Here is a 114,040-nt window from a genome sequence, read left to right on the forward strand (position 1 = left end):
GCCACGAGCGTAGGTCCTTGTGTCGTGCGAACTTTGGTCGGTTCAACACGGCAACCTACGCTCGTTTCCTTTTACACCGCAGCTCGGACGCGACCTCCAGCATCGTATGGTCGCCCAGGCGCCCTCGTTGGCATGCTGGCCGTTGCCCTGGACTTCAGGTGCGAGATGTGAGGCGATCACTGGAAGCAGGAGCAGGGCGATACCCGCGAAGAGGAGTGTCGCGCCGGACGAGACCGACTGTCCCCGCCGATAAGGGCGAGCTGTCAGCAGGGTCAAGGCCACGGCAGATACGACGGCAGGCAGCGCCACCTTGCCCGCCCAGTGCAGCAGCATCGTCGTCCCGTACCACCGCTCATCCGAAAGAGGCTCTGCAAAGTAGAGCGCAGGAGCCGGCGCGCCGCGAAGATCTTGCATCGTACCCAACAGGCTGCCACCTATGAATGTGCTGATGAACACAGACCAGCGCCACCCGGTGCGGAAGCCCCTGACCGAAACGATGAGTACGGCGGCGGCGGCGAGCACGCCGAGTACCACGCCCTTGCTGGCCCCGTTGGCAAACGGTATCCACTTGTTCCACGGGTAGTTTCCGACCGTGATAGCCGTCCACGCGCCGACGGCACCCCAGACGACGACTCCGACGGCGATCCCGATGCACAACACATCCCAGACGCGCTGATCTTGATTACTCGCGATGTCCTTCGGAAGGTCCTCACGGCGCATCGGGTCATCATGATGGGGTGCGAGGCCGACGTGCAATATGCGTGCAATGATCATGAAACCCAAAGCAGTGAGGCTTGGTCCAACTGCAGGTGAAAGGCCGTCTCTCGGCTGCAACGGTCACGCGCTGTAAATCCGTCAGCAGTTGGTACGGCACCACGTTCCCCCACCCGCAGCTGGTCGCCGTACATAGCTGGGGGCGATCGACGGATCGGGACCTTCGGTGCTCAGCCTCGGCCCAGCGGATGTGGGTACTACCCGCTGTCTTGGCCTGTGTAGTAGAAGGAACAGGCTCTCCCTAACTCTCGCCGGAGGTGCCAAACTCCTTACATGCATGAAAAGACACCAGAGTCTCAGCGATCGGAGCTCGGATTTTTCCGATCGATCCCGCGCAGGTGGGTTGACGACAAACTGATGGTCCACACTCCCGCCTGGCTGAACTGGGTCATGCTGCTTATCGGCCTTGCAATGTTCACTGCGGAGGTCTGGTTGGTCTGGTCAGCCATCCAGGAGCCGACGCGAACTTACTGGTTCCAGAGCGTAATATGGTGGCTTCAGACCGTTGTGTTAGTTGCCTTCTTCGCATTCGTAAGTTTTGCTGAGGCTCGAGGGCTGATCGTTAGGGCCAGACGGCGGCCCATAGACTCAAGCGCCGACCCGAGTTAGCCGGGTTGCAGGTTGGGGTTGCAGTTCAGGGTGATCCAGAGCCGTTCAAGGTAGACCGGGTATGCCCGTTGACCTGTATTGAACTGCCTGGAATCATGATCGGCCGAGCTTTAATCCGCAGGTCTCGGGAGTGATCGCGGCTGGCTCTCTCGCGCGGGATATACGCGGGATGATCTCCCCCGGTAGGCGAAAGGTGAGAGCCGTACACCGAGGTCAGGGGCCTGATGCGGTCAGGAACGTCGACCCGCTGTAAAACCGTCGGCTCAACCTACGTAGGTTCGAACCTTGCATCTGCCACGCCAGCCGAAGGAGGCCCTTCACCGGCGGAAACGCGGAGAGTGACCTCTTTGGTAGATCACCCGTGAGTGCCCGTGATTTCCCCTGTGTTCCCACTGGCCGCCGAACGTGGCATCGGGACACGTCAGCCGACGACGCCGCTCATGAGCGGCCCTTTCACAATGTCCGGGGTCAGTACCACGCCGGTCAACCGGGCCGCGAGGAGAAGCGCTCCAGACACCGACGACGTCACCTCAGCGTCGGTTCCGGGTGCACCATCGGGATCAAGGCCCGCCTCCCTCATCAGGTCGTTGAGCCGATAAGGATCACTTCCGTGCCGCCGTTCTGGAATCTTGGGGTTGAAGTACGTGACCAGCTCCCCGTCCACCGCGTAAACGAAGTCGTCGGCTGCGTAGTCGTGCCTCAGCACCGCCACGACCACGGTCCCCGCCGAAAGCGCCTGTGCCTTGTCGGCTTCCGTGCACGTCCACCCGCTCTCCTCGATGAGCACGGTCCAGTCGTCCACTCGCCCCGCGAGCACGGTCTCAGGAAAGAGGCCATCGTCTATCAACTCGTCATAGGTGAGCGGCCGGATGCTCTCCCGGTCAGCACCCAGCCGGAGAAGTGACTCCACCTCGCTGACTCCACGCACGAAGGTCAGGCACCACAGATCACCCAACTCGTCGTCCTCGGCCAGCCAGGCAACATCCGCGTAGGTAAACGCCATCCGCAACACCTCATCCGTTGAGCGTCGTGCCATCAGCGTGCCATTAAGGATGGTCGGCAGCGGTCAGCCCCGGTCACTCGCGGACCGTCTGCAGCGCAGGCCGAGGCCGTTGCGCCTGAAGATCTGACCGTTTGCAAGCAGGAAGCCAGGAGTTCGAGTCTCCTAGGCTCCACTCCAGGTCAAAGTTCGCTCCCGTGATCGGGAAGCGGCATTTTCGATCTTGTACAGCCACGGCGACACCTCACTTCGAGTCGGGCGTCGGCTCCTATGAGGGCAAGTTGACGAACGCCTCGGCCTTGACCGGGCTCGTGTCCTCGGTACTTCGCCTCCCGGCAGAGCCCCACCAGCGCGCATGACCTCTGCGACTTCCACCGCGGTTCGTCGGGATATCGGGGATTCCTTGCGGATCAGCTCTACAGCGTTGGGCGTCTGTCTTGATGGCCGTCTATAGCTCCAAAACCCGGGGGCGGGCGTCAGCACGACCGTAGGCAAGGATGTGGCGCAGTCCTTGCCGAAGTCGTTCGAGGGACTGCTCGTCTACATCGAGAACCGCCTCGATCTCGGGCTCGGTCAGACCGAGCGCCTCCAAAGCATCGAGGTCGAAGACAACACGCAGCACGTTGTCTCGCAGAGTGAGTTCCTGGACGGCTCCGTAGGCAGTGCCCTGGTCGGCGGTAACAACACAGTGGGTGTCGAAGCCCAAGGCAATGTCTTGATCGTCAGGCTCATAGGTGCAGCATTGGAAGGTGAGCACCATGCCGTCGCCGTCTTCGGTTTCGCTCACACCCGCGGACATGCATTCGTCCTCGGGGTGTTCGTAAGCTCCGGCGACCTGGGCGGTGAATCTGATCGTCATGGTGGGAGGGTAGCCGCACCGCAGGGCGACGCCCGGCCCGAGATCACCGTCTCTGTCCCGCCCTACTGGCCGCATGAGTCAGAACCAGCCTTCCGATGTTCCGAACGTCCCGTCCGACTCACATGGTCAAACGGGACCCGGTCAACGTGAATCCGGCCATCTCGAACGCGCGAATATTCAGGAGCCGAGGTGCTGCCCCAAACGCTTCGCTGGACATGTTCATGGTCACCGCTATTTGCGAGTGACGAAGGATCTACATGGCCACGCGCGGGTGGACGTCGAGAGCTACGAGCAAGGAGGCACAAGTCTTGCGGGTCGCCTGGGCGTGGGCTTTGCGCACTCCGGGCTAGTCCCTCACCCGGGCATCGGTTCAGGCTGTTGGCGAAGGCGGCTCGTCATAAACGGTGACCCAGTCCGTTGAGAGCGGCCAGTCGCGCTCGGGGCGGTGGGGGTGGATGCCGACGACGGCCAGTGGCGGCAGGTCGTCGAGTTCCGACAGCTCCCGCCATTGGTCCTGGGTCACCTCCAGGTACCGCAATCCCTTCAGCTCAGTCACCGTGGCGATGTCGGCGACGGATGCCGCCGCGATGTCCAGCGCCCACAGGTTCGGCATCGTACGGAGCGGAGCCAGCTCGACGGGCCGCGCGCAGGTGACCGACAGCGAACGCAACTCCCGGTTTCGGGCTGGCGCCGCCAGGTCGGGCGAATCCACATCGAGCTCCAGATACTCCACCGAACGGCCACCAAGTGGGGTCAGGTCGGGCGAACCCTTGCTCGACAGCGCCAGCGAACACACGTCGGGCACCGCGGCGAGGAACGCACAATCCTCTACGTCAACCACCCGGACCTCCTGGACATGTGGACCTGCCTGCATGGCCCGCGCGAGGGAGGGCCGGTCGTCGCTGTAGTTGGAGTGCTCGCCGGGCAGATCCGGCAGGTCCGCGTCGATCCACAGGCTCGTGTCGTGACTGCGGTAGTCGCCGCGTTCCAGCGCTTCCACCAACCGGCGCAGGAACGTGGTCACCGAGTCAGTGACGTACGTCGGCCCGTTCGTGTAATCGACTCCGACCTTGATGACCTGTCCGGGACGGCCGTTCGGCCCTGGATCCATGTCGACGGCGAGCCAGTTGCCGCCGGTGTCGAACGCGAACCGGATCCAGGCCGTACGCAGCGGCGACCTCCGGACGGTATTCGGAGGCTGGGTATCGAACACTGTCTGGCGCCAGGGTTCGTACTGCCATTCCCGCGCGATATCGAGCCACTCGTCATCCTGGTCGCCGATCTCGGAAAGAAGGAGCCACTCGTGCCGGTCGAACAGCGGGTTGACGAGGTCACCGTCACCGTCGGCGAGGCCGTACAGCGCGCGGAGGTCTGGAGGCAGCACAAGGCCGAGCTTCTCCTCCACCGCGGCGAGGTCCTCCTCGCTCGCGGGCTCGGGGAGTTCCTCCTCGTATCCGAGGATCTGCGCCATAAGCCGCCGGTAGTGATAGAAGAGCCGCACGGCCTCGTCCGGGTCACCAGCGGGAACCGCAGACTCAGGCCCCTCCTGCTCGTCACCCCGATCGGGCGGAACGAAGTCCTCATCGATCACATAAAGGAACGGCGGCTTTTGCCGGGAGGATGTCGCCATGCCACCGCAACCTAGCACCCGCCCCCGACGAGACCCGCGTACTGATCATCTCTGCGCCTTTCCGGTACGTCCCTGCGCGCGGGAGGCCGTACGCCGACACCAGGAACCGGAGCTCAGATTCATGATGATCGCTGTCAGGTCTCGGGACCTGTGTGACACGTTCTGTTGGTGCCTGTTGAATCGGGAATCTGTGGTCGCACTTCGAGGTCGAGGAGACTCGGCACAGCACCGGCTCCGCAGCGGGTCGTCTGAGATTGCCGACTGCGTGAAGGAGCCCTGACTCCGAGTCCCGATGCATGATGATCTGTGTGGGGACGACCAGGAACACGATGGCGGCGAGTGCGTTAGGTGCGTTGCTGGACCGGTCGCTTGTGCAGATGGCGGAGGCTTCGGCGGATGCCCGGACCTACGATCGCCAAACCATTCACACGGTCTCCGACGTCTGGGACAACAACACCTTTCCCTTGTTCCGCGCGCTGGCCGCTCGTACGTCGTGGGGCCGTGACCGGCGGGCGCGTGCCGCCTTGGAGTGGATGGCCGCTCTCGGCGTGGAACGGCGAACGTGGATGGTGGAGCAGTCGGCGATCGCCGGGTACAACTTGGAGTCGTCGCTGTCGGCGTCGGTGGAGACCGACGATCACCAGCGTGATTACCGGGGCGTCGTCAGAGCGTCCATGATGGCGCTGACGACGGAGGTCGCCCCGGGGATCGGCGTCGACTACGACCTGGCCACCGCCGAGGTTCGCTCGCTGGTGCTGGAACGGATCGGCACCCGGTTGACGGGAACCCTGGCCGTGGCCGTCCGACGCCGGTATGCCTCTGAACGGCCCGCCGACGACCTGGCCGAGTTACGGATCTGGCTTGACGAGGTCACCGATACAAACTTTGATTCCCGCGACTCATCCGGGATCACCCTGGATTGCGGGACGGGTCAGATAACGATCGGCATGGGGGAACGCGGAATCCTGCGTGCGGCTCGTGCCACCGTACATCCGGACGATCTGGCCTGGCACCTGTCCGCGGCCGGCCGGGCTCTCGATGCGCGAACCCCGGCCAGCCCGCGACCATCTCGTCGGACACCGTTGGACGACGGCCCGCTGAACGACGGCCCGTTGGCCGCTGCGACGATCCTGCACCAGGCGATGCTGGAGATCCGTATGGTGCGCTACGCCCACCATGCCGGTCAGATCCCGGTTCGCCCTCTATGCCTGGCGTTCGCCGGCGCGGGGCAATCCATCCTCGACGCAAGCACGCGTCGCCGGGCGAGCCGGCGTGAGGAGGCATTCCGTCAGCTGGTCGAAGACTGGGTCCGGAAAGGAGGACCTGACCTGGCTCCCTGGTTTGCGGACCGCCTGCGCGATCTCGCCGGCAAGGTTCGTGGCACGAATCGAGAGTGGGTCAACTCGTTGATGCCGCCGATAGAACGGGGCTCCGAGCCGGGGAGAGGGACGGTCACCGATCTGCCTGCGGAGGCCGAGTTGCGGCTGGCCAAATACGTGGCCGCGCATACTAGGTATGAACGTCCACGCGCCGGCTCGGCCCTGGTCCAGTTGGCCGTGCCGCCTCGTCCCCAAGCTGAGCGGGATGAAGTCTGGGACTTGTGCGGGTTGGAGCTCGAGAGCCCTCATCTTTTCCAGGTGAATAGCACCGCCTTCCACGGCGCCACTCATCCACAGCTGACAGGAGCCCCTGAGGCGGTCCGTTCCCTCAGCCTGAGCGGCGGCGGCCTCACCATGTCCGCCGAGCGAACCGGCCAGGGACAGCGGGGGTAGGCGACTTACCTGTGGAGTACGGTGCTGGGTCATGGTGGGATCTCGGACTACTTCGTGCGCACGGTTACTTCCGCTCGTCGGGCGTGAAAAAGCAGGCGCAGGATGAAGGTGTCCAGTGTGAACAGGTCGGTGCCGTCCCAGTCAAACTGCCCGACCTGTCCCGGCGGAGCATCAGGATTGGCGTTCACGCAGTCATGGCCCTCCTGGTCCTCGTGCCACTCGACGAGGCGGACATCCTCGAACCGGAAGACCACGACAGGCGTCTTCGACAGTTCGGGTGGAGCCCACTGCGGTTCGTAGAGGAACTCCAGCTTATATAGATCAAGGCGCCGCCGTACTCCCGGCCCTCCGCCCGCCCTTCATCCGGGCGTGCGGCCCTGGGAGCTGGTCCCGGACGGCGGCGGGGCACCGGGCCGGCCACCGCACGCCAGTCGCACCGTGCCCGTCGAACGCTCCGACCGGGGTTGCCGCGCCGCCGCACAGATGCAGTCCTTACGATCGCCGCTGCAGGGCTGGCCTCCGCATGTGCTGGGGGGCGATCGACTGTCCAGGACTTCGTTTCTCAGCCCCGGTCCACCGAACAACGTGGCTGATCACCGAGCGTCTCCATCGCCAGCCCTACGATAAGTCGTACTCGTCGATCCATAGATCGGCTCCAGCTCTGTGAAGAAAACTGATGGCTTTTTCGTTGAGAACGAGCCCTCGCGGGCTGGAGTGCTCTCCCGGTTCGAACGACCTAAGCATGACCAACGTGGCCGCTGCGCCACCAGCGGTCAGCTCTCCGATTCGATCCCAGGCGCCGGCCAACTGATTCATCAAGGCTTCCACCTGCTCATTGAGTGAGGTGGTCTCCGCAAGGCCGGAGTCAAGCATCCATTTGTGTTGTGGTGGTATCAGGCGCCCGCTCTTCCTGCCGCGTCGTGACTCCTTCGCCTCAGATCGAGTCGGCTCGACGCCCCCGTACTGGGTGATCTGCCCGGGATCCAGTTCATCGGACTCGATCATAAAGTAGACCTGCTGCTCGACGATCACGTGAACACAGTAGCGGTTAAAGGGTTGGCGGGCGCTTGCACGACTGGGCAAGGGCAGTCGCTTCTACTGCTCCAGACCTTGATCGTCGTCCCATTGAGGAGAGTCAGCAGCTATCAATCACGGTCGCCCGCGGACTGTCCTCAGCGCAGGTCGAGGCCTTTGTGCCTGAAGATCCGGCCGTTTTGCAAGCAGGAAGTCAGGAGTTCGAATCTCCTAGGCTCCATCCAGGCCTTTTCGGTCTTGTACAGCTGCGAAGTACAGCGACATGCTCAGCCGGGTAGCACAGCAACGAGTCAACCCACGATCATGCTGTACGTGGCGATACTCCGGTTGCTGGCGATCGGCCTTCTCAGCGGTGTCGTGACAGTGCCGATCTTGTGGCTTCAACGTGGCGACGGCTTCGAGCACGTTCGGCTCGCAGCCCTGTCGGCGCTCGTACTCGGCCAGTTCCTAACTGTCCTTGCCGGGTTGGTGGTGGGTTCCGTACTTATTGCCACGGGATCGTGGACGCGTACCCCTGGCTATGTCTTGGGCGCAATCACGACCGTGTTCGGAGTGATCGTCGCGACGCAGGCCTGGTCCACGATGAACTGGGTCGATGGAGGACCGGCCGGAATTGGTGATCCGGACGACGTTTCCTTGACGATGTTGCTTGCCTCTTTCTCCGGTGGGGTCACAACTCTCGTCGGTGTCTCCATCGTCTTGTTTCGACGGGCTGGCTACGATTCGCAAGCCTCCCCGGTACGTCAAAGAGGTCCACGTAAGTACGGCAGGAAGAGACGTCAGCCTTTGTCCCGCGCCGAAGGCCATTCCCCGTGATCGAGGGAATGGCCTCATTGATCTTCTTTGACGCTGGACGGTGTTACGAGTCCAGCTGATCACCAAGCTTCTTGAGCGCTCGGCGCGACCCGGATATCGACTGGGCGGCGATTCGGCCAGGCCGAGGTGACAGCAGGTTGGAGGAGATGAGCAGATCCAGCACTCCAAGCGTGCCGACCGGGCACCGTCATCGGTGCTCGGCCGGCACAGTGCCGGTTATCCGGCCTTTCCTCGAACTGTGACGTTGTGCTGAGCCCACGTATACGCGAAGACAGCGTTGCCTCCCCCGTACACCTTGTAGGTGTACTCGCCGCTCTCCGTGGGTGTGTCGGTAAAGCCGAACGCTCCGTCGCCGTCCACGGTCAGTGTCCCCACCACGGTGGTCACGGTGCCCTTGCTATTGGAAACAGTACGCAGCACCCCGAAAAGAACATCCTGCGGAGGAGCCTGGTCGCCGGCGTCCAGCGTGCCGCTGATCTGGAGCTGCTTATCGGTGTGTCCCGTCACCGGTCCGGACAGGGTCAGTGACAACGGGTGCTGAGCTACCGTGACAGTCGTCGAGGCCTTGCTCCACCGGAAGTCCGAACTGCCTTCCCAGAGCACGTCATACGTGATCACTCCGGAGACCGGCGGGGTGTCTGTCATGGTGAACGTACCGTCTGCTGCGGTTGTCACACCGGCCACTGTTGCGCTGGTGCCGTCGGGCAGTTTGCGGGTCACCACGAGCGGCTGCGCACCCGAAGCGGATCCATCGGACAGTGTGAGCTTGCCGGTCACGGTGAGCGGTTTGAGTGCGGTCCCAGCGGATGGGGGCGTCAGGGCCAGCGTGGATGCCGGAAGGGTGGTGCCTTCGGCCCGCCATAGGCGGAGCCGTCCGGCAGACGTGAACTCCCTCGCTACGCCGAAGACATCATGGCCCGAGAAGGCGAGGGTCCCTGGGAGCAGTTCGCCGCCGGCACCATCGGCCTTGTAGGTCTGTGTTGTTGTCGTCGTGTCATAGAGCGCAAGGGGTATTCCGGAGGTTCGGCTGGCTGCCACATGGGCGCCGTCTGGGCTGATCGTGACGGCTACCGAGGTCCCCGGATCCCCTGGCGCCGGCACTTCACCGTAGGCGTGGACCCTGGTCAGGCTGGTGGTGTCCCAGCCGTCGAATCGCTTTGGAAAGTTGGCCGCCGAGATGACCATCGAGCCGTCGGGCGTGATGGCGAGATCGTTCAGGTTGTCCACACCGCTGTCGAAGCCGTCGATGACGCCACGCAGGGCGGCAGGGGTCACGCTCACGTCGTAGACCATGAGATTGCAGGCGTTGTGGCCCGTCTCGCCGATCACCAGTGTGCTCCCAGCCGCCGCGACCAGCGGGGTGTCGTACATGTTGCTCACAATCCGGACCGGCTCGGGTGTCGTCGCTGACAGGTCGAGGCCCAGGACACCACCGTTTCGCTGGTTGGCGCAGCCGTATCCGACCCACAGCCGGTTGCCGAGCAGCGACAGGTTCGAGGGGCACGAATACTCGGCCAGGTCGACCCGTCGGATGACGGTGAGGGTAGCGGTGTCAATCTCTGCCACCTGCTTCGCGCCACTCAACGCCGCGTACAGGCGGCTGCCGTCTGGCGTCATGGCAAGGCCGGAGGCACCGGAAAGGCTGGTGATCGCGCCCGTGAGGGTGCCGCGGGGATCCGCGACGACGATCTGGTTGTCGCCGGAGACGAAGACCCTGCCACCGCCTGCAGCCACATCCCCGACCTTCGCCATCCCGTCAAGGTAGGTGATGGAGTCAGTGGCCGACGCGGTGGGCGCCAGGGCAGTAGCAAAGCCAGCCGTCATGGCCAGCACGCTGCCGAGGGCGGCTAACCGGCGCGTGAACCGGGTGACCTGTGGACGGCTGGCACGAACCTGCTCTGGGGGTGATGGACGCACTCGCACTCCGCTCAAGAGGGCCGATAAGGGAGAAATAAGGCGCCCTGATCAAGCCAGAACGATGTGGATCCAGTCAAGATTTACAGTCAGTGATCACTAAGTGTATCGAACCCTTGTTCGCAATCCCTTCCGGGTGCCTCCCATGTGGGCAAACGACTCTGCGGACTGAAAGCCTTCTCAAGTCCGACCGATGTCACCGTCAGTCATCGTTGCAGGTAGTGCGGCGCTAGATCGACATCAAACCGTGACAAAGGGAAGCGCGGGGGTGTGGGCCAGTGCGACCGCTGCCTCTGACCTTCGAGCACTGGCGACATGACCACCATGCATGCGGTGCGGCCACCTAGGCCCCCGCCTGTGGGCGTGGGTCCGTACCCGGGCGGCGCCGGGTACGGACCCGCGCGTTCAGTTGATGGTGAACTGGGTGCCCGGCTGGCGGACGATGTCGCCGTCGGCCGAGTTGGTGATCGTTACATTCGTCAGCGTCGCGCTGCCTCTGGCTCCGCTCATCGCCAGGATGCCGGCGCCGTTGTTGGACTTGTCGATGCGGACGTTGGTGATCTGGACGCCCGGTACGTTGCCGCCGCCCGTCTTGAACTGGATCCCGTCGTAGGTCGAGTCATGGATCTCGGTGTCGCGGATGACGACGCCGGGGATGTCCCGCCCCTGCGCGAAGATCGTGATGGCGCCGAACTCCTGCTGCTCGCCCCAGAACGCGCCGCCGGTGCGGTGGAGGGCGTTGTTGGCGATGAGGGTCTGGCCGGAGAACGGCAGCGGGTCGTGGTCGGTCGCCAGCATGACTCCGGGGTAGTTCATGGTGTCGTAGATCAGGTTGTTCTCGATGCTGTTGCCGTAGCCGCCGTAGATCGCGATGCCGTTGGCCCGCCAGGGCAGTTGGATGGTGTTGTTGATGAAATGGTTGTCGTGGCCGATGTCCACCGAGGTGTCCTTGACGTACTGGTTGGCCCAGACCGCCAGGGCGTCGTCGCCGGTGTTGCGGAAAGAGGAGTTGTACACCCGCGAGTTGCGCGTGCCGTTGGTGAAGTTGATCCCGTCGGCGTAGGTGTCGCGGATGCGCATGCCGGTGAACTCCAGCCCGTCACCCGGGTTCCACAGTTCGGGGATGTTGCTGTAGTCGCGGCCGACCCAGACGCCGACGTTGGCGTGTTCGATCCAGACGTTGCTGATCTTGGTGTTCTTGCCGAAGCGGCCGTTGAGCCCGACGCCGCCCTCGGCGCCGCCCGCGCCGCCGCGGATCCGGCCCGAACCGAAGATCGCGATGTCGGAGATCTGCACGTTGTCGTCGATGTCGAAGCCGAAGTTGCCCTCGTGCGGGTGGTTGATGCCGCCTTGCACCAAGTGCGGCTCGGTCAGCGTGTACAGCTGCGAGTGCCACATGCCCGCGCCGCGGATGGTGACGTTACGGATGCCCACCTGGTTGTAGCTGCCCCGGTTGAGCGGGTCGTCGGTGAGGATCTTCTGCTCCTGGCGCCACTGGCCCGCCGGGATCCAGACGCAGCCGATCACGCCGTTCTGGTCGTCGGTCACCGCGCGCTGGATGGCGGCGGTGTCGTCGATGCCGTCGTTGGGCACCGCGCCGTACTGAATGATCGACACGCAGCCGGAGGGCTGGGCGGCGGGCGGCGCCACCTGCTCCAGGTCGATCAGGTCGATGATGTAGAAGGAGGCGGTGTCGCCCGCGTCGCGCTGCAGCCTGAACTTGGTGCCGGGCGGGTAGCTCTGCGCCAGCAGAGCGTGTGACTCGTCGAACAGGCGGCGCGCGTCGGCCTGCGGCGTCTGCGTCAGCCCCTCGGGGTCGTCGGTCGTGCCGTACAGCCAGCTGTGCTTGCTGGTCAGGTTGAGCTTCTGGGCGAAGGCGCCGTTGATGTAGAGGCTGATCGTGGCGTCGATGCCGCCGCCGCCCGGGGCGTCGGGGATCGAGTTGCGTACCACGATCGAGTTGGCCTGGTTGGCCGAAGTGAACTCGACGTACTGGCCGGTGCTGTTGAGCCGCACCGACTTGCGTCCCGAGGACTCGGTGGCGAAGTTGGTGTGCCCGAAGGTCCGCTTGGCGTCGGTCTCCAGCAGGGTGCCGTTGTGGCCGGCCGCCTCCGCCTCGTAGGAGGTGTACGGCACCGCCGCGCCGCGCCCGACGACGATCGACTGGGTGCGGGTGTTGTTGTCCTCATTGGTCTCGCCCACGACGTTCGTGGCATCCGCGGTGGCCAGGATGGTGGCGCCGCCGCTGGTGGCGGTCCAGGTGCCGGCGATGGCGACGTTGGCGGTGGCGCCCGCGGCGATCGTGGCGGTGTTGCCGTTCAGCGTGGTGCCACCCACGCTCACTCGGGTCACGGAAGCCGCCGCCGCGCTGGTGCCGCGGTTGTTGACCGCGACGGTGAAGCTGACCTGGGCGCCGACCGCGGGGTTGGCCGGACTGGTGGTGATGCCGGTGACCTGCAGGTCGGGTCCGGGCGCCTGGCTGACCGTCAGGGTGGCGCTCGCGGCGTTGTTGCTCTCGCTCTGCTCGATGAGCGTGTTGTCGGGGTCGGCGGTCGCGGTCACCTGGTGGGTGCCCTGGCCGCGGGTGCCGATGCTGTGCGTGACCGTGGCGGAGGCACCGGCGGCCAGCGCGGGTACGGCGACCGTGCCGGCGGGCGTGCCGCCGACTGAGAAGGTCAGGTTGTCGGCCGGGGCCGCGGCGCTGCCCGCGTTCCTGACCGTCGCCGACAAGGTGATCGCCTGGGTCTCGCTGGGTGTGGCCGGGGACCACGCCACCTCGGTGACCGTCAGGTCGGGATTGGGCGCCATCGTGCCGAACACCTGGAACTCCGCAGCCTGCCCGCCGGGCGCCCCGGTGTTGGAGGCGAACTTGAGCTGCACGTCGGCGACGGTTCCCGAGACCGGGATCGTCACGCTGTTGCCGCTGCCGGGATCGAAGGTGTAGTTGGTGGCCGAGGTCAGGTTGCTGTAGCCGGTGGCGCTCTGCTCGCGGCCCAGGACCTGGATGTTCTGGGTACGGGGACCCCAGATCGGGTCGGGGTTGAGCTTGACGACGACCGACGTGACGTTGGCGTTGGCACCCAGCTTGACGGTCAGCGTGTTCGGGTAGGCGCCGGAGTTGGCCTCCCAATAGGTGGCGAGGTTGTTGTCGTTGGCGTTCGCGGCGACGTAGGTGTGCGCGTGGCCTGACTCGACCATCTCCTTGCCGATTGCCAGGTTCGTGCCGGGATCGCCGGTGCCTTGCCTGGTCACCGAGTTGCTGTTGGGCGACTCGTTGCCCGCCGCGTCCCTGGCACGCACGAAGTAGGTGACGGTGGCGTTGGTCGGCTGAGCGTCGGTGTAGGTCAGCACGTTGCCGGCGACGCCGGCCTTGAACTGGTTGTTGGCGTAGATGTCGTAGCCGGTCACGCCGACGTTGTCGGTGGAAGCCGACCAGGTCAGCCGGATCTGCCCGGCGGCCGGCTGGGTGTACGCCAGGTTGCCGGGTGCGGTCGGGTCCTGGGTGTCGCCGCCGGTGGCGGTGCCGTAGATCTCGAACTCGGAGATCTGGCCGGCCGGCCAGCCGGTGTTGGCGGTGATGAGGGCCCGCCAGTAGCGGTGGGTCGCGGCGGGGAAGTCGATCGTCACCACGTTCCCCGAGGCCGGGTTGAAGGTGTAGCCCGCCGCAGCCTTGACGGTGCTGAAGGTCGTGCCGTCACCGCCCTGGACGGTGATCGTCTGGGTGCGGGTCTGCCACGCCGCCGGGGCGGGCACCTTCAGCACGATCTGGTCGACGCTGGTCGGGGTGCCGAGGTCGACCTGGGCCCACTGCGGGAAGCTGTTGTTGGCGCTCTCCCAGTAGGTGGCCTGGTTGCCGTCGTTCATGTTCGACACCGGGTATTCGGGCTGGGAGGTGCTGGCCTGGGTCGCCTTGCCGGGGGACAGGTTGGGCCCGCCCGCGGCCCTGGCCGGTACGGCCCACGTGAGCAGGAGCAGGACGGCGGCGAGGGCGATTGCGGCCGGTCGTAACGGCTTTCTCATGCGCGTTCTTCTCTCGTCGAGTGCGTTGGGGGGTGGTCGGCTGTTGCACAGGTTGAGAATTGCGAGAAATTGCCATTGAACTAGCGCTGGCCTGTTTGGTTCTTGCGTAACGTTGGCCGAATGTTACATAGGGGCTACGGGTGCGTCAACGGCTTGAAAAGCTCGCTTGTCAGGGCTGCCGCCGGACGGGTGAGGAGGCGGCAGCCCGGTGCGGCCCCTGAACTGCCGCCGCGTTCCCTGGAGGGACGTCGGGGTCCGGAGCTGAGGGCGTCGCGCCCCAGGTGACAGCTGCAGCGGGGCCGGCCGCCGGCTGAGCAGCAGACCAATCGCCGTTGGCCACTGCCGCCGTACGCAGGCGCATGGCCACGATCTCGATCACCTGGCTCGAAAATCGGTGAGTTCGTGGGCAGGCGGCGGCGAACCTCGGCCACTCGATCTCGGGGGAGGTTTACACGGTCAGGTCTGGTCAGGCAGGCGGCTGGTTGGATGGTGGCGGTATCGACCCGCACAAGCGCACCCACACCGCGGTCGCCGTCGATGAAGTGGGCCGTAAGAAGGGTGAACGCACCGTTCAGGCTCGTGACCTCGGGCACGTTCAGCTGCTGGCCTGGGCGCGCAAACTCGCGCCCGAGCAGCGCGTGTGGGCGGTGGAAGACGTCCGGCACGTCTCCTGCGGTCTGGTCCGTGACTTGCTGGCCGCCGACGAGACCGTGATCCCCGTGCCGCCGAACCGCACCGCAGGAGACTGTCCTCAGCGCAGGTCAGGGCCGTTGCGCCTGAAGATCCGGCCGATTTGCACAGGAAGTCAGGAGTCCTTGAGGGCCTCAACGCAGGTCGGTGTGAAGGCCAAGGTCGAGGGCCTGGCGCAGAGGGTCTCTACGGTCCTGTCGATCCATGCCGTGGTCAGCTCGATCGGGTTGCGGTGAGTACGGCGATGTCTCGGTCGAAGCAGACGATGATATGGCCCTGCTGGGTGACGGCGACGGCGTTGACTGGGTCGAGGAATTCGATGTCAGGGCTGATTCTGTCAAAGGTGGTGAGGCTCCAGGCCGCTACCGTTCTGTGGCCGGCGGCGACTGCGATGGGGTGGCCGTCGATCGTGGTGGCGGCGAGTGCGACCACGGTTCCCATGGCAAGCCGGCCGATCTGCTGAGCGGTGGCGACGTCCCATACCTTCATCGGTGGGTCGCGCCAGTCGTCGTTCGTGGTGATGGCGATGGGTCGTCCGTCCACGACGGTGGCGGCCACGAGGCGTACCGGTTTGCCGTCGCTACCGGTGGTCTGGAGTCCGGTGTCGCGGTTCGCGGTGAGGTCACGGACCCGGAAGCCGCCGCCCCACCGTCCGAGGAGGGCGACGGGCCGGCCGTCGAGCATGGTGATGGTGAGGTCCTGTACCCATCGATGGTCGCTCTTGCGGGGGTTTCCGGTCTCTTCGCCGGTCCGGAGATCCCATACCCGGATGGTCTTGTCGTCGCCGGCGGTGATGGCCCGGGGTAGGTCGTCCGTGTTGTCGGCCGCGACCGCGGTTATCGGGCGGCTGTGGGTGGTCAACGGTGCTCCGGCCGCTTTCCCCAGTGCGAGGTCCCAGAGGTGGACCTTGCTGTCCTTGCCTCCGGTGATCGCCACCGCGCGACCGTCCACGTGGGTCGCGGCCACGGCAGTGACGGCGCCGGTGTGGCCCGTGAGTGGCCCGCACACCTGATCGCCGGTGTCCAGATCCCATACTCGTACGGTCTCGTCATCGCTGCCGGTGACCGCCACCGGTCGGCCGGCAACCGAGGTGGTGGCCACCGCCGTGATCGCGGCGTCGTGGCGAACTGGCTTGCCGGCCGGTTGGCCGACGACCAGATCGGACACCCGGACCGACCCGCCGTCGCAACTCGACACCACCACCTGCCGGCCGTCCACCACCGCCGTCGCCACCGCATGCGGCGTGCGGGGATGCTGAGGGAACAGCTCACCGACCAGCTCGGCCGTTTTCAGGTCCCACACCTGGACGGTCGGCTCATTGGAGTCGCAGGTGATCGCCACCAGTCGGCCGTGTACGACCGTGGTCGTCACGGCCTCCAAGTCCGCAGATCGGGGGAGGTCACCGACCGGCAGTCCGGTGGCCAGGTCCGACACGCGGGTAGTCGTCCGGTAGCCACCGGAGACGACCACCAGCTGGCCGGCAGTCAGCTCCGCGACCGCAACCGCGCTGACGTGTCCCCTGTGGCCGGTGAACGGGCTGCCCACCGGATCGCCGGTGTCCAGGTCCCATACTCGGACCGTTCGGTCGCCGCCCGTGACAGCCACCCAGCGGCCGTTCAGCACCGCGGTCGCCACCGCGTACACCGGGCCGGTGTGGCCGCGGATGGGTGCCATCACCTCCTGCCGCGTCTCCAGGTCCCACACCCGTACCGTCGTGTCGTAGCAACCGGTGACCACCACCTGGCGGCCATGGCGTTCCGCGATCGCGAGGGCCTGCACGCTGTCGGCCTGAAGGTGGAACGGCTCGCCCACCGGCCTGCCGGACGCGAGTTCCCACACCCGTACGGTGTCGTCGTCACCACCGCTGACCACAACGGGACGACCGTCCAGAACGGACATCGCCAGCGCCCGCACCGCGTTCGTGTGACCGGTCCATGGGGCGCCGACCCGCTCGCCGGTCGACAGATCCCAAACCCGGACCGTTCGGTCGCCACCCCCGGTGACCGCCACGGCGCGGCCGTCGAAGACCGTGGTCGTCACCGCCGCCACCCAATTGGTGTGGCCGTCGGTGGCGCCCAACGGCGGGCATGACTTCACGCCCTTCGGCAGCAGACTGGTCCAAGTTGGCTGCACACGCCAGGCAGCAGGACGAATGGCCGGTACCTCATGGCGGGGCAGAGACGACATGCCGCGCATATTAGTTGCCGGCACCGGGACGCGTCTCCGAGAAACCCGGGGCGGTCGTCTTCCCGGCGGCGCGACCGTCTCCTCCACGTACCGCCACGCCCGAAACCGGGTCATGGCGATGTGGGCCCTGAGGCCAGATAGGCCGCCATCAGCCGTACGACCTCCTCCGGACAGTCGGTGGTCAGCGCGTGGCCGCAGCCGTCGAGTTCGCGCACCTGCACGGCGGGCATCCGGCGAGCGTACTCCTGGGCCTGCCACACCGGGTTGACGGTGTCCTGGCGGCCCCAGATCACCAAGGTGGGCGTGGTGGTGGACGGCATGGCGGCCAGGGTTTCGCGCCAGTCCAGGCCACGTTCGAGCAGGACCTGGCTCTCCAGGTTGTCGGGGAAGGTGCCGGGTGCCCAGAACGCGTCGACGTCCTGCTCGAGGATCCTGCTCCGGTTGACGTGGATCCGGTCGAGCGCGGCGCGGGAGCTGGACCTGTCGGCGTAGTACCAGTTGTTCCACAGTTCCCCGACGACCGGGTACTTCATGAGTTCATAGACCCAGGTGTCGCGGGTGCTCGCGCCGGAGGGGGCCAGCAGGAGCAGGCTGCTGACGCGTTCGGGGTGGCGCTGGGCATAGGCCAGCGCCCAGCCTCCGCTCCACGACAGCCCGCCGAGCGCGGGACGCTCGATGCCCGCCGCGTTCAGGAACACGCCGATCGCCGTGGTCATCCCCCTCAGGTCCCAGGTGAAGTCGCGGTCCTTCAGCCGGGTGAACCCCTGACCGGGGAGGTCCACTACGAAGACCGTGTGGTCGCGGGCGAGCTCCGGCACCTGACGGCGCCAACCGTACGTCCATGAAGCCCCAGGCGACAGCAGCACGACGGGCGGGCCGGAGCCCTCCTTGACGTAGTGGAAGCGAGCGAGTGGGGTGTCGAGGAAGCGCGCGTTCGCCGGCGGCCGGTAGCCGGCCACCGCTGGGCGACAGCCGTACGCGCCGTAAAGTGCGGCGCCGACGGCCAGGGTGAGGACGAGGCTCAGGACCGCGAGCGTACGAGGTCTCATGGATGCTCTCCGTTCTGTGGGATTCCACCAGGAGGAGGCGACCGGGCCTCGGGAGGTTCCTCACGACTGCCATGCTTTGCGGAAGCTCCGGCGGGCGCGGTGCAGGCGCGATTTGACCGTCCCCTCCGGTACGTGCAGGAGCTGTGCGGCCTCTTCCTCCGGCAAGCCCTCCAGGTCACGCAGGACCAGCACCGCCCGATGTTCGGGTGACAGCCGCTCGAGCACGTCACGGATGTCCACCGCGCTCTCGACGTCCTGCCTCGACGGGAGTTCGGCGAGCTCCACCGCGTGGTGCCGCCGTTTCGCGATCCTGACTGCCTCCCGTACGGCTATCGCCCGCGCCCAGCCGTGGAGCGCCTGCGGATCGCGCAGGCTCCCCAGGTTCCGGAAGATCGAGATCAGCGCCTCCTGGACGGCGTCGGGCCCGTTGTCGAGCGCGATGGGCCCGCAGATCCGGCCGAGGTAGGGTGTCAACTCGCTCAGCAGGTCGTTCATGGCCATCGTGTCGCCGCCTTGCGCGGCGCGCACCAGGTCGGCGCTCATCGACGCACGACCCTCGCCTCGAGCCTGGCCAGCGCCTTCTCCCCCGCGGCCCGCACGCCCAGGGGCACCAGCGCCGCCCGGCCGGGAACGCGGACTCCTCCCGTCTGGGCGACCAGGGTTCCTCCCGGTACGGCTGCCGCCGCGACCCCGACGATCAGGAACCTGCTCTGCATCCAGCACCAGCCGGGCCGCAGCTCGATGTCGAACCTCGCACGCATGCCGTACCTGCTTCGCGCCTTGGCAACCAGGCGCTCGCTCCCGTGCCCGGACACGATGGTCAAGCGGCGCATGTCCGGCTCGAAGGTGCCGAACTCCTCTTCCAGGGCGCTCACCACGGACCAGACGTCCTCGAACGGGGCGGCGATGACGCGTTCGGCTATGTACGCCCCGGGGATGGCGGAGGCGAGCACCCGCAGCCTCCGTACCGGGTCCAGATCAGCAACAGGCCAAGTCATATCCATCCAGAGGCGTCGACCGTGGTGAAGGTTCCATGGAACCACCGGCGATTTCCGCGCCTCCTGCCGGATATGAGAATCTCCCTCCCAGCGGCCTTCGTCGCCGCCGTCCTGATGCTCGACGCGTTCCTTCACCTTTCCTGGTTGGTACGGCCGGCGACGGACCCGCGAGCGCTCTCCCTGGCGTTGCTCAACTTCGATACGCCCTTCACCGCGCGCGTCCTCGTGCCCCTGATCGCCATACTCACCGTCGCAGCCCTCTCGGTGATCGCCGTCTCCCGCGGGCGGGGCGGTCGGCTCGCCAAGGCGGTCACTCTCGCTCTGGGCGCCGGGCTGCTCGCGCGTGCGGAACTCGGCCTCGCCTGGGCCTTCGGGCTGGGCACGGATACCAGCGCCCCGTTCTACTGGCTCAACCTGCTGCTCTACACCCCGTTGTGCGTGGCGCTGGCGTTCGCGACCGGTGCCGTGCTGATGCGGGCTTAGGCTCCACCAGCGAAACACCTTTGGGGCAGAAGGTACTGAAGTACAGCACAATCGATGTATGGGACACCCTCGGCAACCCGGCCCGCGGGAATACCCCGGTGTGGCAGCTGCTCTGGTCGTGATCCTGGCGGTGCTTCTGCCGGGCGGCCTCACGTTCAGCGTGTACAAGTACCTCGGCCCGAACACCGCCACTGCTTCGCCGGCAAGAGACCCCACGCCCGAGCCCAAGGAGCCGGGCCCCAGCGAGAAGGAGCGCCCGGACTCACCGATCGACGCCGGCGAATACGGCGACTGGGACTTCCGGGTGGGCAGCGTCACGTTCAAGGCCGAGAAGGTGGGCGGCTGGACGTACGACTCCTGTGCGCCGGTGGACAGGCACGGCGTGCTGGCCAGGAACAAGTGCGAGCGCGTCGTTCAACTGGCCTATACGGCCTACCGAGGGCATCTCACGGCGATCCAGGTCATCATGTCCTTCCCGACCGCGAAGGCGGCCAAGGCCACGGCCACGCGGCTGGCGAGCTCCTCCGGGGCGGTGAAATGGCGCCGGGACAAGATGCTCGACAAGTACGTCTACGGCAAGCGACGGGTGGCCTCGACCGAGAGGTACGTCCTCCTCACGATCGTCACCGCCGACAGGACAGCCCAGGCGAAGGCCACGCGGTTCCACCACTACCTGCACACGGATCGCTCGAACGGCTTCCTCTTCCGCGACTCGGCCGCTTCGGACTGAGCGGTCACCGCCGCTCGCGTCTGACTCGTCCGTAAGCTGAGGGTGTGTCCCCCGCTCTGGTCCTGCTCGACGGCGTCCGCTGGCGGGGTCTGCGCGTAATCGGCGATCGTGCGCAGACCCTGCTCTCCGTGCTCACCATGCACGGGCGTGCTGGGGTCAGTGACGAGCGCCTGGTCGAGGAGCTGTGGCCCGATGGGGCGCCGGCCAATCCGACGAAGGCGCTGCAGGTGGTCGTCTCGCGGACCAGGGCGGCGACCAGCGCTGATGTCGTGGTGCGGATCCCGCGTGGTTACCGGCTCGGGCTGGCCGCCGATCAGGTGGACGCGCTGCTGGTCGGCGCGCTGGTGAAGGAGGCGCGGGCCGCGCTGGGCGAGGACGACGTGGCGCTCGCGCGTCGCCGCGCCGAAGAGGCCATGGGTCTCGTGGCCGGCGGCTCGGATGGTGCCACGGGCGCGCTCGCCGAGCTGAGGGGCATGGCAGCGCAGTGGGCGGCCGAGGCGCGTCGGGTGGCGGCGATCGCGCGGGGCCGGAGCGGCGCTCACGAGGCCGCGCTGCCGCTGCTGGAGGAGGCCGCGGCCGACGGGCCGCACGACGAGGAGCTGCTGGCCTGCCTGCTGCGGAGCGAGGCCGCCGTACGAGGTGCCGCCGCCGCCCTGGAGCGCTACGAGCGCTATCGCGCGGGCCTGGTGGCGCGGCTCGGCACCGAACCAGGGCCCGAACTCGCCCGCGTGTACGCCGAACTCCTCGTCGCGGACCGGCCGGTGCGTGCGGGCATCCTGTTCGACGGCTCCTCGTTGCTCGGCCGCGACGGCGACATCCATGCGGTGCACGCCCTGTTGCGGACCAACCGGGTGGTCTCCATCATCGGCCCCGGCGGGCTGGGCAAGACGCGGCTGGCTCATGTCGTCGGCAGAGACGTCGCGCAGCCCGTCGCTCACTTCGTCGAGCTCGTCGGCGTGTCCTCGCCCGAGGGCGTGGTGGGCGAGGTCGGCTCGGCGCTCGGGGTTCGGGATTCGGTCAGAGGGCGTCGGGTCCTGACCGCTGAGCAGCGCTCAGACGTCCGCGCCCGGATCGCCCAGCATCTCGATCAGGCTCCGGCGCTGCTGATCCTGGACAACTGCGAGCACGTGATCGAGGCCGTCGCCGACCTGGTGGCGTTCCTGACCGTGACGACCCGCGACCTGCGGGTGCTCACGACCTCGCGCGCCCCCTTGTCGATCCCCGCCGAACGCGTCTACCCGCTCGGCGAGCTGCCCACGGCCGACGCGGTGGAGTTGTTCCGCCAGCGCGCCACGGCCGCTCGCCCGGGTGTGCGGATCGACGAGGGAGTGGTCGAAGAGATCGTCGCCCGCCTTGACGGGCTGCCGCTCGCGATCGAGCTGGCAGCGGCCAAGGTACGGGCGATGTCGGTGGAGGAGATCGCCCGACGCCTGGCGGACCGGTTCGCCCTGCTGCGCGGCGGGAACCGGACGGCCCCCGATCGGCACCAGACGCTGCTCGCGGTCATCGAGTGGTCGTGGAATCTGCTGGACGAGCCAGAACGGCTGGCGTTGCGGTGGATGTCGCTGTTCAGCGACGGTTTCACGCTGACCGCGGCCGAGCACGTACTGGGCTCGGACGCCCTGTACGTGGTGAACGCGCTGACCGAGCAGTCGATGCTGAGCGTCCGCGAGACGACGTACGGCCTGCGATACCGGATGCTGGAGACCGTCAGGGAGTTCGGGCGGATGCGGCTGAAGGAGGCCGGCGAAGAGGCGTCCGCCCGGGCGGCGCAGCGGGCCTGGGCGACGGCGTACGCCCTCGAACACGGCCGCAAGCTGTTCGGCCCGGCGCAGTTCGCGGCGGCCGACGCGTTGCACGCGGAAGAGAGCAACCTCGCCGATCTGCTCCGGCAGGCCCTCGGCGAGCCCGATCCCGTCATGACGGTCCAGTTGCTGGCCGGCGTCGGCGCGCTGTGGTCGATCCGCGGCGACCACTCCCGGATTCTCGTTCACCGGGACGCGATCGCCCAGGTGGTCAGCGACTGGATGCCGCCGCCGCAACTCTTCGAGGTGGCCAGGGCCGCCATGCTGATCACGCTCATGAACAGCCTGAACTTCACCGGCCGCGGCAGCGGTCCGATGCGCGACCTTCTCCGTGCGCTGCCCGCCGGCAGCGAGACGGATCCCCGGATGGCGGCGATCGCCACGGTGCTGCTCGCGTGCGACGCGGACGACGGCGCCGACCTGCGCCGCCGGCTGGAGGAGCTGTCCCGGAGCACCGACCGCGACGTGGTTTGGGCGGCGACGCAGATGAGCGCCCAGGTCCTGGAGAACACGGGAGACGTCACCGGGGCGATCGAGGCCGCCGAGCGGACCCTGACGATGCACCGCGAGGACGAGGGGCCGTGGTTCGCCGCGATCATGCACGCCATGCTGGCCCACCTGGTCATGCAGCTCGGCGACCGACGGCGGGCGGTCGGACACGCGCGTACCGCCATCCCGGTGCTGAGTCGGCTCGGCGCCGCCGACGACGAGGTCCAGCTCCGCTCGGTGCTGCTGGTCTCCGCTCTCGCCGACGGCGACCTCGACACCGCGGAGGCCGAACTCGCCGAGATCATCCGGATCAACGACAACGAGACCGTGCTCGGCGGGGTGGCCATGGCCTCGTTGTGCGCGGCCGAGCTAGCCCTGGCCCGCGGCAGGACGGCCGCCGCGCTCGCGGAATACCGCCTGGCCGTTCAGCGGGCGCACGACCTGCGTCTGCCCGGGGTGCTGCGCGAGGAGGTCTCGCCGTGGACGATCAGCGCGGAGTCGGTCACTCTGACCGCGTACGCGTACCACGCCCCGCCGGAAGACGCCCGGTACGGCGAGGAACTGTTCTCCACCGTCCAGGGCTACGACCTGCTGGCCGCGGACAACCCGATCCTCGACTATCCGCTGTGTGGCTTGATGCTCTTCGCGCTCGGGGCGTGGGGGTTGCTGCGCGGAGCCATGGCCCCCCGCGACGCGGTCGGGCTGCTGGTGCTGGCCGAACGGTTCGCGTACAACACCAGCATGCCCAGCATGGCCTTCGAGCGGATCGAACCGTACGCGGAGCGGGCAGCGCCCGGGATGATCGCCGCCCTGCGGGCCGAGTACGGCGATCGGCGCGGCTCCGACCTGCTCGACGAGGCGCGGAGTCTCGTCGAGCGGGTCTCCGGCCACGACGGGCGCCGGTCACATGTGCCGCTTGTAGCTGCGTACCGACAGCGGGGCGAAGATCCCGATGACGATCAGGCAGGCCAGCATCGTCCAGGCCACCTCTCCACTGACGAGGCCGCTGTTGGCGAGGTCGCGGGTGGCCGTGACCAGGTGTGAGACCGGGTTGAACCGGACGAACGCGGCCAGCCAGCCGGGCAGGGTCTCGACGGGGACGAACGCGTTCGACAGGAACGTCAGCGGGAACAAGATCATCATGGAGATGCCCTGCACTGCCTGGGCGCTGCGGGCTATGGTGCCGACCCAGGTGAAAACCCACGCCAGCGACCAGCCCGTGAAGATCGCCAGCAGGATCGCGGCGAGCACGCCGCCCGCTCCACCACCCGGGCGGTAGCCCATCACCAGACCCATGCCGAAGGTCAGAGCGGCCGCGATCGTGTAGCGCACCAGGTCGGCCACCATAGGGCCGGCGAGCGGCGCGATCCGGGCGATCGGCAGCGACTTGAACCGGTCGAAGACGCCCTTCTCCATGTCCTCGCGCAGCTGCGTGCCCGTGGCCATGCACGTCGTCAGCACGGTCTGGGCGAGGATGCCGGGGATCATCAGGGGGAGGTAGCTCTCCACGTCACCGGCGATGGCGCCGCCGAAGATGAAGGCGAACATCGCGGTGAACAGGATGGGCTGCAGCGTCACGTCGAAGAACTGCTCCGGGTTGCGGCGCATCTTCTTGAGCGCCCGCCACGCCATCGTCAGGGTCTGCCCGATCGTCTCCCCCATGGAGACCCGACGCCGGGCGGCCGCCACGCGGTCGGCGGCCCGTACCGCCTCGCGGGCGGGTGCGATCACGGTGCTCATCGGTTCTCCTTCGTGCCGGCCCCCGCGCCGGTCCCATTCGTCTCGTGGCCGGTGAGGGCGAGGAACACCTCGTCCAAGCTGGGCTTGGCCACGCTCACCGAGGCGATCGACACCCCGGCGGTGCGCAGCGCGATCAGTACGTCCGCGGCCAGGTCGGCCTGGTCGAGGGCGATGTTGAGGCGGCCCTGCTCCGGGCTGAGTACCGGGTCCTCGCCGAGGACGCGCCGTACGATCTCCACAGCGGCGGGCACCTCGCCCGGCTCGGCGAGCAGCAACTGGAGTGTGGAGTTGCCGACCTCGGTCTTCAGCTCGTCGGGCGTGCCCTCGGCGACTTTGCGGCCATGGTCGATGACGGCGACCCGATCGGCGAGCTGATCGGCCTCGTCCAGATATTGCGTGGTCAGCAGCACCGTGCAGCCATCGGCGACCAGACCGCGGATGGTGTCCCACATCTGGCCGCGGGTGCGCGGGTCGAGACCGGTGGTCGGCTCGTCGAGGAAGATCAGCGGTGGCCTGGTGATCAGGCTGGCCGCCAGGTCGAGGCGCCGGCGCATGCCCCCGGAGAAGTGCGCGATCGCCTTGTCGGCGGCCTCTTCCAGGCCGAACTGGCCCAGCAGTTCGGTGGCGATGCGCCGGGCGCGCGGCGCGGCGACGCCCTGCAGGCGGCCGAAGAGCCAGAGGTTCTCGCGGGCCGTCAGGTTCTCGTCGACCGACGCGTATTGTCCGGTGACGCCGACCAGCTGGCGGATCACGTGCGGGTTGCCGGCCACGTCGACCCCGAAGATCTCGGCGCGGCCCGCGTCGATCCTCAGCAGGGTGGCCAGCATCCGTATCGTGGTGGTCTTGCCGGCGCCGTTGGGGCCGAGGACGCCGAAGATCTCACCGGGGCGTACGTCCAGGTCGATCCCGTCGACGGCGCGGTGCTCGCCGAACGTCTTGACCAGCCCTCGCGCCCGTACGGCCAGATCGGCGCCCCCGTCGAGGGCGGGTGCGCCCTCGGTGCGTCCGAGTTCTGTGATGCTCATGGCTTCACTTTCGGCGGCGCCGGTTTCACGGCACCCTCGACCGGGTTTCACCGGTTGCCGCGAGCGAGCCGGATTCCGGTGCTCGGCATGATCCCGATCCGGCGGTGGTGGTGGGGTGAAGGGCGCACTAAGGTCAGTTCGTGCTGCCTCTCTCACCTGCGGATCCGGCTCAGATCAACGGCTTCCGGCTGAGCGGTGTACTCGGTCGAGGCGGGCAGGGGTCGGTGTACTTAGGGCAGGACGCCGCCGGGGGGAAGGTGGCGGTGAAGGTGCTGCACACGCAGGTGGAGGATGCGGAAACGCACCGGCGATTCCTGCGGGAGACGGAGGCGGCGCGGCGGGTGGCGCCGTTCTGCACGGCTCGGGTGCTGGAGGTCGGGGTCGCCGACGGCCGGCCGTACATCGTGAGCGAGTTCATCACCGGGCCCTCGCTGGAACGGCTGGTGAGAGGCGAGGGGGCGCGGTTCGGCAGCGGGCTGGAACGGTTGGCGGTGACCACGTTGACCGCGCTGGCCGCCATCCACCGCGCCGGGATCGTGCACCGGGACTTCAAGCCGAGCAATGTGATCATGGGGCCCGAGGGGCCGGTTGTGATCGACTTCGGGATCGCCAGGGCGCTCGATCAGACCGCCACCAGCAGCGTGATGGGGACGCCCGCGTTCATGGCGCCCGAGCAGTTCGCGGGCGAGGTGGTCGGGCCGGCGGCGGACCTGTTCAGCTGGGCCGGCACGATGGTGTTCGCGGCTACCGGGCAGCAGGCGTTCAAAGGGGACACGATGCCCGCCCTGATGCACTCCATCCTGACCACCGAGCCGGATCTGTCCGAGGTGCCGGAGGGGTTGCGGCCGCTGCTCGCGCACTGCCTGGCCAAGAACCCGGAGGTACGGCCCGGCGCCGAAGAACTGCTGGGCCTGCTGACGGGACAGGAGCCGGGGGCGGCGACCGGACCGCGGAGCGGGCCCGTGCCGGCTGGGACGTTGTTCCTCCCCGGCCCAGGGAGCCGGCCTCGCTCCCATGCTCCGCAGTTGGTCGCCCCGGCGGTGGCGCTGGTCTTGATGGCCCTGCTCTCGCTGACCTTGTTCGCCCAGGGTCTGGACCTCCTCGCAGGGGTGGCCTTCGAGCACCACAGGCACGTCCTGTCCCTGCCGGGCTGGATCATGATCAGCATGGGCTGCCTGATCCTGACGGTTCCCGCCTTCTGCGTGGCGGTGTGGCGCCACAGTGTGCCCTCGGCGATCAGCATGGCGCTCGTGATCCCGCTGGCCCTGGTCTTCCTGTTCTGGGGGATCGTCCTGCGCACCGAGGACGACCTGCCCGAGGTGCTGCTCGCGATCGGCCCCGCCGTCCTGCTGGGCGTGGTGACCGCGGTTTCCGCACTCCTGCTGTGGCGGCTGAACGCCCTCGTCGCGGTGCTCGGCGGGATCGGCGGCCTGCTGATGTCGGTGGAGGCCGTCGGTCACTTCGTGGACCTGATGCCGGGGCCGATGGGGCATACCTTCAGGGTCCTGCTGATGGCGGTCATCCTGCTCACCAGGTTCACGCTCGGCGCCTGGGCCGCGCTGCTGGGCGTCGTGCTCATGCTGCGGGCCGTACAGAGCAGAGCCGGTGTGTCGCGTCCGCTCAGCGGCACATCGCGTCGATGAGATCTGAGAAATGCGGGAACTCCGCTCGTGCGGCAGTCACGATCTGGGTGGGGGAACGGCGGCGGCCGGATGCGTGTCGTTCGGCGATGGCACGGAAGGCCTCGTTCGGCTGTGCGGAGGAGCCGGGGTCCCTGAAGGCCTCGGCGGGGCCCAGACCGGCGGCGAACAGCCAGAGGAGGTCGCCGAGATCGCGGGCGATCACACCGCGCTCGCCCTCGGACCCGAGGTGGACGACGGGCTGGTCGATGATCGCCGCATCGGGCCGTACCAGCCAGAAGCCGGTGTAGTCACCCGTCCCGGTCGCGCCGAAGAAGCGGAACTCGCTGCCGTCGACCTCTTGGTTGCCGGTCCACAGGCGGAGCCACCATGCCGTCCGGTCGGGCTCCTCGAACCGGTCGTATGGCTCGAAGTCGCAGCCGCGGGCCTCGTCGGTTTCCTCGTCCCACTCCCACTCGAAGCCGACCTCGGCCACCTCGGCCAGGGCAGTGGGTAATGCGAGATCTGCAGACATGTTCGCCACCCCGAAAGATTAGACGAAACGGCTGTCTTTCCCGAGCTGTGGCGCCGTTGGCGTTACCGGCGCCGTTCGAGCGTGAGCAGCGTCTCGGAGAACACGGGCGCCGGCGCGCCGGGATCGGCGGCGACAGCCTGCTCCAGGCGGCGGAAGCCGACCTCCAGCTCGTCGGGGCTGAGCTGAGCGAAGAACGAAAGGGTGCGCAGGCGCAGCCGTTCGAGCATGTCAGCGCGGGTGCCGGCGGACGGCTCTGTGACCGTGCCGAAGCCGGCGACGCGCCAGCCGCCCGACGTGAACATCTCGATGACCTCGTGCAGCGGCTGGAACAGCGAGGCGTCCGCCTCGAAGCCGCGGGGGAAGTGCTCCAGCCACCACGGCCTGGGGTGGTGGTCGCTGAAATTCGCGCGCAGTAGCAGCCGCCCGCCGGGCTTGAGCACCCTGGCCAGCTCCCGGACCGCCTGCGGCTTGTCCTGGACGTGGTGCCAGGACAAGAACATGAGAGCGTAGTCGGCACTGCCGGACGGCACCGGCAGGTCCTCGGCGGAGCCTGCCAGATAGCGCACGCCGGGATCCATGGACTGCGCCTGCGCGATCTCGCGCATGCGGACCGACGGCTCGACGCCGGTGACCGGCCCGAACGCTCGCGCCAGCGCGGGGGTGAACCTGCCCGTCCCTGAGCCGACGTCCAGCCCCGCCAGCGGACGCCGCTCGGGCAGCACCGCGCCGAAGGCACTGATCCATACCTGCGACTGCTGCTCGGTCAGCGCACGGCCACGTGCGTAGTCCTTGTACTGCTCCGTGTCGTAGTCGATCCGCCTCATCGCAGCTCCCGCGTCAGCCGGGCCACGGCAAACCGTCTGCCCGATATATCGACCTGATACATCGGCACGATATGCAGTGTCCTGTCATGCCGCAAGCCCCGCATGGCGGGCGGGTGCTCCTGCACCAGCGCGGAACGATCTTTTCTGGCGCATGAAGCACGTTGTATCGGCCAAGCAAATGTGATTGTCAAGTCGGACTCGTATGTGTGCGCCAAAGCAGTCAAAGATCGGCCATCATGCAGGGTGTACAGGCGATCCACACCCCGAGGAGGACGCCGTGTTCCGGCGAGGCACCCAGCCGCTGCGGTACTACGTCTACGTGTCCGACAACAAGCTGGACATGCTGTACGAACAGATCGATCCCGCTCTGCGCAAGCGGATCAGCGCCGAGGTCAAGGTTGATCTGAAAGTCGCCAGCGTGACGCTACAACAAGCGGAGCAGGCGACTGCGGCCCGCATGACCAAACTTCGGATGGTCGAGCGTTATATCGACACTCACTGCAAGGTGGGAGGCGTGTCGGCTCCGGGCCGGGAGTTCTTCCGTGGACGTATGGAAATGCGGTGGGGTTGGCTTGAGCGAGATGCGGCAACCGATCGGCCCAGCCCTGTGGTGCTGTTCTGCGGACTGACTGACGATGACTTCGTCGTCCTTGGAGGGTCGCGCGGACATGTTCTGGGCCAGCACCCCGAGGACAGTTCCGTTGCCCTACTCGGGTACAGCCTGTTTCCCGGCCTGGTCGAGATGCTGGGGCCCTACGTCTCTCAGCTCCAACCGAAAATCGACGACGACGTTCGGAACGGGTCTCCCCAATGGCGACAGGAGAGAGGGGACCGATACATCTGGCAGGCCTTGAAGGCCGCTGAACAGGCGACGCTGAACGGGCATCTTCAACACCTCGACTTCCTCGCTGTTCCCCTCGGAGAAGCGCGCGCCGTCGGGGTGGACGGCACACCGATGCACGCCGTGATAGGCACTCCGGTCTACGTCGCGCACGCCCGCTGAACTGGACACGTCCAGCATTCCCCACGCCGGGCGGGTGACCGACTTGCACCCTCGAAGCCCCGCCTTCTCAGGTAGACCATTCCGCGTATAGGGATTCCAGGAGTCTGGGGGACGGATAGTGCGATGGCAGCCGGACGAAGTAATCGACGGGCGATATCAGGTCGTTCGACAGCTCGGCGAAGGCGGAATGGGGGTGGTCTACCAGGTTCGCCATTTGGAGTGGCAGGTCGATCTGGCAGTGAAGCGACCAAATGAACGCATGTTCCGCACGCAGGATGACAAGCGGGAGTTTGTGGCCGAGGCCGAGACCTGGGTGAATCTCGGACTTCATCCGCACCTGTGTGGCTGCCACTACATCCGCGACATCGACGGGGTTCCGGCCATCTTCGTCGAGTATCTGTCCGAGGGGAACGTGTGCGATCGGATAACGGACGGCACTCTGTACGGCGGGGAGCAGGCGCTGGCCCGGATGGTGGATCTGTCGATACAGATCGCCTGGGGGCTTGAGTACGCGCATGGCCGGGGGCTGGTGCATCGGGATGTCAAGCCCAGTAATGTCTTGCTCGGCACGCGCTGGACGGCCAAGGTCACGGACTTCGGGCTGGCGCAAGTCAAGGGGGGTGGGGCTGCCGCCGACCGTCCGGACTCCGGCGTGCTCGTCCCCAACTCCGGTCTGATGATGTCGCCGCCCTATGCGTCACCGGAGCAGATCAGGGGTGAGCCGCTCGGCCATCACACGGACGTGTTCAGCTTCGCCGTATCGGTTCTGGAGATGTTCACGGGCCGGCTCGACTGGGGCTCCGGGCTGGTCGCGGCCGACAGGCTGCGCCGTTGCTTTTCCGAAGGATCGATCGAAGCAGGCCCCCCTCGCATGCCCGCGGACGTCTTCGGCCTGCTCGACCGGTGCCTGCGGACCGACCCTGATGAGCGCCCCGCGACCATGGCGGAGATCGCCACGGAGCTCAAAGAGATCTATGGCCGGATTGCCGGCCGCCCCTATGTACGTCAGGAACCGGTCACAGCCGACCTTCGCGCCGGTGAACTCAACAACCGCGCCCTTTCTTTCCTGGACCTCGGCCGGACGGTCCAGGCCGACACGGCGCTGGACGAGGCGCTGTCCGCCGATCCTCAGCACCCGATAGTGACCTACAACGCGGGGCTGTTGCGGTGGAGACGCGGCGAGCTGACCGATGAAGAGGTGATCGCCCAGCTCGAGTCCGCAGGCGGTGGTTCCCCATTGGCCAAGCGTCTGCTGGCCCACGTTCATCTGGAACGCGGCGACACCACCACGGCAACCGAGCTCGCCGAAGGATTTCACGGGAGCGAGCCCGACCTGGCAGCCGCAATGCGCCTTGTCAGAACCGGCCACATCATCGACGCCTCCTGCGGGCATGTCGGGCCCGCCTTCTCCAACGCCTGGCCTTCCGGCGGCCATGCGCTGGCATTGTCGGCCGACGCGACCTGCTTTCTGATCGGCCAGGACAACGGAGACATCTGCGTCAAAGATCCGAACGGCAGGGAGAGGACTCTCGGCGGCCACCGTGCGAAGGTCACCGTCACCGACGTGACCCCGGACGGACGGTTCGGGGCCAGTTCCTCGCTGGATGGGACCGTTCGGATCTGGGATCTTCGAAGAGGCGGCTGCCTGCGCGCTTTCAGGGTTGATCCCGTGCACGAGGATGGCTACAGCTTCCTCGTGCGGATCAGCGCCGACGGACGGTCGGTAATCTGGGAGGACGGCGATCACCGGGCGCAGGTCTGGGACATCCCCAGCGGAAGGCGGCTGAGCACTCTCGGTGCGCCGTCCCAGTACCGCATGAGCGTCGCGCTGAACGCCGCCGGGTCGCTGGCTCTGACCAGCAGCATCGGAGGCATCGTCGAGCTCTGGAACGTCGGCGACGGCAGCCGTCTGCGACAACTGGTCGGGCCCATTGGTTCGGGGATTCTTCTGCAGTTCAGCCCGGACGAACGCCACGCCGTGGTCGGCGGTGGACTGCAAGCTCTTGGGCGCGAGATCTGGCGGTGGGACCTGCGGACAGGTCGCCATCAAGTGCTCAGAGGGCACTCCGCGACCGTCCACTCCTTCGCGATGAGTGGCGACGGGCGTTTCCTGGTCTCCGGCGCGGACGACGGGACCCTCCTGGTCTGGGACGTCACAAACCAGAGATGCCTGCGTACTTTTCGCGAGCACCAGGGTGCCGTGGTCAAGGTCTTCGTTGACGTCCTCGGCCGGGCGGCGCTCTCCTGGGGTTCCGACTCCACGATGCGCGGGTGGTCGCTGCCCAGTGACTACAGAGCCTCATGGCAGCTCAGCACTGTCCGCGACCAGGTGGAGCTGCGCAGATCGAAATCGGGCTTTGTCGCGCTGGTCGCCGAAGCAGAGCAGGCTATGGAAGAGGAGCGCTATCGGACGGCCCACGATCTGCTCGTCCGGGCAAGGGACGTCCCCGGTTATGAGCGTGAGGCCCGCCTCGTCGCCGCCTGGCGGAGACTGGGTCGGCACGCGATTCGCATCGGGCTGCGTGCGGCCGGCCCTGCCATCCCGATGCCCGTCCCACCGCCCCGCCGCAAGCCGCTGTCCAGCCGCCACCCCTACACGGTCTCGCCCGACGGACGGATCGCCCTCTGCGGCGACGGTACCGATCTCCAGTACGTCGAGCTCGATACCGGAACCGCCATCGAACTCTCGCCGGAGTCCCGCTACAGACATATGAACCGAGCGGTCCTGAGCCCGAACGGCCGCCAAGTGTTGATCTCAACCATCGACAGTAGACACGATCCAGACAACGAAAACCTTGCCCGGGAGAGCGTCTTCATGCTTTGGCAGCCCCAGGCGCAAAACCAACTCCGCATCCTGGAGCGCCGTTCGCCGACCGCGATGGCGTTCGGCCCCGACGGGCGGCACGCGCTCACCGGGTATCAGGACGGCAGCCTCGCCTGGTGGGATCTGGGCAAACCTAGTCGTGTTTGGATGATCGATGCCCACCCAGCCGAGATCAGCGACGTCTGGATCGGCCAGGATGGGCGGACCGCGGTGTCCTGCGGATGGGATCCGTCGGTCCGGATCTGGGACCTGCGCAGCGGGGCGCTCACCCACCGGCTTGAGCATCCAGAGCGTGTCCTCAGCGTCTGTTTGAGTGCCGACGGACGAACACTCCTCACCTGCAGCATCGGCGATCAGTCTGCGGTCCGGGTCTGGGACATGGGCACCGGCTCATGTCGACGTGCTTTCGGAGAACCATCCGCGCGGGCGACGATGGCCAGAATGGACGCAGAAGGTCATTACGCCGTCACAACCTGCGTTGACAGCGCCGTTCGCCTGTGGGACATCCACACTGGCACATGCCTGCGCACACTTGAAGCTCACACCCAAATCCACGGAGCGACGCTCTCCCCCGACGGCGCCTTCATCATCTCCTGGGACAGCGCAACCATGTCCTCCCGATCCATTCTGCGCTGGGAGCTGGAATGGGATCTCGCAGTACATGACCCCGCCGGCTGATGCGGGTTCGGCAGCGCCGCCGGCCGGGGGTTCACGACTACCGGGTCGGGCGGCTGGGCGGGGGTAGCGTGCAGGCCGGGCGGGGCCGGTCCAGCACCGAGCCGGGCGTCAGACAGGTGGGTACGGCCGCGACCCACCGGTCATAAGCCCGTAGGGGGTCCGGGCGCCGAGGCCCGGGACGCATTTTGCCCTGACCGGTACCGCAGATTCCGTCTGGCTGCAACCCGTTGACCCTGATGTGAACGCCATGTATACATACGCAATACTTGATGGATCCCCAACCCCAACGACTCAGTGCCAGGCCCTGACGAGGCGGAGATGTCATGGCAGTGATCAGCAGGCGAGGATTTCTCGCCGGAAGCGTAGCCACGCTGGGGGCCTCTGCCCTGACGGCCTGCGGCAGCCCAGCGACCTTGCCCGTGTCGATGCAGGAAATCCGCGAGGGCGGCGGCGGGCCGACTCGCGGCGGAGTCCTGTATTTCGGCCTCTCCACCGACCCGGCCAACCTCGACCCGCACCTCACCAGCGGCAGCGCCTCCGACTACCTGCGCCAGCTCGCCTACAACGGGCTGGTCCAGTACAACGGAGCCGGCGAGATCGTCGGTGACCTCGCGACGGAGTTCGGCTGGGCCGACGAGCTGACCTACAAGGTCAAGCTGCACTCGGGGGTCAGCTTCCACGACGGGTCCGCGATGACGGCCGACGACGTGGTCTTCTCCTTCCGCCGCATGATGGACAAGGCGACCGCGGCGGCTTCGGGGCCGCTGCTCGACCAGGTGGCCTCGGTCGAGGCGCCCGACGCCACCACCGTGGTGTTCAGGTTCAAGCAGCCCGACGTGGCCTTCCCCTTCGCGCTTGCCGCGCCCACCACCAACATCGTCTCCAGGAAGTGGATCGAGTCAGGAGCGAACACCAAGACGCAGGTCATGGGCACCGGCCCGTTCCGGTTCGTGGAGCGCATCCCGGGAGTGAGCACCACCTTCGTCCGGTTCGAGAACTACTTCGAGTCCGGCCTGCCGTACCTGAACGGGATCGTCTTCCAGCCGATGGGCGACGACTACGCCCGCGTGACGGCGCTGCGCACGGCCACCGTGGACATGATCGACTACGTCCCCGCCACCCACGTCGGCGTCATCTCCGAGAACCCGCGGTTGCGGTTCGTCTCGGACAAGACCTTCGGGTTCGGCTTCGTCGGGTTCGTGACCAGCCGGCGCCCCTTCGACGACGTACGCGTCCGCAAGGCCATCGCGATGTCGATCAACAGGCAGTCCGTCCTGGACACGGCGCTGCTGGGGCACGGCAAGCCCATGGACGGCGCCCTGATGTCGGAGACGTTCGCCCCGTACGCGCCCCAGCTCGCCGGCTCCATGCCCTACGACCCGGAACAGGCCAGATTCCTGCTCAAACAGGCCGGTCAGGAGGGCCTGACGCTGCCGGTGGTGACGACCAGCTCGTACTCGGTCATCGCCAGGCCCGCGCAGGCGATGCTGCCCGGTCTGCGCGCCGCGGGACTGAACGTGAACCTCACCCAGCAGGAGTGGCTGACCTTCCGCTCCAGCGTGGCGACCAAGGTCTTCCCCGTCCATTCCTGGGGGACGTCGCCGAAGTTCGGCGATCCCGCCTCGCTCGGCGATTTCATCGGCAGCACCGGCACGTTCGCCAAGAACCTCGACTTCGCCGACGACAAGATCGACGAGCTGCTGACCCGGGCACGCAGGACCTCCGACCAGAGCCTGCGCAACGAGATCTACCTCGACGTCGAGAAACGGGCCCTGGAGCTGGTCCCGATGACCTACACCATCCGCCGTGAGCAGGGCGAGGCCCACTACAACCACGTCAAGGGCTACGAGCACCCCCCGAAGGGCGCCTGGACCGCAACGGCCCTGCGCCGGACCTGGATGGAGAAGACGGCGTGAGGCGTTTCCTGGCCAAGCGGTTCGCCCAGGCGATCCTGCAGTTGCTCCTCGTCGGAACCATCGTGTTCTTCCTGGTACGGCTCATCCCCGGCGACCCGGCCAGGGCGGTGCTCGGCGACTCGGCCACCGACGAGCAGATCGCCGCCACCCGGGCCGCGATGCACCTCGAAGAGCCGTTCTTCAGCCAGTTCGTCGGGTTCTGGACCCGGCTGTTCCAGGGTGACCTCGGCACCTCGTTGATCAGCGGCCGCCCGGTGATGCAGGACCTGCCGTCCCGGATCGGCAACTCGCTGGAGCTCGTCCTCGTCGCGCTGGCGATCTCGCTGGTGGTCGGCATCGTGCTGGGCCGGATCGCCGCCACGCGCGCCGACAAGCCGGCGGACCACGCGCTGGTCGCCGGGTCGATCTTCGGGATCTCCCTGCCCGTGTTCGTGATCGGCACCCTACTGCTGCTGGTGTTCGCGTTCGTCATCCCGATCCTGCCGCCGCGCCGGTTCGCCTCGCCGTTCGAGGATCCGCTCTCCCACCTGCAGATCCTCATCCTGCCGGTGGCCACGTTGACGGCGGCCTCGTGCGCGGTGGTAACGAGGATGACCCGGGCGTCGATGCTGGAAACGCTCAACGCCGACTACGTCCGCACGGCACGGGCGAAGGGCCTGGTCGAGAAGCACGTCATCAACAGGCACGCGCTGCGTACGGCGCTGCTGGCCGTCGTCTCCGCGACGACGGTCGAGCTGACGACGCTGATCGGGGCCACGGTCCTGGTCGAGACCATCTTCGGCTGGCCGGGGATGAGCTCCCTGCTCATGAACGCCGTGGGACAGCGCGACTATCCCGTCATCCAGGCCGTCGTCCTCGCCGCGGCCACCATCGTCATCCTGGTCAACCTGGTCGGAGACCTGGTCGTCAGGGCACTCGACCCCCGGGCGGAGGATCACTGATCATGGCCACCGTGCTGTCAGGCGCGCCTGCGATCGAGAGCACAGGCAGGAGGACCTTCCTCCGGCGCATGCTGTCCAATCGCAGGACCTCCATCGCGGGCGCGTTCCTCCTGCTGGTCGCGCTCGTCACGTTGTTCGCCAGGCTCATCGCGCCGTACGACTACCGCGACATCGTCGGCAAGCCGCTGACCTCGGCCTCGGTGCTCGGCATCGACGACTTCGGGCGCGACGTCCTGTCGCGGCTACTGGTCGGGCTCCAGGTGTCACTCGGGGTGGCGCTGTCGGCGGTGCTGGTGGCCGCGGTCATCGGGGTCGCGCTCGGGCTCGTGGCCGGGTACGTCGGCCGCTGGGCCTCGACGATCATCATGCGCGGCATCGACGTCCTGTTGAGCTTCCCCCCGATCGTGCTGGCCATCGCGGTGGTGGCGATCATGGGGCCGGCCCTGGTGAACGTCGTCATGGTGATCGGCGTCCTGTACATCCCGAGGTTCACCAGGATCGTCTACACCCAGGTGCTGGCCATCAGGAACCTGGAGTACGTCGAAGCCTCGAAGATCATGGGCGCGCGACCCGCGGGAATCCTCGTCAGAACGATCCTGCCGAACGTGGCGGCGCCCATCATCGTCCAGCTGAGCCTGTCGGTGAGCTTCGCCATCCAGATGGAGGCCGGGCTGAGCTTCCTCGGCCTCGGCGCGCAGCCGCCGCTGCCCTCGCTCGGGACGATGGTCGGCTCGGGCCGCGACTTCCTGGAGGTCCAGCCGACGCTGCTGCTCTACCCGTCCGCGCTCATCATCCTCGTCGTCCTCGCGCTCAACGTGTTCGGGGACGGCATCCGCGACCTGCTCGACCCGCGCCGCCGTGGCACCGACTGAAAGGAACGCATCCATGACCCTCCCTTCCACCCACAGGCTCGGCGAGCTGTCCTGGACCCAGGTCAAGGAGCTGGCGGAACGGGACCCGATCATCCTGTTGCCGATCGGCGCGGTCGAGCAGCACGGCCCGCACCTGCCGATCCACGAGGACTCCATCGTGGCGGAATGGGTGGCCGACAAGCTGGCGAAGGAGAACGGGTGCTATGTCGCCCCTGCCCTCCACTACGGGCATTCCGGGGTGTTCCGCGGTTTCAACGGCAACCTCTCGCTGAGCCCGGCGACGCTGCGCGCCGTCACGTACGAGATCATCGAGGCGCTGGTGCAGTCCGGCTTTCGGCGCGTGATCATCGTCAACAACAACGGCGGCAACGTCGGGCCCGTCATCGACGCCGGCCTCCAGGCACGTCATGACCTGGGCGTCCTCGTCGGCCACCTGTACCCGTGGCAGCTCGGCTACGCGCTCATGCGGGACGTCTACGACGACCCGGCCACGGCGTACGGCCACGGCGCCGAGCCCGAGCACTCCGCGATGCTCGCGATGTTCCCCGACCAGGTCCAGAGCGAGCTGGCCGTCGCGGGCGGCCTGGAGTCGAGCAGCGGCTGGACTCCGACGAGCTACACGGAGGCGGCGATTCCGGGGCACGACGTGCGCGGGACCGTCCTGTGGGACTTCTCCGAGGTGAGCGCGACCGGCTGCACCGGCGACGTGAGTCTCGGCAACGCGAAGACGGGCGAGATCTGGATCGAGCGGGTGATCGGTTTCTGCTCCGCCTACATCCAGGAATACGACCGGAACACCAGGGGAGACTCATGACAACTGGCACGAGTCCCGCGGAGCCGATCCTCTCGGTCGAGGGCCTCTCGGTGGACTTCCAGATCGCGGGCAAGTGGGTCCCCGCCGTCAAAGACGTCAGCTTCACGGTCGCCAAGGGCGAGGTGGTGGCGCTCGTCGGGGAGTCCGGCTCGGGCAAGTCCGTCAGCTCGATGTCGGTGCTCGGGCTGCTGGCGAAGAACGCGCGCCGCCGCGGCAGCATCCGGTACGGCGACACCGAGCTGCTCGACCTCGGCGAGGAGGCCCTGCGCGCCATCCGGGGCAAGCGGATCGCGATGATCTTCCAGGAGCCGATGACCGCCCTGAACCCGGTCTACACCATCGGCGAGCAGATCATCGAGGCGATCCGGTGCCACGAGCGCGTGCCGGCCGCCGAGGCCCGTGCGCGCACGCTGGAGCTGCTGAGGAAGGTCGGCATCCCCGAGCCGGAGTCGCGGATCGACAGCTACCCGCACCAGCTCTCCGGCGGCCAGCGGCAGCGGGCGATGATCGCGATGGCGATCGCCTGGTCGCCCGAGGTCATCATCGCCGACGAGCCGACCACGGCCCTCGACGTCACGGTGCAGGCGGAGATCCTGGAGCTGCTGCGCCGCCTGCAGAAGGACCTCGGCTCGGCGGTCGTGGTCATCACCCATGACATGGGCGTGGTCGCCGACCTGGCCGACCGGGTGGTGGTGATGAAGCAGGGCGAGGTCGTGGAGGAGGCCCCGGTCGCCCGGCTGTTCGCCGAGCCCGAGCACGAGTACACCACCAAACTGCTGTCCGCGGTGCCGCGGCGCGGCCAGGCCGAGCCGGCGCCGTCCGGCGGCGACACGCCGGAGGGCGCCACACTGCGGGTCGCCGGCCTCCAGGTCGAGTACCCGGGGCGGCTGGGCCGCAAAGGGTTCAAAGCCGTGCACGACATCAGCTTCGAGATCGGGAAGGGGAAGGTCCTCGGCCTGGTGGGCGAGTCGGGCTCGGGCAAGTCCACGATCGGCAGGGCCATCGTCGGGCTGGTACGCGCCACGGCCGGCACGATCGAGATCTGCGGACGTGACGTGACCGGGCTCGGCGCCAAGGAGCTGCGCGGGTTCCGCAGGAAGTACTCGATGGTCTTCCAGGACCCGGGCTCCTCGCTCGACCCGCGCCGGTCGATCGGCGACTCGATCGCGGCCCCGATGATCATCAACCGGTACGCGGGCCGCGCCGCCGTCCGCGAGCGGGTGCTGGAGCTGCTCGACCAGGTGGAGCTGCCGACGAGCTGGGCCGACCGGTTCCCGCACGAGCTGTCGGGCGGTCAGCGGCAGCGCGTCGGGATCGCCCGCGCGCTGGCGCTGGAGCCCGAGCTGCTCATCGCCGACGAGCCCACCTCGGCGCTGGACGTCTCCGTGCAGGCCACGGTGCTGCGGTTGTTCCGGGAGCTGCAGGACAGGCTCGGTTTCTCCTGCCTGTTCATCAGCCACGACCTGGGCGTGGTCGAGCTGCTCTCGCACGACGTCGCCGTCCTGCAGCACGGCCGGATGGTCGAGCACGGCCCGGCCCGCGAGGTGCTGAACGATCCCCGGACGGACTACACCAGGAGGCTCGTCGCGGCGGCGCCGGTGCCCGACCCCGCCGAGCAGGCCGCGCGCCGCGAGCTGTGGCGGGCGATCGCCAGGTGATCACCTCAGGTGGGAGACCACCCGCTGGTCGGGCCGCAGATGGTTGCGCAGGGTGCGCTCGGCGGTGTCGAAGTCGTGCATAGTCAGGGCCGCGAGCAGGGCACGGTGCTCAGGGTTGATGACCGCCAGCCGGTCGGGGCGCGCCGCCACGGCGCTGACCCCGATCCGCTGGTGCCGTGGCTGGAGGCTGCGGAACAGGTCGGTCAGGACCGTGTTGCCCGTCGCCCTGACGAACGAGAAGTGGAAGAAGAAGTCCATCTTGGCGTGCTCGGCGATCGCGTCGCGCTCGCCCGCTCGGCAGCGCGCCATCATGTCCGGGTCTTCCATCAGGTCCAGGTGCGCGGACAGCTCCTGCGGTATGTCGGTCTTCTTGTCGCACAGGATCCCGAAGCCGTGGATCTCGAGCACCAGCCGCATCTCGTACGTCTCGAACAGCTCGGCGGCCGTCACGCTGCGGACCTGCGCACCGCGCCTGGGCAGGAGGTCGATGTACTTCTCGGCCGCCAGGCGGTGGAACGCCTCGCGGACGGGAGTGCGCGACACGCCGGCCTCGTCGCAGACCAGTTTCTCCTCCAGGAAGGACCCCTCGGGAAACCGGCCGCCGAGGATCGCCTCGCGCGTCCATCGATAGGCACGCTCGCCCGCGGTAGTCGCCGGCGCGATGTCCGGTTCCCAGTTCATGCAACCCCCACGCTCGTGTGTATACACAGCGTATACCAAAGCTGAGAAGGAGTATCCCTTGCAGGACAAGCGAGACCGGAGATACGCCGCCTGGCTGTCCGGCCCGAGTTTCGCCGCGGCCGAGATCGTGGCCGACCTGGGCTACGGCGCGGTGGTCCTCGACATCGAACACGGCTCTTTCGACCTGGCCGACCTCGAACGTTTCATCCCGTTCCTCCGTGGTCTCGGGCTGGAGGTGCTGGCCAAGGTGCTCGGGCCCGAGCGGGGGCCGATCCAGCAGGCCCTCGACTTCGGCGCCACCGCCGTCGTCGTGCCCCACATCGAGGGCGCCGCGCACGCGGCCGCCGTGTGCGCCTTCGGGAAGTTCCCCCCGCTGGGGGACAGAAGCTTCGCGGGCGGACGAACGGCGCGGTACGGCGGGTTCGACGACGAGTGGATCGTACGCCAAGATCGCGGGACCCGCGTCTATCCGATGATCGAGGACGCGGGCGCCATCGAGCAGATCGACGACATCCTCGCGCTCGACACGGTCGACGGCGTCTTCATCGGCCCGAGCGACCTGTCCGTCCGCCGCGGCCGGGGCGCCTACTCCCGCTCGGAGGAGGACTTCGCCGACCTCAGGATCGTGGCGGACGCGGCCCGTGCCGCGGGCAAACCCTGGGTGTTGCCCGCGTGGTCGCCGCAGGAGAAGGCGTTCGCCCTGGAGAACGGCGCCGACCAGCTCGTCCTGACCATGGAGCACGGCGCCATCATGGCCGGTTTCAAGGCCGCGCTCGACCAGACCCACGAACTCACCCTTTAGGAGATACTGCATGCTCGTCACCGTCGGACAGTTCAGCGCCACCACCGACAAGTCCGCCAACCTCGACGCCGCCACCGGGCTGATCGAGCAGGCGGCGGCCCAGGGCGCGCGGCTCGTCGTCCTGCCGGAGAACGCCATGTACTCCAACCCGGACGTGACGGCCGACATCGTCCCCACGTCCGAACAGCTCGACGGGCCCTTCGCGACCGCGATCGGCGCGCTGGCCAAGAAGCACGGCATCGCCGTCGTCGCCGGCATGACCGAGGCGCCCGCGGGGGAGCACGGCAAGCCCAGCAACACCGTGTTCGCCGTGGACGCGGGCGGCGACCTGCTCGGCGTCTACCGCAAGGTGCACCTCTACGACGCCTTCGGCTACCGCGAGTCCGATCGGGTGCAGGCGCACGCGCCCGAACCGCTCGTCTTCACGCTGGACGGCCTCACGTTCGGCGTCCTGACGTGTTACGACCTGCGTTTCCCCGAGATGGCCCGGTTCCTGGTCGACGCCGGGGCCGAGGCGTTCGTCGTACCCGCCGCGTGGGTCGCCGGGCCCGCCAAGGAGGACCACTGGATCACCTTGGTCCGCGCCCGCGCGATCGAGAACACCGCGTACGTGCTGGCCAGCGGGCAGACCGGCCCCGTCTGCACGGGCCAGAGCGCGGTCGTGGACCCGATGGGCACCATCGTGGCGTCGGCGGGCGAGGCCCCGGGAGTGGCGTCGGCCGTCATCGGCGCGGAGCGGCTGCGCGCCGTCCGCGCCACGAACCCGAGCCTGACCAACCGCCGCTTCAAGGTGCTTCCCGGGTGAGCTTCGGCGATCTCGCCCTTAGGGTGCGCCGGACGACGACAGTTCGGCGTTCACCGTAGTAGTTCCGTTCAGGACTGAACGGCATGAGAGTGCTGACCGTGTCCCGCTCGCAGCGCACCGCCCGGTTGGCCGTCCTCGTCCTCCGGTCAGTGGCGTAGCAGGGTCAGGCCGGTCCCGGCGTCGGTGACGGTGAGCCGGGCCTGGCCGCCGATCGGGATGGTGGCCAGGGGGTTGGTGTGGCCGACGTCGATGTTGGCCAGGACGGGGACGCCGTTCAGCACCGGCTGGGTGGCGACGATCTGTTCCAGCAGCGGGCGGGACATGCGGCTGGCGTGCTGGAACCGTCCGATCGCCAGCCCTCGGATCTTCGGGGCGTCGGGAAGCTGCAGCAGCGAGGTCAGGTCGCGGGCGAAGGTCGCCGGGTGCGACTCCAGGTCGTCCTCGACGATCAGGATCGCGCCGTCGAGGGACGGCATGTGCGGGGTGCCCTGCAGCAGGTTAAGCGTGCACAGGTTGCCGCCGACGATGCGCCCCTCGGCGGTGCCGGGCCGGAGCGGCCACCATCCGTCGTTGGGGAGCGGCTCGCGCTTGTCCTGGTCGAGGAACCAGAGATCGTCGCTCCACCGCGCCGCCGGGGCCAGGGCGACCGGAGCGGTGTCGAACATGACCGAGGTGAACCAGCGCAGGGTCTCCTCGAAGTGATCCCGCATCCCGAACGTCGACCAGTGCGGGCCGGAGTAGGTGACCAGCCCGGTCCGGGCGAGGATGGCGTTCTGCAGGGCGGTGATGTCGGAGTATCCGCAGAGGATCTTCGGGTTGGCGCGGATCAGCTCCCAGTCGAGGAACGGCAGGAGCTCGTTGCAGTTGTAGCCGCCGATGACCGTCAGGATCGCCGCCACCGACGGGTCCGCGAAGGCGTCGTGCAGATCGGCGACCCGCGAGGCGACGCTGGAGGAGTGGAACGCGTCCCGCTCGTCGACGTGGCGGCCGTACGAGAGCGTCAGGCCGAGCTCGGCGAACCGGGACCCGATGATGCCGGTGTGGTCGTGCTCCATCACCATCGCGCGGGACCTGGCCGGCGCGACCACTCGTACGACGTCGCCTCTGTTCAGTTTGGGAGGGAAGACCGCGTTCATCACGATCGAAGCGTATCGGCGTCGGGAGCAATGGAGCAGGCCATCGCCGGAGCGGCAGAACCCCGGTCTTCCACCCTTGGCTGCTCCATTGTCCCCCGACGCCGATATCGTCCACCATGTCACCTGGCGTCGAGCTGACGTGACGTCACTGACCCGACGAGGTGTCCTCGGACTCAGACCACTCAGGGGTCTTGTTGTCGTGCTGGAAGTTGTCGTGGTGGCGGCGGCGCTCCTCACGCTCCCTGGGGAACCTGTTCAGGTTGCGGTTGTGGTTGTCCACGATGACCCTGGCGTTCTGACGCTGCCAGATGGGCCGCGGGATGAAGACCGGCCGCTCGTGGTTGACGACCCTCGGCGCGGCCTGGCGCACGACGCGCGTCACCCTGCGCGGTGTGGGCGCGGGCGGGCCGCCGGCATCGACGGCGTGGAAGCCCGCGCTCGCCGTGGCCGTCCCCTGGCCCATAGGAAGGATCATGGCACCGGCGATCGCGCCGGTAATCGCTACTGCCGCGAGCAGGCCACGGTGTGGCGCTCGCGTTCGCCGACTGTTGGTATTCACGTGCTCTCGTTTCCGTTCATGGATAGATCGGTGCGGAACCTGGCATCCGCCACTTCGCGGACACTCAGATGGAACCGGACATACCCATGCAGATATCCTCAGTTACCTCCTTAATCCCAAATAGCGCGTCAAAGCCCAAGCGTGTTATGCAATCCCGTTTTTGGTGTTTGAGCGCATCCGTCACACGAGCCCCGGGCTCACCGGGGTTTCCGGAGAGCCGGATGAAAGTTTCGGGATCACCGGCCTTCCTCAAGCCGCCGAGCCCCAGTTCAGCGCGGGTCCGCGGGCGCGGCGGAACCTGGGCTCGTTGACGGAGGCTCCCGGCCGGGATTGGCTCGACGCAGCGAATCCGTGAACGTAGCCACGTCAGGGGCCGACCGGAATGTTAGCGCTAACGTCGCAACCCCCTGACTGTCTGGCACGACCGTTCGCGTCCTCATCGCCGCGGAGAACGCCACATCTCGGAGAATGGGAAGACACCCGTGCGACATGTCAGCTCTTTTCGCCGACGGTTGAGACTGTCGGCCGCGGCCGTCGCCGCGCTGTTGACGGCCGGTGTCGGTTTGGCCGGGACGCACGCCGCGTCCGCGGTCGCGACCGGATGCCAGGTCACCTACACGGTGACCAACCAGTGGCCCGGCGGCTTCGGCGCTAATGTTAGCGTTAACAACCTGGGTGACCCGATCAACGGCTGGAAGCTGACCTGGTCATTCGCCTCCGGGCAGACCATCACCCAGCTGTGGAACGGCTCCTACACCCAGTCCGGCTCCCAGGTGACGGTCTCCAACGTCAGCTACAACGCCGCCATCCCCAGCGGCGGCAGCGTCGGCTTCGGGTTCAACGGGGCGTACAACGGCTCCAACCCGGTGCCGTCGAGCTTCGCTCTGAACGGAGTCACCTGCACCGGCGGGGTCTCCACCCCCACTCCCACCATCTCGCAGCCGCCGCCGTCGTCGACCCAGCCGTGCGACATCTACGCCACGGGCGGCACGCCGTGCGTGGCCGCGCACAGCACGACCCGTGCCCTGTACGCCGCCTACAACGGCTCGCTCTACCAGGTACGCCGATCCTCGGACAACACCACCCGGGACATCGGCGTCCTGAGCGCGGGCGGATATGCCAACGCCGCCACGCAGGACTCGTTCTGCGCCGGCACGACCTGCCTCATCACGATCATCTACGACCAGTCCGGCCGGGGTAACCACCTCACCCAAGCGCCTCCCGGCGGTTTCCCCGGGCCCGCTCCCGGCGGATACGACAACCTCGCGAACGCGACCGCGGCACCGATCACGATCAACGGCCACAAGGCGTACGGCGTCTACGTGGCCCCCGGCACCGGCTACCGCGACAACAGCACCAACGGCGTCGCGCGCGGGGACCAGCCGGAGGGGATGTACGCGATCTTCGACGGCACGCACTACAACGGCGGCTGCTGCTTCGACTACGGCAACGCCGAGACCAACAGCCGCGACAACGGCAACGGCACCATGGAGGCCATCTACTTCGGCAACATCAAGGTCTGGGGCTACGGCACCGGCAACGGCCCGTGGGTCATGGCCGACCTCGAGAACGGCCTGTTCTCCGGAGTGAACCCCGGCTACAACGCCAACGACCCGACCGTGAACTACCGGTACCTGACCGCCATCGTCAAGGGCGAGCCGAACCACTGGTCGATCCGGGCCGGCAACGCGCAGTCGGGCGGCCTGTCGACGTTCTACAACGGGCCGCGCCCCAACGTCGCGGGCTACAACCCGATGAAGAAGGAAGGGGCCATCATCCTCGGGACCGGCGGCGACAACAGCAACAGCTCCGCCGGCACCTTCTACGAGGGCGTGATGACCTCCGGCTACCCGTCGGACGCCACCGAGAACTCGGTGCAGGCCAACATCGTCGCCGCCGGCTACAAGTGAACCGACCGCCGCCCCCGGCACGTACCCGGGGGCGGCGAAGCAGGAGCTTTCGGGTAAACCAGCGGGACAAAGCCGGGTCTTTCGGCCCAACTGCCGTATGGCTACTATCAGGCACCTAATCGCCTAGTCGGGTGATTGTCCGATCGGTGAGGAGAGTGTCCTGCACGTGGCTGGATGGGGCAGGCTCGGGCGACGGCGGACGAAAACCCTGGGCGACGGAAGCGCGTCAGCCGGGCCGCGACGGCTGGCCGGTGTTCGCCGGCTGCCGTTGCGTACCGTGCTGCTCATCATCGTGTTCGTACCGAGTCTGACCTTCACGCCGCTGCTGGCCTCGGGCATGTTCCAGCTGTCCTCCCAGTGGCGGGCCGAGAAGGCCCAGATGGATCTCGCCACCAAGACCGTCGGCGCACCCGCGGCCGACCTGTTCTTCAGCCTCGACAGGGAACGGCGGCTCACCGCGGAGACGCAGGCCGACCCCGGCGGCAGCGCCCCCGGCAAGCTCGCCAAGCAGCGCGCGGTGACCGACCAGGCCGTGAACGCCTTCGGTCCGCTGACGGCCCTGGACACCGGCAAGGGGCCGGAGGGGCTCACCGAGGCCATCGCCCGTACCGCCCGCAGCCTCAGCCTCCTCGACGAGCAGCGCCGGGCGGTGGACGCCGGCTGGGCCAGCGCGCAGAAGGCGTTCGACTACTACAGCGGAGTCCTGGAGTCGGACCTGCGCGTGCTGACCGCCCTCAGCCACACCGACGAGGGCCTGGTCAACAGCAAGTCGCAGACCCTGGTCGACCTCTTCTGGGTCGTCGACATGATCGGCCGCGAGGACGCCGTCCTGGCCCGCGGCTGGAAGAGCGGGCGCCTGACGAGGGCCGAGTACGACCTCGTCACGAACGCCGTCGGCACCAGGAAGCACCTCCTGCAGTCCCAGGTGATCCCCAACCTCACCGGTGACGAGACCCGCTACGAATCGCTGATGACCGGCAAGGCGTGGGCGGCCATGAACGCGCTGGAAGAGCGGCTGGCCCCCTCGGGGAACAACCAGGTGACAGTGCACGGGGACAGCGCCGAGTGGCGCTCCTCGGTGGACGCGGTCTCCGCGCAGGTGGTCGAGCTCCTGCGCCTCCGGCTCGACAACGTCAGCAAGATCGGCTACGACCACGCCGACATGCTCTTCGTGATCTTCATCAGCATCACCAGCGTGGGCCTGCTCGCCCTGGGCCTGGTGATCTTCACGAGCTGGCGGCTCACCTCCATCCTTCGCCGCCGCATCCTCCACCTGCGCCATGACGCGCAGGAGCTCCAGGAGCGGCTGCCCAAGGTGGTCGCCCGGCTGGAACGCGGCGAGGACGTGGACGTGGACGCGGAAGTCCACATGCTCGAACCCACCCCCGACGAGCTCGGCGAGCTGGGCCAGGCCCTGAACCTGGCCAGCCGCAGCGCCGTCTTCACCGCCGTACGGCAGGCCGAGCAGCACCGCGGCTTCCAGCGCATGCTCCAGCGCATCGCCCGCCGTACCCAGATCCTCATCGGCCTCCAGCTGAAGAAGCTCGACGAGCTGGAACGCCGGCACGAGGACCCCGAGGTGCTGGAGGGCCTGTTCGACCTCGACCACCTCACCGCCCGGCTGCGCCGCTACGAGGAGAACCTGGTGATCCTCGGCGGCGGGCAGCCGCAACGCCGCTGGCGCAAGCCGGTGCACCTGCTCAACGTGCTGCGCGCCGCCCAGGGCGAGGTCCAGGACTACCGGCGGATCTCGATCGACGTCGAGGGCGGGTCCTGGGTGACCGAGCGCGCGGTGGGACCGCTGGTCCACGTCCTGGCGGAGCTCATGGAGAACGCCACCACCTTCTCCAAGCCGCAGACCCCCGTCGAGGTGCGGGCCGCGCCGGTCAGCCGGGGCGTCGCCGTGGAGATCGAGGACCGCGGCCTGGGCATGGAACCCGAGGAGTACGCCGCCGCCAACGCCCTGATGAAGTCGCCGCCGCAGCTCGACGTGATGACCCACGCCGACGACGTGCGGCTCGGTCTGTACGTGGTCGCCCGCCTCGCCGCGAGCCTGGGCCTGCAGGTGGAGCTGCGATCGTCGGCCTTCGGCGGCACCCGGGTCATCGTGCTGATCCCGGAGGCGCTGGTCGTCGACCGCCCCCGTACGGTGCCCGAGGAGGCGCCCCCGGCCCCGGCTCCGGAAGCGACCGCCCCGCAGCCTCGCCCGAGGAAGGAGCCGGTGACTCCCCCCGAGGACGGGCAGTTGCCGACCCGCTCCAAGGGACGCGCGATGGCCTACGTGACGGCGCCCTCCGGGATCCCGGACCGGGACGACGCGCCCTCGTCGTCGGACCGTCCGCCGCTGCCCCAGCGGGTACGCCAGGCCAGCCTGGTCACCGAGCTCAAGGTTGCGGCGGACAGGGATGAGCAGGCCGAACAGGAGACGTGGGCCCTACGCGATCAGCCCGGCCGATCCAGTGCGACAATCGGCGCGTTCCAGAGGCAGTCTCGGAGGCGCCGTACCGGTGACGACGCCTTCCAGCCTGGGACGGACGGATCCCCCGAGCCTGGCTCCCCTACGACGGAAGATCGATGATGACGCAGCGAACCACCGCCACCAACCGCGACCTGGACTGGCTCCTGGACGGCCTGGTCGATCAGGTCGCGGGCACCCGGCACGCCATCGTGCTGTCCGACGACGGGCTGGTGATCAGCCGGTCCCGGACCATCGAGCGCTCCGACGCCGAGCGCCTGGCCGCGATCGCCACCGGCCAGCAGAGCCTGGCGCGCGGTGTCGGGCAGCTCTTCAGCGGCGGGCCGGTCCAGCAGGTCATCATCGAGATGGCCGAGCTGTGGCTGTTCATCACGGCCGCGGGCCGCGGCACCCACCTGGCCGTGGTCGCCTCCCAGGAGGTCGACGCCGAGCTGATGAGCGTCGCGATGCACACCCTGGTCCAGCAGGTCGGCCAGAAGCTGGGGACCGGCGCACGCACCCCGCAGGCCGACGACGCGGGGAGACGCGGATGAAACACTGGACCGAGGGGTTCGACGACGATGACGACGAACCCCTTGTCCGCCCCTATACGATCACCGGCGGACGGACCGCCCCCGAGCGGGACGACCTCACGCTGATCACGCTGGTGACCTCGATTTCCCACGTCTCCCTGCAACTCGGACGCGGCCAGCGGCGACTGCAGCCGGAGCACCGCACCATCTTCGATCTGTGCGAGCGGCCCATGGCGGTGGCCGAGGTCGCCTCGGCGCTGAACCTCCCGGTTTCCGTGACCAAGATCCTCATTGGCGATCTGATCGAGAACGGTCAGATGCGGGCCCGGCCACCGCTGGCCTTCGCCCAGGCGGGCGGTCTTCCCGATGTGACAATTCTTGAGGCGGTGAGGGATGGCTTACGCAAGCTCTGACCACGGGGACGCCGCTCCCCTGGCAGTGAAGATCCTTATCGCCGGTGGTTTCGGCGTCGGGAAGACGACCCTGGTCGGCGCGGTGAGCGAGGTCGCCCCACTGCGCACGGAGGAATACCTGACCCATGCCAGCGTCGGCGTCGACGACCTGGAGGGCGTGAGCGGCAAGTCCACCACCACCGTCGCGCTGGACTTCGGCCGCATCACCATCAACCGCGAGCTGGTGCTCTACCTGTTCGGCACCCCCGGGCAGGAACGTTTCTGGTTCATGTGGAACGACCTCGTCAACGGGGCGATGGGCGCGGTCGTCCTGGTCGACACCCGCCGGCTGGACGTCAGCTTCGCCTCGATCGACTTCTTCGAGAGCCGCGGCATCCCCTTCGTCGTCGGCGTCAACTGCTTCCACGGGGTCAAGGACCGGACGCAGGAGGAGATCCGCAAGGCGCTCGACCTCGATCCTCAGGTGCCGCTGGTGCTCTGTGACGCCCGCGATCGGAGCGCGGCCCGCGACGTGCTGCTCGCGCTCATCGACCACCTGATGGCCACCCGGGCCCGCACCGCGCCGCACCCCGTGGCCTGACCTTTCACGCCGTCGCCGGCTCCGGAAAGACGTCTGGCCACCCCCTTCGTCCGGGGAGTGGCCGTTCACGTCGTGCTCCTAACTGCAGTGTTCGAAGCCGCTGGTGTACGAGCTGCTGCCGACCGAGCCGCCCCACTTGACGCACTGCGAGGCCGCGTCGCGCCGTACCGGACCCGCGTAATAGTCGTAACTACCCGAGTCGGTCGTCCGGTTCTCCCCTTGCGGCTCCAGGAAGGCCGACATCGCCGACGCCGTGCCGAGGTTGGACGTCTTCAGCGTCGCGACGCAGTTGTAGCCGTTGCCGGAGTTGTAGAGCAGATACGTACGGCCGCCGGTGAGCGCGGCCGAGTCGATGACCGAGTAGCCGCTGCCGCAGACTTCCTCAGGGGTGTAGGGATTGCCGCCGCAGGAGTTGGTGCTCGTGATGGCCTTCTTCTGGCCCAGGGACACGGTCACGCCGTCCACGGTCGGGCTGGTGTCCATCGCACCGGTGGAGGTCCGCTGTTCGTAGTGCAGGTGCGGCGCGTTCGAGCCGCCCGTCGAACCGACGGTCCCGATCACCGTGCCCTGGCTGACGCTCAACGAGCTGCCGGCCGACCTCACCATGCTCGCCAGGTGGGCGTAGCGGGTTCTGGTGCCGTCACTGTGGCGGACCTCCACCCACTTGCCGTAGCTCGTGCTTCCCGCGTCGCTGAAGTACGCGGTGCCGGCGGCGGTGGCACGCACCGTCTCGCCGTTGATGTCGTCGCCCCCGTAGTCCTGCCAGTCGATGGAGCCCGACGGGTTGTGGTCAGGGAGCCAGTTGTTGGCGTAGAAGGTCTTGCCGCAGTTGAACGGGCTCTTGTGCGTGATGGCCAGGACGCCGGCGTCCTGTGCCGAGGCGGACTGGGGAATCAGCGCTGTCGCGAGAGCGACTAACAGGGCAGTGATCGCGGGCCTGAGGGTTGTAGGCATGGTCACCTCTCTGAACAGGGTGCGTATGGGGGGATACGGTCAGGCGCCCAGTTCCTTCGATGTCGACGAGCCTCATGGAGACGTGGGGTTCGACATCTCACCGCCCGTGGGGGGAGGGCGGTCGATCATGAACATATCCCTGAAAGTTCTCTTCATCAATCTCTACAAACATGAAATTTTGCGGCTTTTAACGCAACCATTCAGCCACTGCTAGCCGTACCGGCCGCTTGAGACCGGGCGCAGCGCGGTGGTGAGGTCGTCCGCGAGTCCGGCTATCTCGTCGGCGGCCAGGGGCGAGACGGTGAGGCGGATCGCGGGCGGGGTGGCGAGGCGGTTGCGGGCGCCGGGGGCGACGGCCCAGCCGCGGGCGAGCAGGCGGGTGATCGCGGTGGTCTCGTCCGGGACGGGGACCCACACGTTGAGCCCGGTGCGCCCGTGCGCGGGGATGCCGCGCTCCGCCAGCGCCGTCACCAGGCCGTCCCTGCGCCGCGCGTACGAGGCCGCCACCGCCGCCGGGTCCACCGCGTCAGTACGCCAGAGGTACGCGACGGCGCGCTGCAGCAGGTGGCTGACCCAGCCCGCGGCCAGGCGCTGACGGCCGCGCAGCCGGCCGAGCGTGACCGGGTCGCCGGTGACGAGGGCGACGCGCAGGTCGGGCCCGAACGCCTTGGCCGTCGAACGCGTGAGGACCCAGCGCTGCGTGACCCCCGTCAACGAGTGCAGCGGGAGGTCCACGAAGCCCGACCCGTGGTCGTCCTCGATGAGCAGCACCCCCGGGTACGCCCCCAGCACCTCCCGCAGGGCGCCGGCCCGTTCGGCGGAGACGGCGGCGCCGGTCGGGTTCTGGGCGCGGGCGGTGATCACAACGGCTCGGACCCCTGACCGCAGGGCCCGGCCGAGCTCGTCGGGCAGCGGGCCCTCGTCGTCCACCCGCATCGGCACGGGACGCAGCCCCATGACGCCGGCCAGGTCGAGCAGGGCCGTCCAGCCCGGATCCTCCACGGCCACCGCGTCGCCGGGACGCAGCTCGGCGGCCAGCACGCGCTCGACCGCGTCGAGGGTGCCCGAGGTGATCGCCAGCGGCCCGGCCGATACGCCGTCCGCGCGCATGCGCTCCCCGGCCAGCGCGATCAGCTCCTCGTCGTCACCCGTCCCGTACATCGCCGGCCGCTCCTCGTGCGCGCGGGCCGCGGCGGCGAGGGCGTCTCCCAGGGGCGGCAGCAGGGCCGGGTCGGGGTTGCCCTTGGACAGGTCGCGCACGCCAGGAGGCACCTCGATGCGAATCTCCTCCCGGAACGTGCTGGCCGGTCGCGGCCTGACCCGGGTGCCGCGCCGCCCGGCGGTCTCGACGACGCCGCGCTCGCGCAGCAGCCGGTACGCCGACGCCGCCGTGTTGGGGCTGACCCCGGCCCGGGAGGCCAGCTCGCGCACCGGAGGGAGCATCGCGCCTGGTGACAGCCGCCCCTCCGACACGGCGGCCTCGACCCCGGCCGCGATCTCACTGGCAGTCCCGCCCGCTATCAGGTATTTTTCTGGCACAAAACCTATTATGTACTAATACAAAGAGGTACAGGTGCTCATTCATCCTTGGGACGCGGCCCACGACGGCGACGAATGGCGGACCTGGCTGCGTACGCGCGACTTCGGGCAGCTCGCCGCGAACGGCGTGGACGGCGGCCCGCCGGTCGTGGTGCCGACGCATTTCCTGTTCGACGGCGGCGAGATCGTGCTCCACCTGGCCAGGCCGAACCCGATCTGGCCCGCCCTGGAGGCCAACCCGGCCGTGGTGGTGACCGTGCACGACGACTACGCCTACATCCCGTCGGGCTGGCGCTCCGACACCCCGGAGAACGGCGTGCCGACCAGCTACTACGCCGCGGCGCAGCTCACCTGCCGGGCCCGGATCGTGGACGACAAGGAGGGCAAGGCCGAGATCCTGCGCCGCCAGCTGGCCCACCACGAGCCCGACGGCGGGCACGGCGAGGTGGCCGCGGACGCGGGGCCGTACCGCAAGATGTTCTCGGCGATCCGGGGGCTGCGGCTGGAGGTGGTGGACGTGCGGGCCAAGTTCAAGTACGACGACCACCGGCCGGTCGACTTCCGCGAGCGGATCGCGGACGGGCTCGCCGAGCGGGACCTGCCGGGGGACGCCGGCGCGCGGGCGCAGCAGCTCAGACGGATGTCCCGCGGCCGGTGAACTCCCGGGCGGCTTGCCATTGCCAGTTGTTTCAGTCTAGTCTGAAATTACTGGCTACAAGGTTGAACGTTAGGATGACCGCATGAGTGCGCAGGACGGCCCCGACCGCGAGCAGGTGCTCGAATGGGTCGAGCGGGTGGCCGGGTTCGTCTCCGCGGAATGGGGGCTCGCCCCGATCACCGGCCGCGTCCTGGGCTGGCTCATGGCGTGTGACCCGCCGGCGCAGACCGCGAGCGAGATCGCCGACGCCATCGGCGCGAGCCGCGCGTCGCTCACGACGAACATGCACCTCCTGACGTCCATCAAGCTCATCCGCAGGTTCCGCAGGCCAGGGGAGCGGAACGTCTACTACCAGATCGAGGACGACGCCTGGTCCAAGGTCATCCGGCAGAAGCTCGCCGCGTTCGTCGCGTTCGACGAGCTGGCCGCCGAGGGCCTGCGGCTCGGCTGGACCGACGAGGCGCAGACCAGGCGCATCGAGTCGGCCAGGACCGCCATCGCCGATCTCGCCAAGGTGCTCGACCAGGCCTCCGGCTGAATCCCTGAGCGGACGCGGCGGGCTCTCTGCGGCCACGCCGCCGTCCCGCCATGCCCTCTCACAAGGATCCCCATGGACGACTTGATCTCAGTCGCCGCACTCACGAAGTCATACGGCGCGACCCGCGCGCTCGACGGGCTCGACCTGTCCGTACGCGCCGGTGAGGTGCACGGCTTCCTCGGCCCGAACGGCGCGGGAAAATCCACGACCATCCGCATCCTCCTCGGCCTCGTCAGGGCCACCTCCGGCACGGTCCGGCTGCTCGGCGGCGACCCGTGGCGGCAGGCCACCGAACTGCACCGGCGCCTGGCGTACGTGCCGGGCGACGTGACCCTGTGGCCCACGCTCACCGGAGGCGAGGTGATCGACCTGCTCGGCCGCGCGCGGGGCGGGCTCGACCAGCGGCGCCGCGCCGAGCTGATGGACAGGTTCGAGCTCGACCCGCGCAAGAGGACCCGCACCTACTCCAAGGGGAACCGCCAGAAGGTGGCGCTGGTCTCCGCCTTCTCCTCCCGGGCGGAGCTGCTGATCCTCGACGAGCCGACCTCGGGCCTCGACCCGCTGATGGAGGAGGCCTTCCGTGCCGTCGTGATCGAGGAGCGGCGGGCGGGCCGCACGGTCCTGCTGTCCAGCCACCTCCTGTCCGAGGTCGAGGCCCTGTGCGACCGGGTCACCATCATCCGCGCGGGCCGCGCGGTGGAGTCGGGCACCCTTTCCGAGCTGCGCCATCTCACCCGCACCTCGATCACCGCCGATCTCGTGGGCTCCCCCGGCTCGCTCGGCGACCTGCCCGGCGTGCACGACGTGCTGGTCGAGAACGGCCGGCTCACGTGCCAGGCCGACTCCGGCGCGCTCGACGGGCTGCTCGCCCGGCTGTCCGCGATCGGCGTACGCGGCCTGACCTGCAGCCCGCCGAGCCTGGAGGACCTGTTCCTGCGCCACTACCAGGAGGCCGCGCGATGATCGTGCTGCTCGGGCTGGCCGCCCGCCGCGAACGCCTCCGCTCGGCCGTCTGGATCCTCATGGTCGTCATGCTCGGCGCGGGCCTGGTCTCCTACATCGACGGCTACTTCACCACCCAGGAGGCGCTGCGCACGTACGCCCGGGTGATCTCCGCCAACCCGATCTTCCTCGGCCTCGGCGGCCCCGTCGCCGAACCCTCGATCGGCGCGATGGCGGCCTGGCGCAGCGGCGGCCTGCTCTTCCTGCTCACCGCCTGGATGGCCCTGACCATCGTGATCAGGCACACCAGGGCGGAGGAGGAGTCCGGGCGGCAGGAGCTGATGTTGTCCGGCGTGATCGGCAGGGCCGCGCCCATCACCGCAGCCGTCGTCACCGCGGCCGTCGCCGCGCTGGCCGCCGGGGCGCTGACCTCGGGCGTCCTCGTCGCGATCGGCATGGAGGCGGCCGGGTCCCTCGCGTACGGGGCCGCGATCACGGCCGCTGGCTGGGTCTTCGCCGCGGTCGGCGCGGTGACCGCCCAGCTCGCGCAGACCGCCCGCACCGCCACCACGCTCGGATTGCTCGCGCTCGGCGTCTCCTACGTGCTGCGCTACCTCGGCGACGCCTCGGGCTCGACCTGGCTGACGTGGCTCTCGCCGCTCGGCTGGAGCCACCTGGTGCGGGCCTACGCGGCCGACCGGTGGTGGCCGCTGATCGTTTCGCTGGTCGCGACCGGGGTCCTGCTGGCGCTCGCGTACGGGCTGTCCGCCCGCCGCGACCTGGACGCCGGCCTGCTCCCCGTACGCCCCGGGCCGGCCACGGGCCCGCGCCTGAAGGGGTCGCTCAGCCTGGCCTGGCGCCTCCAGCGCGGCCTGCTGGCCAAGTGGGCCGTGGGCGTGGCGGCCGCCGCCGCGCTCTTCGCCGGCTTCAGCGGCGTCGCGCCCCGCCTCGCGGACCAGCCCGGCTGGGTCCTCGACGCCTTCTTGGCGCGGTACGGAGGCCCGTCGCGCGATCCGGTGGACGCCTACCTGTGGATCATCGTGCTCCTGCTGGCGTACACGATCGCGCTCTACCCGGTGCTCGCCACGCTGCGGCTGCACCACGAGGAGTCCTCCGGCCACGCCGAGGCCCTGCTGTCCACGGCGGTGAGCCGGCTGCGCTGGGCGGCGGCGCACCTGGCCGTGGCCGCGCTCGGCACGCTGTCCTTGCTGCTCCTCGGCGGATTCGTCACGGGGCTGATCTACTCGCTGGTCATGGACGACCCGGCGGTGGGCCGGATGGTGCTCGCGGCGCTCGAACACGTACCGGCCGCCTGGCTCGTGGGGGCGTTCGCCGCCTTCGCCGTGGGGGTGTTGCCGCGGGTGTCGGTGGCGCTGTCGTGGGCGGTCTGGGGCTTGGTGACCGTGGTGGGCGACCTGATGGGACCGCTGATCGGGCTGTGGGGCTGGAGCCGCGTCGAGCCCTTCCACTACACGCCCAACACGGTGTCGGGCGAGCCGTTCACCGCGACGCCGCCGGCGGTGATCCTCTCGCTGACCGCGCTGCTCGTCGCCACCGCCCTGATCCGCCTCCGCGGTCGCGACCTGGGCTGACGCTTGATGTCCGATTTCCACTAGTGGGGACGGCCGGGGAGCCGGAAGAGTGAGCCGCATGCTCACAGACGAAGACGCGTATTCCGTGCTCAGAAGCCGCGACGGCCGCTTCGACGGCCGGTTCTTCGTCGCCGTCGTGACCACCGGCGTCTTCTGCCGCCCGAGCTGCCCGGCCGCCCTCCCCAAGCGCGAGAACGCCCGCTTCTACCCGTCCTGCGCGGCCGCCGTGGAGGCGGGCTTCCGCGCCTGCAAGCGCTGCCGCCCGGACACCGTCCCCGGCTCCCCCGAGTGGAACGTCCGGGCGGACGTGGTCGGCCGCGCGATGCAACTCATCGCCGACGGCCTCGTGGACCGCGAAGGAGTGGCCGGTCTGGCCTCCCGGCTCGGTTACAGCGAACGCCAGCTGCACCGTCAGCTCACCGCCGACCTGGGCGCGGGCCCGCAGGCCCTGGCCCGGGCCCAGCGGGCGGCCACGGCCAGAACGCTCCTGGAGAGCACGGACCTGCCCGCGAGCGAGATAGCGTTCGCGGCCGGCTTCCCCTCGATCCGCCAGTTCAACGACACGGTTCGCAAGGTCTACGGCACGACGCCCACCGCCCTGCGGGGCACGCCCGCCGCCGGCCGTCCGCCCGGCACGGTCCGGCTGCGCCTCGCCTATCGCCCGCCCCTGGACCTGCCGGACCTGTTCTCCTGGCTGGCCGCCCGTGCGATCCCGGGCCTGGAGGACGCCGGCGCCCACCACTACCGCCGTTCCCTGACCCTCCCGCACGGCCTGGGCGTCGTCACGCTGCGCGCCGCGAGCACGTACGTCTCCTGCGAGCTCTACCTGGAGGACCTGAAGGACCTGGCGGCGGCGGCCCGCCGCTGCCGCCGTCTCCTGGACCTGGACGCCGACCCCCGCGACATCGCCGACCACCTGGCCCGCGACCCGCTCCTGGCCGACGTGGTGGCGAGGACTCCCGGCAGGCGCGTGCCCGGCCACGTGGACGCGGCCGAGATGGCGATCCGCGCGATCCTGAACGAGGAGACCCCCGCCGGCAGAGCCCGGCTCGCCCACCTGGTCCGCGCCTACGGCACTCCGCTCCCCGATCCGCCGACCGGCCAGGTCACCCACGCCTTCCCGCGCATGGAGGCGCTGGCGGGCTCCGGCGCGCCGCCCCCGGTCACCGCCCTGGCCCGCGCGTTGATCGCCGGCACCCTCCGGCTCGGCCCCGAAGCCGATCGCGACCAGATCGAACGCGAGCTCCTGGCCCTGCCGGGCATGGAGGCGGAGGCCGTGGCGCGGATCCGCATGCGAGCCCTCGGCGACCCCGACGTCTTCCTCCCCGCCGACCCGGCCGTGCGGGAGGGCCTGCGCGGCCTCGGGCTGACGGCCGGGGACGCGGACCGTTGGCGCCCCTGGCGCTCGTACGCGATGCGGCATTTGAGCACGCCTTGTCCTCCCTCCTAAGGAACCGTTCGTGTCGACCTACTTGTCCCTCCTCAGGAACCGGCGTGACTTCCGCAACCTCTGGCTGGGCGCGTCCGTCTCCGTGATGGGCGACAGCATGACGTTCGTGGCCCTGTCCTGGCTCGTCCTCGCCCAGCCCGGCGGAACGGCGAAACTGGGCGTCCTGGCCGTCTGCTACACCGCCCCCGTCCTGGTCGGCGGCCTGGTCGCGGGGCCGCTGCTCGACCGGTTCGACAAGCGGGCCGCGCTGATCGCCGACAGCGTGCTGCGTGGCGCCGCCGTCGGGTCCGTCCCCCTCATGGCGGCGGTCTCGACCGTGCCCACCTGGCTCCCGTTCCTCGTCGCCGCCCTCTACGGCCTGTTGAAGATGGTCCCCATGGCGGCGGTCCCGGCCGCCATCCCCGACCTGGTCGGCCCGCGGGAGCGCGACGCCGCCAACGCGCTCGAATCCGTGAGCTACTCCTTGTCCGGCATCATCGGTTTCACCCTGGCCGCCCCGCTCCTGAGCACCGTGGGCCCGGCGAACCTCCTGGCTCTCGACGCCGCCACCTACGCCTGCTTCGCCGTGGCCGTGACCCTGATCCGCCGCCCCCTGCGCCCGCACGGGAGGCCAGAACCCCGGGCCGGACGCGAGCCGGTCTTCCGCGACAGGGTCCTCATCGGCACCACGCTGGCCTTCATGGCCTTCAACATCGCCGAGGGCGCGATGACCATGGTGGTCGCCCCGTGGCTGGCCAAGGAGCAGCTTCCTGGCGACGGCGCCGCCCTCTCGCTCCTCATGGCCGCGCTGTCGGCCGGTGAGCTCCTGGGCGGGTTCGCGGCCGGGGCCTGGCGGCCGAGAATCGACAGGCTGGTCGCGATCGCCGTGGTGGAGCTGGTGGCGGCGGCGGGGTTCCTGGCGGTGCTGGGGGCCCCTGACTGGATCCCGGTGGCCGCGGGCTTCCTGGTCATCGGCCTGTTCAGCGCGCCCATGACCGTCTGGGCGCAGTCGCTGCGCATGGAGCGCATCCCGCCGTCCCAGCGGGGCCGGGTCTTCGGCGTCTTCCGCACGATGATGCAGGCCACCCCGCCCGTCGGCGCCGCCGCGGTCACCCCGTTGCTGGTGGCGGGCAATCTGGCCGGGGCCGTGATCCTGATGACCGCTCTGGCGGCCCTCCCCGCCTTCGCCCTGCTGCTCGTACGCGAGGACCGCGGGTTGTGGATAACCCGATCCTCCTGTGGATAACCACCCCCGTGCGGGCCCTCACCAGGGGTGCCGGAGACCGGCGCCCCGAGAGGGTCGCAGCACACGTGAACGCTGGAAAACCAGGGCTTTGTGCTCCATACCACAGCGCGGGACACCCTCGATCCGGCTGTCCACCGGCCTGCGCACACACCCTGTGGATGAACGCCCCTCAGCCGGCCCGCGACGGTCACCAGTTCCAGTACGAGCGCGCCTCCGCCGTCCAAGCCTTCGGGAAGTACTGCTGGATCTTGAACGCCATGCCGAGACCGCGGGCGATGTACTGGTCCCGGTCCAGTTTCCGGGTGATCGGCTTGCCCGGCTCGTCCTTGTTGTCCCACCAGGACTCCCACTGCTTGATGCAGGTCTTCCCGCTCAGGTACTGGTTCGAGCAGGGCGCGGGCGGCGACCAGATCTGGGTGTGACCGAAGTCGATGACCTTCCCCGACGACTTCTCGGTGATGGTCCCCCACGCCTTGAGGCAGTACCCCTGCGGGGGAATGTCCCACTTCACGTAGTGCTGCGGGCCCGACGTGGCGAACGTGCGCAGGTTGCCGCACTTGGCGTCGCCGATCTGCTCCTTGGTCATCCTGACCGTGTAGTACGTGCCGTTGCCCCGCCAGCCGTCCAGCATCAGCCAGTCGCCGTCGCGCACGAACTTCTCCGCGTAGTCCGGCGGCCACTTCTTCGGATCGCCCCAGCTGACCTCCGAGTTCGTGGACGACAGCGGCTTCCAGGTCCACTGCCCGGCCGCCTGCCCGTCGGCCCAGTACTGTCCGGCGCTGCGCTCGGCGAACTGAGAGTACTGGCCGTAGTTCTCCCCCGCCCGCGCCGGGCCGGCCATCCCCGCGAGCACCGTGATCATCGCCGCGCCGGCGGCGAGCATTCCCCTCTTCTGAATCTCCACCGGCGGCACGCTACAGAGCACCCGGGCGCGCGCCGGCTCACATCGAAAATCTTCGAAGCGCCCTACCCCGGCGAGGCCGGGCGGAGGAGGAACGCGGCGCTCTCGTGTTCGGGAACCTCGACCGCGAGCCCGGTGCCGGCCAGGGCCTCCGCGATCAGGTCCCGATCGCCGACCCACTGCAGGACCAGCTCATCCACCAGATCGCCGTACGCGTCGAAGCTCGCCGTGTGCGACTGCGTCGTCCAGAAGACGGCCCTGGGCGGCTGCCCGGCCTCGGCGGCCGCCTCGTGGACCTGCTGCCAGGCGCCGGAGGCGGTCGGCCAGAGGTCGGGCTCAGCGAGGTAGCCGTGCGCGGCCAGCCGGTCGAAGGCCGTCGCGATCCTGCACAGGTCGGACGATCGGTCGGCGGCCAGGCAGGTCACGACCCCTTCCTCCGGCTTGTTCCGGCCGTGGACCGTGGCGATGAGCGAGTCCATCAGGGCCTCGCTGTGCCTGGCCAGCTCGTCCTCGTCCATCTCCAGCAGCGCGTCGTAGTCGTCCTCCTGACCCGCCTGACCGGGAACGGAGATCACCAGGCCCTCACGGGCGAACGCCGCCTGGATGTTGGAGGGCAGCCCGCCCCGCCAGGCGAGCGGCACGTCGTCGGCCAGCACGCCCTCCGGGGTGAAGTGGTCGGCGCACGGGCTCAGCAGGCCGCTGGTCTCGGTGTCGGACGCGAAGCGCTCGGCGTCGACGATCTGCCAGCCCTCGTGCTCCAACCGGCTCAGCGCCCGGTCGAAGCCCTCGCGCTGCGTGCCGCGCGGCGCGACGGCCTCCTCCGACTCGATCAGCTTGGCCAGCGTGTCGGCGACCTCGGCGCGGCGCTGTTCGAGGAACGCGCGGGTCTCGGCGATGAGGTTCCGGCGCATCAGGGTGTCCATCACCATCGACCACCAGGCTTCGGCTTCGCCGAAGGCGTCCGGGTCCAGCTCCTTGAGCGAGAGCCACAGCTTCTCCGTGTAGCTCTGGCCGTCATCCGCGGATTCGCCGTTCAACGCCTGCTGGCGCAGCCTGAGCCGGTAGAGGAACTCGACGAACTTCGCGAGGGAGCTGTTGACCTTCTCCGCTTGCGGGGTCTCGTCCATCGACAGCAGGCCGACGACGCCGCCGCGGATGTCGAGGAAGTAGCGCATGCCCGAGTCTCCCGACGTGCCGCCGAGCGTGAGGACTTCGACGTCCCCGCCCGGCGTCCGGAACACGACGAGCGAGCCCACCCGCGGCTCGTCGGCGATGAAGGTGGTGAACGCCTGGTCGGCGCGCACCGGCAGCCCGACCTCGGAGAGGATCTGGATGTCCTCCTCCGACAGCCCCTTCTCTCGGCACTGCTCGACGTCCATCAGCAACAGGCCCTCGTCGCCGAAAGCCTCGACCATCTCTTCGTGCGTGACCACGATTCAACACCCCGACGTCAGACCCTGGGATCAAGTTCCCCCAAGGGTAGGGGATCTTTACGGATCAGACGGTACGTTCCCAGCGGACCTCCCCCTCGTGCCACCGGTCTGTGGCGCGCAGGCCGGCCGCGGCGGCGACGGCGGCCGAGGCCGCGTGGTCGGGGTGGATGTGCGCGACGATCGTGTCGATCCCCTCTCGCACGAGCCGGTCGACCAGGGCCCGGGCGGACGCGGTCGCCAGGCCGCGGCCCTGCCACGGCGTGCCGATCACCCAGGCGATCTCGGCGGTCCGGCCGTCGATCGTGGCCTGCACGTACCCGACCAGCCGCTCTTCCTCCCTTGACCAGACCACCCAGTTGCGCCACCCGGGCGGCCCGGCGACCAGCCGCTCGTAGCGGGCGCGCAGCTCCGGCGCGGTGAGCGGGGCGCCGCCGGTGAACGCGTGCAGCCGCGGGTCCGCCAGCACGACGGCCATCTCGTCGGCGTGCTCCGGGCGCAAGGGGATGAGGACGAGCGCGGGCGCCTCGATGGGGTCGCTCACCGGCTTGTACTGGGAGAACGGCTCCCGCACGTCGTGGGGCGCGTGGGCGACGGCGTCACGGTCGGGCTCCGCGGCGGTGACGCGGGGGAGGTGGACGACGATGTCGTACGCGTCCAGCGGGCTCTGCTCGGCGTGGTAGGCGCCGTAACGCTGCTGGGTGACGGTCTGGACCGCGGCGGTGTCGGCCGGCGACAGCCGTCGCAGGTCGGTCGCGAAGGGGCCGGCGCAGGTCGCGGCGCAGGTCGCGGCGCAGGTCGCGGCCATGAGCGCGTCGAGGCTGCCGGGCTGGGGCGGCTCCTCCAGGTCCGTGAAGAACGTGCCGGTGTGGAAGCCGGGCCCCGTGTTGAGGGTCTGGCCGCCGCCCGAGGTCGTGCCGATGACCAGACAGCCCGCGCCCAGCCGCTCGGCGAGGTGCATGCCCATCGGGGTCATCGCGGGCACGCCGGGCATGGCATGGGGCCGGCGCTGGACGTGGCCGTTGTGGGCGGCGACGACGATGCGGCCCTCGCGGCGCAGTATCCACTCGACCGTGTCCGCGATCGCGGCGTCGCGGCAGGTCATCACCCCCTGGTGGTCGCCACGGGCCATTTGGCGGAGCATCGCGTCCAGGGTGACCGTGAGGTCCGTGAACCGCAGCGCCCGCTCGTACGCGTCGGCGGTCGTCCGCCGCCGGTAGTCCAGGCGGCGGCCCGTCATGCGTGCCGCGAGATCGGCGAGGCCGGCCGTCAGCGTGTCCCTGCGTTCGGGCGGGAGGCTCCCGTACGCGGCGACGGCCGCGGGCGCGGAGAACGCGGACGTGGCCGCGAAGGCGGCGGCCGTCTCGCGCAGGCCCGGGTCGACCTGGAACTCCGGATCCGCCTGCGCGAGATAGGCGATCACGGCGTCCAGCCCGGGCAGCAGCGACACCATCGAGCCGGGCAGGTCGATGCCGTAGAAGCCGACGGGGTGCGCGGCGGTGCGATTGTGCTGCCGCATCCACTCCAGGTGGGCGCGCATCGGCGTCCACAATCCCATCAGCGAGGTCATGCCGTTCGCCAGCACGTCGCCGAGCGGCTCGCCGCCGCCCCGGACCCAGCCGTCGGCCAGCCATCCTTCGACGAATCCCGACTCCATCGCGTACGCGCTGAACCCGTGCCGTTCGACCAGGTAGCGCAGCAGGCGGTGGCGCAGCCGGTAGAACTCGCCGTTGTAGTGGGCGCTCTCGCCGATCATCACCACGCGCGCGTCGCCGACCGCCTGGTCCAGCCACGCGAGGTCGTCCAGCGGAGCGGCCGGATCCAGCGTGGACAGCGGGATCACCGCCTCGTCACTCAGCCGGACCTGCTCCTTCGAAGGTGTCATTCCCGCTCCCCAGATTGCTTTCCCAACTTTGGTAACGGTACCAGATATGGGAATATAGCAGCGTGGACACCGTTGACCTGCTCCTTCATCCAGTCCGGCTGCGCATCGTGCACGCCATGTCCGGCGGGCGCACCCAGACCACCTCCGAGCTGTGCGCCCGGCTCCCCGACGTGCCCAAGACCACCGTGTACCGGCACGTGGGCCTGCTGGCCGAGGCGGGGGTGCTGGAGGTCGCCGACGAGCAGCGCGTGCACGGCGCCGTCGAGCGCCACTACCGGCTGCGCCGGGAGCGCACGGTGATCGACGCGGACGCGGCCGCTTCGATGTCCCTGGACGATCACCGTCAGGGGTTCGCCGCGGCCATGGCCGCGCTGCTCGCCGAGTTCAACACCTACCTCGACCGGGACGGAGCCGACCCGAGCGCCGACATCGTGGGCTACCGGCAGGGCACGTACTGGCTCACCCGGGAGGAGCTCACCGAGCTGATCGACGCGCTGCGCGAGGTCCTCATGTCGAAGGCGCGCAACGCGCCCGCGCCGGGCCGCAGCCCGCACCTGATCAGCACGGTCTTCTTCCCTTCCGAGCAATCCGACCATTAGGCCGGCCGCCGGGGCAGGGCCTGGACGAGGGCGGCGGCCACCACGTCCAGCGCGATCAGGAGGAGCAGGCCCATGGCGAAGGCGTGCGGGTAGCCGCCCAGAGCGCCGTAGAAGACCACGCCGACCAGGGCCACGCCGATCGCGCCGCCCGCCTGCTGCGCGGTGCTCAGCACGCCGGACGCGGCGGCCGCGTGCCCGGGGTCCACGCCGTTCAGGACGAGCTGGGGCAGGGGCGCCATGACCAGGCCCATTCCGGCGCCGGCGACCACGAGCCCGGGGATGACCCAGGCGACGGGACCGTGCTCGCCCAGGGCGGTGGCGGTCTGGGCGAGGATGCCGTACCCGACGGCCATGATCAGCGCCCCGAGCGCGACGACCTGGCGGCCGAGCCGGGCCGCGAGCCGGACGGCCTGCGTCGAGGAGGCGAAGTAGCCCAGGCCCAGCGGAAGGAAGATGAGCCCCGATCCCAGGGCGTCCAGCTCGCGGCCCTGCTGGAGGTAGAGCGCCAGGATCAGGAAGAACGAGCCCATCGTCATCGAGTGCAGCAGGCTGACCACGGTGCCCACGGAGAAGGAGCGGTGCCGGAACAACCCCAGGTCCACCAGCGGTGCGGCGGCCCGCCGCTGGTGCAGCGCGAACGAAGCCAGCAGGACGCCCGCCGCCGCCAGGCACAGCCAGGTCCACGCGGGCCAGCCCTGCTCGCGGCCCTGCACGAGCGGGTAGACGATGGCGACCAGGCCGAGCGAGACGAGCACCGTACCGGCCAGGTCCAGCCTCGGGCCGCCTGGGAGGCGGGATTCGGGCACCATGCGCGGGACCAGGGCCATCGCGACCGCGCCGACCGGCACGTTGATCAGGAAGATGGTGCGCCAGCCCAGCCCGGCCAGGTCCGCGTTGATCAGCACGCCGCCGATGAGCTGCCCGAAGACGCCGCCGAAGCCCATCGTGACGCCGTAGGCGCTGAACGCCTTCGCCCTGCGCTCACCGGTGAAGGCGGTGTTGATGATGGCCAGGACCTGCGGCATCAGCAGCGCCGCGCCGAGGCCCTGGCCGATCCTGGCGGCGATCAGGATCCCCGCGGTGGGCGCCTGCCCGCACAGCGCCGACGCCACCGTGAAGACGCCCAGGCCGACGGCGAACATCCGGCGCCGCCCGTACAGGTCCCCCAGCCGCCCGGCGGTGATCAGCCCGGCGGCCAGCGCCAGGCCGAACCCGGCCACGACGAACTGGATCTGCGAAGGCGTGGCGTGCAGGTCCAGCTGAATGGCGGGGATCGCCACGTTGACGATGAAGAAGTCGAGGGTGGTGATGAAGAGGCCGGACAGGAGGACCGGCAGAGTCCCCCGTCCGGGGTCCGCCGCCCTCGGGGCGGCGGGCTCGGATGCCTTGGTGGCGGTCATTGTCGCTCTCCTGGTGTGGTGACCGTTGCGAGAGAGACAATGCCGCCGACACCCGTATCGTGGCGATTACGTCAGAGGTCATGGAAACGACGAAATGGCCGCTGGTCTGCGGGGCTCATGAGACCTTGCGGAACTGCTCGATCATCGCCGCGTAGCCGTCGCCGCCGCGCCCGTCGGCCACGGCCCGGTCGGTCAGGGCCTTGACGAACCTCGGAAGCTCGGCGCTGACGCCGAGGGACTCGCTCTCATGGATGAGGTGGTCCATCGCGGCCAGGTGGGTGTCGATGGTGGAGTCGAGGGCCGGGTACGCGCCGTCGTCGATCTGCTCGGCGTAGGCCGCCAGCCAGCCGTTCACGATGTCGACGCCCTTGCCTGCGAGCGGAGCGAACGCCCTGGCGTCCACCCCCGCCGCGCCGAGCAGGGCGGCGCCCTGCAGGAATCCGTTCAGGACGTTCCACATCAGGCTCAGCACGGCCATCTCGTGCAGCGCCGACAGGGTGTGGTCGTCGCCGAGGTATGTCGCTCCTGAACCGAGGCTCCTCAGGACCGGTTCGTACTGCTCGAAGGCCGACCGCGGCCCGCTGTAGGTGATGACGGCGTCCGCCCCGATCTCCGCGGGGACGGCCATGATCGCGCCGTCGAGGTACGCGGCGCCGTGCCGCGCCGCCCACTCGGCGCTCTCGCGGGCGCCCGACGACGTGCCCGACCCCAGGTTCACCAGGAGCCGGCCGTCGAATGCCTCGCCCAGCGGGTCGAGGAGGCGATGCGCGGCGTCGTAGTCCGTGACGCAGACGACCACGAGCGAGCCGGCCGCGACGGCGTCGCCGACCGAGCCGGCGAGCTTCGCGCCCTGGGCCACGAGCTGGTCGGCCTTCGCCGCCGTACGGTTCCACACGGTCGTGGGGTGTCCGTCGCGCAGGAACGCCCCGGCCAGCGCCTGGCCCATCAGTCCGAGGCCGATGACGGTCACGGGAGTGTTGTCGGTGGTCATGGCAGAATCCTCAACGTTCATACCGGTATGAAGGTCAAGGGGGGAGCGTCATGCTGATCGGGGAGTTGAGCCGGCAGACCGGGGTCAACACGCATCAGCTGCGTTACTACGAGGTCCAGGGCCTGCTGGAGCCCGACCGCGGCGCCAACGGCTACCGCGAGTACGGCGACGACGCCGTCCTGACCGTGGCCCAGATCCGCAGGCTGCTCGAAGCCGGGCTGTCGACCCAGGAGATCGCGTACCTGCTGCCCTGCGCCACCGGCACGGCCCCCGACCTGGAGCCCTGCCCCGAGCTCCTGGACACCCTGCGAGCGCGCCTGCACGGCCTGGACGAGCACATCGACACGCTGGCCCGCTCCCGCCAGGCCCTCCACGACTACATCGAGACCACCGAACAACGCGTGTCGGAGTATTACCGGGGATGCGAGGTCGTCGCGGGAAGCTAGCGGAGGCACGCGGGGCCGCGTGAAGAGGCGACGGTGGTGCCAGCATGGCGAATATGGCGATCTTCGTCCAAGAAGCCGGCCCCGCCGACGCACCGGCGGTGGTGCTGCTGCACGGTGTGGGCACCAGCGGATGGATGTGGACCAAGCAGGTCCCCGCGCTGGCCGACGACCTGCGAGTGCGTGCCCGGTCCTGGCGGTGGCCGGGGAGAACGAGCACGACCTCACCAGACGGTCGCTGGCCGCCATCGCCACGACCTTTCCCCGTGGCCGGGCGCGGCTGGCCCCCGGAGTGGGCCACGCGTGGAACGGCGAGCGGCCCGAACTGTTCACGGCCATGATCCGCGCCGTCGTCATGGGCGAGCGGCTGCCGGAGGAGCTCCGTCCCGTGAGCTGAGCGAGCTCGTCGCCGGAGGAGCTCCGTCCCGTGAGCTGACGTCAGTCGGCGGGGGTCAGGCGGACGTATCCGTACGGGTTGAAGAACAGATCGTCCTCGTCGTAGCGGTCGCAGGCACCGGTGCGCAGCGACCAGCGGGGCGCGTCCTCGGCCATCCGGAACCCGGCGCCGTCCTCGATCTCCGCCGCGCGCGGATCGGTCAGGAGGTAGATCGCCAGCGTGTCCAGGTGCGCGACCAGCTCAGGCAGCTCGTCCATCGCCGGAGGCGCCGCACCGACCTCGATCTCGACCTCGGGCGCGCCGAGCAGGTGCATGCCGCAGCTGTAGAGCACCTGACCGTCGTAGATCGGCCGCTTCACCCAGGCGGCGACGAGCGCGTCGGCCAGGTCCTCGTCCGTGGCGTCGGCCGCGCGATCGGCCAGCGCGAGCCAGCGGTCCCGGCCGTGCGTGATCCCGCTGCTCTCGTTCTTCACCGCCGTGGCGCCGGACCGCAGCAGGGCGGCCGTCGCCGCCAGCAGCCGCCGGGAGGTGTCGAACGCCAGAGCCTGCATCATCGGCGCGGACAGCAGGTAGCCGACGGTGTCGTGGAACTCCACCGCGGTCCGGTCCGCCTCGTCGAAGGACGCCGCCGACATGCTGGCCTCGAAGGCCTCCGGCATCCGGGGGTCGGGTTCGTCCTCGGAGTATTCGCGGTCGAGGACGAAACCCCCGAAGCCGCTCGCGATCTCTTCCATCTCCAAAAGGCCCAGCCCGGAACTGAGCACGCACAGCACATGCCGGGGGAACGCTTCACTCATCCCGGCACCCTATCGATCACAGACGCGTGCCGGTCCTCATGTCACGACCTCGGACAGGTTGCGGCGGACCGACGACTTGTCGTCGAAGGTGACGCCGAGCCGCATGATCATCTGCGGGTACTCGTCCGAGCAGAGCTCGTGGCGCAGGAACTCGCGCAGCAGGTCCATCTCCAGCGCCTGGGTGTGGAAGGCGGCGCTGACCCCGTGCGCGGAGGCGTGCAGCAGGATGTGCTGCAGCGCCTGACCGGCGTCGATCCACTCCCTGCGGCTGTCGCCCCGCGTGGTGAGCAGCGCCACGACCCCGACGGACGTCGCCGCTCGCTGGTCGGCCTGGCTGCCCCAGTCGTGTTCCCAGGCGTAGTCACGCTGCGGGAAGTCCGGATCGGTCCGTACGGCCTGACGCGGGTAGCCCTCCGCCGGGACCCCGTCCCTGCGGTCGCTGCCGGGCGGCTGCCCCCAGCGGATCATCTCCAGGGTGAAGCGACGGTTCTGCGCCTGCACGCCCTGCGCGGCCTGGGTGAGCGAGGCGACGACCCGCAGCGCCTCCGGGGAGCGGATGGGCGTCAGCTTGGCGCCGTGCTCCATGGCCGCGCGGACCAGCCGCTCGACCAGTTCGTCCGGCACCGGCACCTCGGCGAAGCCCGCCCGGTGGGTGCGACGGCACTCGATCTCACCGCCGAGAGTCTTGGTCGCCTCGTCGGTATGCGTCTCGCCGCCCGGTTTGAGCGTGGCCAGCAACGACGGGCGGTCCGGGTCCGGCAGGGTACGCACCTCCGGCTCGAAACCCTCGCACCGCATCGCCGTACGCATGTTGAACAGGGCAGCACCACAACTGATCAGCAGTTCCCGGCCCGAGGCGTCGCCGGCGCGCAGCCTCCGGTCCGGGTCGGCCCGCAGGCTGATCTCCTCCCCGGACACCGAGAACGTCCAGGGCTGCGTGTTGTGCACGGACGGCGCCCAGCGCGCCGCCTCCAGCGCCACACCTAGCGCGCGCTTCGCCGAGAGAACGGCCATGACACCCACCTCCGCCTCAAGCGCATCACGCCCTGGACGGTTCCGGTCAGGGTCAAAGGTCCCCGGCCCCAGGGCCGACAGCCCCCTGCCGTGGGAGTCTGCCGTGGGGGTCTCAGCACATGGCGAAGACCTGTGAGGCGCTCTCCCTTCGCCGGCATGGTCCGGATCAGGTGGCTAGGGGTCGCCGGTCCGTCCTTCGACTTTTCCGGCCTCTCAGCCTTTCCTTCCCTCCTCCGCAGAGGCTCTCGGGTCGGGCTCCCTCGCTCGTCTCACAGGCCTAATAACAACGTCTCGCCGCCCGGATCGCCCCGCCAGGGACGAAAGTCCTTCACTTTCGGGACCAATGGCCCTAGTCGATCCGGTTGGCAAGGGTCACATAGGCGTGCGCCACCTTCGCGTCGATGTCACGGGGGACAGGGACGACGCACTGGTCGGCCGGTACGAGCCCGCGTGCGATGGACTCCAGACAGCGTGCCTGGAGCGTGAATCCGAGATCCATCGATTCCACCGAGTTTCCCAGCGGGCGCGGGCCGGACAGGTTGACCATGTGCCCGCCGGTGAGCACGTGAACGCGTCTCCCGTCGCCGAGGACGAGGCTCGTGACCCCTTCCGTCGGCTCCACGGAGCCGACCACGTCGGGATGGCCCAGGAGATCGGCCAGGTCGATCTCCCACGGGACATGACCGGCGTTCGCCAGGATCGCGCCGTCGGACAGCAGGCGGAGATCGGCTCCGGTGAGGACGCGCGCGGCGCCGGTGACGGTCACGATGAGCTCGGCGGACGAGATCGCCCGCGCCCGCTCCGGCACCGCGAAGCCGTCGAGCAGCGCGTTGAGCCGCCGTACCGGATCCGTGTCGAGCACGGAGACGCGGGCACGCGCACGGCCGAAGTTGCCGGCGACGCCGCGCCCGCAGGGTCCGTAGCCGACGACCGTGACCCGGAGCCCGTTCGTGGCCCGGTTCGTGATGCGCATGAAGGACTCGAGCACGCTCTGGCCCACCGCATGCTCGTTCTCGGCGAACTGCTTGATCGGGCTGTCGTTGATCACCAGGAGCGGCCGCGCGATGCGATCGCGCAGCGGCAGCAGTCTCGCCCGCCCCGAGGTGGTCTCCTCGGTCCCGCCCAGCAGCGACTCGTACGGCTCCTCCAGGAACCGGGCGAACAGCTCCCCGCCGTTGTCGAGGATGAGATCCGGCCGGCAGGCGAGGACTTCGCGCAGGTGAGCCGCGTGGATCTCCGGGTCGCCGGTGCGCTCGCCGATGACGTCCACCCCTTGATCCCTCAGCACGGCCACCGTCTCCCGCTGGGTGGTCATCAGGTTGCCGGTGGCGACGATCTCCGCCCCGCCCTGCCGCAGCGTGAGGAGGAGGGTGGCGGTCTTCGGCTCCAGGTGGATGGCCGCGCCGATCGTCAGGCCGGCGAACGGACGGGTCCGGGCGAACTCCTCGGCGGTCTCGGCCAGCAGGCGGCAGTTGCCGAGCACCCACTCCATCCGCGCCATGAGCTCCTCCGGTCTCCTCAGCCGATCGTTCTCCTGAGCAGGATGCCGTGGATCAGGGAGGCCACGCCATCGTCGTCGTTGCTGGGGAGCAGGATCCGGGCGGCCGCCTTGACCTCGGGGTGCGCGTTGGCGACGGCCGCGGGCAGTCCGGCCTTCCTGAGCATGGGGATGTCGTTGGGCATGTCCCCCACCGCGGCCGTGGCGGCAAGGGGGACTCTGCGGTGCGCGGCCGCCCATCGCAGGGCCTCGCCCTTGTTCGCGTGCTCCGGCGAGATCTCCAGGAAGTGCATGGTCGAGAAGGTCGCCCGGACTCCGGCGACCGTCCCTCCGCCGAACGCGTCGGCGAGCTGGGGCGCCGACAGCTCAGGGTGGGCCACGAGCACCTTGACCACCCGGTTGTCGCGGGTGACCCGGCCGACGAGGTCGGCCGACACCTCATGGGGCCAGCAGTCGGGCACCAGGTCCGCGAAGCCGGGTTGCAGGACGAGCTCGTGCTCCGTGTCGATGCCCAGGACCGCGCCCCGGACGGACCTTCCGGCCCAGGCGAAGACCTGCTCGACCTGGCCGGCGGTGAAGCAGTGGTCGAACAGCACCCGGCCGGCGCGGGTGTCCCACATCACCGCGCCGTTGCTGCAGGCGATCAGGCCCTGGATGCCGGCCTCCAGAGCCCAGTCCAGGGCGTCCCGGGTGGGCCGCCCGGTGGCGACCATGACCTGGAGGCCGGCGGCGCGGGCGTCGGCCAGCGCCGCCCTGGTGTCGGGGCTGAGGCCGCCGGCGCTGGTGAGCAGGACCCCGTCCAGGTCCGTGCAGACGAGCTGGATCCGGGTCACGCGGCGGCTCTCGCGGTGTCGGCGTCCCGGACCGTGAGGCTGCGCTGCCCGGCCGCCAGGACCACGGCGCCCACGGCGATGCTCAGCACCCCGACGGAAGCGGCCTGCGACTCCGTGGCGTGTTCCAGGATGACCCCCGCCGCACTCGACCCCAGGGCGGTCCCCGCTGTCATCAGCGTGACCAGCCAGGCGAAGGCCTCGGTGACCGTCCCGACCGGCGCGAGCTTTCCGACCAGCACGAACGCGGCCGTCAGCACGGGCGCGAGGAAGAGCCCGGTGAGGATCATGATGGCGGCCATGTAGGGCGGGGACGGCACCAGGCACAGCAGCGCGTACGCGGCGGCCAGGCCGACGGTCAGCAGCAGCGTCCGCCGCGGGGGCGAGGAGGTCCAGCGCACGGCCCCGTAGCCGAGGCCGCCGATCAGCGCGCCGAGGGCGTTCAGCGCCAGCAGCGTGGGCGCCCCGCCCACCACGTCGTGGTGCTCCGCGTAGAAGACCACCAGGACGTTCAGGCCGCCGATGGCGGCGCCGACCCCGGTCAGGCTCACCAGCAGGACGGCCAGGCCGCGGCTGCGCAGCGGCCCGAGCCAGTCGGGCGACCGGACCGGCGCCTTCCACCTGCGGGTGGGCGACGCGGTGGCGACCACGAGCACTCCCAGCAGGCCCAGCAGCGCCCCCACCCACAGGGCCCCCACCGGCGAGCCGGCCGCCACGCAGCCGGCCACGACCAGGGGGCCGCCGACGAAGACCAGCTCCTGGGAGGCCGAGTCCATGGCGTAGGCCGACTCAAGCCGGGCGGCCGGCACCAGATCAGGCCACAGCACCCTCAGGCACGGCTCCAGCGGCGGGGTGGCCGCCCCGGCCAGGACGGCACCCGCGAGGACGACCGCGGGCTCGGCGGGAGCCAGCGCGATCGCGATCAGGCCCACGCCGGCCGCGAGCGCGGCCGGCACCAGGACGCGGACCTGGCCGGCCCGATCCACCAGCCGGCCGAGCAGCGGACCGCCGCCGGCGGCGGCGATGGCGAAGCCGCCGGCGGCCAGGCCGACGAAGTCGTAGCTCGCGCCGATCTCCCGCAGGACCAGCGGGATCGCCAGCGCCGCCATCGCGCTGGGCAGCCTGCCGACCAGCGTCCCCAGCAGCAGCCGTGTCACGTACGGGGCCTGGAGCAGGCTCGCGTAACCCATTACTCAATCCCCCGTCTCGCCCCGCAGGTGCAGGTGGAGCGCTACCGGTTGGTTCTTTCGCAGTTGCACCTCGATGTCCCCGACACCGCTGACGTGCCGGCCCGGCCCGCCATCGGCCAGGTCGGTCCAGGTCCAGGCGCCGTCGGGACCGGCCGGCACGTCCGGCAGGTCGACCGCCGTCACCTGGCCCTGCTCGTCGAAGGTCAGCCGGACCTGCCCGCGGAAGCTGACCCGGACGACCGGCTCGTCGTCGTCACCGCGGGGCGCCTCCACCGACAGGAACCGGGTGCGCGCGTCCCACCGGACCCGCGCCTGCCCCCTGTCCCACTCGGATCGGAACCCGGCGGCGAACCGGTGCAGCAGCAGCGCGCGGTCGGCCGCCAGCCGTCGGGCGGGCTCGGTGAGCATGTCCTGCTCCAGCCGGATCAGCTTCTCGTAGAGGTGGGCCAGCACCGATGAGGTCTCGCCCTCCTGGTAGACGTCCTTGAGAGCCGATTCCGGGTCCCACAGCGGCTCGCCCAGCAACCCGCCGTAGGCGAACGCACGGCCGATGCCGATGGCTCCCATGGCGTCGAGGTTGTCGGCGTCGTGCACCGCCGCGGCGATCGCGCACTGATCGTCGAGCTCCTCGTCGGCGAAGCGGTAGCGGCCGGTCAGCTCGACCGCACGCAAGATGGGCGGATGCCACTCCTGCGGCACTCCGCACTCCTCCAACACGCGCAGCACCGCGCCGCAGGCGTCCTCGGGGCGGATGGGCCGCCGGTCCTGTCTGGCCTCCTCCACCCGGTGGTAGTCGTGAACGTACGCGGCCACCCGCGCGATGCGGGGGTCGGCGCCCGTCCGGGCCGCGATCTCCCCCGCCAAGGCGGCGACCCGGTCGACGTGGCCGATGTCGTGGGCCGGATCGGCGGTCGCGAAGTCGACGGCCACGCGGGCCCGTACCTTCTCGAGAATCGCATTCACCGCTGTCCGTACTCCTCACGCCAGCGCTGCGCCAGCTCACGCTGCATCTGCGGGTTGAGGCGGTGCAGGCCCGGCTCCCAGGTCTGCCTGGCCAGCTCGCGCGTGCACAGGTAGAGCTCCGTGTAGACCAGGTCGAGGACGGAGCCGAGGATGCTCTGCTCCATGAAGTTCACGGGCTTGCCGTCGTTGAGCAGATAGACCGTGCGACCGGCCGCCCGCAGCTCGAGCACCTCGTCGACCTCGGCCAGGCTGGACGCGGCGCGGCGCAGGCCCTCAACGTCGAACTCGACCTGCTTGGAGCTGCCGCTGGCCAGGACGACCCCGTCGCGCAGCCGTGGCAGGTCGGCCGCGGTGAGGGCGCGGTGGCCCGAGACGCCGACGATCACCTCGGCCCAGGAGAGCAGGTCCTCGCGCGCGCCCACCCGGAATCCGTGCACCACGGCGGCCGACATCCGGATGTCGTCGGGGTCGTAGACGGCGACCTGGACTCCGGTGCGCCGAAGGTGCTCGGCCAGGGCCGTGCCTATCCCGCCGTAGCCGAGCACGAGGACGCGGCGTTCGCTCAGGAGGCGGTAGAAGCGCAGCCGCAGCAGCCGTTCGACGCTGTAGGCCACCGACCGTCCGACCTGGACGTCCTCCAGTGCCTTGAGCGGGCTGTCGGCGATGGTGAAGACCGGCAGGGGGAGCGGCGCGGCGCGTTCGTACTGCCACTGCCCCTGCTTGGTGTCCTCCACGATGCCGCGGAAGCGCGGCACCCCGGCCAGATCTCCGACCGCGTCGGCGCAGTATCCGCCCACCTCCTGGATCATCACGGGCGAGTCGCCCTGCCGCGCGGCCCTCCGGGCGGCGGCGACCGCCATGGCCCCGACCTCCTCGATCGAGGCCGGCATGCTCAGCGGAAGATCGTCCAGCAGCGACAGCGCCTCCTGCCTGGCGCTGTAAGGCACCGGCACGACCTGGGCGAGCTCGGTGGACTGGCTGAGCAGCCGCACGTACGGGACCGCGGTGTCGAGCAGGTGCGTGATCAGGACCGTGCGTACGGGCGGCATCGGCCAGTCGGCCTGGGCACTGCGCAACACGGGCAGGTCGCCCGCCCGCGATGCGTGCCCGGCGCCGGCGGGTGCAGCCGCAGATTCCCGTTCGACAACGGATGTCATGGGAAGTCCTCCACAGAGAGATGGAACGGTTGCGGTTCGCTCGACACGGAGATGACGGCTTCAGACCGCTTGGAGTCTGTTCAAGCCGGTCACGGCCATGTCGGGCAGGTGTGCCGGACGCAACTCGATCTCGCCGATGGCGGTGTCGGCGGGTGCCTCGACAACCCAGCGGACGGCCTGGGCGACGGAGGACGTGGACAGTTTGAACGGTGAGTCGTCACCGATCTCGTTGGCGATCGCACCGGGGTTGATCAACGTGGTGCGGACCCCGTTCGGCCGTTCTTCCAGGAGGAGCACCTCGGCCAGCGCTTTCAGGGCCGCTTTGCTGGCGCAGTAGGCCGCGCCCCCCTCGAAGTATCGGCTCCCGGCGTGGCTGCCCATCAGGACGATGCTGCCGTTGCGTGCGCGCAGGTGCGGCAGCGCCGCCTGGAGCAGCGGCAGCACGGAGACGATGTTGACGTCGAACGCGGCTCGCCACTCGCGCAGGCTGAGCGTGCCGATCCCGCCCAGTGACCGCGCCACCGCGTTGACGACGAGCGAATCGATGCGCCCCCGCCGGCGCGCGACCGACTCGACGGCGGCCGTCACCGCGTCGTCCGACTCCAGGTCGCACCGGACCTCGGAGAGCCAGGACTTCCCTGCAGAAGTGCGGTTGAGCCCCCAAACTTCCCAGCCGCCCGCGTGCAGCTCGGCGGCGATGGCCAGACCGGTGCCCCGGTTCGCCCCCGTCACGATGGCGACCGGGCTCTGCGCCTCCGTCATGCCGGGAGCCTGCCGACCAGGCCGGACCAGACGGAGACGATGTGCTCATGGCTGGCGCCCTGCCGGAACAGGTCCTTGTCCAGCGAGTTGCCGTCGCGGTCGCGCAGCCGCATGCAGTCGGGCGAGATCTCCGAGTTGACGGTGAGCTCGCCTTTCGCGCCGGAGCCGATGATCACGCAGAAATCCCAGAGATCGAGCGGCTCCAGCCACTCGCGGAGGCGGTCATTGCATTCCCGGGCGATGCGGCGGAACTCCTCGACCTCCACTCCATATGCCCGCAGATAGTCTTCTCCGATCGGCTGGTCCTCGGGATCGATCCGGAAGTCGAACTTCACCACCGGGGGATGGAAAACATGGCCTTCGGGAAAGAGGCCGGGATACTTTCTGAGGGTCGATCCGACGGACCGGTTTTTGACGATCACCTCGAAGGGCGGAGCCGGCACGTAGTCGGCGAGATAGACGGTCTCGCCGAGCCGTTCCTTGAACACCGTGCGAATGCCGGACGCATGGAGCGCGTGGGCCGCGCGCTCGTAGAAGTCCAGGCGCAGTCGCGCGGTCGCCGGGACGAGCTCGTCGCGGTCGAAGGTGTAACTGCGCAGGCTGGGGATCAGCTCGACCACGCACGTGCCGTCGTCGCGCCGCCAGATCCGCTTGCTGCGGCCTTCGACGGCGGGCGGCCCGGTTATGTCACTCCGCAAAGAGGTCACAGAACAGCATGGTCATTCGCATGACTGGCGATGTCAAGCATAATCCACAAACAAGTCCAGAGATAGTTGGCTCGTATTATAACCGAGTATAGGCCGGGGCGAGCGCGCCGGGCCAGTGAGATATTGAATTCATTGGCCATGGGCCTTTCGGAAGATATTCACAGATCAGGACATTCGCATTCCCGTTCCGCTCACAGCGAATGCGGATGAGCGAAAATAAACGGCGATATCCGATATGGGAGGCCGCTAATGTGACGGCAGGCCCGCCAGGCCGGGCTGCGACCTCGTGGGGAAGAGCCGGCGGATCGTCTCCCTGAGCGCCTCGTCCCGTACGGACGCGACGAACTCCTCGGGCGTGCTCCCGCACAGCCGGCGCAGTTCGGCGGACTCGTCCAGCAGGCGCTGGATCAGCGTCCACTGATCCGCGAGCCGCCTGGCCGCACCGGTCTCGTCCACCAGGCACCCGTGCCTGCCGACGTAGACGAAGCACGGCGGGAGCGGGGTCCCGGATTCGAGCGTCACGGGATGGCGCTCGGCGGGCAGGCGGCGACGCCAGTAGTTCGGCTCGGTGCGGTCGAGCGCCGCCAGCTCGCGGTCGTCGGGCCAGACCACGAACAGCCGGGAGGTCTCGCCCGGCGCCTCCAGCGGCACGGCCGGCAGGTAGCCCCACCGGCTGACGTGCGCGGAGACGCCCGGGGCGATGCCGTCCACCTCGGCGAGCGTCATGGGGACGACCGGCGGGATCGACTGGCCGACGAACTTGCGCCGCAGCTGACTCGGCGCGGCGTTGGAGCCCACGGCCACGACCGGGTGGCGCTCCGGCATCGGCGCGCGGCCGAGCCGGGCCAGCAGCCCGTCCAGCGTCTCGTCTCCGGCCCGCCACTCCCCCTCCGGGACCGGGCGCAACGGCAGGTACGCGTCGCCGGCCAGCACACCGGAGGTGGCGGGGATGCGGCCCGGGTAGGTCAGCGGCTTCGTCATGGGGTCGCTGTGGAAGAGATGGCCGAGCGGGCGCCGGTCTCCCGGCGCGCCCGCCGGGCACGCCCCATCGTCGGCCATCAGACCTCGCCGCCGAGGTCGGTGCAGTGTGCGATCGTCGCGTCGTCGGCCGCCACCCCGTGGCGCGCCTCCGCCTGCCGGACCCGGCGGATGATCTCCGCGGGCCCGCTCGACGCCAGGACTGCCATGACCTCCGGCCAGCCGGCGAGCCCGAAGTGGTCCACGATGCGGCTGGCGCCGTTGCTGAGCAGGACGGCGCCGGTCAGCTCGGAGACCGGCCCGCTTCCGGTGATCGCCTCGTCGGCCGCCCGCGGGTCGTCCTTGGCCACCCAGAAGCCACCCGCCCGGTTCCGGTTGGCGCGCAGGTCGCGGAGGAGCCGGCGGTACTCCTCGGTCCCCTCGGCGGCGGCCTCGATCGCGGGCTGGTACGACCGGCTGACGACCACCTCCCGGGGGTCGGAGACGACGAGCGGCGCACCGTCCGCCCTGTCGAGCACGAGGACCGAGTCACCGAGCACCAGGTGCTCGACGAAGCCGTCGGACACGCGCAGGATGGCCACGGTCGCGGACGGGCTGATGGGGTCGGCGACGTCGCAGGTGTCCCGGTGCTCGTCCGTCACCCGCTCGATGGCTTCGGCGAGCAGGGCCGGCAGGCTGCGGTCCCTTTTGAGTGGCAGGAGGCCGAGCAGGCTGCCTCCGAGGCGGCCGGCGTACCAGGCCACGCCGTGACGGCAGATCGATTCGCCGCCGGGGATGCCGGCGCCGTCGATCAGCACCGCCGCCGTCGGCAAGGCGCCGACGAAGTCCTCGTTCCGGCGGCCGGCCCGTGCCGCGACGCTCGTCATCGTCACCCGCATGCCCGGCCGCCCTCCTGACAGTCGCCTCGAACATACCTTCCGTTCCGCGTACTGAGCCCCCTCTCGCGAAAGAGCCCTGAGCGGGTCGTGATCAGGGGCAGATCTCCTGGTACGAAAGGCCGGGCAGGAACTCCCGCCACTCCGCGCGCGTCAGCGACCGCCCGGCCCGGGCGCAGACGGCGGCGGCCGTGCGCGCCGGGTCGACGGAGACCTCGCGCAACACGCCCGCCTCGTCGATGGTGTGCAGCACCGCGCCACCGGATCCGAACGCGCCCGCTCTCAGCGGCTCGTCCGCCCCCACGATCGACGGCCCGAGCTTGCGCGGCGTCATGGGGTCCCAGAGCTGGACCTCCCCGTCGCCGATGGACGCGACCACGTCGCCCGCGCGGGAGAAGACCAGCTGATTGATCCCGACGTCGCCGCCGGGGTACGGACGGAACGTCGAGCCCCGCCTCTTGCCCGTCCGCAGATCCCAGAACGCGAGGGTGCCCGTCTGGCTGTAGACGGCGAGGCTCGCCCCATCAGGGCTGAAGGCGAGGCTTCTCATGCCGCTGTTCATCCCTCCTGGCCCGAAGGCGGGGCCGGCCGGCCGCCCGGTGGACAGGTCGATCAGGTGGTTGGCCGATACGGTCACCGGAGCGATCATCGTGCTGCCCGGCCGGAACACCAGGCCCATCAGGTCGCCGGTGTCGACGGTCCGCAACCACGTGCGGTGCGGCACGTCCCAGACGGAAAGCCGGCTTCGAGACTTGCCGTCGACGCTGTCGGCGCCGATCGCGACCAGCGTCCCGTCCTCGTTCACGGCCACAGCGGTCGCCATCCATTCACCTGACACCTGGACCCTGGTCACGCGCGACGGCCGCGCGGTGTCCCACATCTCCAGCGGCTTCCCCATGCCGCTGAAGGCGGCCAGCAGCCGCCCGTCGCCGCTGAACGCGAAGTGCGGGTCGCCGTCCCCGACCTTCATCCGCAGCGGCGGTCCCAGCGGGCGGAGCCTTTCCGCGTCCCAGAGCACGAGCTGCCGCGCCTCGGACTGGTGCGTGGCGAGGAAGCGTCCATCAGGGCTGAACACAGCGGTCTCGGGGGCATGGCCGGGCAGCCGCGTCTGGTGGAGGACGTCGGAGATGTCCAGGCTCACCACCGTCTCGTCGGTCAGGTAGCGCAGGATCGTGCCGTCGATGCCCACGTTCTCCGGCGCGCCCCGGTAGGAGAGCACGGTGTCGCCGTCGGAGACCCGGACCAGCTCGAGGCTGTCGTCGTTCCCGACCACGAGGAAGCGGCCGTCCGGGCTGAACCACATTCCGCGGCTCCCCCCGGTCAACGAATGATCCACGAGGTCCCGCCCCGTGCGCGCGTCGACGAGGGAGATCGCCGAATCGGTGCCGCAGGCGACGGTGCGGCCGTCGGGACTGATCGCCGCCCTCCGCATCGTCCCGGCACAGCTGCCCGAGCGGGGCCACGGCGCCACCGGTTTCCCGCTCGGCAGCCTCAGCAGCGTGAACCGGCCTGTGAGACCCACGTTCACGACCAGGTCGTTGGCCAAGGTGACGGAGGGTTCCAGCGTGCCGTCCCGCACGCCGACGTACGCGCCGGTGCGCGTGTCCCAAAGGTCACCGCCCTGGGAGCCCAGCACGTTGACGTACCGGTCGCCGTTCTGGAACGTGATCCCGTTGAAGTATTCCGGCTCGATCTTCCGCCTGGCTCCGGTCTGCCTGCCGGTGCTCGTGTCCCAGACGCGGATCTCCTGGCCCGCCGCCACGGCCAGCAGCCGCCCGCTCGGGCTGAGGCCGGCATCCAGGAACCTCTCCTTACCGATCTTCAGGTCATCCCAGCCGCCGACCTTCTTCCCGGTACGCAGGTCGTAGATCCGCACCCCCTGCGGGGACACGCTGACGAACGTGCGCCCGTCCCCGGTGATCTGCCGTACGGTCTCCGCGCCCGAGTCCGGGTCGGAGAACGCCGCGCGCTCCCGCTGCGCCCAGGCGTTCTGCAGCGTCGCCCGCGTCGCGGTGACCGGGGCCAGCCGCCAGGCGGCGACGCTGAGCAGCATCGCCCGCACCGGGTCCGCCATGCGCATCGCGTCGGCCTGCGCCGCCACCTTGCCCGCCACCGCCTCGTCCCGCTGCGCGGCGACGATCCTGCTCTGCTCCGAGACGACCAGGCTCTGCCGTACGGCCACGGAGCCGCCGATCAGGGCGAGGACGAGCAGGGCGGACAGGGTGACCGTGAGGAGGCGGCGGCGCCGGACCCGGTGGCGGGTGGCGGTGTTGCAGGCGTCGAGGAAGTCTCGTTCGAGCTTGCTGAGCGTGAGGTGGCGGCGCCCGGTGGCGGCCCAGCGCAGGGCCGTCTCCAGGCGGCTGCCCTGGAAGACGTCGCCTTCGCGGCGTTCGTGGGTGTTCCAGTGGCGGGCGGCGGCGCGGATCAGGTCGTGCGTGGGCAGGCCCTCGCGCTCGTCGCCGACCCACGACCGCAGCCGTGGCCAGGCCCGTAACAGGGCGGGCCGGGCCAGCGTGATGTCGTCGCCCCGGACGGTGATCACGTACGAGAAGACCTCCAGGATCCGTTCGAGCGCGGCCCGCTCGTCCGGCGTCCTCGCCTCGAACAGCTCCTCGCGCGACGCGGCGCGTACGGTCACCTCACCGGCGTCGGTGACGGTCACCAAGCGCAGGAACAGGTCGGGCACCAGGTCGCGTTCGCCGGGACTGAGGAACCCGTAGGCGTCCTCCGCGAGCGTGCCGAGGGCGGGATCGGCCGCGGCTCCCCGGCTGAGGAGCCCGGCCTCGGCGCTGCCGACGGTGAGCGGATCGGCCTGGCCGCCCTGGAACCCGCTGATCAGGCCGAGCAGCAGCTCGCGCGCGGTGGGCCGGGCCATGGGGTCCTTGGCCAGGGCCGCCGAGACCAGCGGCCGCAGCGAGCGCGGCAGCCCGGCGAGGTCGGGTTCGGCGGACAGGACGCGGTGCATGACCGCGCCCAGGCTCTCGGCCCTGAAGGGGTCGTCGCCGTTGGCGGCGTAGAGCACGATCGCGCCCCAGGAGAACACGTCGGCGGGGGCGCCGGCGCGCTGGCCCGTGAACACCTCCGGCGCCATGTAGGTCGGGGTGCCGGCCACCAGGCCGGTGGCGGTCAGCGACATCTCCAGGGTCCGCGCCACCCCGAAGTCGATGACGCGCGGACCGTCGGGGCCCAGCAGCACGTTGTCCGGTTTGAGGTCGCGGTGCACGACGCCGGCGTCATGGATCGCGGTCAGCGCCGTGGCCACCGCGGTGGCCAGGCGGTGCAGCTCGTCGCCGCCGAAGCGGCGCCCGCCGGTGACGGCCTGGCGCAGGCTCGGCCCGTCGACGTAGTCGCTGACGATGTACGGCTTGGGCGCGTCCAGATCGACCGCCAGCACTCGTGCGGTGCAGAACGAGGCCACCCGCTGGGCCGCGGTGGCCTCCTTGCCGAAGCGCGATCGCAGCCCCGGATCGCCGGCCGCGTCACCGTGCAGCACCTTGACGGCCACCCGCTCGCCCTGGGAGTCGTACGCCTCGTAGACCACCCCTTGGCCCCCGGCACCCAGCCGCCCGGCCAGCCAGAAGTCCCCCAGCCGGAGCGGATCCCCAGGGAGCAGGGCCGACACCATCTCATCACCCCGTCAGCTCGGATCGGCTACGTCCTTAGATGACCTTCACCCGGCGGAAGTTCGTAGATCGCGTCAGCCGCGCGACAAGATGTCGTGGATGGCCGGCCGGGTAAAGTTCGTCCATGGAGAGCGGCGGGCTGCGCGAACGCAAGAAGGCCAGGACCAGGGAGACGATCCTGCGCGAAGCGTTCAGGCTGTTCCGCGAGCGCGGCTACAACGCCACCACCGTCGACCAGATCGCCGAGGCCGCCGAGATCTCCCCCGCCACGTTCTTCCGCTACTTCCCGACAAAAGAGGACCTGGTCACACTCGACCACTTCCCGCCGCTCCTCGACGCGCTCCAGGTCCAGCCGCCGGGCGAACCGCTCGCCGTCCTGCGCGGCGCGTTCCGTACGGCGTTCGCCTCCCTGACCGCCGAGGAGATCGCGGCGGGGCACGCGCGGGAGGTCTTCTCCGTGACCGTCCCCGAGCTGCTGGTGGCGAACATCCGCAGAAGCCCGGGCACACTCCGTGAGATCTCCGGGCACCTGGCGGACAAGGCCGGCTGCGACGTCGACGACCCTCGGCTCCGGAACGTCACCGGCGCCGTCCTCGGGGTCGTGGCCATGGTCTGGCTGCAGTGGGCGCTGGACCCCGCCATGGACGGGCCCGCCGAGATCGACAGAGCGCTGGCCCATCTGGAGTCCGGCCTGAGCCTGCGGTAGGCGGCACACCTCACGCGCACGTCCGATCGACGGATCACGCGTCTGTTGCGTCCCGACCGACCGGTAGATAGGCTCCGCTGCATAGCCGACCGACCGGTCGGTCGAGGGGAGCATTGTGAAAAACGCCGATCTCCGGGGAACCGCCGCCGAAGGCTTCGAGCCGGTGACGGACGCCTTCCGGCGCAACTTCGCCCAGGGTGCCGAGGTGGGTGCCGGGCTGGTCGTCTACCAGCGTGGAGAGCCGGTCGTGGACCTGTGGGGCGGCGACGCCGACCCCGACACCGGGCAGCCCTGGCAGCACGACACGATCGCGCCCCTGGCCTCGACCACCAAGACCTTCGCCGCGGGCTCGTTGCTGCTGCTGGTCGAGCGCGGGCAGGTGGACCTGGACGCGCCGGTGGCACGTTACTGGCCGGAGTTCGCCCAGAACGGCAAGGGCGAGATCACCGTCCGCGTGCTGCTCAGCCACCGCGCCGGGCTGACCTCGATGGAGACGAGACCGGTGACCTGGGAGGACCTGCGCGACTGGACGCCGATCACCGACACGCTGGCCGCCGCCGCGCCCGAGTGGCCGCCCGGTACGGCGCACGGCTACCACGGCGTGACGTTCGGCCATCTGACCGGTGAGATCGTCCGGCGGGTGTCCGGCATGAGCCTGGGCGAGTTCTTCGCCCGCGAGATCGCCGGGCCGCTCGGTCTCGACTGCTACATTCGCGTGCCCGACGCCGAGCTGCCCCGGATGGCCACCATGGTGGTCCCCGACGCCGAACAGGTCATGCTGGGCATGGAGGTGCCCGAGCTGGCGGGCATGGTCCAGGCGCTGAACGATCCGACCTCGCTGACGTACCGGTCGATGTTCGGCAGCGTGGTCATCGGCTGGGACGCGACGAACGACCCGAGCACGTACCAGGTGGAGAGCCCGTCCATGGACGGGGTGGCCTCCGCGCCGTCGCTGGCGCGCTACTACGCCGCGCTGATCGGCGAGGTGGACGGCGTCCGGCTGCTCGGCCCTCAACTCGTGGAGCAGGTGCGGCACTCCTACGGCGACGGCGTCGACGAGATCCTGCGGGTGCGGACCTCGTGGGGGCTGGGCTTCGCGCTGCCCGGCGGCCCGATGTGGCCGGTGCCGGAGAAGATCGGCGGCCTGTTCGGGCACAGCGGCGCCAGCGGCTCGTTCGCCTTCGCCGACCCAGAACGCGGCCTGGCCTTCGCGTACGTCCCCAACCGCGGCTCCGAGCTGCTCGAAGGCGGCGACTTCCGGGTCCGCGGCCTGATCGCGGCACTGTACGAGGGCAGGCTCTGACGATGCTGGAACCCCGTTTCTCCGCCGTCGCCGAGGCGTTCACGCAGATCATCGGCAAGGGCGCCGACCGCGGCGCGGCGCTGTGCGTCTATCACCGGGGCGTGCCCGTGGTCGACATCTGGGCGGGCACCGCCGACGTCAGAACCCGCAGGCCGTGGGACGCGCGCACGATCGCGCCGATCACGGGCGCCACCAAGGGGCTGCTGGCGGTCGCGGTGCTGTCGCTGGTCGAGGACGGCACGCTCGGCCTGGACACGCCCGTGGCGGAGTGCTGGCCCGAGTTCGCCGCCGAAGGCAAACGGGACATCACCGTACGGTGGCTGCTGTCGCACCGCGCCGGAGTCCCGGCACTCGACAAACCGATGAACGCCCGCGGCCTGATCGCCGGCGACAGCCCGGCCGACGCGCTCGCCGCACAGGCCCCCGTCTGGCAGCCCGGCACCGCGCACGGCTATCACCCGAGCACCGGCGCCTGGATTCTGGAGGAGGTCGTACGCCGGGTCACCGGGTCCACCGTCGGCAAGATCCTGTCCGACCGGATCGCGACCCCGATGGGCGAGGACGTGTCCATCGGGCTTGACGAGGGCGATACCGCCCGGCTGGCACCGCTGATCTTCCCGATCATCGAGCTGATGCGGGCCCGGCCCAAGGAGCCCGAGTTCGCCGAGTTCGGCAAGGCGGTCTTCGCCTCCAAGACCCCGCTGGCCAGATCGCTCAACACGCTGTCCCTGTCGAGGACGGACCAGTTCAACGATCCCGCCTTCCTGGCCATCGGCGAGCCGTCGATGAGCGGCGTGGCGAGCGCCTCCGGCCTGGCCCGGCTGTACGCGTCGCTGATCGGCGAGGTGGAGGGCCATCGGTTGATCGACCCCGGCCTGCTGGCCGCCGCCACGCGGGAGGAGTCCGGCGGCCACGATCGGGTGCTGCTCATGAACACCCGGTTCGGCCTGGGGTTCATGCTGCCCGGCGGGCCGCTGTGGCCGGGCGAGACCCGCACCCAGTTCGGGCACGGCGGCACCAGCGGCGCCCTCGCCTTCGCCGATCCCGCGAATCGCCTGGCCTTCGCGTACGTGCCCAACCGCATGTCCGGCTACATCGAAGGCGCGGACGCCAACGCCAGGCGGCTGGCGGCGACGGTGTACGGCGCCCTCCTCTGACGGACGTCACCGACCGACCGATAGGTAGGCTGGTAGGGTGTGCTATCCCGAACACCCGAGGTGGAGGATCAGAGTTGTCTCGTCACGAGCCGGGCGACACCCGTGGCCGCATCATCGAGACAGCACGGGAGCTGTTCACCACTCAGACGTACCGCGCGGCCTCCATGCGCGACATCGCGGAACGGGTCGGCATCACCAAGCCGACGCTCTACCACCATTTCCGCAGCAAGAGCGAGATCCTGGCCCACCTGGTCGGCCCGCCGATCGACCAGCTGGAGGCGACGATCGACGACGCCGCCGCTCGCCCCACCCTGGCCGAGATCCGGCACCACGTGCTGGGCGGCTGCCTGGACATCATGCTCACCCACCGCGAGACCATGACCTTGCTCCTGCGCGACGCCTCGGTCTACGGCGACGAGACGACCGCGGTCATGTCCCGCATGGTGACCATCGTGAACCGGGCCATCGAGCTGCTCGCCGGGCCCGACCCTGACTGGCGCCGCCGCGTACGGGCGGCCCAGGCGTTCGCGGCCGCCACCGACCCCGTCAGCCAGTTCGCGGACGTGCCGGTGGACGACCTGCGCGCCGAGCTCATCCGCGGCGCGAGCGCGATTCTCGACCCCGAGCCGATCGGCGAGCCCCACCCGGCGAGGTGAACGGCAGAGCGCGGGAAGCTCGCCCGTCCCCGTTCACCAGGTCACCAGGTCACCGGCAGCGCGCGCAGGCCGTACACGGCGCTGAAGACCCGGAAGCCGACCTCGGCGTCCGGGTCGGCCAGGGCGAGGCCGGGGAAGCGCCGCAGCAGGGCCGGGAAGGCGATGCGCATCTCCATCCGGGCCAGCGGCGCGCCGAGACAGTGGTGCACACCGTGGCCGAAGGCGACGTGGCCGGCGGCTCCCCGGGCGATGTCGAAGGCGTCGGGATCGTCGATGAAGGCGCCGTCGCGGTTGGCGGCGGGAAGCGAGAGAAGCACGAGCGAGCCCGCGGGGATCGCGTGCCCGGCGATCTCCACGTCCGTCGTGGTCGTGCGCGGCGGCAGCGAGTGCACGATGGACAGCCAGCGCAGCAGCTCCTCGACGGCGGGCTCGATCAGCGCCGGATCCTCGCGGATCATGGCGAGCTGGTCGGGGTGCCGGAGCAGGGCCAGAGTGCCCAGGCCGAGCATGTTCGAGGTGGTCTCGTGCCCGGCCAGCAGCAGCAGTCGCGCGATGCCGATGAGCTCGTCGGTGCTGAGATCGTCGCCGTGCTCGCGTACCAGCATCCCCAGCATGTCCTCCCCCGGCTCCGCCTGCGCGCCGGCCACCAGGCCGGCCATGTACTCGCGGTCCTCCCGCCCCGCCGCGGCCCGCTGCTCCATCGGCAACGACGTGTCCAGCAGGCGGGCGGAACGGTCCTGGAACTCGGCGCGGTCGGCGTAGGGCACGCCCAGCAGCTCGCAGATCACCAGCGACGGCACCGGCAGCGCGAAGTGCGCCACCAGATCGGCCGGCCTGCCCGCCCGCTCCAGATCGTCCAGCGCCGCCTCGACGATCTCGCTGATCCGCGGCTCCAGCCTGCGCATCCGGCGCACCGTGAACTCCGGGGTGAGCATCCGGCGCAACCGCGTGTGCTCCGGCGGGTCGAACCCGATCAGCTGCCCGGCCCGCAACTTGGCCAGCTCGTCCGCGTCCACCTCGCCGGAGCCGGGGAACGGCGTGAAGGCGTTGCTGAACCGGGCCGGATCCGACAGCACCTGGCGCACGTCCGGGTAGCGGCAGACCAGGTACGCGGGCAGGCCGAACGGCGTCTCCACGCGTACGACCCCCTCGCCGTCCCGTGCCTTGGCCAGGTCCTCGACCGGGTCGAACCCGTTCCGCCGCATCTGCAGCGGCACCTCCGGCGCCTGCGTCATCTGCTGTCCGTCCTTTCTTCGATCGGGTGCGGCTCCGCCGTCCACGGCCGGAGCTTGTCGGGGTTGCGTACCGCCCAGATGTGCTTGATCCGGCCGCCCGGCACGTCGAACGCCGCCACCGTCACGGTGACGCCGTCGTTCTGGGCCACCAGACCGGGCTGGCCGTTGACCGTACGCTCCAGCAGCGTCAGGCCGGGCGAGTACTCGGCGAGGGCGAGGATGTAGCGGGCGATCCGCTCGCTGCCCTCGATCGGGCGCAGCCCGGCGCTGACCTGGCCGCCGCCGTCGACGATCGCGGTGGCGTCGGGGTCGAGCAGGCTGATGAGGGCGTTGATGTCCTTGGCCTCCCAGGCCTGCTTGAAGTCCTTGACGATGCCGGCCTGCCGGGCTGTCGGAGCGGTGGGAGTCTGCGCGGCGCCGATGCGGCGGCGGGCCGAGGAGGCCAGCTGGCGGCAGGCCGCCGGGGTCCGGCCGACGATCTCGGCCACTTCGGCGAACGGGTAGCGGAAGACGTCGTGCAGGATGAACGCCACGCGTTCGGCCGGGGTCATCGACTCCAGCACGATCAGGAAGGCCATGTTGACCGACTCGTCGAGGGTGACCCGCTCGGCCGGATCGCCGCCGGATCGCCCGCTGATCCATTCGGTACGGTCGGGCAGCGGCTCGGGGATCCATTCGCCCACGTAGCGTTCGCGCCGGGCGCGGGCCGAGCCGAGCAGGTCCAGGCAGATGCGGCTGGCGACCGTCATCAGCCAGCCGCCGGGCGCGGCGATGGCCTCCTGTTGCTCCCGGGTCATGGCGTACCAGCGGGCGTAGGTCTCCTGGACGACGTCCTCGGCCTCGGCCAGGGAGCCGAGCAGCCGGTAGGCGAGGTTGATCAGCTGCCGCCGCTCGCTCATGATCGCGCTCAGGCCAGGGTCGAGCTGATCGTGTCCTGGCTCGGATGGGGTGGTCATGGTGTCGCCGGCTCCCTCGGTCGCTGCTGCCCTCACCCAGACCGACGAGACGACCTCCCGAAATGTGAGGGCGGGTCGTCGGATTGCTGAGGCGTCAGCTCGCAAACTACCGCTGAGCTGGGAGAACCAGGTCCATGCCCCCGGCCGGCGGCCGCGCCACCTCACATTCCCGCCGCCTGCGCCGTCGGCCTACTGAGACACCAGCGCGGCGGCCCATCGTCCGGGTCGCCGGCCTCGAACACCTCCTGAGATCGAGAAGGGAGCCTCACCATGTCCACACCCGTACAGGCCACTCCCAACCAGGTCGTCGTCATCGGCGGCGGTTACGCCGGAGCACTCGCGGCCAACCACCTGCGGATGCGCGCCGACGTCGGCATCACCGTGGTCAATCCCCGTCCGGAGTTCGTCGAACGAGTCAGGCTGCACCAGTTCGTGGCCGGCACCGGCGAGGCCGCGGTGGACTACGGCACGCTGCTCGGCGAGGGCGTCCGGCTGGTCGTCGACAGCGCCACGCGGATCGACGCCGCCGCCCGCACGGTACGGCTGGCCTCGGGCAGCGCACTGGACTACGACTACGTCATCTACGCGGTCGGCAGCACCGGGGCGATACCGTCATCGGTGCCCGGCGCGGCCGAATTCGCGTTCGGCATCGCCGAGTTCGAGTCCGCGCAGCGGCTGCGCGCCAGGCTGGAGGAGTTGCCCCCCGACGCTCCGGTCACGGTGGTCGGCGGCGGGTTGACCGGCATCGAGACGGCCGCCGAGCTCGCCGAGCGAGGACGTACGGTCACGCTGGCCTGTGGCCGGACCCTGGCGCCGTCATTCGGCGCATCGGGCCGCCGAGCCGTGGCCAGGTGGCTGTCCCGGCACGGTGTCGCGGTGATCGAGGGCGCCGTGGTGAGCGAGGTCCGGCCGGACGCGGTCGCCTTCGCCGACGGCGCGGTCCGTACGAGCGCGCTGACCATCTGGGCGGGCGGTTTCGGGGTGCCGCGGTTGGCCGTCGCGAGTGGGCTGCGGACCGACGAGCTCGGCCGGCTGCTCACCGACGAGACGCTGACCAGCGTCGACGACGACCGCATCGTCGCGGCGGGCGACGCCGCCGCACCGTCGGGCCGGCCGTTGCGGATGAGCTGCTACGCCGCCGGACCGCTCGGGGCGCAGGCCGCCAACACCGTGCTGAGCCGCATCGCGGGGACCGAACCGGCGACGATCACCCTGGGCTTCTCGGGGGCGTGTGTCAGCCTCGGGCGGCGCACCGCCGTACGGCAGCTCGCCCGTAAGGACGACACCGCCGTGAACGCCTACGTCGGCGGCCGCATGGGCGCGGCGATCAAGGAGTTCACCTGCAAGTTCGCGGTGTCGAGGATCCGCCGCGAGGCCCGCAAGCCGGGTTCCGCCATCTGGGTGAAGGGCGACCCACGTCCCAAGCAACCGGCCCCCTCAGCCAAAGCCGATCGGGCCTGAACAAACTCGCTTGCGTGCCGGGCCGCCGCTCAGAATAGTGAGCCCGATGAGCGACATGCCCGAGCGGTGGAGCCAGGCCAGCGTTTATCCCGACATGTGGGCGGACCCCGACCAGGATCCCCGCACCATGGACGGAGTCAGCCCGGACGGCGAGTTGGCGACGCTGCAGGACTACCTGAAGAACTATCGGCTGACCCTGCGGCTGAAGTGCGAGGGGCTGGACCCGGAGCAGCTGGCGCGCCGTTCGGTGCCGCCGTCGACCATGTCCTTGCTGGGGCTGGTCCGCCATCTTGCCGAGGTGGAGCGTGACTGGCGCAACTGGGTCCTGCCCGACGACCCGGCACCGAAGCTGTACGGCGCCCGTGACGCCGACTTCGAGGGAGCCGTCGCGGAGCAGGCGCTGGTCGACGCCGCATACGCCGATCTCGCCCGCGAACAGGCGGCGACCGACGCGGTGCTGGCCGACTACCCGGAGCTGGGCACGCGAGTGGGCCGGGACGGCATCGCGGTCCGGGAGCTGTGGATCCACCGGATCGAGGAGTACGCCCGCCACTGCGGACACGCCGATCTGCTGCGCGAGCGCATCGACGGCCGCGTGGGGCAGTGACGCGACCGGCCCGGCTCGGCCACGGCTACGCGTGCGACACCGGCGACCGCGCCGGTGTCGCACGTGCGGCCGTCAGGCGCTGCCGATGCGCAGCGCCTCCTTCAGGAACACGCGGTAGACGCTCGGCGCCCCCTCGGTGGTGAGGACCTCGACGACGGAGCGGACGTTGCGACCCTCGACGGCCTCGCGGATGAGCGCGTCGGCCAGGTCGCGGCGTGAGGTGAACCGGCCGACCATCTGCGGCGGGCCGACGATGTAGCCGGTGACCGCGTCGCCGTCGAACAGGCCAGAGGGCCGCAGGACGGTCCAGTCGAGGTCGGTCCGGGCGACGATCTCTTCCATGCGGCCGGCGTCCTCGTACAGCGGGCGGCCCATTCTGAGGAGCATGGGCACGATCACCTTGCGGTAGAAGAGGGTCTCGCCGGGCGGGGGCTTCATGGGGACACCGGTCGAGGTCACGCACACCAGGCGCCGGATGCCGTGCGCGGTCATGGCCGCGACGATGTTCTCGGCGGACCGGGAGCACGTGGTGGGGACCTCGGAACCGTAGGGGACGCCGAGCGTCGAGATCACCGCCTCGTGCCCGGCCACCACCCGGTCCACCGCCTCGGGGTCCAAGGCGTCCGCCTTCGCCACGTGCAGCGCGGGATCGCTCAGGGGGAACGCCTCCGGATGCCGGGTGACCGCGGTGACGATGTGGCCCTCGGCGAGCGCCTGGGCAGTGGCGAGCCTCCCTGTCGGGCCGTTGGCCCCGAAGATCACGAGCTTCATTTTACGCACCATATATTCATTATAAGGCGCGTAAACATATGGGTCTCACTCCCCCAGGCGGCTCAGCGCCTGCATGGCCTCCCGCTCTATGCGTGAAAGGTCACACAGGACGGTGCCTGCCTGTACGAGGGACTGCGCGTCGCCCGATTCGCCGGCCTTCGTGATCAGCGCGGCGACCTCCGTCCACAGGCCGGCCGCCTCGGTGTACAGCCCGTGGCCGGTGCGCAGGTGGCCGCTGTCGAGCAGTTGGCCGCATTCGGCGAGGAAGTCGCGGTAGAGGTTGCGGAACAGGGCGCCGCCGGTGCCGCCCTTCTCCATCAAGAGGGCGGCCTGCGGCAGGTCCCGCTGCGGGGTGTCGGTCCGCTGGAGCCAGGTGCGCACCAGCTTGCCGGCCTTCTCGATCCCGCGGTGCCCCAGGTTGGCGATGGGCGGGTTGAGGAAGGCGTCGGCGCAGGCGGTGATGGCGGGAACGATCTGGTCCTGCGGGGAGGGCAGGGCTCTCGGAGCGGTGAGGGTGAAGGACCGGTGCTTGGCGGTCATCGGGCCGCGCGCGGCCCTGGCCTGGGCGAGCCCGGTCAGACTGGTGGACACGGCTCCGCCCTGCTGGTCGGTGTCCACCAGGTAGGCGTCGTGGTCGTCGTAGCCGTACATGGCGACGACATGTCCGCCGAAGTGCACCTTCGACCCGAAGCAGTCCAGGTGGTAGCTGTCGAGTTGCAGTCCGACGGGGTGTCCGGCGTCGATGGGCGCCGCCACGTTCTCCCATGCCCGACGGGGGGAGGTGGTCTCCTGGACCAGGAGCTCCAGCCCGAGCCGGGTGGCCAGGTTTCTGGTGAGCTCGAACGGCTTGACCCGTCCCCCGAGGAAGGGGAAGTCCATGTTCCTGCCGTCCCAGTAGATGAAGGACAGCCCGGAGCCGAGGCCGAAGAGCATGGGCTCGGACAGATCGATCCCCTGGTGCCGCAGCAGCACCCCCAGAGCCGTCGTCTCGCAGTGCTGCGCGCCGCGGGTGTCGACGTCTTTCACCTTCGTCATGCCGTGCTCTCCTGGATTCTGTCGTCCCGACAAGTGAGTTCGCCCCGCACGCCATCATGGTGGGCTCTCCCACGATGGGAGAGTCCACCGTGACGACTGCGAGACTTGGGAACATGACCGTCAACAAGGTGCTGGACAACGCGGTCCTCGCCGTGCAGCGCGACATGCACGCGACCGGCGTCTCCGGGCGACTCGGCTTCGGCACCCCGGAGTGGGACGACCACGGCTACCTGCGCGTCGAGTACAAGGGTCAATACTCCAGTCTCGGGCTGCGTGCCGACGAAGAGTACGAGCCGGTCGCCACCCTTGTGCTGATCGCCGACCTCGCCCAGGCAGTGATCGCCGAACAGGACTGGCAGGCGTGGCCGACCTGCCCGGCGCACTCTCTCGGATTGCACCCGGAGCAGGCGAACGGGGCGGCCCTCTGGACCTGCAAGGGTGGTGGCGGGCACACCGTGGCGGCGATCGGGGAATGGAAGTGACGGCCCCTCAGCCCTCCATACCTGAAACATACCGGGCCCTGCTGAGCTGACCTTGCACGCAATCAGTTCCGAGGAAGGGGCGCCTCCGCTGAGGGCCCGTCCCGGATGGCACGGAAAGCGATCATGGAACGCTCTTGGATTTCACGCGGCGTCACCGCCGCGGCTCTGGCCGGCATCACTCTGCTGAGCGCCACCCCGGCATCGGCGGCAAGCTACTGGAGCAGCACCGCGCCGGTATCCGCCACGTCGGTGGGCAACCTGTACGAGAAGACGGTCACCGTCGCCAACAAGAAGTTCACGGTGCAGCTTCGTTCGGGGAAATGGAGCTCGTACACCTATATCTGGGCTCGCGTCCCCAAGAACTCCGGCGCGAACGGCAACCACATCACCCTGTGGGTGTACAACCCTTCGACGAAGAAGTGGGAGTCACGGTGGAAGTCCATCAACAACACGACCTACACCGACGCGCACCGAGCCAGGTCGAAGTACGGGTACAAGGCCTGCGCGAAGCAGCCCGGCCTGGGTGGCAGCCCGGCCGTGTGCACCAGCACCTGGTGGGTGTGACGCCCTGAACTGAACGCGAGTGGCTCCGTTGAGTGCGCCTCGCGGGTTGCCGGTGGTCCCGAGTGACGACACCATGGCCCGGGTGCCGTGGGGAGGGATCGTGGACGAGGCGATGCGGGCGGTGGCGCGGGCGTACGGGCTGGGGGAACCGGTCGGGCCAGCCGGGTACGCGGCGCGCGGCGAGCTGGGCCGGATCTGGCGGCTGGACACCGGGCGTGGTTCGTGGGCCGTGAAGGAGCTGCTCGTACCCGGCGAGGAGAGCGCCGCGCGGCAGGACGCCGCGTTCCAGCGGGCCGCCGGGGAGGCAGGGGTCCGCCTCCCCGGGCACGTCACGACGGCCGAGGGCGACGTGCTGCTCGACGGGAGGTGGCGGGTCTACGAATGGGTGGATCTGGTGCCGGGCGAGGCGGTCACGGCGGCCGAGCTCGGCGTGGTGACGGCCGGGTTGCATCGGGTGGGGCATCCGGCGTCGGGGCCGGTGGCCGCGTGGTTCTCCGAGCCGGTCGGCCGGGCCGCGTGGGAGGAGCTGGCGGCGGCCGGGGGTGCGTGGGCGCCGATGCTGGAGCGGGCGCTTGCCGATCTCGTCGCGCTGGACGCCCTGGTCGCCCCGCCCGGCTCCCCCATCACCACCTGCCATCGCGACGTCAACATGGAGAACGTGTGCCGGGCGGCCGACGGCGGCGTGATCGTGCTGGACTGGGAGAACTGCGGCCCGGCACGCCCGGCGTGGGAGCTGGCGGGCATCCTCGTCGATCTGCCCCTGAAGGACGCGGTCGCGGCCTACCACGCCTATCGCGGCGCGGGCGGGCCTGCGCGGGTGGCCGAGCCGGCCGACTTCTCGATGGCGATCGCGGTGCAGGGGCATCTGCTGGAGCTCTACGCCCGGCGGGCCCTGTCGCCTGAGGAGTCCGAGGAGAATCGCGAGAGGGCGCACGCCCGGTTGCACGCGATGCTCGACCGGCCGCTGACACCGGCGAGGATCGACGACATCCTGTCGGCCCTCTGAGCCCCTCGCACCCTTCACCGTCCAGGAGACCCCGGAACCGCGCTCACCTGCGGCCTCACGATCGCCCGTCGGCTCCGTCGGCTCCGTCGGCTTCGTCGGTGGCTCGCTGGGGCGCGACCCATTTGAAGTCCTTCGTCCGGTCAGGCAGCTTCTCCCCGGGGTCGGGGGTCTGGAAGGTGGGGTTCGCCAAGGCGTCGATCTTCAGGTGGGCGAAGTCGACATCCGGCAGTCTCGCACCGTCCTTGCCGCCGAGGGCCGAGGGGTAGGCGAGCTTGTCGAACTGCTGCTCCTTCGCCATCAGGCAGCCGAGCACGACCATTTGCCCGGTGACGTACGTGATGAGCGCGCCGACCGTCACGGCGACGACCTTGTCGACGGCGTTCGCCAGCCACCGCACGTACAGCCGGGTCTGAACGGCGGTCGCGGGGTACGACTTCATCATCGCGACATACGCGAGCAAGGGGATGAGCAACACGGTCAAGGCCATCATCGCCCCCTTGAAGAGCCTGAAGGCGTTGATCACCCCTTCGAGGATCTCCGCGAGCTTGTCGAACGTGTCGCGCAGAGCCTCGGTGCTGACGTGCATGTCGCCCGTCACCCGGGCGAACTCCCGCTGGTCGTCGGCGATCCAGCCGCGATTCGACGCGGCGGGCATACCCCCGAGCAGTTCGACGGATCCGTCGAGCCCTCTGGCCAGTTGCCGCCACTTGGCGGCGACCTCGGTGAGCCGGTCCTCGTCCATGTCGGCCTTCGCCACGGCGGTGAGCGCCACCAGGGGAATCCCGGCAAGCTGCTGCAGGCGAGCGAGCATCGTGAGGGTCTGAGCGAGGGCGCCGGCCATTATCGGTGGTCCACCATGCCCGCCTCCTCGGCCGCGCGCCAGTTGCGGGCACAGGTGACCAGGGCCGCGGAGATGCCGTCGGAAGCCTTGACGCCGTCGGACAGGGCGTCCTGGCAGCCCTTCTGCACTCTGGAGTACATGCGCTCCGCCTCCTGGAACCACATGCCCAGCGCCCCGCCGAGGCCCGTGCCCCCGGCGAGGCCGGTGCTGTTCAAGAAGTCACCCGAGATGTCCTCATAGTTCTCGCTCATCTTGTTGATGGTGCGATAGGTGATGAATCTCGTCTCCTGCGGAGTCGACATGTCCCTCCTTCGGCGGCCTTGCGCTGAAGGTCATCTTTGTCGTAGGAGGGGGGTTGATCAGCTGGGTTCATAGAATGTTCAGCGAGCCGAAATGCCTAGTCGGCATGGCCCTGTTCGCGGAGCCGTACGGCGTGCGCCGGCTTTTCGCCCCTCACGTTCCCGGTGCTGGGCCGCGTCCGGGGCAGGAGGAACACCAGGATCGCCGCGATGACGGCCGCGGTGAAGGTGGCCAGGGACGCCATCGCCAGGGCGTGGCCCGCGATTCCGCTCCGATCGGCAGCGGTGGGATCGAAGCCGGCGAAGAACACCGCCCCGATGACCGCGACACCCAGCGCGGCGCCGACCTGCTGGGCGGTGGACAGCGTGCCCGAGGCGACGCCCGCGTCCTCGGGGCGGATCCGGCTCAGCACGACGTTGAGTGCGGGGGTGATGAGCAGCCCGCCGCCGGCGCTCTGCAGGACGAGCGTCGGGATGACTGCAGCCGGGGTGTACGGGATGCCGCTGATGAGGAGGATCGCGGTGGCGACGTAGCCGAGCGCGAGCACGATCGCTCCGACCTCCAGGACGCGGCGGCCGTGGCGCGGGACCAGCCTGCCGGCGATGAGGCTGAAGACGAAGAAGGTGACCGCCGCGGGCGTGTAGACCAGGCCGGCCGCGAGGGCCGACAGCCCCAGCCCGTCCTGCAACGAGACCGACAGCACGAGGTAGTAGGAGGTCAGCATGGTGTAGATGACGAGGACCAGGGCCACGCCGACCGAGAAGGGCCGTGACCGGAACAGCGCGATCCGCACCAACGGGGTGCCGCCTCGCGCCGCGATCCGTCGTTCGAGCAGGACGAACATCGCCAGGCAGGCCAGGCCCGCGGCCAGGCAGGTCCAAGCCCATCCGGGCCAGCCCGTCTGCGGGCCCTGGATGAGCGGGAACGTCACCAGGACCAGCGCGGCGCTGAGCACGGCCACGCCGGGCAGGTCGAGCCGGCGGGCGTGCGACGCCTTGGATTCGGGCAACCGGCGGGCGGCGAGCAGCGCCGTGACGAGCCCGATCGGCACGTTGATCCAGAACACCGACCGCCAGCCGGAGCCGAGCACGTCCGCGCCGATCAGCAGGCCGCCGACCACCTGTCCCACGATGGTGGCCGCCCCCATCACCACCCCGAGCACGCCGAAGGCGCGATGCCTGTCCCGCTCGGAGACCACCACGGTGAGGAACGCGTACGCCTGGGGCACCATCAGCGCCGCCCCCAGCCCTTGGGCGAAGCGGGCTCCGATGAGCAAGGCAGCGGTCCCCGCGATCGCGCACAGGACCGAGGCGCCGGTGAAGGCCACCGTGCCGGCGACGAAGATGCGGCGGCGGCCGTACAGGTCGCCGAGGCGTCCCCCGGTGATGAGCAGGACCGCGTAGGTGAGCTGGTAGCCGGCCAGGACCCACTGGAGCTCACCGTCGCTCGCCCCGAGGTCCGCCTGGATCGACGGCCCGGCGACGATGACGATGAACGAGTCGAGGATCGCCATGAACGCCCCGGCCAGCACGATCGAGACCGCACCCCACGACGTCTTCGGCACGCTCATGTCCCCGTCACCACGACTTCGCCGGCCAGGCGGGCCAGGCCCTTGACGATCTCGGTGGCCAGCACTGCCTGCCCGGCCGCGGCGAAGTGGATGCGGTCCGCGCTCAGCAGGTCCGGGCGGTCGTTGACCGGGTGGTCCCACATGTCGACCAGGACCGCGCCGTGGCCGGCGGCCAGGCCGCGGGTGATGTCGTTGACCCGGCGCACCCGCTCGCCCCAGTCCGCGAACCGCGGCACCACGAACGCCCGGCCGAGGGTGAACGTCGTCAGCTGCGCCCCCGTCGCGGCGGCGAGCTCGAACACCCGCGCCAGCACGGTCTCGATGGCCGCGTAGTCCGGGACGGGCCGGAACAGGTCGTTGGCCCCGCAGGACACGTGGACCAGGTCCGGCTCGAACTCGGCGAGCGGGTCCAGCTGCGTGTTCAGCGTCCGGGCGGTGGTCGCGCCGACCTCGGCGGCCTTGAGGTAGGCCAGCTCGGGGTGGACGCGGCGCAGCACGTCGGCGACACGGTCGGGCCAGCCGAGACTGGCGTATCCGGGGCTGGGGTCGCCGGTCCCCGCCGCCAGGCTGTCGCCGACGGTGGCGAAGCGGCGCCAGGGTGCGCGGGCGAGCAGGTCCGCGGCACGCCCTGCGGGCATGCAGAAGGGATCGGACTCTTCGGTCCGAGACGTTGTCGTCGTCACGAAACAAAGAGTACGATCGTTCGTACATATTCTCAACGGAGGGTGGACACCATGACCACGGACCAACGCGTGGCACGCGGAGCACGCTCCAGGGCGGCCATCACCCGCCACGCCGTGGACGTGGCCTCCGTCGAGGGCCTGAGCGAGCTGAGCATCGGCCGCCTGGCCACCGACCTGGAGATGAGCAAGAGCGGGGTGGCGACGCTGTTCCGGAGCAAGGAGCAGTTGCAACTCGCCACCGTCGAGACCGCCCGCCAGGCGTTCCTGGACGCGGTCGTACGGCCCGCCCTCGACGCGCCGCAAGGATCGGCCCGGCTGCGGGCGCTCATCGAGCGATGGATCGCCTACGCCGAGCGGCCGCTGTTTCCAGGAGGCTGCTTCTGGGCCGCGAACCTGCCGGTCTTCGACAGCCGCCCCGGCCCGGTCCGCGACGCGCTGCGGCAGCAGCGCCAGGCCTGGCTGGACCTGCTCGCCGAGCAGATTCACGGTGCCGGAGCGACCATCGGCCGCGACGCCGATCTCGCGGCGTTCCACATCGACGCGGTGCTGACCGCGGCCAACCTCGCCATGCGCCTGGGCGAGCCGGACGCGGCGGACAAGGTACGACGCGTGATCGACGAGCTCCTGCGATCGGCCCCCTGAAGACCCGTTGCCTTCAGGCGAGCGCGGCCTTCCTGTGATACGCGACAATCGCCACCCCAAGGGCGAGAGCGGCATATCCACAGGTCACCGCCAAACCTGCCCACGGCGGGAGCGGGTAATAGCCCTCGATCAGCGACCGCCCCACGTCCACATGCGCGAACACGGGGACGCTCTGCGTGATCGCGAACCCGGCCGCAGGGGTGATCATCAGCAGCCATGGCACCAGACCCGCGGTCGCCAGCAGTTGCGGCACGACGACCAGCGCGATGGCCAGCCCGATCGCGACGGCGGCCCGCTTGACCAGCGCGGCCAGCCCCAGAGCCAGTACGGCGGCGGCCGCGGTCAGCGCCGCGTGGCCGACGATCACCCGCAGCTCGGTGACCAGGGTGAGCGGCTGAATCGGGTTCTGATTGGCCCGCAGCATCGCCAGGCCGACGGGGACCACGACCCCCGAGGTCACCAGCCCCGCCACGAACGCGACCGCGCCGACCACCACGGCCTTGGCCGCCAGCAGCCGCGCCGGCTGCGGCTCGGCCGGCGGCCCGGTCCCGATCGGCCCCCGCCGGTGTTCTGCCGTGACGAACATGACCGCCGCCACGAGCACCAGGATCATCCCCACAGCCCCGCCGATCAGCATGAGGTCGGCGCGCATACCGCCCTCCACCGTCGCGGGCCCGATGTCACCGCCCCCGGTCACGATGAGCTTGCCGCCGGACTCGACCACCCCGCCCGGGTGATGCGGGGTCCTGCCGTCGGACTCCATGGAGACGCCGACGTCGTCGCGGCGCCACGAACCGTTCGCGCCCTGCAGCGTGATCTGGTCGAAGGTGGCGGTGGCCTGGGCGAAGGCTTTCGCCATGTCCCACAGGGCGCCCGGCGAGGTGGCGAACAGCCCGATCTCGACCGTCTCCGGCAGCCCGGCCAGCTTGACCGTGCTGACCTCGTCCCACGTCTTGCCGTCGTCCGACTCGTAGCCGGTGATGGTGTCGCCCGACCTGGTCAGCCGCAGCCATTGGGGGCCGTTGTGAGGACCGCCGGGCACGTCGTGGGTGAAGTTGTACTGCATCCGCACGCCGTGATCTCCGGTGAGCATGACGGCGGCGTACGGTGTGCCCTGCTTGAGGCTCTGCCTGACGAGGAGCCCGGCCTTCGCCCACGGCACCACTCCCTCCGTGACGTTGCGCACCCCGGGTACGGCGTCCGGCAGCCGGATCTGCCCGGTCATGTCCGATACGCGGGCGGTGATGCTGCCGTTCCCCTTGAGCGGCTGGTGCACGAAGTAGTACTTGTCCTTCACCGCCGTGCCATCGGGTCCCACCAGCGGCGCGGGGCAGGCGCCCTCCCCCTTCCCGGTCACGCAGGTGGTGCGGACGCCCCCGGCGACCAGCAGTCCGAGCGACACGGTGACCAGCACGGAGGCCGCCATAGTGAGCACCCAGCCCCGCGCGGAGCGGAGCCTGGTCCACTCCGCGCGCAGCAGCCGGGGGAAGCCGTCCCGCCGGCTTGATCGGTAGGGCGTGTATGAACTCATGCCGCCGGTTGTACGCGGTGCCCGGTTCCAGCCCGGTCGCAGCGGCTGCGACCTGGCTGGAACCGGGGATCTGGCATCGTTGCGGGCATGGCACCTCGACCCGGCGGCCGGTTCGGCCACCCCGCCCGCACGACGACCGGCGGTGATCGGCGGTGAGGGTCCTCGTCGTCGAGGACTTCGAGGTCCTCGCCCGCTCCATCGGCACCGGGCTGCGCCGCGAGGGCATGGCCGTCGACGTCGTCCTGGACGGCACCGCCGCCCTCGACCGCCTGGCCGCCACCCGCTACGACGTGGTGGTCCTCGATCGCGACCTGCCCGGCGTCCACGGGGACGAGATCTGCCGGCGACTCGCCCACGGCCGCTGCGAGACCCGCGTACTGATGCTCACCGCCTCCGGCACGATCGAGGACCGCGTCGACGGGCTCAGCCTCGGCGCCGACGACTACCTGCCCAAGCCGTTCGCGTTCGCCGAACTGGTCGCCCGCGTCCGTGCCCTGGCCCGGCGCGCCACCCCGCCGCTACCGCCCACCCTGACCTGCGGGGACATCACCCTCGATCCGGCCCGCCGTACCGCGTCCCGGGCCGGCCGGCGCCTTGACCTGAGCCCCAGGGAGTTCGCCCTGCTCGAATGCCTGCTCGCCGTGCCCGGCCTGGTCATCTCCGCCGAAGAACTGCTCGAACGCGTCTGGGACGAGGCCGCCGACCCCTTCAGCAGCGCCGTCAAGCACACCATGCACCGGTTGCGGGCCAAGCTCGGCGACCCACCCGTGATCGAGACCATCCGCGAAGGCGGCTACCGCATCGGACCGTCATGACCTCCCGGAAGCTCGCCAGAAGGTCTTTGCAGACGCGGCTCGCGCTCGCCTACGCGGCGGGCATCTACGCCGCCGGGGTGTTCGTGGTCGTCTTCGTCTCCGTCCCGCTCGCCGGCATCCAGTCGACCACCTCCACGGACCACCCCTCATCGAGCGCGATCACCGGAACCGGGGCCGGGATCAGCCTGCCCCAGCTCCTCACGGGGTCCGCCGTCGCCCTGGTCCTGCTGATCCCCATCGCGTTGGCTCTCGGCTGGTACGTCGCCGGCCGGTTCCTGCACCCGCTGCGCGCCATGACCGCCACCGCCAAGATCATCTCCGCCGGAGACCTCCACCGGCGCCTCGACCTCGGCGAGCCCACGGACGAGCTGACCGAGCTCGGCCACACCCTCGACGACCTGTTCGCCCGCCTCCAGGCCTCCTTCGACGCCCAGCGCCACTTCGTCGCCAACGCCTCCCACGAGTTGCGCACCCCGCTCGCCGGCCTGCGTACCCTCCTCGAAGTCGCCCTCGCCGACCCCGATGCCGACACCGACACCCTGCGCGCGACCTGCCAGGAAGCCCTCGCTCTGGGCGAACACCAGGAGCGGCTCGTCCAAGCACTGCTCGCCCTGGCCACCAGCGAGCGCGGCGTCACCCGCCGGGACCCCGTCGACCTCGCCCACGTCGTCGAAGGAGTGCTGGCCTCCCGCCGCGACCAGGCGACGCGGAAAGGCATCGAACTCGCCGAACGCCTGACGCCCGCGGTGACGGCCGGAGACCCGAGACTGATCGAAAGCCTCGTCGCCAACCTCATCGACAACGCCGTCCGCCACAACCACGCGGACGGGCACGTACAGGTCACCACTCAGACCTCCGGCACGCAAGTGGCTCTGACGGTCACCAACAGCGGGCCGGTCATCCCCGACGACCAGGTCCAGCGCCTCTTTCACCCCTTCCAGAGACTGGCGCCCGATCGTCACGGCCGCCACGACGGCTACGGCCTCGGCCTCGCCATCGTCAACGCCGTCACGCAAGCTCACCACGCCACCCTCACCACCAGCACCCGCCCTGAGGGCGGCTTGTCCATCACCGTTCGGTTCGCGCACGAACCTCATCCGCACCCGGGACGCACTCGATAAGCTGATCGCCACGAATCGAGCACGGGTTTCGGCGTACCCGCGGCGTTGCGGCCGCGGACGCTCGTAAAGGACTCTTCATGCGCCTGTTGAAGCAGCTCGCCCGATGATCGAGCTACGGCGGGTCCAGGATCGGTGGCGGCGGTGTGACGTCACGGTCCGGGATTTTCCGTTCGCGCTGCTGCTGACCGTCCTGTCGCTTATGCCGGGGTTCCAGGGCAACGGGACGCAGATCGGCGACCTGCCGACCCGCCCCTACGACGTGCTGGCCGTCCTGGTGATCGCCCTCGAATGCCTTCCGCTCACCGTCCGGCGACGGTGGCCGGCCGTCTGTCTCGTCCTGGTGTCGCTCGGCTTCGCCCTCGACCAACTCTTCGCCTACCACGCGCTGGCGGGCACCGCGCTGCCCATCGCGCTCGTGAGCGCGGGCGCCCACCTGGAACGTCACCGGCGCGGCACCGTGCTCCTCCTGACGGTGGCGTACGTGCCGCTGATGGTCGCGCTCGACCGGCTCGGCTCGAACGAGAGCCTGGCAGACATCGCCCTGCTTTATCTGACGCTGGTCCTCGCGTGGGGCATCGGGACCTGGCTGCGCTCCACCAGGGCCGCCGAGGCCGAACGCCGCCGCCACCTCGCCGAGGCCACCCGCGCCGCCGAACGCACCCGCATCGCCCGCGAGCTGCACGACGTCGTGACCCACCATGTGACGGCGATGGTCGTACAGGCCGAGGCCGCACGCTACCTGACCACCGCGCCCGAACGCCTCGACACGACTCTGAGCGCCGTCACCGACACCGGCCGGCGGGCCATCGCCGACCTGCGGCACCTGCTCGACCTGCTCAACCCCGACCACGACGCCGACCTCAGGACGCCGTCCGTCGGAGACCTGCACGCGCTCGTCGAGCAGACACGCCGGGCCGGGCAGCCGGTGGAGTTCACCGAGGAGGGCGACCCTGCCGAATCGGCCGGCAGCGCCGAGTTCGTGGCCTACAGGGTCGTGCAGGAAGCCCTGACGAACGCCCTCAAATACGCCCACGGCAGCCGCACCGTGGTCAGCGTGCGCAACGGGAACATGATCACCGTGGAGGTCAGCACCGACGGCTCCGGCTCGCGGACCGGCTCGCCGGGCGGGAGCGGGCGCGGCCTGGCCGGGCTCCGCGATCGGGTCGATGCCCTGGGCGGGGAGTTCAGCGCCGACCGGCAGGCGGACGGCGGCTTCGTCGTACGGGCCCGCATCCCTGCCGGGAGCCCGTCGTGAACGCACGGACCGGGCGCTGATCCGCACCGGGTTCGCGACGATCACCGGCGCGCAGCCCAACCTCGAGGTGTCAGGGATCGCTGGGCCGCCACGATCAACCTCCTGCTGGCCACGAGCGCGGCCTGCTTCTTCTCCTCTAGCGTGTCGTCGGGGTCGCCCTGGCGCAGGACCACCCCGAGGATCAGCCGATCGCGGTCCCCGGAGGTGGGGCGGGCGGCCCACAGCAGCGCTCCGCCCGCCGGCGTGCTGGTGCCGGTCTTGAGACCGACTACTCCGGGCAGCCTGAGCAGCTTGTTGGTGTTGACGATCGTGCCCGCGACGCCCGGGACGGTGGTCTCGGTGGTGGCGACGATGTCACGCAGCACTGGGTTCTTCATGGCCTGCTTGGCCAGCTTGAGCTGATCCACCGCCGTGCTGACCGTGGTGGGCTCGTATCCGCTCGCGCCGGTGTAGGTGGTGTTCTTCATGCCCAACCTGGCGGCGGCCGCGTTCATCTTGCCGACGAAGGCCTGCTCCGAGCCGGCGTCCCAGCGAGCCAGCAGACGTGCGGCGTTGTTCCCCGAGGGGATCAGCATCAGCTCGAGGAGCTGCCGTTCGGTGAAGCTCTGGCCTTCGGCGATCGGCACCGTGGACTCGTCCTGGTTGCCTGACTCGATCGCCGCCTGCCGGTCGACCCGGATGGACGGCCCTGCGGCGTTCCTGCCGAGCGGGTGGTCGCGAAGGATCACCAGAGCGGTCATCACCTTGGTGACGCTCGCGATCGGCACGGGCCGCTGCTTGCCGTGCACCTTGAGGCTGTCCGCCTGCCCGGTGATCTCGACCGCCGCCTGCCCCGTCGACGGCCAGGGCAGACCCGACAGCCGGGCCGTCTGCAGGGCCGGGGTGCTCAGCACCGGCTCGAAGGTCGGCGACGACGCCGACTGAGCCTGGGCGTCGCTGTAGACCAGCCAGCCCCCGACGGCGAGGGCGGCGGACACGGCGACGCCGAGCACCCGCGCAGTGGGAGAAACCCGAGACGGCAAGGGCTGTTCACGTCCGGGAGACCGGGGCACCTCGGCGTGCAGTCGGTCACGGGGCCGGGGTGGCAGGGTGCGTGGTTTGTCCATGACGACCACGATTGGCGCCGAATATGCGTGCGTTGTCCGCCGGATGTCACCGTTTCTCGACGGCGGCCACCCTCGGCGCGGCCGTGACACGACCATGACACGGCGTGGACGAGGCGGGGACACGGCCGGTCGACAGTGGATGGGGCTCACCGGCGGGCTTGACCCGAAGTGGCCCTCGGCGACTTCGGCGTCGCCCTCACCAAGCGGGGCGCGACGAACCGTGCCCGAGCAGGAAGTCGCGGCAAAGGTGATCACGAAGAGGAGAAGGCGTGGCTGATAACGGAGACTGGGACCGGCGTTCGCTGTTGCGGGGCGCCGCCGTGCTGGCCGGCGCCGCCGCGACCGCGCCGCTGCTGGGCGAGGCGGCCATGGCGCAAGCCGGCAGCGGTGACGCGGACGCGCTGTTCAAGGCCGGGAAGTTCGAGCAGGCCGGCCGCGCGTACGAGGAAATCCTGAAAACAGACCCCAAGAACCTGCACGCGGCCCGCCGACGCGGCTATGTCGGGCTGCTGGCCAACCAGTTCCCCGACGCCGAAAAGTACCTCAAGGTGGCCATCGAGCTGGCGCCCGACGACAAGGAAGCCAACAGGTTCCTGGCCGACTGCTACACCCGGCAGGACAAACTCTCCCTCGCCGCACCACGCTGGCAGGCGGCCGGCGAGGAAGGCTACGCCAAATGGTTCGCGGCAGTCCGCGGGGAGCCGTACCAGATCCACGGCGACCTCGCGCGGGTGCCATGGCAGCAGATGGACCCGAGGCCGCTGGTAGCGGCCTCGCTCAACGGCGGACCGCCGAAGAGCCTCTCGTTCTACACTCGCGTCCCGTCGCTGCAGGTGTCGGGGAAGGCAGCCGAGGAAGCCGGGCTGCGCGCCGTGGCCGAGGAGCGGTTCGAGTACGAGGGCAAGACCATAACGAGCTACTACGGGGTGCTGGACTCCTTCAAGCTGGGCGGCATCGAACTGCGCAATATCCCCGTGGGCTGGTCGGACGCGGAGGACGGCCCGGAGTCGGCGGACGGATTGATCGGTACGTGGATCCTGTACCACTTCCTGACCACCATCGACTACGCGGGCCGGTCGCTGATCCTGCGCCGCAGAACCCCCGAAACGGCCAGGAAGGCACGTGCCGCTGCCAAAAAGCCCCTGCCGCTGTGGATGGCCCCTGAGCACCTCCTGTTCAGCAGGGGCAGCGTCGCCGGCTCAGGCACCCGGGTGGTGGCCCTGAACATCGGTGGAGAGAGCGAAATGGCCGTGAGCATGACCGAGGAAACGGCCAGACAGCTGCGGATCCGCACCGACTACGACCGCCCGATAGAGACTTCGGCCGGTGGCCAGTTCCTCACCGCCTACCCCTGCTACCCGAAGGAGGTCCGCCTCGGCGACGCCGCCGCCAACGACCTCTACTGTTACGCGGACAAGAGGCCCGGCGGGCCCGGCCGCGAAGGGTTCGACGTGCTGGCCAACTTCTCCCACAGCTTCTTCAAGCCCTACAACGTCACCCTCGACTTCACCGGCATGAACGTCTACATCGCCCGCGGCAAGGCCGCCTGATCGCTCCCGGCAGTCGCCGCTCAAATGAACGCGGCGAAGCCGGTGGTCTGCCAGGTGTGGCCGCGGGCGGTCACCGCGAACGCCTCCAGCCCCGGGCGCTCCTCGACCCAGTCCCGGGCGGCTTCGCCCATGGCGAAGGCGGCGGTCGCGTACGCGTCGACGGCGGTCAGGCGGGGGCCGACGAGAGTGATGGACAGCAGTTCGGCGGCGGGCAGCCCGGTGTGCGGGTCGACGATGTGCGGGCCGCGCTCGGCGCTGCCCGAGGTGGCCACGGCCAGGTCGTGGCCGGTGACCACCGTGCTGAGAGCGCCGGGCCGCAGCGGGTGGGCGATCCCGATCCGCCATGCGAACGGGTCGGGGCCGAGTTGGATGTCGCCACCGCCGTTGACGCAGTGGCGGGGCGCGCCCGCCTCCGACAACAGCAGGGACGCCCGTTCGATCGCCCATCCCTTCACCAGGCCGGACGGCTCCAAACGACCGCCGGGATAGGTCGTGAAATATCCGGCGGTCTGCTGCTCGGCCTGCGCGCACAGCGCGAGCACCTCACCCACCTCGGGCGGGCAGTCCCCCACGCCGAGCTCGCCCCGGGCCAGGCGGCTGACCACGCTGTCCGGCCGGTAGGTGGAGAAGACCTCGTCCACATGGTGCAGCCAGGCGACGGCTCTCGCCACCGCGTCATCGGCCTCATGGCGTACGTCGAAGGAGAAGACGGTGCCCATCGCCTTCTCGACGCGGCGGGTCACAGCCCGGCCCGGTCGATTGCGCTCTGCAAGGAGCTCATGTAGCCGTCACTGGTGTACGTGGCCCCGGAGACGGAGTCGATCTGCGCGCTCTGAGCGGACATGGCCTCCTGCCGCAGGATCGGCAGCGCCTCGTCGTTGATCTCGATGTCGCGCCGGTTGCCGTCCGGGGCCTGGAGCACCTGCACGTCGGTGATCTTGCCGTCGCCGACGCTGATCCGCACCTGTACGGGCCCCCACCGGGTGTCGGCGACGTCCCCATCGACCGTCCGGCTGCCCGGTGAGGCCGTTTGCCCGGCACCGGTCTGCGACGGGACCTGGGTCGCGGCGACGGCGGCGGGCCGCCGGGCGACGCCCGCGACGTCATGTGGTTTGAACGACAGCAACAGCACCAGGCCGATGGCGGTGACCACCACCGCGAGCAGCACCCTGCGCATGGCGGGACCTCCTCAGAACTCGAACGACTCGTAATGGATCCGGCGGTTCGGCACGCCCGCCGACCGCAGCGCCCTGATCGCCGACCGCGTCAGCTCCTGCGGCCCGCACACGTACACGTCGTGCTCGCGCAGATCGGGCAACAGGCGCTGGAGGCCGTCGAACAGATCCGGGGATCTGGGCCCGGTCGAGTAGTACGCCGTGGCGTCGCCGCGGGCCGCGATGATCTCCTCAAGTTCGTCCTTGAAGAGCACGTCCTCGGGTGTACGGGCGCGGTAGAGCAGCGTCACCGGTCCGGGCAGCGTCTCGAACAGAGCGCGCAGCGGGGTGATGCCGACACCGCCCGCGATCAGCAACGACCTGCCGCCCCGGCCGAGGCGCGCGGTGAACCCGCCGTACGGGCCCTCGGCGAGCACCGGGGTGCCCGGCCGCAGCCGGGCCAGGGCCGCGCTGTGGTCGCCCAGTGCCTTGACCGTGATGCGCAGCCCGCCGGCGTGGGGCACCGCCGACAGCGAGTACGGGTTCGCGGACCACCACAGCCCGCTCGCCAGGAACCGCCAGCGGAAGAACTGGCCCGGCTCGGCCCGCAGCCGCCGCAGCCCGCGCCCGGTGAGGTGAACCGAGATCACGCCGGGGGCGTCGACGGTGACGCCGGCCACGCGCAGGCGGTGCCGCGCCCACAACCGGACCGGGCCGAGGAAGCGGTACCAGACCAGCAGCGCGGCCACGCCGAGGTAAAGGGCGTACCAGGCGAGCTGGGCCAGGCGGTCGCCGGTGAACTGGGCGCCGGTCGCGAGCTGGTGCCCGAACGCCAGCCAGGCCGCCAGATAGGTGTAGAAGTGCAGGTAGAACCAGGTTTCGTAGCGCAGTCTCCGGCGCGCGGCGCGGGCCGACACCAGGGCGATCCCGAGCAGCAGCAGGCAGGCCACGGTCGCCTTCAGCACGTCGGGGAAGGACAGCACCATGGTCACCGTCTCGTCCACCACGCCGACGCGGTCGGCCACGGCGTATCCCCAGATGACGGTCAGCACGTGCGCGGTGACGAGCCCGATGACGTAACGGCCGCCCATGGCGTGCCAGCGGGCCAGCCGGTCGCTGCCCACTCCGTGCTCCAGGGCCGGAACTCTGGCCATGAGCCCGAGCAGCACCGCCAGCCCGTACCCGGCCAGCAGGCCCGTGACGCGCCCGCTCTCGGTGAGCCAGCCGTCCAGCCCCGCCACGGAGGGGGTGCCGCGCCACCACAGGGCGATGACCGCGATCGCGCCCGCCGCCACGGCCGCGAGCAGCGCCCCCGGCCGGACCCGCCCGCCCCGCGGCACCGCCGTCGTGCGAGCTGTGGCGTGAACAGTCGTCATGGGGGCTAAAGTGCCAGGCCAATCTATGTTTTTCCTCTCAAAGAGGTCTTTAAGAGGATTTTCAGAGCGAGACCGTATTTTCTGAGGAGGAGGTGAAGATGAGCATCCTGTCGCGCCCGGACGGCACGCCGATCCGCGTACTCGTCGTGGACGACGCGCCGGACCTGCTGGAAGTGCTGGAGCGGACGCTGCTCCAGGAAGGCTGGCAGGTCCGCGCGGTCGCGAGCGGGGAGGCCGCGATCAAGGAGGCCGAGAGCTTCGGGCCGGACGCGGCGATCCTGGACGTCATGCTGCCCGACCTGGACGGGCTGGAGCTGATGCGCCGGCTCAGGGAGCGGACGCCCGAGTTGTGCGTGCTGTTCCTGACCGCGCGCGACGCGGTGGAGGACCGGATAGCGGGCATCACGGCGGGCGGCGACGACTACGTGACCAAGCCCTTCAGCCTGGAGGAGGTGCTCGCCCGCCTGCGCGGGCTGCTGCGCCGGGCGGGCATGGCCCGCCAGGACGACGGCGACCGGCTCGTCGTGGGCGAGCTGTCCATGGACGAGGAGGCCCGGGAGGTGACCAGGGACGGCACGTTGATCGAGCTGACGCCGACGGAGTTCGAGCTGCTGCGGCTGCTCATGTACAACCCGCGCAGGGTGCTGACCAAGGCGCAGATCCTCGACGACGTCTGGTCGTACGACTTCGGCGGGCAGGCGCACGTGGTCGAGCTCTACATCAGCTACCTGCGCAAGAAGATCGACGCGGGCCGCCGCCCGCTGATCCACACGGTCCGCGGCGTCGGATACGTACTCAAACCGTGAACCTCCTGCCGCGCACGATCAGGGCCCGGATGATCGCCGGGCTGCTGGTGCTGCTGGCGTTCTCGTGCGCGATCCTCGGCGTCGCCACGTCGCTGGCGATGGAGCGTGTCCTGCTCGGCCGCATCGACCAGCAGCTCACCGGCTACGGCGTGCGGTTCGCCGCCAGCCTCGAGCACGGCGAGGACACGCGCGGGCAGGCCAAGGGCATGTTCGGCGCGCGGCTGGTCGACGGGCGCGTCACCCAGGTGGGGGTCGTGGCCCGGGAGGCCGCGCTCCCGGTGAAGCTGAGCCCTCAGGACGAGCAGGCGCTCGCCGCCCTGCCGGTCGGCGGGCCTCCGGAGACCCTGGACCTGTCCGCCCTGGACGACTATCGGGTCCACGCCGTCGCCGGCCGGGACGGGGACGTGCTGGTCACCGGCCTCTCCCTGCACGAGGTCGAGGAGGCCGTGGGGCGGCTGCAGCTGCTCGAGCTGTCGATGTTCACCGGCACGCTCGCCGTCGCCGGTGTCGTGGGCGCCGTCTGGGTACGCCTGTCGCTGCGCCCTCTGCGACGCATCGCCACGACCGCCCGCAGGGTCAGCGAGCTGCCCCTGGACAGCGGCGAGGTGACCCTGGCCGAACGCGTACCCGACACCGACCCCCGAACCGAGACCGGCCTGGTGGGAGCCGCGTTCAACCGCATGCTGGGCCGCGTGGAGACCGCTCTCACCCGCAGGCACGTGGTCGAGCAGCGGCTTCGCACCTTCGCCGCCGACGCCAGCCACGAGCTCCGCACGCCGCTCGCGGCGATCCGCGGCCACGCCGAACTCGCGCTACGCGACGGCGGGCAGATGTCAGCTGACGTACGGCACGCGCTGAGCCGGATCGACGCCGAGTCGGGACGGATGAGCGAGCTCGTCGACGAGCTGCTCCTGCTGGTCCGCCTCGACGAGGGGCGCCCGCTGGCCAGGGAGGAGGTCGACCTGACCCGCCTGGCCATCGAGGCCACGGGCGACGCGCGGGCCGCCGCCCCCGGCCACCGCTGGCGGCTGGAGCTGCCGGAGGATCCGATCACGGTGACCGGCGACCCGCTCCGGCTGCACCAGGTGCTCGCCAACCTGCTGAGCAACGCCGGCGTCCACACGCCGGACGGCACCACCGTCACCGTGGCCGTCCGCCGGCTGCCTGACGAAGTGCTGGTCAGCGTCACGGACGACGGTCCCGGCATACCGGCCGACCTCTCGGAGGAGATCTTCGAACGGTTCTCCCGCGCGGACCCCGGCCGGTCGCGCGCCACCGGCGGGGCAGGGCTCGGCCTGGCCATCGTCCGGGCCGTGATGGCCGCCCACGGCGGTTCGGTGGACGTGCTGAGCCACCCGGGGCGGACCGAGTTCCGACTGCTCCTGCCTGCCGGCTGAGTTGTCAGTCGGCCTGGTGGAGTGGAGAATTCCAACATCGCAACAGCTCGGCGATGCCGAACGTCCACCTAGGTGCGGTGCCTCATGAGTGACACGCCGAACGCCGGGAACGGGAAGTACGAAGGTGCGGTCCCGGCGACAACCGGCGGGTTCTTGATCCTCGCCGGGGTGCTCGTGCTGGTCTGGACAACCGGATCATGGGTGCACAAGCTGAGCGACTGGAGCGATCAGGGGTTCTTCGACGCCTCCATCGGCCAGATCGTGGGGACCTTGGCCGGTGGGGCAGCCAAGTACTTCGTCATCGTTGCTGTTCCAGTGCTCCTATGGCGTTCAGGTCGCGTGATCCCTCGCCCTCAGTACCGTCGTTTGAGCCTGGGACTGTTGGCGCTCGGCCTTGCCTGTCTGGGGTTCGCCCTGGTCGTGAAGAGCGATGGTCCTGTTGCGACCTGGCCTGAGTGGCTCCTGATCTCCCTGATCGTGCATCCGACCTTGTCCGGTGTGCTCGGATTGGGCCACTGCGCTCTGCTCACCCGGCGGGAGCGCACCAACCTCCGGTCCTAAGCCGTGAATACAGTGGGTGTTTGTGCTTTACGGCAGATCTGCGGAAATCAGCGCACTCGACGAGGTGATCGCGCGGGCTCGCGACGGTTCTGGTGGCGCGGTGGCGTTGCGGGGCGAGGCAGGCGCGGGCAAGACCGCCTTGCTCGACGCGGCGGCCGCGCGCGGTGGTGCGATGCGGGTGTTGCGGGCCACCGGCGTTGAGTCCGAGTCCGACCTCGCGTTCGCGGCGCTGCACCAGGTGCTGTGGCCGGTGACCGGTTCGCTCGACGCGCTGCCCGAGCCGCAGCGCGATGCCGTGCGCGCGGCCCTGGGGCTTGCGGCGGGCAGCGTCGGCGATCGGTTCCTGGCGGGGGCCGGTGTGCTCTCGCTGCTGGCCGAGGCCGCCGCCCCGGACGGGCTGATTTGCGTGGTCGACGACTTCCAGTGGGTCGACCAGGCCTCGGCCGACGCGTTGCTGTTCGCCGCCAGGCGGCTGGGGACGGAACGGATCGCCATGTTGTTCGCCGTGCGCGGGGACGTTCCGGTCAAGGGCGTGCCGCTGACATTGGACGTGCGCGGCCTGCCCGAGTCCGCGGCGGCCGAGCTGCTGGAGTCCCGCTACCGTGTGCTGCCCGCCCATGTGGCACGGGAGCTCGTCACGCTGACCCGCGCGAACCCGCTCGCCCTCGGCGAGATCCCGGCCCGTCTGACCCCCGCGCAGCTCGCCGGACGCGAACCGCTGCCCGACCCGTTGCCCGGTGGTGCCCGGCTCTTCGGCGATCAGGTGGCCGCGTTGTCCGCTCCTGCTCGGCTGGTCGCCCTGGTCGCCGCCGTGGAGGCCGACCTCGACCTGGTCCTGCGCGCCACCGACCGGCTGTTCGCCGAGAGCACGGGGGGCGGGGTTGGGCGGGTGGCGTTGGCCGAGCTGGAGGAGAACGGGCTGGCCGGGGTGTCGGGCACGAGCGTGCGCTTCCGTCATCCGCTCATCCGATCCGCGATCCACGAGGCGGCCGGTCCCGCCGACGTCCGCCGGGTGCACGCCGTACTGGCGGAGCTGACCACGGACGACCGTCGCGCCTGGCACCTGGCCGGAGCCGCCCTGGGGCAGGACGAGCGGGTCGCCGCCGCGCTGGTGGCCGCCGCGGAGCGGGCGCGCGACCGCGCCGGGTACGGCACCGCCGCCACGGCCCTGGCCAGGGCCGCCGAGCTGACCCCCGAGCCGTGCGCGCGTGCCGTCCGCCTGAAGGACGCCGCCATCGCTGCCTGGCTCGGCGGCCGCCCGGGACAGGCGGAGTCGCTGCTGGCCGAGGCTCGCGAACAGACCGGCGAGGATGCCGCTCTCGCCATGGAGATCGCTCAGCTCCGGGGCCGGTTCGAGCTGAACTCGGGCAACGCCGCCGAGGCCGTACGGATCCTGTCGGCGGGTGAAAGCCTGGACATGCTGGCCGACGCCTCAGAGGCGGCCTCGTACGTCGGCGACACGGCGGCCATCGTCGAGCTCGGCCGGAGGGCGGCAGCGCACCCCGAGGGTTTCCTACGGGACACGGTGGCCGGGATCGGCCTGACGCTGGACGGCGACGATGCCGGGCCGGGCCTGCTGCGGCGGGCGCTGGCCCGGGTCGGCGAGCTGGAGGACGCGGCGGGATACCTGTGGGCGACGGCTGCGGCCAGCTACCTGGGCGAGGCAGACCTGGCCGCCGAGCTGGCCGGTCGGGCCGGGCGGGTGGCCAGGGTGTCGGGGATGAGCGGGCAGTTGCCGGTCGTGCTGGAGTTCGTGGCGACGGCCGAGCGCATCGCGGGGCGGCTGGCGCGCAGCCAGGCCGTCTCCGAGGAGGGCCTGGCGCTGGCCCGGGAGGCCGGGTACGAGAACACGGTGGCCGCGCACCTGGCCAACCTGGCGGTGCTGGCGGCGCTGCGCGGCGAGGAGGAGCCCTGCGAACGGCAGGCCCGCGAGGCGCTGGCCATCGCCATCCCACATCGGGTGGGATTGCGCGCGGGAGTGGCCGCATACGCGCTGGCGATGCTCGACCTGTGCCTGGGCCGCTACGCGGCGGCGCACGACCGTTTCACGGCCGTCGCCGCGGCGGGACCGGGCGCCGGGCATCCGACCGTGGTGTGGCGGATGGCGCCGGACCGCATCGAGGCCGCCGTGGGTGCGGGCGACGAGGCGGCCGCACGGGCGGCGCTGACCGCGTACGAGCAGTGGTCGACGCACGCCGCCACGGCCGAGTCGCACGCGCTGCTGGCCCGCTGCCGGGGCCTGGTCGAGTCGTCCGAGCACGCCTTCGGCGAGGCGCTGCGGCTGCACACCAACCCGTTCGAGGCGGCCAGGACGGCCCTGCTGATGGGCGAGCGCCTGCGTCGCGCGCATCGGCCGGGCGAGGCGCGGGCGCGGCTGCGGATGGCGTGGGAGACGTTCGAGCAGGCGGGTGCCCGGCCTTGGGCGCGGCGCGCGCAGGAGGAGTTGCGCGCGGCGGGCGAGAGCGGGCAGGCCCCGCCCGCGGCCGTGTTCGACGCGCTGACCCCACAGGAGCTGCGCATCGCCAGCCTGGTCGCCGACGGGATGTCGAGCAAGCAGATCGCCGCCCAGCTCTTCCTGAGCCCGCGTACGGTCGAGTATCACCTGTACAAGATCTATCCGAAGCTGGGCATCAGCTCCCGTACGGAGCTGGCGCGACTAGTAGTTCTACAGAAGGCACCCGTAGCCGAAGACGACATGCTCTGAGACATGCAAAACGTGAACATCTGGAGCGAAGAGTTCGGCGCCGACACGGATGCGCCGATCCTGTTGATCATGGGTTCGATGTCGCAGGGCATCCTGTGGCCGGACGAGTTCGTCGGCCGCCTGACCGCCGGAGGCCGCCGGGTGATCCGGTACGACCATCGCGACACCGGCATGTCGGGCACCGTCGACTTCGCGGCGGAGCCGTACACATGGGACGACATCAAGAACGACGTCTACCGCGTGATGGACGCCCATGGCTTGGAGAGCGCGCACCTGGTCTGCCACTCGGCGGGCGGCCTGCTCGGCCAGTTCGTGGCCGTGGAGCGGCCGGAGCGGGTTCGTTCGCTGACCGTCATCGGCTCCTCCCCGCTCGGCGGCGGCGAAGGCCAGGTGATCATGCGGGCCCTGATGGGACAGCCGCAGCCCGAGGGGAGCCTGCCGGAGCCGGCGCCGGAGTTCGTGGCCTTCTACCGTACGTTGATGGCCGCCCCGCCACCGGCGGACCGGCGCGCGCAGATCGACGGCATGATCGCCGAGCAGCGCCTGCTGCACGGCACCGCGTTGCCCTTCGACGAGGACGCGGCGCGGCGCCTGCAGGAACGGGTCTACGACCGGGCCCGCGACCTGTCGGCGGTGGCCAACCACCGGCTGGCCGCCATGGCCAAGCCCGACTTCGAGCCGGTGGGCGTGCTCCATCAGGTGAAGGCGCCCACACTGGTCATCGAGGGCAGCCACGAGCCGGCCAAGCCGGGCCACAGCGCGATCATCGCGGAGCAGATCCCGGGTGCACGGCTGGTGATCGTGGCGGGCATGGGGCACACGCTGCCGCCGGAGGTGCACGAGGAGTTGGCCGCCGCCATCCTCGCGCACACGGCCGGGTGACGCGCCGTCGGCGGCACGGCTTTGCGTCTTGCGGGGCGAGACCGCGTGATGGCATGGCGACCGTACCTCGACGGGTTTGACCTTGACGCTGCGTCAACTTCTAGCATCGGGGCCATGTCCATCACCGTTCTTGACACCTACTCCGCCATGCGGCGGATCCTGCTGGCCCCGGTCGCGGACCGCGTTGACCTGCTGCGTTCGATGCTGGAGGCCAACCGGGGCATGTACCGCTACAGCCCCGGTGAGGTCGACCTGGTCGCCGTGCACCTCGAAGCGTCCGGGTTCCCCCTCGACCGCGACGAGGAGCGTTGCCTCGACGCGCTCGAAACCCTGGCGGCGGCCGGAGCCTGGGAGCGGATGCAACGCGCCCTCGACGACGCTCTCACCGTGCTGCTGGAAGCGACGCCGGGGCTGGAGGCCCCGGACATCACCGTGCTGTTCGTCCTCGGCGATCCGGGTGACGAACACTTCATGGGTCCCTGCAAGGGATTGACCGGGTTCGGCGGCATCTCGGGCCACATCGCCATCACGTTCTGGCCCTTCCCCGAGAACGTGGAGCGCCTGGAGGCCACCGCCGTGCACGAACTCAACCACAACCTGCGCTACAGCCCGGGCGGGGTCGTGTGGGACCCGATGACCGTCACAGTCGGCGAGCACATCGTCGGCGAGGGCCTGGCCGACGCCTTCGCCCGCCAGCTCTACGGCGACGAGCTCGGCCCCGCCCGCATCGGCGTGCCGCACCTGCACGACGACGAGGTCTTCGGCAAGGTGCTCACCGGGCTCGACGTGACAGGCATGCAGAACTTCACCGCCTGGGTGCACGGCGACCCCAGCGCCGAGCGCTTCGGCCTCACCCCGGTGGGACTGCCGATGGGCGCCGGTTACGCCGCGGGCAACCGGCTGGTCGACGCCTACCTGGCGGCGACCGGACAGACGGCGGCGCAGGCCCTGCACGCCGACAGCTCGGAGATCATCGCGACCACGCTCCGCCGCGGGTAACACTGGAACGATGGAGTGGACGATCCAGGAACTCGCGGCGAGGGCCGGCATCACCAGCCGCACCCTGCGTCACTACGACCGCTTCGGGCTCTTGGCCCCGTCCCGCGTCGGCGCGAACGGGTACCGCTACTACAACGCCACCGCGGTCGCCCGGCTCCAGCGGATCCTGCTCATGCGCCGGCTCGGCATGAGCTTGCCGGCCATCGCCGAGGTCCTGGCCGACGAGGTGAACACGTGCGACGGGCTCCGCGCCCACATCGCCGCGCTGGAAGAGGAGCGGGACCGCA

General features: G+C 69.8%; 101 protein-coding genes and 1 pseudogene (1 of these 102 cut by a window edge). 51 read left to right on the forward strand and 51 right to left on the reverse strand.

Annotation, left to right across the window (positions count from 1 at the left end):
- Positions 1 to 42: 42 nt before the first annotated feature.
- The 4 genes from ABZS69_RS48370 to ABZS69_RS48385 form a co-directional block, all read right to left on the reverse strand.
- Positions 43 to 774 (reverse strand): hypothetical protein, encoded by a 732-nt coding sequence (locus ABZS69_RS48370; RefSeq protein ID WP_355385931.1) that lies wholly within the window; start codon positions 772 to 774, stop codon positions 43 to 45.
- Between the two features lie 1,030 nt (positions 775 to 1,804).
- Positions 1,805 to 2,386, reverse strand: a complete 582-nt coding sequence (locus ABZS69_RS48375) for a DUF6461 domain-containing protein (RefSeq protein ID WP_355385934.1) — start codon at positions 2,384 to 2,386, stop codon at positions 1,805 to 1,807.
- Positions 2,387 to 2,831: 445 nt separating this feature from the next.
- Entirely contained in the window at positions 2,832 to 3,242 is a 411-nt protein-coding gene (locus ABZS69_RS48380) for an Imm10 family immunity protein (protein ID WP_355385937.1), read from the reverse strand.
- Between the two features lie 370 nt (positions 3,243 to 3,612).
- The gene (locus ABZS69_RS48385; protein ID WP_355385940.1) at positions 3,613 to 4,872 is read right to left on the reverse strand and encodes an SMI1/KNR4 family protein; all 1,260 of its coding nucleotides are present in this window, start codon (positions 4,870 to 4,872) and stop codon (positions 3,613 to 3,615) included.
- A gap of 308 nt (positions 4,873 to 5,180) precedes the next feature.
- Between ABZS69_RS48385 and ABZS69_RS48390 the strand changes: the two genes are divergently transcribed.
- A complete protein-coding gene (locus ABZS69_RS48390) occupies positions 5,181 to 6,644 on the forward strand; it encodes a hypothetical protein (protein WP_355385943.1) in 1,464 nt (487 codons plus the stop codon).
- A gap of 47 nt (positions 6,645 to 6,691) precedes the next feature.
- Here ABZS69_RS48390 and ABZS69_RS48395 read toward each other — a convergent pair whose 3' ends face one another.
- Positions 6,692 to 6,898, reverse strand: a complete 207-nt coding sequence (locus ABZS69_RS48395; protein ID WP_355385946.1) for a hypothetical protein — start codon at positions 6,896 to 6,898, stop codon at positions 6,692 to 6,694.
- 364 nt (positions 6,899 to 7,262) lie between these two features.
- On the reverse strand, positions 7,263 to 7,676 hold the full coding sequence (locus tag ABZS69_RS48400) for a DUF4279 domain-containing protein (RefSeq protein ID WP_355385949.1): 414 nt from the start codon (positions 7,674 to 7,676) through the stop codon (positions 7,263 to 7,265).
- Between the two features lie 306 nt (positions 7,677 to 7,982).
- On the opposite strand from ABZS69_RS48400, the gene ABZS69_RS48405 reads away from it, so the two are divergent.
- Positions 7,983 to 8,495, forward strand: a complete 513-nt coding sequence (locus tag ABZS69_RS48405) for a hypothetical protein (protein ID WP_355385952.1) — start codon at positions 7,983 to 7,985, stop codon at positions 8,493 to 8,495.
- A 216-nt stretch (positions 8,496 to 8,711) separates the two neighbouring features.
- Here the strand turns inward: ABZS69_RS48405 and ABZS69_RS48410 are convergent, their stop codons facing one another.
- Entirely contained in the window at positions 8,712 to 10,328 is a 1,617-nt protein-coding gene (locus ABZS69_RS48410) for a hypothetical protein (protein ID WP_355385955.1), read from the reverse strand.
- Positions 10,329 to 10,814: 486 nt separating this feature from the next.
- Positions 10,815 to 14,429: a CARDB domain-containing protein gene (locus ABZS69_RS48415; protein ID WP_355385958.1), complete on the reverse strand. Its 3,615-nt coding sequence runs from the start codon at positions 14,427 to 14,429 to the stop codon at positions 10,815 to 10,817.
- A 482-nt stretch (positions 14,430 to 14,911) separates the two neighbouring features.
- Between ABZS69_RS48415 and ABZS69_RS48420 the strand changes: the two genes are divergently transcribed.
- Complete coding sequence (locus tag ABZS69_RS48420) at positions 14,912 to 15,355, forward strand: transposase (protein WP_355385961.1); 444 nt, start codon at positions 14,912 to 14,914, stop codon at positions 15,353 to 15,355.
- Here ABZS69_RS48420 and ABZS69_RS48425 read toward each other — a convergent pair.
- The 4 genes from ABZS69_RS48425 to ABZS69_RS48440 form a co-directional block, all read right to left on the reverse strand.
- The gene (locus ABZS69_RS48425; RefSeq protein WP_355385964.1) at positions 15,333 to 17,315 is read right to left on the reverse strand and encodes a WD40 repeat domain-containing protein; all 1,983 of its coding nucleotides are present in this window, start codon (positions 17,313 to 17,315) and stop codon (positions 15,333 to 15,335) included. The genes ABZS69_RS48420 and ABZS69_RS48425 overlap by 23 nt on opposite strands.
- Before the next feature lie 101 nt (positions 17,316 to 17,416).
- Positions 17,417 to 18,355 carry an alpha/beta hydrolase gene (locus ABZS69_RS48430; protein ID WP_355385967.1) on the reverse strand — a complete coding sequence of 313 codons (939 nt, stop codon included), beginning with the start codon at positions 18,353 to 18,355 and terminating at the stop codon, positions 17,417 to 17,419.
- Positions 18,356 to 18,415: 60 nt separating this feature from the next.
- Positions 18,416 to 18,898 (reverse strand): RNA polymerase sigma factor, encoded by a 483-nt coding sequence (locus ABZS69_RS48435; RefSeq protein ID WP_355385969.1) that lies wholly within the window; start codon positions 18,896 to 18,898, stop codon positions 18,416 to 18,418.
- Positions 18,895 to 19,353, reverse strand: coding sequence for a hypothetical protein (locus tag ABZS69_RS48440; protein WP_355385972.1), 459 nt, complete (start codon positions 19,351 to 19,353; stop codon positions 18,895 to 18,897). Before ABZS69_RS48440 ends, ABZS69_RS48435 begins: the two co-directional genes overlap by 4 nt.
- Before the next feature lie 72 nt (positions 19,354 to 19,425).
- On the opposite strand from ABZS69_RS48440, the gene ABZS69_RS48445 reads away from it, so the two are divergent.
- The 3 genes and pseudogenes from ABZS69_RS48445 to ABZS69_RS48455 all read left to right on the forward strand — a co-directional run.
- The gene (locus ABZS69_RS48445; protein WP_355385975.1) at positions 19,426 to 19,836 is read left to right on the forward strand and encodes a hypothetical protein; all 411 of its coding nucleotides are present in this window, start codon (positions 19,426 to 19,428) and stop codon (positions 19,834 to 19,836) included.
- 100 nt (positions 19,837 to 19,936) lie between these two features.
- Positions 19,937 to 20,566 carry a hypothetical protein gene (locus ABZS69_RS48450; protein WP_355385978.1) on the forward strand — a complete coding sequence of 210 codons (630 nt, stop codon included), beginning with the start codon at positions 19,937 to 19,939 and terminating at the stop codon, positions 20,564 to 20,566.
- Positions 20,567 to 20,703: 137 nt separating this feature from the next.
- Positions 20,704 to 22,077 (forward strand): annotated as a pseudogene (locus ABZS69_RS48455) (BTAD domain-containing putative transcriptional regulator); the annotation flags it as partial.
- A 1,686-nt stretch (positions 22,078 to 23,763) separates the two neighbouring features.
- Here ABZS69_RS48455 and ABZS69_RS48460 read toward each other — a convergent pair.
- Both ABZS69_RS48460 and ABZS69_RS48465 read right to left on the reverse strand, forming a co-directional pair.
- Entirely contained in the window at positions 23,764 to 24,600 is an 837-nt protein-coding gene (locus ABZS69_RS48460; protein ID WP_355385981.1) for an ABC transporter permease, read from the reverse strand.
- Complete coding sequence (locus tag ABZS69_RS48465) at positions 24,597 to 25,625, reverse strand: ATP-binding cassette domain-containing protein (protein ID WP_355385984.1); 1,029 nt, start codon at positions 25,623 to 25,625, stop codon at positions 24,597 to 24,599. Before ABZS69_RS48465 ends, ABZS69_RS48460 begins: the two co-directional genes overlap by 4 nt.
- Before the next feature lie 140 nt (positions 25,626 to 25,765).
- Here ABZS69_RS48465 and ABZS69_RS48470 point away from each other — a divergent pair, with 140 nt between their 5' ends.
- Entirely contained in the window at positions 25,766 to 27,268 is a 1,503-nt protein-coding gene (locus tag ABZS69_RS48470; protein WP_355385987.1) for a serine/threonine-protein kinase, read from the forward strand.
- Here ABZS69_RS48470 and ABZS69_RS48475 read toward each other — a convergent pair.
- Together ABZS69_RS48475 and ABZS69_RS48480 are read right to left on the reverse strand one after the other, a co-directional pair.
- A complete protein-coding gene (locus tag ABZS69_RS48475) occupies positions 27,246 to 27,779 on the reverse strand; it encodes an SMI1/KNR4 family protein (protein WP_355385990.1) in 534 nt (177 codons plus the stop codon). The genes ABZS69_RS48470 and ABZS69_RS48475 overlap by 23 nt on opposite strands.
- 62 nt (positions 27,780 to 27,841) lie before the next feature.
- A complete protein-coding gene (locus tag ABZS69_RS48480; protein ID WP_355385993.1) occupies positions 27,842 to 28,603 on the reverse strand; it encodes a class I SAM-dependent methyltransferase in 762 nt (253 codons plus the stop codon).
- A gap of 202 nt (positions 28,604 to 28,805) precedes the next feature.
- Between ABZS69_RS48480 and ABZS69_RS48485 the strand changes: the two genes are divergently transcribed.
- The 7 genes from ABZS69_RS48485 (at position 28,806) to ABZS69_RS48515 (ending at position 39,309) form a co-directional block, all read left to right on the forward strand.
- Positions 28,806 to 29,606 (forward strand): SAVMC3_10250 family protein, encoded by an 801-nt coding sequence (locus tag ABZS69_RS48485; protein WP_355385996.1) that lies wholly within the window; start codon positions 28,806 to 28,808, stop codon positions 29,604 to 29,606.
- Positions 29,607 to 29,724: 118 nt separating this feature from the next.
- The gene (locus ABZS69_RS48490; protein WP_355385999.1) at positions 29,725 to 33,108 is read left to right on the forward strand and encodes a protein kinase; all 3,384 of its coding nucleotides are present in this window, start codon (positions 29,725 to 29,727) and stop codon (positions 33,106 to 33,108) included.
- A gap of 425 nt (positions 33,109 to 33,533) precedes the next feature.
- Positions 33,534 to 35,024, forward strand: coding sequence for an ABC transporter substrate-binding protein (locus ABZS69_RS48495; protein ID WP_355386268.1), 1,491 nt, complete (start codon positions 33,534 to 33,536; stop codon positions 35,022 to 35,024).
- A complete protein-coding gene (locus ABZS69_RS48500) occupies positions 35,021 to 35,965 on the forward strand; it encodes an ABC transporter permease (protein ID WP_355386002.1) in 945 nt (314 codons plus the stop codon). Before ABZS69_RS48495 ends, ABZS69_RS48500 begins: the two co-directional genes overlap by 4 nt.
- Before the next feature lie 2 nt (positions 35,966 to 35,967).
- Complete coding sequence (locus tag ABZS69_RS48505) at positions 35,968 to 36,837, forward strand: ABC transporter permease (RefSeq protein WP_355386005.1); 870 nt, start codon at positions 35,968 to 35,970, stop codon at positions 36,835 to 36,837.
- 13 nt (positions 36,838 to 36,850) lie between these two features.
- Entirely contained in the window at positions 36,851 to 37,651 is an 801-nt protein-coding gene (locus tag ABZS69_RS48510) for a creatininase family protein (protein WP_355386008.1), read from the forward strand.
- Positions 37,648 to 39,309 (forward strand): ABC transporter ATP-binding protein, encoded by a 1,662-nt coding sequence (locus ABZS69_RS48515; RefSeq protein WP_355386011.1) that lies wholly within the window; start codon positions 37,648 to 37,650, stop codon positions 39,307 to 39,309. Before ABZS69_RS48510 ends, ABZS69_RS48515 begins: the two co-directional genes overlap by 4 nt.
- Here ABZS69_RS48515 and ABZS69_RS48520 read toward each other — a convergent pair whose 3' ends face one another.
- Positions 39,310 to 39,990, reverse strand: coding sequence for a GntR family transcriptional regulator (locus tag ABZS69_RS48520; protein WP_355386014.1), 681 nt, complete (start codon positions 39,988 to 39,990; stop codon positions 39,310 to 39,312).
- Between the two features lie 58 nt (positions 39,991 to 40,048).
- On the opposite strand from ABZS69_RS48520, the gene ABZS69_RS48525 reads away from it, so the two are divergent.
- Entirely contained in the window at positions 40,049 to 40,792 is a 744-nt protein-coding gene (locus tag ABZS69_RS48525) for an aldolase/citrate lyase family protein (RefSeq protein ID WP_355386017.1), read from the forward strand.
- A 10-nt stretch (positions 40,793 to 40,802) separates the two neighbouring features.
- Complete coding sequence (locus ABZS69_RS48530; protein ID WP_355386020.1) at positions 40,803 to 41,597, forward strand: carbon-nitrogen hydrolase family protein; 795 nt, start codon at positions 40,803 to 40,805, stop codon at positions 41,595 to 41,597.
- A 146-nt stretch (positions 41,598 to 41,743) separates the two neighbouring features.
- Here the strand turns inward: ABZS69_RS48530 and ABZS69_RS48535 are convergent, their stop codons facing one another.
- Together ABZS69_RS48535 and ABZS69_RS48540 are read right to left on the reverse strand one after the other, a co-directional pair.
- The gene (locus tag ABZS69_RS48535; protein ID WP_355386271.1) at positions 41,744 to 42,733 is read right to left on the reverse strand and encodes a S66 peptidase family protein; all 990 of its coding nucleotides are present in this window, start codon (positions 42,731 to 42,733) and stop codon (positions 41,744 to 41,746) included.
- Positions 42,734 to 42,878: 145 nt separating this feature from the next.
- On the reverse strand, positions 42,879 to 43,196 hold the full coding sequence (locus ABZS69_RS48540; RefSeq protein ID WP_355386023.1) for a hypothetical protein: 318 nt from the start codon (positions 43,194 to 43,196) through the stop codon (positions 42,879 to 42,881).
- 608 nt (positions 43,197 to 43,804) lie between these two features.
- On the opposite strand from ABZS69_RS48540, the gene ABZS69_RS48545 reads away from it, so the two are divergent.
- From ABZS69_RS48545 to ABZS69_RS48565, 5 genes are all read left to right on the forward strand, one after another.
- Positions 43,805 to 45,202: an arabinofuranosidase catalytic domain-containing protein gene (locus ABZS69_RS48545; RefSeq protein ID WP_355386026.1), complete on the forward strand. Its 1,398-nt coding sequence runs from the start codon at positions 43,805 to 43,807 to the stop codon at positions 45,200 to 45,202.
- Between the two features lie 277 nt (positions 45,203 to 45,479).
- The gene (locus tag ABZS69_RS48550) at positions 45,480 to 47,780 is read left to right on the forward strand and encodes a nitrate- and nitrite sensing domain-containing protein (RefSeq protein WP_355386029.1); all 2,301 of its coding nucleotides are present in this window, start codon (positions 45,480 to 45,482) and stop codon (positions 47,778 to 47,780) included.
- A complete protein-coding gene (locus ABZS69_RS48555) occupies positions 47,780 to 48,211 on the forward strand; it encodes a roadblock/LC7 domain-containing protein (protein WP_355386274.1) in 432 nt (143 codons plus the stop codon). Before ABZS69_RS48550 ends, ABZS69_RS48555 begins: the two co-directional genes overlap by 1 nt.
- A complete protein-coding gene (locus ABZS69_RS48560) occupies positions 48,208 to 48,603 on the forward strand; it encodes a DUF742 domain-containing protein (RefSeq protein WP_355386032.1) in 396 nt (131 codons plus the stop codon). The genes ABZS69_RS48555 and ABZS69_RS48560 overlap by 4 nt, the downstream gene beginning before the upstream one ends.
- A complete protein-coding gene (locus ABZS69_RS48565; RefSeq protein ID WP_355386035.1) occupies positions 48,584 to 49,183 on the forward strand; it encodes an ATP/GTP-binding protein in 600 nt (199 codons plus the stop codon). Before ABZS69_RS48560 ends, ABZS69_RS48565 begins: the two co-directional genes overlap by 20 nt.
- Positions 49,184 to 49,261: 78 nt before the next feature.
- On the opposite strand, the gene ABZS69_RS48570 is transcribed toward ABZS69_RS48565, so the two are convergent.
- Both ABZS69_RS48570 and ABZS69_RS48575 read right to left on the reverse strand, forming a co-directional pair.
- Positions 49,262 to 50,137: a M23 family metallopeptidase gene (locus ABZS69_RS48570; protein WP_355386038.1), complete on the reverse strand. Its 876-nt coding sequence runs from the start codon at positions 50,135 to 50,137 to the stop codon at positions 49,262 to 49,264.
- Between the two features lie 210 nt (positions 50,138 to 50,347).
- Positions 50,348 to 51,676, reverse strand: coding sequence for an aminotransferase class I/II-fold pyridoxal phosphate-dependent enzyme (locus ABZS69_RS48575; RefSeq protein WP_355386041.1), 1,329 nt, complete (start codon positions 51,674 to 51,676; stop codon positions 50,348 to 50,350).
- 34 nt (positions 51,677 to 51,710) lie between these two features.
- Here ABZS69_RS48575 and ABZS69_RS48580 point away from each other — a divergent pair, with 34 nt between their 5' ends.
- The 6 genes from ABZS69_RS48580 (at position 51,711) to ABZS69_RS48605 (ending at position 58,081) form a co-directional block, all read left to right on the forward strand.
- Positions 51,711 to 52,334 carry an FMN-binding negative transcriptional regulator gene (locus tag ABZS69_RS48580; protein WP_355386044.1) on the forward strand — a complete coding sequence of 208 codons (624 nt, stop codon included), beginning with the start codon at positions 51,711 to 51,713 and terminating at the stop codon, positions 52,332 to 52,334.
- An 82-nt stretch (positions 52,335 to 52,416) separates the two neighbouring features.
- Entirely contained in the window at positions 52,417 to 52,872 is a 456-nt protein-coding gene (locus tag ABZS69_RS48585) for a transcriptional regulator (RefSeq protein WP_355386047.1), read from the forward strand.
- Positions 52,873 to 52,944: 72 nt separating this feature from the next.
- On the forward strand, positions 52,945 to 53,835 hold the full coding sequence (locus ABZS69_RS48590) for an ABC transporter ATP-binding protein (RefSeq protein WP_355386050.1): 891 nt from the start codon (positions 52,945 to 52,947) through the stop codon (positions 53,833 to 53,835).
- The gene (locus ABZS69_RS48595) at positions 53,832 to 55,406 is read left to right on the forward strand and encodes a polyketide antibiotic transporter (protein WP_355386053.1); all 1,575 of its coding nucleotides are present in this window, start codon (positions 53,832 to 53,834) and stop codon (positions 55,404 to 55,406) included. Before ABZS69_RS48590 ends, ABZS69_RS48595 begins: the two co-directional genes overlap by 4 nt.
- Before the next feature lie 58 nt (positions 55,407 to 55,464).
- Positions 55,465 to 56,856, forward strand: a complete 1,392-nt coding sequence (locus tag ABZS69_RS48600; protein ID WP_355386056.1) for an AlkA N-terminal domain-containing protein — start codon at positions 55,465 to 55,467, stop codon at positions 56,854 to 56,856.
- Between the two features lie 10 nt (positions 56,857 to 56,866).
- The gene (locus ABZS69_RS48605) at positions 56,867 to 58,081 is read left to right on the forward strand and encodes an MFS transporter (RefSeq protein ID WP_355386059.1); all 1,215 of its coding nucleotides are present in this window, start codon (positions 56,867 to 56,869) and stop codon (positions 58,079 to 58,081) included.
- 187 nt (positions 58,082 to 58,268) lie between these two features.
- Here ABZS69_RS48605 and ABZS69_RS48610 read toward each other — a convergent pair whose 3' ends face one another.
- The 3 genes from ABZS69_RS48610 to ABZS69_RS48620 form a co-directional block, all read right to left on the reverse strand.
- Positions 58,269 to 58,985 (reverse strand): hypothetical protein, encoded by a 717-nt coding sequence (locus ABZS69_RS48610; protein ID WP_355386062.1) that lies wholly within the window; start codon positions 58,983 to 58,985, stop codon positions 58,269 to 58,271.
- Between the two features lie 62 nt (positions 58,986 to 59,047).
- Positions 59,048 to 60,415, reverse strand: a complete 1,368-nt coding sequence (locus ABZS69_RS48615; RefSeq protein WP_355386065.1) for an SUKH-4 family immunity protein — start codon at positions 60,413 to 60,415, stop codon at positions 59,048 to 59,050.
- A 64-nt stretch (positions 60,416 to 60,479) separates the two neighbouring features.
- Positions 60,480 to 62,297, reverse strand: coding sequence for a GNAT family N-acetyltransferase (locus ABZS69_RS48620; protein WP_355386068.1), 1,818 nt, complete (start codon positions 62,295 to 62,297; stop codon positions 60,480 to 60,482).
- A gap of 62 nt (positions 62,298 to 62,359) precedes the next feature.
- On the opposite strand from ABZS69_RS48620, the gene ABZS69_RS48625 reads away from it, so the two are divergent.
- Positions 62,360 to 62,896, forward strand: coding sequence for a helix-turn-helix domain-containing protein (locus ABZS69_RS48625; protein WP_355386071.1), 537 nt, complete (start codon positions 62,360 to 62,362; stop codon positions 62,894 to 62,896).
- Here the strand turns inward: ABZS69_RS48625 and ABZS69_RS48630 are convergent.
- Together ABZS69_RS48630 and ABZS69_RS48635 are read right to left on the reverse strand one after the other, a co-directional pair.
- Positions 62,893 to 64,296, reverse strand: a complete 1,404-nt coding sequence (locus tag ABZS69_RS48630) for a DHA2 family efflux MFS transporter permease subunit (protein WP_355386074.1) — start codon at positions 64,294 to 64,296, stop codon at positions 62,893 to 62,895. The two genes, ABZS69_RS48625 and ABZS69_RS48630, sit on opposite strands and share 4 nt — an antisense overlap.
- Before the next feature lie 115 nt (positions 64,297 to 64,411).
- Positions 64,412 to 65,287, reverse strand: coding sequence for an NAD(P)-binding domain-containing protein (locus tag ABZS69_RS48635; protein WP_355386077.1), 876 nt, complete (start codon positions 65,285 to 65,287; stop codon positions 64,412 to 64,414).
- Positions 65,288 to 65,337: 50 nt separating this feature from the next.
- Between ABZS69_RS48635 and ABZS69_RS48640 the strand changes: the two genes are divergently transcribed.
- Together ABZS69_RS48640 and ABZS69_RS48645 are read left to right on the forward strand one after the other, a co-directional pair.
- Positions 65,338 to 65,733, forward strand: a complete 396-nt coding sequence (locus tag ABZS69_RS48640; RefSeq protein ID WP_355386080.1) for a MerR family transcriptional regulator — start codon at positions 65,338 to 65,340, stop codon at positions 65,731 to 65,733.
- Between the two features lie 196 nt (positions 65,734 to 65,929).
- A complete protein-coding gene (locus tag ABZS69_RS48645) occupies positions 65,930 to 66,127 on the forward strand; it encodes a hypothetical protein (protein WP_355386083.1) in 198 nt (65 codons plus the stop codon).
- 41 nt (positions 66,128 to 66,168) lie between these two features.
- On the opposite strand, the gene ABZS69_RS48650 is transcribed toward ABZS69_RS48645, so the two are convergent.
- The 12 genes from ABZS69_RS48650 to ABZS69_RS48705 all read right to left on the reverse strand — a co-directional run bounded on the left by ABZS69_RS48650 (position 66,169) and on the right by ABZS69_RS48705 (position 80,523).
- Positions 66,169 to 66,924, reverse strand: a complete 756-nt coding sequence (locus tag ABZS69_RS48650) for a hypothetical protein (RefSeq protein WP_355386086.1) — start codon at positions 66,922 to 66,924, stop codon at positions 66,169 to 66,171.
- A gap of 36 nt (positions 66,925 to 66,960) precedes the next feature.
- A complete protein-coding gene (locus ABZS69_RS48655; RefSeq protein WP_355386089.1) occupies positions 66,961 to 67,938 on the reverse strand; it encodes a nitroreductase family protein in 978 nt (325 codons plus the stop codon).
- A 349-nt stretch (positions 67,939 to 68,287) separates the two neighbouring features.
- Positions 68,288 to 69,439 carry an adenosylhomocysteinase gene (locus tag ABZS69_RS48660; protein ID WP_355386092.1) on the reverse strand — a complete coding sequence of 384 codons (1,152 nt, stop codon included), beginning with the start codon at positions 69,437 to 69,439 and terminating at the stop codon, positions 68,288 to 68,290.
- A 17-nt stretch (positions 69,440 to 69,456) separates the two neighbouring features.
- Entirely contained in the window at positions 69,457 to 70,269 is an 813-nt protein-coding gene (locus ABZS69_RS48665) for an HAD family hydrolase (protein ID WP_355386095.1), read from the reverse strand.
- Positions 70,266 to 71,456: an MFS transporter gene (locus ABZS69_RS48670; RefSeq protein WP_355386098.1), complete on the reverse strand. Its 1,191-nt coding sequence runs from the start codon at positions 71,454 to 71,456 to the stop codon at positions 70,266 to 70,268. The genes ABZS69_RS48665 and ABZS69_RS48670 overlap by 4 nt, the downstream gene beginning before the upstream one ends.
- A gap of 3 nt (positions 71,457 to 71,459) precedes the next feature.
- Positions 71,460 to 72,419 (reverse strand): HD domain-containing protein, encoded by a 960-nt coding sequence (locus tag ABZS69_RS48675; RefSeq protein WP_355386101.1) that lies wholly within the window; start codon positions 72,417 to 72,419, stop codon positions 71,460 to 71,462.
- A complete protein-coding gene (locus ABZS69_RS48680; protein WP_355386104.1) occupies positions 72,416 to 73,576 on the reverse strand; it encodes an NAD(P)-dependent oxidoreductase in 1,161 nt (386 codons plus the stop codon). Before ABZS69_RS48680 ends, ABZS69_RS48675 begins: the two co-directional genes overlap by 4 nt.
- A 60-nt stretch (positions 73,577 to 73,636) precedes the next feature.
- Positions 73,637 to 74,338: an SDR family NAD(P)-dependent oxidoreductase gene (locus tag ABZS69_RS48685; protein ID WP_355386107.1), complete on the reverse strand. Its 702-nt coding sequence runs from the start codon at positions 74,336 to 74,338 to the stop codon at positions 73,637 to 73,639.
- Complete coding sequence (locus tag ABZS69_RS48690; RefSeq protein WP_355386110.1) at positions 74,335 to 75,045, reverse strand: phosphoribosylaminoimidazolesuccinocarboxamide synthase; 711 nt, start codon at positions 75,043 to 75,045, stop codon at positions 74,335 to 74,337. The genes ABZS69_RS48685 and ABZS69_RS48690 overlap by 4 nt, the downstream gene beginning before the upstream one ends.
- Positions 75,046 to 75,291: 246 nt before the next feature.
- On the reverse strand, positions 75,292 to 76,104 hold the full coding sequence (locus ABZS69_RS48695; protein ID WP_355386113.1) for a hypothetical protein: 813 nt from the start codon (positions 76,102 to 76,104) through the stop codon (positions 75,292 to 75,294).
- Positions 76,104 to 76,901: an integrase gene (locus tag ABZS69_RS48700; protein ID WP_355386116.1), complete on the reverse strand. Its 798-nt coding sequence runs from the start codon at positions 76,899 to 76,901 to the stop codon at positions 76,104 to 76,106. The genes ABZS69_RS48695 and ABZS69_RS48700 overlap by 1 nt, the downstream gene beginning before the upstream one ends.
- 91 nt (positions 76,902 to 76,992) lie before the next feature.
- Positions 76,993 to 80,523, reverse strand: a complete 3,531-nt coding sequence (locus ABZS69_RS48705) for a WD40 repeat domain-containing serine/threonine protein kinase (RefSeq protein WP_355386119.1) — start codon at positions 80,521 to 80,523, stop codon at positions 76,993 to 76,995.
- 122 nt (positions 80,524 to 80,645) lie between these two features.
- Here ABZS69_RS48705 and ABZS69_RS48710 point away from each other — a divergent pair, with 122 nt between their 5' ends.
- From ABZS69_RS48710 to ABZS69_RS48725, 4 genes are all read left to right on the forward strand, one after another.
- Positions 80,646 to 81,227 carry a TetR family transcriptional regulator gene (locus ABZS69_RS48710; RefSeq protein ID WP_355386122.1) on the forward strand — a complete coding sequence of 194 codons (582 nt, stop codon included), beginning with the start codon at positions 80,646 to 80,648 and terminating at the stop codon, positions 81,225 to 81,227.
- 115 nt (positions 81,228 to 81,342) lie between these two features.
- Positions 81,343 to 82,530, forward strand: a complete 1,188-nt coding sequence (locus tag ABZS69_RS48715) for a serine hydrolase domain-containing protein (RefSeq protein ID WP_355386125.1) — start codon at positions 81,343 to 81,345, stop codon at positions 82,528 to 82,530.
- Positions 82,531 to 82,532: 2 nt separating this feature from the next.
- A complete protein-coding gene (locus tag ABZS69_RS48720; protein ID WP_355386128.1) occupies positions 82,533 to 83,687 on the forward strand; it encodes a serine hydrolase domain-containing protein in 1,155 nt (384 codons plus the stop codon).
- A gap of 74 nt (positions 83,688 to 83,761) precedes the next feature.
- Positions 83,762 to 84,343: a helix-turn-helix domain-containing protein gene (locus ABZS69_RS48725; RefSeq protein WP_355386131.1), complete on the forward strand. Its 582-nt coding sequence runs from the start codon at positions 83,762 to 83,764 to the stop codon at positions 84,341 to 84,343.
- A 41-nt stretch (positions 84,344 to 84,384) separates the two neighbouring features.
- Here the strand turns inward: ABZS69_RS48725 and ABZS69_RS48730 are convergent, their stop codons facing one another.
- Positions 84,385 to 85,578: a cytochrome P450 gene (locus ABZS69_RS48730; protein WP_355386134.1), complete on the reverse strand. Its 1,194-nt coding sequence runs from the start codon at positions 85,576 to 85,578 to the stop codon at positions 84,385 to 84,387.
- Positions 85,575 to 86,534, reverse strand: a complete 960-nt coding sequence (gene sigJ / locus ABZS69_RS48735; protein WP_355386137.1) for an RNA polymerase sigma factor SigJ — start codon at positions 86,532 to 86,534, stop codon at positions 85,575 to 85,577. The genes ABZS69_RS48730 and sigJ overlap by 4 nt, the downstream gene beginning before the upstream one ends.
- Positions 86,535 to 86,804: 270 nt before the next feature.
- On the opposite strand from sigJ, the gene ABZS69_RS48740 reads away from it, so the two are divergent.
- Both ABZS69_RS48740 and ABZS69_RS48745 read left to right on the forward strand, forming a co-directional pair.
- On the forward strand, positions 86,805 to 87,995 hold the full coding sequence (locus tag ABZS69_RS48740; protein ID WP_355386140.1) for an FAD-dependent oxidoreductase: 1,191 nt from the start codon (positions 86,805 to 86,807) through the stop codon (positions 87,993 to 87,995).
- A gap of 46 nt (positions 87,996 to 88,041) precedes the next feature.
- On the forward strand, positions 88,042 to 88,602 hold the full coding sequence (locus ABZS69_RS48745) for a DinB family protein (RefSeq protein WP_355386143.1): 561 nt from the start codon (positions 88,042 to 88,044) through the stop codon (positions 88,600 to 88,602).
- Between the two features lie 72 nt (positions 88,603 to 88,674).
- Here ABZS69_RS48745 and ABZS69_RS48750 read toward each other — a convergent pair whose 3' ends face one another.
- Together ABZS69_RS48750 and ABZS69_RS48755 are read right to left on the reverse strand one after the other, a co-directional pair.
- Positions 88,675 to 89,373 carry an SDR family oxidoreductase gene (locus ABZS69_RS48750; protein WP_355386146.1) on the reverse strand — a complete coding sequence of 233 codons (699 nt, stop codon included), beginning with the start codon at positions 89,371 to 89,373 and terminating at the stop codon, positions 88,675 to 88,677.
- A 45-nt stretch (positions 89,374 to 89,418) separates the two neighbouring features.
- On the reverse strand, positions 89,419 to 90,408 hold the full coding sequence (locus ABZS69_RS48755) for a BtrH N-terminal domain-containing protein (RefSeq protein WP_355386149.1): 990 nt from the start codon (positions 90,406 to 90,408) through the stop codon (positions 89,419 to 89,421).
- 113 nt (positions 90,409 to 90,521) lie between these two features.
- On the opposite strand from ABZS69_RS48755, the gene ABZS69_RS48760 reads away from it, so the two are divergent.
- The 3 genes from ABZS69_RS48760 (at position 90,522) to ABZS69_RS48770 (ending at position 92,460) form a co-directional block, all read left to right on the forward strand.
- A complete protein-coding gene (locus tag ABZS69_RS48760) occupies positions 90,522 to 90,890 on the forward strand; it encodes a hypothetical protein (RefSeq protein WP_355386152.1) in 369 nt (122 codons plus the stop codon).
- 123 nt (positions 90,891 to 91,013) lie between these two features.
- Positions 91,014 to 91,454: a hypothetical protein gene (locus ABZS69_RS48765; RefSeq protein WP_355386155.1), complete on the forward strand. Its 441-nt coding sequence runs from the start codon at positions 91,014 to 91,016 to the stop codon at positions 91,452 to 91,454.
- An 82-nt stretch (positions 91,455 to 91,536) separates the two neighbouring features.
- The gene (locus ABZS69_RS48770) at positions 91,537 to 92,460 is read left to right on the forward strand and encodes an aminoglycoside phosphotransferase family protein (protein ID WP_355386158.1); all 924 of its coding nucleotides are present in this window, start codon (positions 91,537 to 91,539) and stop codon (positions 92,458 to 92,460) included.
- Positions 92,461 to 92,515: 55 nt separating this feature from the next.
- Here ABZS69_RS48770 and ABZS69_RS48775 read toward each other — a convergent pair whose 3' ends face one another.
- From ABZS69_RS48775 to ABZS69_RS48790, 4 genes are all read right to left on the reverse strand, one after another.
- Positions 92,516 to 93,271, reverse strand: a complete 756-nt coding sequence (locus tag ABZS69_RS48775; RefSeq protein WP_355386160.1) for a hypothetical protein — start codon at positions 93,269 to 93,271, stop codon at positions 92,516 to 92,518.
- A 29-nt stretch (positions 93,272 to 93,300) separates the two neighbouring features.
- Complete coding sequence (locus tag ABZS69_RS48780; RefSeq protein WP_355386163.1) at positions 93,301 to 93,603, reverse strand: hypothetical protein; 303 nt, start codon at positions 93,601 to 93,603, stop codon at positions 93,301 to 93,303.
- Positions 93,604 to 93,698: 95 nt separating this feature from the next.
- The gene (locus ABZS69_RS48785; protein ID WP_355386166.1) at positions 93,699 to 95,171 is read right to left on the reverse strand and encodes an MFS transporter; all 1,473 of its coding nucleotides are present in this window, start codon (positions 95,169 to 95,171) and stop codon (positions 93,699 to 93,701) included.
- Positions 95,168 to 95,809: an SGNH/GDSL hydrolase family protein gene (locus tag ABZS69_RS48790; RefSeq protein ID WP_355386169.1), complete on the reverse strand. Its 642-nt coding sequence runs from the start codon at positions 95,807 to 95,809 to the stop codon at positions 95,168 to 95,170. Before ABZS69_RS48790 ends, ABZS69_RS48785 begins: the two co-directional genes overlap by 4 nt.
- A gap of 96 nt (positions 95,810 to 95,905) precedes the next feature.
- Between ABZS69_RS48790 and ABZS69_RS48795 the strand changes: the two genes are divergently transcribed.
- Positions 95,906 to 96,496 carry a TetR/AcrR family transcriptional regulator gene (locus ABZS69_RS48795; RefSeq protein WP_355386172.1) on the forward strand — a complete coding sequence of 197 codons (591 nt, stop codon included), beginning with the start codon at positions 95,906 to 95,908 and terminating at the stop codon, positions 96,494 to 96,496.
- A gap of 13 nt (positions 96,497 to 96,509) precedes the next feature.
- On the opposite strand, the gene ABZS69_RS48800 is transcribed toward ABZS69_RS48795, so the two are convergent.
- Positions 96,510 to 98,027, reverse strand: a complete 1,518-nt coding sequence (locus ABZS69_RS48800; protein WP_355386175.1) for a hypothetical protein — start codon at positions 98,025 to 98,027, stop codon at positions 96,510 to 96,512.
- A gap of 152 nt (positions 98,028 to 98,179) precedes the next feature.
- Here ABZS69_RS48800 and ABZS69_RS48805 point away from each other — a divergent pair, with 152 nt between their 5' ends.
- The 3 genes from ABZS69_RS48805 (at position 98,180) to ABZS69_RS48815 (ending at position 101,218) form a co-directional block, all read left to right on the forward strand.
- Entirely contained in the window at positions 98,180 to 98,842 is a 663-nt protein-coding gene (locus ABZS69_RS48805) for a response regulator transcription factor (RefSeq protein ID WP_355386178.1), read from the forward strand.
- The gene (locus ABZS69_RS48810; protein WP_355386181.1) at positions 98,839 to 99,963 is read left to right on the forward strand and encodes a HAMP domain-containing sensor histidine kinase; all 1,125 of its coding nucleotides are present in this window, start codon (positions 98,839 to 98,841) and stop codon (positions 99,961 to 99,963) included. Before ABZS69_RS48805 ends, ABZS69_RS48810 begins: the two co-directional genes overlap by 4 nt.
- Positions 99,964 to 100,066: 103 nt before the next feature.
- On the forward strand, positions 100,067 to 101,218 hold the full coding sequence (locus ABZS69_RS48815; protein ID WP_355386184.1) for a histidine kinase: 1,152 nt from the start codon (positions 100,067 to 100,069) through the stop codon (positions 101,216 to 101,218).
- 41 nt (positions 101,219 to 101,259) lie between these two features.
- Here the strand turns inward: ABZS69_RS48815 and ABZS69_RS48820 are convergent, their stop codons facing one another.
- Positions 101,260 to 102,210, reverse strand: a complete 951-nt coding sequence (locus tag ABZS69_RS48820) for a serine hydrolase (protein ID WP_355386187.1) — start codon at positions 102,208 to 102,210, stop codon at positions 101,260 to 101,262.
- Positions 102,211 to 102,593: 383 nt separating this feature from the next.
- Here ABZS69_RS48820 and ABZS69_RS48825 point away from each other — a divergent pair, with 383 nt between their 5' ends.
- Positions 102,594 to 103,874 carry a tetratricopeptide repeat protein gene (locus ABZS69_RS48825; RefSeq protein WP_355386190.1) on the forward strand — a complete coding sequence of 427 codons (1,281 nt, stop codon included), beginning with the start codon at positions 102,594 to 102,596 and terminating at the stop codon, positions 103,872 to 103,874.
- A 20-nt stretch (positions 103,875 to 103,894) separates the two neighbouring features.
- Here ABZS69_RS48825 and ABZS69_RS48830 read toward each other — a convergent pair whose 3' ends face one another.
- Genes ABZS69_RS48830 through ABZS69_RS48840 form a run of 3 tightly spaced genes read right to left on the reverse strand, consistent with a single transcriptional unit; the run spans position 103,895 to position 106,404 of the window.
- The gene (locus tag ABZS69_RS48830) at positions 103,895 to 104,617 is read right to left on the reverse strand and encodes an FAD:protein FMN transferase (RefSeq protein WP_355386193.1); all 723 of its coding nucleotides are present in this window, start codon (positions 104,615 to 104,617) and stop codon (positions 103,895 to 103,897) included.
- Positions 104,614 to 105,051 (reverse strand): FMN-binding protein, encoded by a 438-nt coding sequence (locus tag ABZS69_RS48835; protein ID WP_355386196.1) that lies wholly within the window; start codon positions 105,049 to 105,051, stop codon positions 104,614 to 104,616. The genes ABZS69_RS48830 and ABZS69_RS48835 overlap by 4 nt, the downstream gene beginning before the upstream one ends.
- Positions 105,052 to 105,063: 12 nt before the next feature.
- Positions 105,064 to 106,404, reverse strand: a complete 1,341-nt coding sequence (locus tag ABZS69_RS48840) for a ferredoxin reductase family protein (RefSeq protein WP_355386199.1) — start codon at positions 106,402 to 106,404, stop codon at positions 105,064 to 105,066.
- A gap of 98 nt (positions 106,405 to 106,502) precedes the next feature.
- On the opposite strand from ABZS69_RS48840, the gene ABZS69_RS48845 reads away from it, so the two are divergent.
- From ABZS69_RS48845 to ABZS69_RS48875, 7 genes are all read left to right on the forward strand, one after another.
- Positions 106,503 to 107,210: a response regulator transcription factor gene (locus tag ABZS69_RS48845; protein ID WP_355386202.1), complete on the forward strand. Its 708-nt coding sequence runs from the start codon at positions 106,503 to 106,505 to the stop codon at positions 107,208 to 107,210.
- Entirely contained in the window at positions 107,207 to 108,607 is a 1,401-nt protein-coding gene (locus tag ABZS69_RS48850; protein WP_355386205.1) for an ATP-binding protein, read from the forward strand. Before ABZS69_RS48845 ends, ABZS69_RS48850 begins: the two co-directional genes overlap by 4 nt.
- 84 nt (positions 108,608 to 108,691) lie before the next feature.
- Complete coding sequence (locus tag ABZS69_RS48855; RefSeq protein WP_355386208.1) at positions 108,692 to 109,168, forward strand: hypothetical protein; 477 nt, start codon at positions 108,692 to 108,694, stop codon at positions 109,166 to 109,168.
- Positions 109,169 to 109,190: 22 nt separating this feature from the next.
- A complete protein-coding gene (locus ABZS69_RS48860) occupies positions 109,191 to 111,872 on the forward strand; it encodes an AAA family ATPase (protein ID WP_355386211.1) in 2,682 nt (893 codons plus the stop codon).
- Positions 111,873 to 111,875: 3 nt separating this feature from the next.
- Positions 111,876 to 112,754 carry an alpha/beta fold hydrolase gene (locus ABZS69_RS48865; RefSeq protein WP_355386214.1) on the forward strand — a complete coding sequence of 293 codons (879 nt, stop codon included), beginning with the start codon at positions 111,876 to 111,878 and terminating at the stop codon, positions 112,752 to 112,754.
- Positions 112,755 to 112,868: 114 nt separating this feature from the next.
- Positions 112,869 to 113,753: a DUF2268 domain-containing putative Zn-dependent protease gene (locus tag ABZS69_RS48870; RefSeq protein WP_355386218.1), complete on the forward strand. Its 885-nt coding sequence runs from the start codon at positions 112,869 to 112,871 to the stop codon at positions 113,751 to 113,753.
- Positions 113,754 to 113,763: 10 nt separating this feature from the next.
- Positions 113,764 to 114,040, forward strand: partial view of a MerR family transcriptional regulator gene (locus tag ABZS69_RS48875; protein ID WP_355386221.1) — the start only. The gene runs 482 nt beyond the window's last position; the window shows 277 of its 759 coding nt (coding positions 1-277); the start codon lies at positions 113,764 to 113,766; the stop codon falls past the right edge of the window.

This window comes from Nonomuraea sp. NPDC005650 (assembly GCF_040605375.1).
GTDB lineage: Bacteria > Actinomycetota > Actinomycetes > Streptosporangiales > Streptosporangiaceae > Nonomuraea.

Excerpts from the sequence above, each read along its gene's own strand:
- ABZS69_RS48370 (WP_355385931.1), bottom strand. The coding sequence starts at position 774 with ATGATCATTGCACGCATATTGCACGTCGGCCTCGCACCCCATCATGAT.
- ABZS69_RS48375 (WP_355385934.1), bottom strand. The coding sequence starts at position 2,386 with ATGGCGTTTACCTACGCGGATGTTGCCTGGCTGGCCGAGGACGACGAG.
- ABZS69_RS48380 (WP_355385937.1), bottom strand. The coding sequence starts at position 3,242 with ATGACGATCAGATTCACCGCCCAGGTCGCCGGAGCTTACGAACACCCC.
- ABZS69_RS48385 (WP_355385940.1), bottom strand. The coding sequence starts at position 4,872 with ATGGCGACATCCTCCCGGCAAAAGCCGCCGTTCCTTTATGTGATCGAT.
- ABZS69_RS48405 (WP_355385952.1), top strand. The coding sequence starts at position 7,983 with ATGCTGTACGTGGCGATACTCCGGTTGCTGGCGATCGGCCTTCTCAGC.
- ABZS69_RS48415 (WP_355385958.1), bottom strand. The coding sequence starts at position 14,429 with ATGAGAAAGCCGTTACGACCGGCCGCAATCGCCCTCGCCGCCGTCCTG.
- ABZS69_RS48425 (WP_355385964.1), bottom strand. The coding sequence starts at position 17,315 with ATGCGCGGCATGTCGTCTCTGCCCCGCCATGAGGTACCGGCCATTCGT.
- ABZS69_RS48430 (WP_355385967.1), bottom strand. The coding sequence starts at position 18,355 with ATGAGACCTCGTACGCTCGCGGTCCTGAGCCTCGTCCTCACCCTGGCC.
- ABZS69_RS48435 (WP_355385969.1), bottom strand. The coding sequence starts at position 18,898 with ATGAGCGCCGACCTGGTGCGCGCCGCGCAAGGCGGCGACACGATGGCC.
- ABZS69_RS48440 (WP_355385972.1), bottom strand. The coding sequence starts at position 19,353 with ATGACTTGGCCTGTTGCTGATCTGGACCCGGTACGGAGGCTGCGGGTG.
- ABZS69_RS48445 (WP_355385975.1), top strand. The coding sequence starts at position 19,426 with ATGAGAATCTCCCTCCCAGCGGCCTTCGTCGCCGCCGTCCTGATGCTC.
- ABZS69_RS48460 (WP_355385981.1), bottom strand. The coding sequence starts at position 24,600 with ATGAGCACCGTGATCGCACCCGCCCGCGAGGCGGTACGGGCCGCCGAC.
- ABZS69_RS48465 (WP_355385984.1), bottom strand. The coding sequence starts at position 25,625 with ATGAGCATCACAGAACTCGGACGCACCGAGGGCGCACCCGCCCTCGAC.
- ABZS69_RS48475 (WP_355385990.1), bottom strand. The coding sequence starts at position 27,779 with ATGTCTGCAGATCTCGCATTACCCACTGCCCTGGCCGAGGTGGCCGAG.
- ABZS69_RS48480 (WP_355385993.1), bottom strand. The coding sequence starts at position 28,603 with ATGAGGCGGATCGACTACGACACGGAGCAGTACAAGGACTACGCACGT.
- ABZS69_RS48485 (WP_355385996.1), top strand. The coding sequence starts at position 28,806 with ATGTGTGCGCCAAAGCAGTCAAAGATCGGCCATCATGCAGGGTGTACA.
- ABZS69_RS48495 (WP_355386268.1), top strand. The coding sequence starts at position 33,534 with ATGCAGGAAATCCGCGAGGGCGGCGGCGGGCCGACTCGCGGCGGAGTC.
- ABZS69_RS48505 (WP_355386005.1), top strand. The coding sequence starts at position 35,968 with ATGGCCACCGTGCTGTCAGGCGCGCCTGCGATCGAGAGCACAGGCAGG.
- ABZS69_RS48510 (WP_355386008.1), top strand. The coding sequence starts at position 36,851 with ATGACCCTCCCTTCCACCCACAGGCTCGGCGAGCTGTCCTGGACCCAG.
- ABZS69_RS48515 (WP_355386011.1), top strand. The coding sequence starts at position 37,648 with ATGACAACTGGCACGAGTCCCGCGGAGCCGATCCTCTCGGTCGAGGGC.
- ABZS69_RS48520 (WP_355386014.1), bottom strand. The coding sequence starts at position 39,990 with ATGAACTGGGAACCGGACATCGCGCCGGCGACTACCGCGGGCGAGCGT.
- ABZS69_RS48530 (WP_355386020.1), top strand. The coding sequence starts at position 40,803 with ATGCTCGTCACCGTCGGACAGTTCAGCGCCACCACCGACAAGTCCGCC.
- ABZS69_RS48535 (WP_355386271.1), bottom strand. The coding sequence starts at position 42,733 with ATGAACGCGGTCTTCCCTCCCAAACTGAACAGAGGCGACGTCGTACGA.
- ABZS69_RS48540 (WP_355386023.1), bottom strand. The coding sequence starts at position 43,196 with ATGGGCCAGGGGACGGCCACGGCGAGCGCGGGCTTCCACGCCGTCGAT.
- ABZS69_RS48555 (WP_355386274.1), top strand. The coding sequence starts at position 47,780 with ATGACGCAGCGAACCACCGCCACCAACCGCGACCTGGACTGGCTCCTG.
- ABZS69_RS48560 (WP_355386032.1), top strand. The coding sequence starts at position 48,208 with ATGAAACACTGGACCGAGGGGTTCGACGACGATGACGACGAACCCCTT.
- ABZS69_RS48565 (WP_355386035.1), top strand. The coding sequence starts at position 48,584 with ATGGCTTACGCAAGCTCTGACCACGGGGACGCCGCTCCCCTGGCAGTG.
- ABZS69_RS48570 (WP_355386038.1), bottom strand. The coding sequence starts at position 50,137 with ATGCCTACAACCCTCAGGCCCGCGATCACTGCCCTGTTAGTCGCTCTC.
- ABZS69_RS48585 (WP_355386047.1), top strand. The coding sequence starts at position 52,417 with ATGAGTGCGCAGGACGGCCCCGACCGCGAGCAGGTGCTCGAATGGGTC.
- ABZS69_RS48590 (WP_355386050.1), top strand. The coding sequence starts at position 52,945 with ATGGACGACTTGATCTCAGTCGCCGCACTCACGAAGTCATACGGCGCG.
- ABZS69_RS48595 (WP_355386053.1), top strand. The coding sequence starts at position 53,832 with ATGATCGTGCTGCTCGGGCTGGCCGCCCGCCGCGAACGCCTCCGCTCG.
- ABZS69_RS48600 (WP_355386056.1), top strand. The coding sequence starts at position 55,465 with ATGCTCACAGACGAAGACGCGTATTCCGTGCTCAGAAGCCGCGACGGC.
- ABZS69_RS48620 (WP_355386068.1), bottom strand. The coding sequence starts at position 62,297 with ATGACACCTTCGAAGGAGCAGGTCCGGCTGAGTGACGAGGCGGTGATC.
- ABZS69_RS48630 (WP_355386074.1), bottom strand. The coding sequence starts at position 64,296 with ATGACCGCCACCAAGGCATCCGAGCCCGCCGCCCCGAGGGCGGCGGAC.
- ABZS69_RS48635 (WP_355386077.1), bottom strand. The coding sequence starts at position 65,287 with ATGACCACCGACAACACTCCCGTGACCGTCATCGGCCTCGGACTGATG.
- ABZS69_RS48640 (WP_355386080.1), top strand. The coding sequence starts at position 65,338 with ATGCTGATCGGGGAGTTGAGCCGGCAGACCGGGGTCAACACGCATCAG.
- ABZS69_RS48650 (WP_355386086.1), bottom strand. The coding sequence starts at position 66,924 with ATGAGTGAAGCGTTCCCCCGGCATGTGCTGTGCGTGCTCAGTTCCGGG.
- ABZS69_RS48655 (WP_355386089.1), bottom strand. The coding sequence starts at position 67,938 with ATGGCCGTTCTCTCGGCGAAGCGCGCGCTAGGTGTGGCGCTGGAGGCG.
- ABZS69_RS48660 (WP_355386092.1), bottom strand. The coding sequence starts at position 69,439 with ATGGCGCGGATGGAGTGGGTGCTCGGCAACTGCCGCCTGCTGGCCGAG.
- ABZS69_RS48670 (WP_355386098.1), bottom strand. The coding sequence starts at position 71,456 with ATGGGTTACGCGAGCCTGCTCCAGGCCCCGTACGTGACACGGCTGCTG.
- ABZS69_RS48680 (WP_355386104.1), bottom strand. The coding sequence starts at position 73,576 with ATGACATCCGTTGTCGAACGGGAATCTGCGGCTGCACCCGCCGGCGCC.
- ABZS69_RS48685 (WP_355386107.1), bottom strand. The coding sequence starts at position 74,338 with ATGACGGAGGCGCAGAGCCCGGTCGCCATCGTGACGGGGGCGAACCGG.
- ABZS69_RS48695 (WP_355386113.1), bottom strand. The coding sequence starts at position 76,104 with ATGGCCGACGATGGGGCGTGCCCGGCGGGCGCGCCGGGAGACCGGCGC.
- ABZS69_RS48700 (WP_355386116.1), bottom strand. The coding sequence starts at position 76,901 with ATGCGGGTGACGATGACGAGCGTCGCGGCACGGGCCGGCCGCCGGAAC.
- ABZS69_RS48705 (WP_355386119.1), bottom strand. The coding sequence starts at position 80,523 with ATGGTGTCGGCCCTGCTCCCTGGGGATCCGCTCCGGCTGGGGGACTTC.
- ABZS69_RS48710 (WP_355386122.1), top strand. The coding sequence starts at position 80,646 with ATGGAGAGCGGCGGGCTGCGCGAACGCAAGAAGGCCAGGACCAGGGAG.
- ABZS69_RS48720 (WP_355386128.1), top strand. The coding sequence starts at position 82,533 with ATGCTGGAACCCCGTTTCTCCGCCGTCGCCGAGGCGTTCACGCAGATC.
- ABZS69_RS48730 (WP_355386134.1), bottom strand. The coding sequence starts at position 85,578 with ATGACGCAGGCGCCGGAGGTGCCGCTGCAGATGCGGCGGAACGGGTTC.
- sigJ (WP_355386137.1), bottom strand. The coding sequence starts at position 86,534 with ATGACCACCCCATCCGAGCCAGGACACGATCAGCTCGACCCTGGCCTG.
- ABZS69_RS48740 (WP_355386140.1), top strand. The coding sequence starts at position 86,805 with ATGTCCACACCCGTACAGGCCACTCCCAACCAGGTCGTCGTCATCGGC.
- ABZS69_RS48745 (WP_355386143.1), top strand. The coding sequence starts at position 88,042 with ATGAGCGACATGCCCGAGCGGTGGAGCCAGGCCAGCGTTTATCCCGAC.
- ABZS69_RS48750 (WP_355386146.1), bottom strand. The coding sequence starts at position 89,373 with ATGAAGCTCGTGATCTTCGGGGCCAACGGCCCGACAGGGAGGCTCGCC.
- ABZS69_RS48755 (WP_355386149.1), bottom strand. The coding sequence starts at position 90,408 with ATGACGAAGGTGAAAGACGTCGACACCCGCGGCGCGCAGCACTGCGAG.
- ABZS69_RS48760 (WP_355386152.1), top strand. The coding sequence starts at position 90,522 with ATGACCGTCAACAAGGTGCTGGACAACGCGGTCCTCGCCGTGCAGCGC.
- ABZS69_RS48765 (WP_355386155.1), top strand. The coding sequence starts at position 91,014 with ATGGAACGCTCTTGGATTTCACGCGGCGTCACCGCCGCGGCTCTGGCC.
- ABZS69_RS48775 (WP_355386160.1), bottom strand. The coding sequence starts at position 93,271 with ATGCTCGCTCGCCTGCAGCAGCTTGCCGGGATTCCCCTGGTGGCGCTC.
- ABZS69_RS48780 (WP_355386163.1), bottom strand. The coding sequence starts at position 93,603 with ATGTCGACTCCGCAGGAGACGAGATTCATCACCTATCGCACCATCAAC.
- ABZS69_RS48785 (WP_355386166.1), bottom strand. The coding sequence starts at position 95,171 with ATGAGCGTGCCGAAGACGTCGTGGGGTGCGGTCTCGATCGTGCTGGCC.
- ABZS69_RS48790 (WP_355386169.1), bottom strand. The coding sequence starts at position 95,809 with ATGCCCGCAGGGCGTGCCGCGGACCTGCTCGCCCGCGCACCCTGGCGC.
- ABZS69_RS48795 (WP_355386172.1), top strand. The coding sequence starts at position 95,906 with ATGACCACGGACCAACGCGTGGCACGCGGAGCACGCTCCAGGGCGGCC.
- ABZS69_RS48800 (WP_355386175.1), bottom strand. The coding sequence starts at position 98,027 with ATGAGTTCATACACGCCCTACCGATCAAGCCGGCGGGACGGCTTCCCC.
- ABZS69_RS48810 (WP_355386181.1), top strand. The coding sequence starts at position 98,839 with ATGACCTCCCGGAAGCTCGCCAGAAGGTCTTTGCAGACGCGGCTCGCG.
- ABZS69_RS48815 (WP_355386184.1), top strand. The coding sequence starts at position 100,067 with ATGATCGAGCTACGGCGGGTCCAGGATCGGTGGCGGCGGTGTGACGTC.
- ABZS69_RS48835 (WP_355386196.1), bottom strand. The coding sequence starts at position 105,051 with ATGCGCAGGGTGCTGCTCGCGGTGGTGGTCACCGCCATCGGCCTGGTG.
- ABZS69_RS48840 (WP_355386199.1), bottom strand. The coding sequence starts at position 106,404 with ATGACGACTGTTCACGCCACAGCTCGCACGACGGCGGTGCCGCGGGGC.
- ABZS69_RS48845 (WP_355386202.1), top strand. The coding sequence starts at position 106,503 with ATGAGCATCCTGTCGCGCCCGGACGGCACGCCGATCCGCGTACTCGTC.
- ABZS69_RS48855 (WP_355386208.1), top strand. The coding sequence starts at position 108,692 with ATGAGTGACACGCCGAACGCCGGGAACGGGAAGTACGAAGGTGCGGTC.
- ABZS69_RS48865 (WP_355386214.1), top strand. The coding sequence starts at position 111,876 with ATGCAAAACGTGAACATCTGGAGCGAAGAGTTCGGCGCCGACACGGAT.
- ABZS69_RS48870 (WP_355386218.1), top strand. The coding sequence starts at position 112,869 with ATGTCCATCACCGTTCTTGACACCTACTCCGCCATGCGGCGGATCCTG.